Raw genomic sequence first — 114873 nt, forward strand, 5'->3', positions numbered from 1 at the left:
AGGATCGGCGACCGCAGCCTTTGCCGGACGGATCGACCGTCCCTGGAATTTGGTACGAACATCACCGCGTGGTCACAGAACCAACGTGAATCAAGTGCGCTGTCCCAGATGTGAACGTGCCGCCGGTTCGAGCCGTTGCCGCTCGGCGGACCGTTAGCCGATTGCCAGTACGCATGGGTGGATCGCGTCACGAGCTGAGCACCTGACTTGGTGGTAGCAATGTGGTCGAAGACCGATCTGGGGACATCCGTCCGCGCCGGACCCCGTGTCCCGGGTCCGCGGACCGATGTTGGCGGTTCGACCACTGCCCAACCGATCAACCACGATCCGCGCTCTCGCCGCGCCGAATCATGGGGCTGCTGTAGGGAGTACGGGGAGGTGACATCGTCGTCTCCCTCCCCATACGCGGGCATTTGGGGAGTGTGTAACCGACATCTCACCCCGGCCAGCAGCGCCACCTCCTCGCGCCGCAGCCCTGGCACCTGCCGTCGCACGCCGACGGGCAGACCGACATCGCGCGGTCCCACGCCAGCGCGCGCCTGCCGCAACAACGCGGCGAGCTCGATGCGGTCCATGACCCGATGATGCCGGACATCGGCGGCGGCGGGGTGGTACGGCCGATCCCAGGACATGGCGGTCCTGGCGCGCAGCGCGCCGCGCGGACACGCTCGGATCGTGAAATCCACCACGATCGCCCTGGTCACCGGGGCCAACAAGGGATTGGGCCGGGAGACGGTGCGCAGGCTGGCCGGACTCGGATGGCGCGTCTTCCTCGGCGCAAGGGACGCCGAGCGCGGCGAGCGGGCGGCGACCGAGCTTGCCGAATCGGGTCTCGACGTCGAATTCGTCGAGCTGGACGTGACGGCGTCCTCCGTAGCCGCCGCCGTCGAGTCGGTCCGCGAGCGCGCCGACCACTTGGACGTGCTCGTCAACAACGCGGCGATCGGCGGCACTCTCGCCGCCCCGCCGGACTGCGTGGCCGCCGACTTCCGAGAAGTGTTCGAGACCAACGTCTTCGGCGTCGTCGAGGTGACCCACGCCTTTCTGCCGCTGCTGCGCGCGTCGCCGCACCCGCGAATCGTCATGGTCTCCAGCGGCATTGGATCGCTGACCCTGACTTCCGATCCCACCCGGCTGGAATCCACTCTGCTCGGCCTGCCCTACCCGTCGTCGAAGTCCGCGCTCAACGCGATCACCTCCCAGTACGCGCGGGCGCTGCCCGATTTCCGGGTCAACGCGGTCGATCCCGGCTATACCGCAACGGATTTGAACAACAACACGGGCGTGCAGACCGTTGCCGAAGGCACCGACGCCGTCGTGCGCCTGGCCTCCGGCGAACCGGGCGGACCCACGGGCGGGTTCTTCGACCGGCGCGGGCCGGTCCCTTGGTGAGGCACCGCTAGGATGCGCGCATGCATGTGCGGAAGTCGCGACGGCCGGACACGGTGTTCCGATCGATGCGGACGACGCTGGGAGTAGCGGCCGCCTGCCTGATGCTCGCCGTGATCTGCGTGGTCGCGATCGTGACCGGCACGGCGGTGATCGCGGGGAAGATCGGCGCACTGGTCTTCCTTGCGATCGGCGCCGAGATGGCGTGGTCCGGGCTGCGGCGCAGGCCGGATCTGGTCATCACCGACGAGGTCGTGGAACACCGGGCGTTCGGCCGGATCGCGTGGTCGATGGTGGATCACGTCCGGGTGCGCCGCTGCCCGAGCGGCGACGCCATCGATCTGGTACTCACACACCCGGATCAGGAGTTGGCGATCGCCACCGCGCCGTCGATTCCCATGACCTCGCTCTCGGTCCCGCTGCTCCAGGTCACCGAGGCGATGCGCAGGCACCGGCCGCACCTCGAGATCACCGCCGCCGACTGACCCGCCGCGCGCTCAGGCGGCCGCGTATTCGGTGAGCCAGGACGGGAATTCGGTCAGGTCGCCGAGAACGATGTCGGCTCCCGCCGCGCGCAGTTCGGCGGCGTCGCACGGTCCGGTGGTGACACCCACCGCGAACGCGTCGGCGGCTTTGGCGCCGCGCATGTCACCGGCGTGATCGCCGACGTAGACGGACGCACCTTGCGCGCGCAGCGCCTCGGCCTTGCCGGTGGACCACAGCCCGCCCGCCAGGTGGTCGATCCGCCAGCCCAGCTCGTCCAGATGGAGCTGCGCGTGCGGCTGGTACTTGCCGGTCACCACCATCAGCCGTCCGCTGCGCGCGGCCACCGCGGCCAGGGCCGCGGCCGCGCCGGGCATGGCGGGGATGCGTGGCACCACGTCCGGATACAGCTCGCGGTAGCGGGCGATGAGGGCGGGAATGAGCTCGTCGGGGGCGCCCGCGTCGGCCAGCAGCAGATCGAGCGGCGGGCCCAGTCGCTGCACGAAGTCGGCGCCGCGCAGCGGCAGCTGGAATTCCGCGGCGACGGTGTCGATGGCGAAAGAGACTCCCGGTCGCGAGTCGATCAGCGTCATGTCGAGGTCGAAACCGACGGTCCAGGTCACCCATCGACTCTAGAGGGGCGCGGCGGGACCGAGTCCGCCGGGAGCGCTGAAAGGGGAGGTGCGCGCGGGCCCGGTCAGTTCGTGCAACGGGTCCCGTCCGGGGGCAGCACGCCGTCGTAGAGGTAGGCGACGACGATGGCGTCCACGCAGGAGGAACCGTTGTCGAAGGCGATGTGACCGTCGTGTTCGTTGATCACGAGCACGGCGTCGGTCAGGGTGGCGGCGACGTTCTCGGCGTCTTCGAGCGGGGTGGCCGGGTCGCCGCTGTTGTTGAGCAGCAGGATGGGCGGCGCACCCGCCGCGTCCACGCCCTGTGACTTCTGCGTCGGCGGCACCGGCCAGAACAGGCACAGCGGGGTGCTGAACACGCGGTTCGCGCCGAACAGCGGTGACTGCCCGGCCACCCATTCGGCCTCGCGCGCCAGTTCCCCAAGGATCACGTCCTCGGACTTGGACCGCCACGCGTTCGGGTCGTCGTCGAGGCATTCCACGGCCCAGAACGCCGGATCCGACGAGCTGTAGCGCCCCTGGTCGCGGCCGACGTAGAGGTCGGCCAGCTCGGCGAGCCCGGTGCCGTCACCGCGCAGCGCGTCGGCGAACGCGCGCTCGAATCGCGGCCAGTAGCGTTCGTCGTAGGTCGCCTGGAAGATGCCGAGCAGCGCCAGATTGGAGCCGACTCTGCGGTCGTCGGTGGTGCGGATGGGCTCGGCGTCCACCCGGGCGATCAGGTCACGCAGCCGCCGCATGGCGGCGTCCGCGTCGTTGCCGACGGGGCAGTCCGTGCGCTGCGCGCACGCGTCGAGCATGGTGCGCACCAAGCGATCTCGCGGCGAGAGCTCGCCCGGTGCCGGGGTGCCGGACACGTCGAGCGCCTCCCACCGGTCGGTGGGCAGGCTCGGATCGTCCACGGAGTCGAGCACCATCCGACCGACCCGATCCGGGAACCGCTCGGCGTACAGCTGCCCGATCCGGGTGCCGTAGGAGAAGCCGAAGAAATTCAGCTTCGCCTCGCCGAGCGCCGAACGCATGATGTCCATGTCGCGCACCACGAACTCGGTGCCGACGAAACCGAGCAAGGTGCCGGTGTTGCGCAGGCACGCGGTGGCGTAGCGGCGGTGCGCCTCGGCGACCGACCGGCGGCCCGTGTCGTCGACCGGGGTGAAATCGGTGGCCAGGTAGTCGTCCATCGCGCGATCGCTCAGGCACTGCACAGGCGCGGTCCGGCCGACGCCGCGCGGGTCGAAACCGACCAGGTCGTAGCGGATGCGGAACTTGCGCAGACCGGTGTCCCGCGGGTCGAGCGCGGAAAGGACGTTCTCGTAACCGGATTCGCCGGGACCGCCGGGGTTGCTGGTGAGCACGCCGAGGCGCCGGGCGGGATTGGCGGCGCGTAAACGCACCAGCGGCATGGCGATGGCCGCAACTCCAGGGTGGTCGTAGTCGACAGGCACGCGGATCTCCCCGCAGTCCGCGCCCGGGTATCCGGCGCACGGCGCCCAGTCGATCCGCTGAGCCTCGTAATCCTGCAGTGTGGGCAGCGGGGCGGGGGAAGGCGTTGCCCGGCCATCCACCCTCGGCCCGATCACGCAGCCCGAGATCAGCAATCCCACGGCCGCAACCACGGCCACCAGTCCGCACCGATTCGCTCGCACTGTCGTCCCCCGATCCTCCGCGACGTCCTCCGGCGGATGTATCGCCGCGGCCACCGCGAATTGACGGCGAGCCCCTCTCGAAGATAGCGAGAAAGCGGCGATCCGCGTGGGTCTCAGCGCATCTCGGTGCCGGGGCCTGGTCGATCCAAGAGGTTGTTGCCGTTCGGTCAGTGCACGAAAGGGTCGAAGCGGCGCCCGGTGAGCTGGGCGGGGAGGGGATGAAGACCACCCCGGCCTCCCGCGCGGGCTGCGCGAGCGCCACGGCGTCGAAATCGGCGGGGCCCTCGATCCAGACGAACATGCCGCCGTCCGGGTCGGTCCAGGAGAAGCCGTCGGGGAAGTGCCGTTCCAGCGCGGTCGTGACCGCGTCCATTTCGGCGGCGTACACGGCGATGATGTGGTCCAGATGCGCGGATGCCGTTGCACTGTCGAGGAATTCGGCGGCGATCGCCTGGTTGAGGACCGAGGTCTGCATGTCGATGCCCTGTTTCAGGGCCAGCACCGGTTCGACGAGCTGATCCGGCAGCACGGTGATGCCGATGCGCAGCGCGGGGGCAAGGGTTTTCGACAGCGACGTGATGTAGACGGTGCTGTCGGGCGCGTAGAACCAGAACGCGGGCAGCAGCGCGGGGTCCGGCGCGCCTACGCCGAACGAGATCACCGTGGGATGGCGCGCCTGCGCGGCGAAGAGGTCATCGATCTGTCCGCTCGGGGCCGCCGCCCCTCGTTCGACGGTGACGCTCACGCGTGTGCCGGGGCGAGTTCCCGCCGCAACCGCGCGGCGATGTCGGCGGCCGCGATATCAGATTCCGGCGCCAGCACCAGATCGTCGCTGAAGAGCGGATCGGTGCGGATGTCGACGGCCGTCAATTCCTCGGTGTCGCTGAGGTTCACCGCCACGTGCACGACGCCCGCGGGGATGTAGGGGAATTCGCCGGGACCGTGCAGCTGCGGCGTCAGTTCCGGGCCGACCAGCGTCGCCGCTCGCCCCTGCAGGCACAGCACGATGGTCTCGCTGTGGGCGTGGTAATGCGCCCAAGCCACCTTGCCCGGCGCCATGGTGATCATGGCCGCCGAAATTCCCTCGGCGCCACAGGTTTCCGTCGTCACGCACGGGATCAGATGCTGGCCGTGCCTGCTTACCGTCATCGCGTGGTCCGCAGCGGCGATCACCCGTGCTGTCTTGAAGACATCGTTCATCGAAGCATTTCCCCAACATCAAGGCCGGTCGGTATGAGCCCGAACGTAAGTCATCCCGAGGTCCGGGGGAGAAGCCTCCCGACCCCGATTTCATCGGGCATTCGGCAGGACTTACCTCGGCGCAGACGGACGTTCATCTCGCGAGTGATCAAGATCAAATTCTCGGCGCCGCAAACATCAGCGCTACGAGCGGAACACGGCGACTGGAGCGGGCGGCCGCCACAGCAATGTCGTGGCATGCCAGACCGCCGCGACCACGGAGCGCGCGAACGACGGCGATCCGCGTGGATCTCCACGCGCGGCAGCGTCCGGCGGTACGTTGGTCTCCGACGCAGGTTTCGCCTCGCGGAAGGGCCGGAGATGGATTCGGATCTGCAGCAGCGGCTCGTGGCGTTGTTCCAGCGAACGGCGACGACCGTGCCAGCCTATCGCGCCTTCCTCGACAGCCACGGCATCGACCCGGCGTCGGTCGCCGACGCCGCGGGATTCGCGCGAGTTCCGCTGATCACCAAGGAGAACTACCACCACCGCTATCCGCTGCCGCAGCGGTGCCGGGACGGCGATCTCGGCGCGTGCGATCTGATCGCGGTGTCGTCCGGCTCGACGGGGACGCCCACCTTCTGGCCCCGTTCCGCCGCCGACGAAGCGGCCGCGACCCGGCGCTTCGAACAGGTTCTCGTGCACAGCTTCGACGCCACCCATCGGCGCACCCTCGCGGTGGTCTGCTTCCCGCTCGGCACCTGGGTCGGCGGTCTCTACACGCTGTCCTGCCTGCGCGGGCTGGCCGCCGAACTGGCCATGACGATTGTGGCACCGGGCAACAACAAGGCCGAGATCCTGCGCGTGGTACCGGAACTCGGTCCGCACTTCGACCAGGTGGTGCTGTTCGGTTATCCACCTTTCCTCAAAGACGTTGTCGACACCGGCCTGCACGACGGCGTCGACTGGTCGCGCTTCGCGCTGAAGCTGGTGTGCGCGGGCGAGGTGTTCAGCGAGCAGTGGCGCGATCTGATGGGCAAGCGCGCCGGGCTGGATCCGGTCCGCGACGTCGCCGCGCTCTACGGCACCGCGGACGGCGGCGTGCTCGGCAACGAAACCCCGCTCAGTGTGCGCATCCGGCGGTTCCTCGCCGAGCATCCGGGTCCGGCGCGGGAACTGTTCGGCGGCGAGCGACTGCCGACCCTCTTGCAGTACAACCCGGCCGACCGCTACTTCGAAACCGTCGACGGCACACTGGTGTTCACCGCCGATTCCGGTGTGCCGCTGATCCGCTATCACATCGCCGACGACGGCGGCGTCATCCCGCACGAGCGTCTGGTGGAGTTCTGCAAGGCGCACGGCTTCGAACCGGAGGAGGAGACCGGCCCGGATCTGCCGTTCGTCTTCGTCTTCGGCCGCGCCATCCACGCCGTCTCGGTGTTCGGCGCCAACGTCTTTCCGGAGACGGTGTCGCTCGGGCTGGAGCGGGCGGAGATCAGCGACTGGGTCACCGGGAAGTTCGTGCTGGAGGCGTGGGAGGACGCCGACCGCGACCGGCTGCTGCGCATCACGGTCGAGCTCGGGCCCGACGAGCCGAACACCGCCGACCGCACCCGGCTCGTCGCTGTCGCGATCCGTGACGAATTGCTCACGCACAACAGCGAATACGCGAACTACGTGCCCGCCGAGCGTCACCTGCCGCACGTCGAGCTGCGCCCGGCAGGCGACCCGGATTACTTCCCGGTGGGAGTCAAGCACCGCTACACGCGGTGACCGGGCCGAGATTCACACCCGTGCCAGATCGATCCGCCGAGCGGATTCCTACCGAAGACGCCTCAGCTCGATAATCGAGGCCGCCACAGCGCCCGACCTGATCACAGCCGGGTGCCGTTGACCACCAGCGCCACATCGATGTTGCCGCGCGTGGCGTTGGAGTACGGGCAGACCTGATGGGCCATCTCGACCAGCTCGATCGCCTGCTCGCTGGTGACGGAGGGTAGCGAGATCCGCAGTTCGACGCCGAGTTCGAAGCGGCCGCCGTCGATCGGGACAAGTGAGACCGATGAGTCGATCTGTGCGTCGTTCGCCTCGAGCTTGCCGCGCTGCCCGAGCAGGGCCAGTGTTGTGCCGAAACAAGCGGCGTACCCGATCGCGAAGAGTTGCTCGGGGTTTGTGCCCTCACCATCTCCGCCCAGTTCCTTGGGCTGGCGCAGGTCCAGATCCAATCGCCCATCGGATGTGCGCCCGTTGCCGTTCCTGCCGCCGGTGACGCGTGCCCCAGCCGTGTACAGCGCAGTGGCCATCGTTGAACTCCCTTCCTAGGTAACGCAATAGAACTTCTCACTTCTAAAATAGGAAGTCAATAGATCAATGTTTGGAAATGCCTAGTGGCGGAACGAAAATGCGGAGGATCGGCTACTTGCTGCCGACACGTGACCAGTCCGTACCGGGTGTGCATGAACCGAGGACGCCTGTCGTCCAGGCCGGCGGGCGGAGGCAGCTCAGTCATTCAAGAACGAGAAGCGCGAAGTTTAGAGTGATGAAGTGGATCAGCGAACATACAACCAGTACTGCGCGACCGCGCGCACCCTCGATCTCGTCGGCGAGCGCTGGACGCTGCTGCTGATCCGCGAACTGCTGACCGGACCCAAGCGATTCAGCGACCTGCAGGCAAGCCTTCGCGGCCTCGGCACCGGTCTCCTCGCCGCCCGCCTGAAACATCTCGAACGCGAGGGGCTGGCCCACAAGATCACCCTCCCGCCGCCCGCCCGCACCCCCGCATACGCCCTGACCGACGCCGGCGAGGAACTCGAGCCCGCGATCCTCGCGCTGGCCAGGTGGGGTCTGAAGTGGGCGATGGGCGCACCGCGCCCCGCCGAAACGTTCCACCCGGGCTGGGCGGTCCTCGGACTGCGAGCCTGCTTCAACCCGCAGGCCGCCGTCGGACTCCGCGCGGTGTACGAGGTCCGCATCGATGACGAAGTCTTCCACGCCCGCGTCGATGACGGAACGATCGAAACGCTGCACGGCCCCGCCCAGTACCCCGACGCAGTCATCACCATCAGTGAGTCCGCGTTTCTCGACCTGACCAGCCAGGGCCTCACACTCGCCGAGGCGGTCGAAACCGGTGCCGCATCCGCGAGCGGTGACAGCGAGGCTCTGCGCAGGATCAAAGGGCTGTTCCGTCTGCCGCCACCACGCGCCCGAAAGGCAGACGAGTAGACCATCGACAACCAATTCTCGCGACGGCGCACGGATTCCGTCGGGGGTGCACGGATACCTCGATCGGCACAGTCGCGCCGGCGGACGGCAGGCCGAGCGCGATGAAAAGGCGAGGTTGACCAGGACTCTCGCGGTGCCGAGGGCCGTCAGTGCCGAGAGGGCGGTGACGCCGATGGCGGTGATCGCCAGGCCAAGTCGCCGCCGCCCTCGATCACGGCCGGGGTCGGTCGGCGGTCGCGGGGCCCAGGGTGTGCGTGCGGTCGCGAACCGGTAGCAGGTCGGGGCGTTTGGCGGTGCGGCCGTCGCCGGACGAGCGCCCGGTCAGCCTGCGGCCCAGCCAAGGCCCGAGAAAGGTTGCCGCCCAGCGCAGTTCGCTCGCCGCGGTGGACAGCGTGCCGCGGGCGGGCAGCGGCGGGTGCAGGGGTTCGGTCCAGCGGTCGTCGGCGCCGGGCAGTCGCAGCGCGTAGGCCAGGGCGTCGGCGATGCGCTGATGTCCGAGCGGGCCCGCGTGCAGCCGATCCGTGCTCCACAGGCGGGGGTCGGTGACGACGGGGTAGGGGGTCGTATCGGCGACGACGACGCCGTGCCGTTCGGCGGAGGCGCGGATGCGGTCGTTCATGGCGGTGACTCTGGCGCTGATCGGGCGCGCGAGCGGGGTGATTCGCGCGGCGTCGGGGAAGGTCAGCGTGGCCACGACCGCGCCGTGGGCGGTGAGCGCCGCGAACATGGCGTCCAGGTGCCCGGCGACCTCGTCGGCGTCGAATCCGGGGCGCAGCAGGTCGTTGAACCCCGCGACCACGGTGGCCAGATCGGGGCGCAGTGCCAGTGCGGCGTCGAGTTGTTCGGCGTGCACCTGATGGGCGAGTTTGCCGCGGACGGCGAGGTTGGCGTAGCGCAGGTCCGGGTCGATCGCGGCGAGCCGTTCGGCGAGTCGGTCGGCCAGACCGCGCACTCCGGTCCGGTCATCGCCGTCGCCGACGCCTTCGGTCTGGCTGTCGCCGAGAGCAACGTATCGCGAATAGGCGGTCATGCGGCACGCGCCGTCAGGTGCGGATGGTCGGCAAGCATGGCAAAATAGTAACTTACTCAATTATTTGCCTAAAGGATGGCTGTCACGGACTTCCCGTCGGCCGTCGGTGGGTGGAGCCGATCGCTCCACCCACCGACGGCTGCTCGCTCAGAAGGCGGCTTCGCCGAGCTTCATCACGTCGCCGTCGAGGTTCGACAGCACGGCTCGGGTGGCCGACAGCATCGGTAGCACGGTGCGGGCGAAGAACCGCGCGGCCGCGATCTTGCCCCGATAGAACGGCACGTCCGGTCCCGCAGTGCCCGCTCCGGCCAAGGCCGCGGCGGCGATCTCCGCCTGGTGCAGCAGTTGCCAGCCGATGAGCAGATCACCGACCGCGAGCAGGAATCGCACCGAACCGAGCCCGATGAGGTACAGCTGAGCCGGATCCTGCTGTGCCGCCATGAGGTGTCCGGTCAGGGCACCGGCCATGGCCTGGACGTCCTGCAAGGCCGTCTCCAAGAGTTTTCGCTCGGACGCGAAGTCGTTTGCGCCGTTGTCGACGAACTTCTGGATCTGTCCCGCGAGGTGCGTCAACGCCACACCCTTGTCACGAATGATCTTGCGGTAGAAGAAGTCCTGAGCCTGGATGGCGGTGGTGCCCTCGTAGACGGAGTCGATCTTGGCGTCGCGAATGTATTGCTCGAGCGGGTAGTCCTGCAGATATCCCGAGCCGCCGAAGGTTTGCAACGATTCACCGAGGTACTGATAGGCGCGTTCGGAGCCGACACCCTTGACGATCGGCAGCAGCAGGTCGTTGACGCGCGCCGCGATATCCGCGTCGGCGCCGGAAACCCGTTGGGCCACCAGTGGATCCTGGTGTGCCGCGGTGTAGAGGTACACCGCGCGCAGCCCTTCGGCATACGCCTTCTGGAGCATCAGCGAGCGTCGGACGTCCGGATGGGCGATCACGGGCACGCGCGGCGCGGTGGGGTCGCCCATCCGGAGCAGATCGGCGCCCTGTATCCGGCTGCGCGCGTAGTCGCGGGCGTGCAGATAGCCCGTGGACAGTGTGGCGATGGCCTTGGTGCCCACCATCATTCGCGCGTTCTCGATGATGCGGAACATCTGCGCGATGCCGGTGTCCCTTTCCCCGATGAGCCAGCCCTTGGCCGGGATGCCGTGCCCGCCGAAGGTGAGTTCGCAGGTGGCCGAGACCTTCAGTCCCATCTTGTGTTCGACGCCGGTGACGAACACGCCGTTGCGTTCACCGAGTTCGCCTGTCTCCGGGTCGAAATGGAACTTCGGCACGAAGAACAGCGACAGGCCCTTGGTGCCGGGCCCCGCGCCTTCGGGACGGGCCAGCACCAGGTGGGCGATGTTGTCGAACAGATCGTCGGAGTCGCCCGAGCTGATGAACCGCTTGACCCCTTCGAGATGCCAGGACCCGTCGGGTTGGGCGATCGCCTTGGTGCGCGCCGCGCCGACGTCGGATCCGGCGTCGGGTTCGGTGAGCACCATGGTGCCGCCCCAGCCGTTGTCGACCGCGGCGCGCACCATGCGCCGCTGCTCGTCGCCGCCGTGGTGGAACAGCGCGGCCATGCTCGGGCCGAGCGCGTAGATGAAGGCGGCGGGCTGGGCGCCGACGATCATCTCCGCCAGCGCCCAGTAGAGCGCCCTCGGCACGGGAGTGCCGCCCAGTTCCGCCGGAACCCCGATCTTCTCCCAGCCGATCTCGCGCAGCGCCCGGTAGCTGCGCTTGAACGACTCGGGCAGCGTGACCGAGTGCGTGTCGGGGTCGAACACCGGCGGCTCGCGGTCGGCGGCGGCGAACGACGCGCTCAGCGGACCTTCGGCCACGCGGCGCATTTCGGCGAGCATGGCGCGCACGGTGCCGGTGTCGAGGTCGCCGAACGCCTCGTCGTCGAGCAGTGCGTCCAGGCCGAGGACCTCGAACAGGTTGAATTCGAGATCGCGGAGATTGCTGCGGTAGTGGCTCGGGCTGGTGTCGCTCGAGGTCACAGGTCGAGCTCCACATCGCTGATCGGATAGGCGACACAGGAGTGGGTGTAGTCGAACTGCGCGTCGGAGAGGCGGAGTTTGGCCTCCTCCGCGGTGTGCACCTGGCCTTTCACGACGCGCACCCGGCACAGGCTGCATTCGCCGGAACGGCACGCCGCTTCGGGGCGAAGGTTGTTGTCCTCCAAAGCGTCCAGCAGCGGACGGTTGCGCGGTGTACGGAAGGAGGCACTGCCGACGGTGACGGTGACCTCACCGGCCGGATCCACCCCGGCGGGCCAATGCGGTTGAGCGGTGGGGTCGTTCGGAGCGCCGTTGGCCTCGAAGCGGATTCGCTTGCGCGCTTGGCCGAGCTCGGTCAGCTGGGCGAGGGCGTAGGGGTAGAGGGCCTGGGGGCCGCAGACATAGACCATCCGATTGTCGAGGGCGCCCGCGAGGGAGCGGATGGTGTCCGCGGTGAGAAAGCCGGTGGCGCCGATCCATTCGGCGTCGGGCTCCGCGATGACGTGGTCGACGTCGATGCCGGGGTGCGCGGCGGCGAGGGCGTCGAGCTCGGCACGGAAGATGACATCGCCTGCGTCGCGGGAACCGTAGATCAGGTGGAAGATGCGGTCCAGGCCCGCCTCGGCGATCTCGCGGATCATGCTCATGGCGGGCGCGACACCGGAACCGCCCGCGAGGAAGACCACATCGTTGCCATGGAAGAGCGGGTTGAAGTGGAAGGTGCCCATCGGTCCTGTGCTGGTGAGCACCTGACCGACCTGGACGGTGTCGATGAGCAGGTTGCTGATGCGGCCGCCCGGCACCCGGCGCACGGTGAGGTCGTAGTGATCCAGCCGGGTGGGACTCGACGAGATGGCGTACGGGCGGCTGGTGCCGTCGACGAACAGGTTGACGTACTGACCGGCCAGGAACGGTGGCAGCGCGGCCTGGTCGTGGGCCTGTAGCCGGAACGTCTTGGTGGTGGCGGTCTCGTCGATGATCTCGGCGACGACCAGCTGCAGCCGCTTGGGGTGGTACGCGTCTATCGTGGCCCGAGTCTCGGCGAGGTAGTCACGAGTGTCGGGGATGCGGGAGTCGATCTCGGCGAGGATCTCGGCCGCGCCGTCGAATCGTTCTGCGAGAGGGTGTGACATCGGAATCCTCAGGGGTCAGGCGGCTTTGGTGCGCAGGAGACGGCGGGCAACGCGAGCGCCCGCTTCGAGGGTGGGTTGGAAGCCGCCGATTCCGGACCAGGATCCGGCCATGTGCAGTCCGGGAACGTGGGTCCGGCGTTCGCTGTTGCGGAACAGCCAGCCCTCGGTGGAGTCCTGGTCGTAGCCGTAGATGGCGCCGCCTGGGTGGCCGAGGTAACGCGTCATCGTCAGCGGTGTCGCGACGTCGACCTCTTCGATCGCGTCCCGGATGCCGGGGGTGATGTTCTCGCACAGGTCGAGCAGGGTCTCGGCGTAGGCGAACTTGGTGCGCGCGTACTCCGATGGGGCGACGTTCTTCCAGATGTCCGCGTATTGCAGCGTCATCAGGCTGACGTGGGTGGCTCCGGAGGGCGCGAAGCCGATCGGCGCGACATCGTAGGAGCTGACGCAGATTCCGCGCGCGGGCTCGAACGACCGCCACGCGTTGTAGGTGCGGTCGTCGTCGGTGTCCATGTTGACGAAGGTGGTGCTGGTGGTGAACCCGAGTTCGGCGGGGGAGGCGTCCAGGCCCATGTGCAGCACGAAGCCGGACACGCCGATTCGCCTGGTGGCCAGGTCGTCTCGCACCGCGGCGGGCAGGTCGATGCCCTCGAGCATGCCGTAGGTGGTGGGTAGCGAGGCATTGGAGACCACATCGGTCGCGGTGACCTCGGTGCCGTCGTCCAGTCGCACACCGAATGCTCGCCCGCCCGCGGTGAGGATGGCCTCCACGCCGGTGTTGAAGCGCACCTCGCCACCGGCGGCGAGGAAGGTGTCCAGGATGGCGGTGGACATGGCCTGCGAGCCGCCGCGCACGTGCCATGGCTTGAACTCGAAGTAGGCGAACAGCGTCAGCGCCAGGTCCTGGAACCGCAATTTCGACGGCGGCTGCCCGAGATAGGTCCAGTACATGCCGAGCGCGACCTTGATGCGGTTGTCGTCGAAGTACTCGTCGAGCACATCCTTCAGCGGACGCAGCCCGTACTCGAACAGCACCGGGTCGATCTGTTCGACCGGCATGCCACGCATGGCGGCGATCTGCCAGAAGGTCACCTGCTTGAGCAGTTCGAAGAACTTCGCGGCCCGATCCCGGTTGCCGGGGAACTCGGCCTCGATGGCGTCGACGGCGGCATCCCAATCGGCGGGCAGGGTCAGATCCAGCTGACCGGGAATCACCGCCCGGTAGAGGTCGTGCTCCTGCACGAACTCCAGTTTGTCTGCGATGCCGAGTTGCTGGAACAAGCCCTCGCGCAACGAGATCGGCTGACCCTCGACGCCCACGCCGGACAGCTGGTGCAGCGCCACCTCGAACTCGAACCGGCCGCGGCGGAACGAGGTGCCACAGCCGCCGGGGATATTGTGCCGCTCCAGCAGCAGGGTGCGCGCGCCCGCACGCTGTAGCGTCGCCGCGGCGGTCAGGCCGGCATTGCCCGCGCCGATGACGATGGCGTCGTAGTCGGTCATGCGCCGGTCGCCTCTCGCTGGAGCTGCGCGGTGGCCTCGGCCTTGATGCGCTCGAACTGTTCGCCCATCCGCGCCGCCAGTGCCTGCGCCGCGGAGAGCGGGCGCACCATGACCATGAAGTCGTCGATCTTCCCGTCTTCGTCGAAGTGCAGGAAGTCGCAGCCGGTCAGCTGCTTTCCGTCGACCTTGGCCTCGAACACGAACGCGTGGTCGCGACCGTTGGCGTCGGCGATCTCGCGGACGTAGTGGAAGTCCTCGAAGACCCGGATCACCGCGCGCAGGATGGCCGCGGTGATGGCCTTGCCCGGGTACGGCTTGAACGCCACCGGACTGGTGAACACCACGTTGTCTGCCAGCAGCGCCTCGATGGCGGCGTCGTCGCGAGCTTCCACGGCTGCCCGGAAGGGATGCATATCCCACCTCTCATGGTCAATTAGTTGACTAATTATTGGAACCGTAGTCCGCATTATCAGGCATGTCCAGGGGTATCCGGACAAATATTTGAATAATCTCCCTTGGTGGTAGCCTAGGTGGATGGCGCTACGAAACGCGGTATTGGCCGCCCTGCTGGAGGGCGAGGCATCCGGCTATGACCTGGCCAAGGGCTTCGATGCCTCGGTGGCCAATTTCTGGATGGCCACGCCTCAGCAGCTCTACAAGGAACTGGAACGGATGGCGGCCGAAGGTCTCATCGAGACCCGGGTCGTGCAGCAGGAACGCCGTCCCAACAAGCGGCTGCACGCCATCACCCCGGCCGGGCGGGCGGCGCTGCACGAGTTCATCGCCGAGCCGGCCAAGCCCACCGCCATCCGCGATGAGCTGATGGTGAAGGTACAGGGCATGGACGCCGAGGACGCCCCGGCCGTGCGCGCCACGGTGTCCGACAAGCTGGCCTGGGCACAGGCGAAACTGGAACGATACGAACGCCTCCGCGCCCGGCTGCTCGATGGACGCAGCGAACAGGCGTACCTGGCCGAGGCCGATCGCGTCGGCCCCTACCTCACGTTGCTGCGGGGAATCTCGTTCGAGCAGGAGAACATTCGCTGGGCGGAGTTCGTGCTGTCGGTGATCGATCGGCGGATCGCCGCGCACGTGTAGCGCTCTCGCGCACAAGACTGTGCCGCCGACCGGATTTCCGGTGGCGGCACAGTCGTTTTCAGTGCGCGGTTTTCGCTGGGTCTTGGGTTGGCCTCGCGGCGGAGTGGACCGTTGCCTGGCGAGCGCGACCTGACCGGTGTCGTGCGTTCAGGTGCTTAACCCTCCAGGGGGGTGAGCCCTCGCGGGTGCGGACACGGATGGGGCCGGCAGGGGTGGTCGATGCCCGGCGAGTTCGATGGCCTGCGACGATGGTGAGTGTCGTTAGGATCGCGGCATGGAGAGTCGCATTGTCGATCGAACGTCTGGTGAGTCCGTCCGGCGTTCGGTTGTTTTGGGTGGGGGCGGCGTCGTCGGGGCGGCGTGGATGGGGGGTTTGGCCGCTGAATTGCGCCGCCGTGGAATCGATTTGGGCTCGGCCGACTCGATAGTCGGCACGTCCGCAGGCGCGATCGTCGGGGCCGCGCTGATAGCGGGGCGGGATCTGGACTCGTTTGCCGACGATCCACGTCCCCCCGACAGCACGCAACCACCGTCGGTGTTGAAGCCCGAGCTGCTTGCCACCGTTTTCTCGGTGCTGTCGGACCGGACGTTGGATCGTGATACGGCGCGGCGCAAGGTGGGTCGACTGGCGATGGCCGAGGAGCCTGCGCAACCGGCGCATATCGAACCGATGGAGTGGCTGGTCGGCGGCAACGACTGGCCGGATCACAGGCTGCGGATCGTCGTCGTGGACGCGGCCAGCGGTCAGCGCCAGGTCTGGGACAGCGCTAGCGGTGTGCCGCTGGCGACCGCCGTCGCCGCGAGCCGTTCCCTTCCGGGAGCCTTCCCACCTGTCGTTGTCGGAGACCGCTACTACATCGATGGCGGGGTCTGGTCGCCCACCAACGCGGACCTCGCCGCGGACTCGGACGTCGTTCTGGTCGTTGAGCCGTTTGCGCACCGGGTCCCGCCCGCACTGGTTCGGGCCGAACTCGCGACGACGGTGGCCGATACCGTCGTGCGGTTCAGCCCCGATGCGGCCACGATCGACATATTCAATGCGTCCGCGACCGATCCGGACGTTCTCGCGAGCTGGTCGGAAGCGTTCCAAGCCGGCATTCGCCAGGCAGACGGCCTGGCACAGCAGTTGATCGACGCGGGCTGGTTGTCGCCGAAGCGTTGATACGCACCCGGGCCGCACGATTGGCTTCGCAGGTCGGGTGCTGGTACCTGGTCGTGCACCAGCTCTCCGGTCACCGTTCTACGCAATATCCACTGCCCCAACATATTTCATAACTCTTAGGCGGGGGTGCGCATATGACACCAGACGCCAACGGTCCGCCGTCTGATGCTGAGCCCGCCAAGCCGAAGGCGCGAGTTGGGCTGACGTCGTTGTGCATTCGATCACTTGGTCTCGTGAAACGACTCGATCCCTACTTCATCCTGGATCGCTCGGCTTAGTTTCCTATCATGACCGGGTCTTCGCCAACCTCTTCACCACGGAATTCGTATTACACGCTACCCAACGAATGGGATTTCGCTGACGAACGCCTTGCACTGCTGGGCGCAGCCTACGACCCGGAAAGCATCGCGCTTGCTCAGCGACTGGGCGTGGGTGCGGGATGGCGATGCCTGGAAGCTGGAGCCGGCGGCGGGTCGTTCGCGCGATGGCTATGCAGTGCCGCATTGCCAGGTGGTCGAGTCCTCGCGCTGGACGCTGACCCACGACACCTGACAGACCTGCCCGACCGTGGCGGCGAAGTAGCCCAGATCGACCTCGTCGCCGACGAACTCCCCGAAGGCGCATTCGATTTCGTCCACACACGATTCGTGCTGCTGCACATTGCCCACAGAGACATTGTTTTGCAGCGACTGGTCCGGGCGCTGGCGCCAGGCGGCGTTCTCCTGCTCGAGGAAGGCGACGGGCTCGGCGTCCTCAATGAAATGCCGGGCGCGTTCGGGGAGGTCTGGCGAGCCTTTGGACGTTCGACCGAGACCGCGGGTGCGGACCAAGCCTGGGCCCGGAACTTGCCCACACACCTGGACGCGCTTGGGCTCGTCGACGTCCACGCCGATGCGCAGATCCCGGTGTTTCGCGGCGGTTCGCCGATGGCGCGCATGTGGAACCTCACCTGGGCGCAGGTCCGCGAAACCTTGGTAGCGCTCGGGGTCTCACACAAGGTCATTGCCACTGCGCAGGCCGAGTTGCAGGACGAGCAGCGCTGGTTCTACGCCCCGCCCACGGTCCGCACATGGGCCCGAGCCCCCCGAAAGCCATAGGGGTGCACGACACCGGCCAGGGGTGGTGCCGACGGATCATCGACCGGAAGGATCGGCCAGCGACTGCCACGAATACACGACGGTTCAATACGCGCCCCTGCCAGTCCGGAACCCCCTTCGGCCCCCAGATGAGTCTTCGACCGAAAGGTATGCCCTGGCGATGTACGACACCTGAATGCCCGAACTCGACACCCCTCTCGCCGAACAGCGAGTACGCGCCCGAGTAGAACGCGCCAAGGTGCTGACCCGTGTAGCCCGTTCTCCTGGGCCGGTCAACGACGCCCGGCCCAGGAGCAACACCCCGTCGGTTTCAACCGCGGTGGATCGCCGCGAGAACGGCCTCGGCTTGGAAATCCGCACCGGCAGCATTCGGATGCAGCGGAAACGCGATCAGCCCCGGATTCCTGATCGAGAACGGGACAAACCCTTCGATGTAGCGCACCGTAGGCGCCTGGCACACGTCGTGGCCGACGCTCGGGGTGTAGACGTCGACCAACTCTGCGTTCGAAGCAGCCGCCTCGCGCGCCAGCATGTCGTTCAGCCGCGCCAATGTGTCGCGCAGGTAGACGACGTCGATGTCGGCCATCGGAATGAACGGCCGGCATCCCGTGCCGTCCACCGGCGCGACCGTGAGGTAGTTGACCACCAGAATCCTGGCCTGCGGCGATCGTTGCCCGATCTCGGCCAGCGCGGCGGCGATCTTCGGCGCGACCGCGGTGATGTTGTCCGCCATCCGGTCGACCCCGCCCCTGGTGTATTCGGCGACACAGCTGTCCTCCGGCGGCAGCACCGCGGCGGGATCGAGCGCCTTCGGATTCACGCACTCCGCCAGCAGCTCCTCCAAGCCGATGTCGTTGCCGCCGATGCCGATCGTCACCAGGTCGGTGGTCGCGGTCAGCCGATCGAACTGGGGCGGGTTGACCCCGAACGGCACTGTCTGCGGACCGGCCATATCCACGGTCCGCGCCCCTCCGCAACTCGCGTCACGGAACGTCTCGATCGCCAGCGCCGCCGCGACCTGATGCGGATAGTCCGTCGGCGACTGGTCGCATCTGACCGGCGTCGATTCCGTGTTGGGCGGTAGCCCGGTGAGGACATCGGCGGTGTGCGAATCACCCAGCGCGACATACTCGCGATAAGTGGTCACGTCCGCTCCGGCGGATGGTGCGCCGGTTATGCAGGCGGCGACGAACAGAGCAACGATTGCGGGGGTCGATCTGATTCTGATCACGGATGTTTGATAACCACACCGCCCCTGGTCGTTACCGATGTACATCACCTGGCGAACCCGACACAAGTGAACTAAATATCAAGCCGCACAATCGATCCGGAACTGGTGTAGCTGGAAGGTATCGCCGGAGACGATCGAGCCGACCGTGTGGTGCTACTGGCAGATCCAAGGCTCCGCTGACCTTCTCCCGCTAGCCCCGCGACCGAACAGGGTTGTTGCGTCTACGAGGCGGGTGGCTCACCCCCCTCGCGGAGCCATATTCGGGACATGTAATATCCCTATTCATGTTGATGAGCGAGGGGGTCGAGTGGGGCTTGCACTGCTGCATGGTGTTGGTGTGGCTCGATGACCGGGCGCCGATCTCGACCGCCAGGCTGGCGGAGATGTTCGAGCTGCCGCCGGAGTATCTGAAGAAGCGGCTGCAACCGCTGGTGCGCGAAGGGATTCTCGAATCCACTCCCGGATCACGCGGTGGATATCGGTTGGCGCGGAGTTCGGAACGCATCACGTTGATGGATGTCGTCGGTGCGGTCGAGGGGAGAACCGAAGCGTTTCGTTGCACCGAGATCCGCCGCCGTGGAGCCGGTTCGGCGGCGGCGAGCTCGGAATTCGCGAAGCCTTGTGGCATCGCAGGCGCGATGCGTCGCGCCGAGTTGGCGTGGCGCCGCGAACTGACGAAGCAGACCATCGCCGATCTGGTCGCCGACGCTCCGGCCAACGCGCCGACGCGGGCGCGGCGCTTCTACGAGCGCCTCACCGCCTAGCGGCGATCACCGCGTCTGCGAAAACCACCCGGCCTTCCGGCCGGGATTTCTTCGAAGGAGAACCGGGACAATGAGTATCCCGAATATGCAACTCCCGATGGGAACCGCACCTCGGATCGCCGAGTCGCCGAATGGGTTGCAGCGCACGGTGATTCTGGCGTTGGGCACCTTCGCCGTCGGCACCGATGCGTTCATCCTGGCAGGATTCCTTCCCGACATGGCCACAGCGCTGGGGGTGTCCACGGCGACTGCCGGTGCGGCGGTGACAGTGTTCGCGGCGGCCTACGCACTGTTGTCGCCGGTGCTGGCCACCGCGACCGCGCCACTGCCGCGCCGGGCCCTGCTGGTGACGGCGCTGGTGGTGCTCGGTCTGGCCAATCTGGGGTCGGCGGCGGCTCCGAGTTTCGCGGTTCTGCTGGCCACTCGGGTGCTGGCGGCGGTGGGTGCGGCGGCGTTCACCCCGAACGCCGGCGCGGTGGCCTCGGCCCTGGTGCGTCCGCAGGCGCGGGCGCGCGCGTTGGCGGTGGTCGTGGGCGGGTTGACGATCGCGACCGCGCTGGGCGTGCCGCTCGGTGATGCGATCGGGCAGTGGTTGGGTTGGCGTGCGGCCTTGGTCGCGGTCGCGTTCGTGTGCCTGCTGGCCGCGGCGGGAGTGGCGGTGTGGGTGCCGTTCGTGCCCGGAAATTCGCCGGTGCGGCTGGCCACCCGGCTGGCGGTAGTGCGAGACCGATCGGTGGCGAAGGTACTGCCGCTGACCGTGCTGGGCATGGGCGCGGCATACGTGGTCTACGCCTACAGCGTGCCCGCGCTGGCGGCCTCGGGCATCGACGCGTCCGCGACGGCCTGGGTGCTGGCGCTGTATGGATTCGGCGCGATAGCAGGCAATTCGGCATCCGGGTATGCCACCGACCGGTGGGGCGCGACCCGGGTGCTCACCGGCGGCTACGTGGTGATGGCCACCGCGCTGGGGCTCATGGGTACGCTGGCGGCCACTCACGTCAGGGCGGCGTGGCTGGTGGGCGTGCTCGCCGCGGCGTGGGGTGCGGCCAGCTGGTGCCAAACCCCGGCGCAGCAGCATCGCCTCATCAGCGCGGCCCCGCAGGAAGCGGGGTTGGTGGTGGCGCTGAACGCCTCCTGCATCTATCTGGGCATCGGTGCGGGCACGCTGCTCGGCGGTTTCACCATCGGGCACGGTGCGACCGCCATGTATGCCCTCGGCACCGCCTTGGCCCTGGTGGCACTGGCATACCTGCACATCACCGCGAGGGCGGCGGCAGCACCGCGTCCACGCCCGCTGAGATGACGCCTCGCCGTTGTCTGGCAACGACATTCAGTGCTCGACCTGAACCGTCGAACCGCGACGCCCGAGGCGGCGGTGGGCCCGGCCGAGGTGGTGACCGTCAAATGTCAAGGGCGGCGCGGTGGCGTGGGAACTGCTGCGCGCGGCAGCTCCGGCGCGATCGTCGCGCTGGAGCTGTCTGTGCGCCGCGGCGAGCTCGTCCGCACGCCTATCGCGCACGAGCCGCCGCTGACCGCGCGGCCGAGTCAGTCCAGGCAGAACTCGTTGCCTTCGGGGTCGGTCATCACGATGAAGCCCGCGCTCAGCGGCGGTTCGGGCTCGTGGCGACGTTCCCGTTTCGCTCCCAGCGCGACGAGCCGGTCGCACTCGGCCTCCAGCGCCGCCATCCGCTCCTCGCCTTGGAGCCCGGGAGCCGCACGGACGTCGAGGTGGACGCGATTCTTGGCGACTTTGTCCTCCGGCACCTGCTGGAAGAACAGTCGTGGGCCGTGCCCGTCCGGGTCCTCGATGGCCGATCTCGTATTGCGCAGCTCCGGCGGTACGCCGATACGAGCGAGGAACTCGTCCCATGCGGCCAGCGGGTCGGCGCCGGCGGGCAGGTCGACTCCAGGCGGCCCGGGGTGGACATAGCCCAGTACCTCGCGCCAGAACGTCGACAGCGCCTTCGGATCGTGGGCGTCGAAGGTGATCTGGAGGTGGCGGCTCATCGAGTTGCTCCGTTCGCGGTGGGTTGCGTGTGCAGGTAGAGGTCGCGCAGTAGACAGACCTCGGACAGGTGGTGGATCAGTTCGCGGTGGATGTGTAGCACCAGGTCGGCCATGGACGCCTCAGGATAGGGCTCCTTCGGACCGACCGGGAGCCGCAAACCGGCGTCGCCGAGGTTGCGTACCCCGGCGAGCCACACGCCGAGCTGGGTGTCGAGCTGGTCGAGTGCGGCGGCCGCGTTGCCCGCGTATGTCCAGGTTTCGTAGGACGCGGCCGGAGCGCCGAAGTGCGCCGCGTTGCGCGCGGCGAGCACGCCGACGATGACGTGACCGAGTCGCCACGCGATCGTGGTGAACGCCGCGGGACCCGGCCCGGGAACGGCGTAGTCGATCGTGAAGTCTCCGGCGCCCGCCTGCACGGGCGCGGTCGAACTGCCGCGCGGCCGCACACTCCAGGCGTCGGGCACCGGCGACCAGAAGTACTCGTCGTCGGTGAGACCGTCGAGCCTGCCGCGCAATTGATTGTCCCAGTGGACCACCCACTGCTCGCGCAGCGTGCGGTTCCATTCGAGTTGGTCTGCGTCCATGCGGCTACCCTGACATCGAAACCGGACAGCATCGGTCCGCTATCTCCGGGAGGCTTAGCGAGGTGGACATGGCAGGCAGCGACGAGCGGGGTACGACCGAGCGGGTGCTCACCTTGCTCGGGTTGTTGCAGCAACGCCAGGTGTGGACCGGCCCCGAGCTCGCCGACCGGCTCGGCGTCACGCCGCGCACGGTACGGCGCGATGTCGAACGACTGCGCACCCTCGGCTATCCGGTGCACGCCTGCCAGGGTGTCGGCGGCGGCTACCGGCTCGGACCGGGACAGGATCTGCCGCCGCTGCTGCTCGACGACGAGGAAGCAATCGCCACCGCCGTCTCGCTGCTCGTGGGTGCGGGTGGCGCGGTCACCGGCGCCGGCGACGCCGCGCTGCGGGCGCTGACCAAACTCGACCGGGTGCTACCCGCCCGGCTACGGCGCGAGGTGCGCGCGCTGGCCGACTCGGTCGAGTCCTTCGGCGCGGGCCGCACTCCGGTGGACCCCGAGGCGCTCATGACGCTGGCCAGAGCATGCCGCGACGAGGTCGAGGCCGGATTCGACTACCCGTCCGCCAATCGGCCGACGCGGCGGCGGGTCGAGCCCTATCGTCTGGTCGCCTCCGATCGGCGCTGGTATCTGCTCGCCTACGACCTCGATCGCGACGACTGGCGCAGCTTCCGTGTCGACAGGATGACCGATGTGGCCGCACGGACCTGGCGGTTCCGCGCACGCCCTGCGCCCGACGCGGCGACGTACGTGCAGGAGGGCGTGGCGAGTCGGGTCTACCCGCACCGGGCGCGCTTTCTCGTGCACGCGTCGGCCGACACAGTGCGCGCGCAGATTCCGGCGTCGGCGGCGGTCGTGCACCAGCGCGACGGCGAGCGCTGCGAGGTCGTCAGCGGGGCCGCCAACCTCGACGCCGTACTCATGCACGTGCTCCTGCTCGGGCACGCCTTCGAGGTACTCGACCCGCCGGAGCTGGCGACGCGCTGTCACGTGCTGGCGCAGCGGTTACGGACGGCAGGCGCGACGATCTCACCGATGCCGGACGTGCCGGGTACGTGAGCGGCGACGAGTGTGATCCGGGATCCCGATCCATACCGCCGCACCGGTTTTCGGCGACTTCCCGAGAGCTCCCGACACAGAGCGCTGCGACCGATGCGCCACCGGCAAGCCCTCGCCGAATTCCGTTGGAAAACGGTGTGATTCACGTGGAACTCTGGTTGCACTCGATGCCACGATGAGGGAAGGCCGCCGCGCGACAGCGGATCCGCATCGAGTGCAGAACGGCATCGCGTGTGCTTCGGCCCGCCTGCGCGCCGGAGATCGCTGGCACTGTGGACGCCATGACCCTCGGTTCCGACACCAAGATCCGCTCCATCGGCCTGCATCCCAGCCAGCTCGACTACAGCAAGCACGCCGGACTGGACGAAGCCGAGCTCACCGCGCGCGTCGAGGCCGGGACGGCGGCGCTGCGCGATTCGGGCCTCGACGTCGTGTCGTGCTCGGTTCCGGCCGATCCCGACGCGGCCGAGGACCTCGTCGAGAGCAGGCTCGGGGAGGCGACCTACGGGCTGGCGATGATCGGCGGCGGCGTCCGGATGCTCCCGGAGCAGACCTTGCTGTTCGAACGCATCGTGAACGTGCTGACCGAGTCGGCGCCCGGCATCAGGCTCTGCTTCAACACGTCCCCGGAAACGACGGTGGACGCATTGCTGCGCTTGGTGCAGCCCGCCGGGCGCGGCTAACTCGCAGGGCCTGCGGGAACGCGGGCCTGGGACGTCTCGGACGTGGCGAAGGTCGAATGCCTGCGTCCGTACCCGAGGTAGACCGCGACGCCGACCGCGACCCAGACGGCGAACCGCACCCAGGTCAGCACGTCGAGGGTGAACGCCATCAGCGCGCATCCGATCAGCGCGAGAATCGGCACCAGCGGCACGAGCGGGGTGCGGAACGGACGTTCCCGGTTCGGCTCCTGTTTGCGTAGCACCAGCACGCCGACGCACACGACCGCGAATGCCGACAGCGCGCCGATGTTCACCAGTTCGACCACGATGTCGATGGGCAGCAGTCCGGCGATGGCGGCGCAGCACACCCCGAGCACCAGCGTCAACCGCACCGGCGTCGAGCGCTTGCCGGTCGCGGCCAGCCTGCGGGGCAGCAGACCGTCGCGGCACATCGCGAAACTCAGCCGCACTTGGGCGTAGACGATGAGCAGCAGACCCTTGGTGAGCGCGATGACCGAGGCCACGATGATGACGTTGCCGATCCAGCCGATGTGCAGCGCGCCGAAGGCGGTGGCGATCGGTGCGCCGTTGTTCAGGGTCGGGAACGGGGCGACGCCGGTGAGCACGGCGCTGACGAGCGCGTAGAGCAGCGTCGCGATCAGCACGGTGCCGATGATGGCGAAGGGCACGTCGCGCTTGGGGTTGCGCGCCTCCTCGGCGGAGGCGGCGACCACGTCGAAACCGAGGAAGGCGAAGAACGCGATGGCCGCGCCGCCGATGACGCCGCTCCAGCCGAACGGCGCGAACGGGACCCAGTTGCCCAGGTCGATGTGCGGTGCGCCGACTGCGATCACCAGCACCAGCACGCCGATGGTCACCGCGACCAGCGCCTTGGTGATGCGTGCGGTGAGCGACACTTCGCCGACCAGCACGGCCACGATCGCGGCGATGATCAGCACCGCGGGCAGGTTCACCACCCCGCCCTCACCGGGCCCCGCGGTGATGGCGTGCGGCAGCGTGATGCCGAACATCGAGTCCAGCGCCGACACCGTCGTCCCGGACCAGCCGATCGCCACGGCCGCGCCCGCGATGACGAATTCGAGCAGCAGATTCCAGCCGACCAGGAACGCGGGACCTTCACCGAGCGTGGCGTAGGTGTAGGTGTAGGCGCTGCCCGAGACCGGGACCATCGCGGCGAGCTCGCTGTAGCACAGCGCGACGAGCACGCAGACCAGACCGGCCAGTCCGAAGGACAGCACGATGGCCGGTCCCGCCTTCTCCGCGGCCGCCACGCCGGTGATGACGAAGATGCCCGCACCGACGATGGTGCCGACGCCCATGGCGGTTAGGTCGACCCGCCCGAGGCTCCGTTTGAGCGCCACGCCGGACGGGTTCGAGTCGGGCGTGCGGCGGCGCCACCGTTGTTCAGCTGCGCGGGTCATCGATTTCCTCTCGGGGCGTGGTCCACCCCAGTACGAAAAATGGATCCTCGGCTCGGCCTTCGTGGGCCGGAGCCGGGGATCCATTCTCGTGGGTGCCGCGACGGCAGCGATAACCGGGGGTTTGCAGGCGCTGCATACAGGCAGCGGGCGCACCCCGGCGGCGCGCTCAGCTGGACGACGAGGTTGCGAACGGAGTGCCGACGCGGACCGGCGCCGCGCGGTGCGGATGCCGCCACAGACCCTTGCGCTCCAGGATCGGCAGCACCCCCTCGCCGAACCAGTACGCCTCCTCGAGGTGCGGATAGCCGGACAGGATGAAGTGGGTGATGCCGAGGCGCGAGTACTCGACCAGCCGCTCGGCGACCTCCTCGTGCGAGCCGACGAGCGCGGTGCCCGCGCCGCCGCGCACCAGTCCGACACCGGCCCACAGGTTCGGCGCGATCTCCAGCCGCTCGCTGCTGCCGCCGTGTAGCTCGAGCATCCGGCGTTGCCCCTCGGACTCGCTGCGGGCGAGGTTCGCCTGCACCCGTTCGACGTCGGCGGGATCGATGCCCTGTAGCAGCCGCTCGGCCTCGGCCCACGCCTGTTCGGAGGTGTCGCGACTGATGACGTGGATGCGCAGGCCGTAGTCGAGGACGCGGCCGTGGTCGACGGCGAGACGCCGGATCCACTCCAGCTTCCTGCTCACCGCGAGCAGCGGCTCGCCCCAGGTGAGGTAGGTGTCGGCGTAGCGGGCGGCCACCGGCCCGGCGGGCGCCGACGAGCCGCCGAAGAACACCGGCGGGATCGGGTCGGGCCGGTTGCTCAGCAGGGCCTCGCGGACCCGGATGTGCTCGCCCTCGAAGGTCAGCGGCTCGGTCGATCGCCACAGCTCCCGCACGACGTGCAGGAATTCGCCGGTGCGGGCATAGCGCTGATCCTTGTCGAGGAAATCGCCGTAGGCCTGCTGCTCGTGCGGTTCGCCGCCGGTCACCACGTTGAGCAGCAGCCGGCCGCGCGAATGGCGCTGGAAGGTGCCCGCCATCTGGGCGGCCAACGTCGGGCTGATCAGGCCGGGGCGGAAGGCGACCAGGAATTTCAGCGTCTCGGTGGTCTCCACCAGCATCGCGGTGGTGAGCCAGGCGTCCTCGCACCAGGCGCCGGTCGGCGTCAGCACCGCCTCGAAGCCGTTGTCCTCGGCGGCGGCGCCGATCTGATTCAGGTAGCGCAGCGAGGCAGGACGGTCGCCCGACATGAAGGTGCCGTGGCCGCCCGCGACCAGACCGCGCGAATCACCGTAGGTGGGCAGGAACCAGTGGAACGACAGACTCATGCGTGCGTCACTTCCTTCGGGCGTGGGAGTCGTGGGCATGCCGCAGTGGTTCATGGTGCTGACCGCACGTCCCGGGGTCACGGTTTGCGACCACCATGGTTTTTATCGCCGATCAGGGGATTCGCGTTATAGACGTTACTTCTAATAACATGTACCCTCGATTGAACACGCTCGGACGACGTCGCCCGGGTGCGAGACCAGACGAAACGAGTACCTCAATGACGCGGCATGTCGACGTACTGATCATCGGCGCTGGCCTGTCCGGAATCGGGATGGCCTGCCATCTCACCCGCGAGCAGACCGGACGCAGCTACGCGATCCTGGAACGGCGCAGCGCCATCGGCGGGACCTGGGACCTGTTCAAATACCCGGGCATTCGCTCCGACTCGGACATGTACACCTTCGGCTACGGCTTCCGCCCGTGGCACGGCACCAAGGTGCTCGCCGACGGACCGCACATCCGCCAGTACATCGAGGACACCGCCGCCGAGTACGGCGTCACCGAGCACATCCGGTTCGGCCGCAAGGTGACCGTCGCGCGCTGGTCCAGCGAAGCCGAGCTGTGGACCGTCACCGCGATCGACGAGCGGACCGGCGCGACCGAGGAGTGGACCAGCAACTTCCTGGTCGGCTGCACCGGCTACTACGACTACGACAACGGCTTCCGCCCCGAGTTCCCCGGCGAGCAGGACTACCGCGGGCAGATCGTGCACCCGCAGCACTGGCCCGAGGATCTGGACTACCGCGGTAAGCGCGTGGTCGTCATCGGCAGCGGCGCCACCGCGATCACCCTCATCCCGGCGATGAGCGAAGACGCCGCGCACGTGACCATGCTGCAGCGCTCGCCCACCTACATCACCGCGTTGCCCGCCGACGACCCGGTCGCGGTCGGCATGAAGGCGGCCAAGGTGCCCGCGAAACTCGCCTACCGGATCGGCCGCGCGCGCAATATCGCCTTGCAGCGCGCCAGTTTCCAGCTCTCCCGCACCAATCCGGCGGCGGCCAAGAAGCTGTTGCTCGCCGCAGTCCGGCTGCAGGTCGGCGCGGATCTGGACATGCGCCATTTCACGCCGTCCTACAACCCGTGGGACCAGCGCCTGTGCGTGGTGCCCAACGGCGACCTGTTCAAGGTGCTGCGCAGCGGTAAGGCCTCGATCGTCACCGATCGCATCGAGACCTTCACCGAGACCGGCATCCGGCTGGCCTCCGGCGAGGAACTCGAGGCCGACATCGTCATCAGCGCGACGGGCCTTTCGGTACAGATGCTCGGCGGTGCGTCGCTCGAGATCGACGGCGAGCCGGTGGTGACCCGCGATCGCGTGGTCTACAAGGGCGCGCTGCTCGACGGCGTGCCCAACGCCATGATGGTGCTCGGCTACACCAACGCGTCGTGGACGCTGAAGGCCGATCTGGCCGCCGAGTACTTCTGCCGTCTGCTCAATCACCTGAAGTCCAAGGGCCTCACCAAGTTCGTCGCGGTGGCCGAGGAGGGCGACCGCGGCGCCGCTTCGGTGATGGGCGGCGCGCTGACCTCGGGCTACATCAAGCGCGGCGACGCGGTGATGCCGCGCCAGGGCACCAACGGCCCGTGGCAGGTGATCAACAACTACTTCCGCGACCGCGCCCTGTTGCGCAAGGCGTCGCTCGAGGACGGCGTGCTGCGCTTCAGCGGAGCCACCGACCGGCCCGCCGCGCTGCTGGACAGCCGCAGCGCCTGATCCACTCCGACCACCGCTCTCGGCCCGCCGACTCTTCGGCGGGCCGAAGTCGTGTCACGGCATGCCGAGCAATGTCTCGGCGATGGTGTAGACGTTGCGTAGATACGCGTCCCACACCGCCGCGTCCGCGTCGCGACGTACCAGTGCGCCGCGGGTCAGCGAATACCCGACGGTCTCGGCGACCACGCGCGGCTCGGCGACCGGCGAGATCGCCGCGGCCTGCTGTTGGCGCTCGATCCACCGGGTGAAACGGCGGGTCGGACGCTCGGTGATCTCGCCAACGAGTCCGGCCAACGCCGGATCGATGGCGCCGCGCTCCTCGAGCATCCGCAGCAACGGACCGGTCTTGCGGACCGCGATCGCGAAGGCGTCGATGGTGGCGCGCAACGTCTTTCGCGGATCGTCGCCGGTGAGGCCGGGTTCTTGCGCGGCGAGGAAGTCGTCACGCACCCGGACGGCGAGCGCGTGGAAGATCTCGTCTTTCGAGGCGAAGTACACATACAGCGTGGCGCGCGCGACGCCCGCCTCCGCGGTGATGGCCGCGACGGTGGTCTCGGCGTAGCCGCGCGCGGTGAAGACCCGGGCGGCGGCGTCGAGCAGATCACGGTGGCGGTCGGTGTGCGAGCGTTCGCGCGCGCCGCGAACCGACCAGGCGGAGGAGGTCACGACAATATGGTCATTGACGTTGACGTCAATGTCAACGAAACTGGGCGGCATGTACGTCGTCGTGGCCAATAGAGGAGAAATCGCGGTCCGCGTCCTGCGGACCGCCCGTGAGCGCGGATACCGCACGCTAGCGGTGTACACCGCCGACGAACGCGAGGCCATGCACGTCCACCTCGCCGACGACGCGGTGGAACTGAACGGACACGGCGCGGCCGCCTACCTGGACGTGGCGGGCATCGTGGCCGCGGCGAGAAAGGCGGAATCCGGCGCGCTGGTTCATCCCGGCTACGGATTCCTCAGCGAGAGCGCCGATTTGGCGGCCGCGTGCGCCGCGGCGGACGTGGTCTTCGTCGGTCCGTCGCCCGAGGTGTTGTGTACCTTCGGCGACAAGACCGCCGCGCGCGCCGCGGCCGAACGCGCGGGCGTGCGCGTTCTGCCCGCCACGCCCGCGGGTTCCGGCGTGGACGAGATCACCGAGCTGCTCGCCCGCTATCCGGAAGGCGTCATGGTCAAGGCCGCGGCCGGTGGCGGCGGGCGCGGCATGCGCGTGGTGCGCGACCCCGCCGAATTGCCCGCCGCCTACGAGTACTGCCGGGCCGAGGCGCGCGCGGGATTCGGCGACGACACCGTCTACGCGGAGGCGCTGGTGCCCGCGGCCAGGCACATCGAGGTGCAGGTCGTCGCGGACGGCGCCGTGGCGATGGCGCTCGGCGACCGCGATTGCAGCGTGCAGCGGCGCCACCAGAAGCTGATCGAGATCGCGCCCGCGCCCGGGCTGGACTCGGCCGTGCGCGAGCAGTTGCACGCCGATGCCGTCGCGCTTGCCGAATCGGTGCGTTGTCGCGGCGTGATCACCGTCGAATTCCTCGTCAGCGGAACGCACTACTGGTTCCTGGAGGTGAATCCGCGGCTCCAGGTGGAGCACACCGTGACCGAGGAGGTCACCGGAGCCGACCTCGTCGCGCTCCAGTTCGATCTGGCGCGCGGCGCCTCGCTCGCCGAGCTCGACCTGCCCGATCCCGCGCCACGCGGCTGTGCCGTCCAGGCCCGGGTGAACGCCGAAATCGTCACGGCCGGTGGGGAAGTGCTGCCTGCCTCCGGCACCGTCACGCGGTTCGCCGCGCCGACCGGCGTCGGTGTGCGGGTCGACACCGGCCTGTACGCCGGACTGCGGCACGGCGTGCACTTCGATTCGCTGCTGGCGAAGGTGATCGCGCGCGCGGGGTCGTATCCTGCCGCGCTGCGGCGCTGCGCGGACGCGCTGGCCGAGACCGTCGTCGCCGGAGTGGACACCAACGCGACCGTGCTGCGGGCGGTACTCGACGAGCTCGGCCACAGTGGCGCGGTCACCACCTCGTGGTTCGAGCAGCATGCCGCCGAATTCGCCGCGCGCGCAGCCGATCTCGCCACCGCACTGCCCTCGGTCGATACCGCCGCCGATACCGTGGCCGCACGCGAGCCCGACCCGCTGTTCGACGGCGAGACAGCGCTGTCGACGCCGATGGGCGGCACGGTCGTGAGCCTGGTCGAAGCGGGCGCCGTCGTCCCCGCCGGTGGCGAAGTGGCGGTGCTGGAAGCCATGAAGATGCAACACGTGCTGCGCGCCGAACAGCCGCTGCGCGTGCTGCGGCACCTCGTCGTGCCCGGCGACACCGTCGACCCGCACGCCGCGCTACTGGTCTGGGCCGCGAGCGAGCACGACGGCGAAACGGACGACGTCGCCGCCGTCGACCTGGACGCGATCCGCGCCGATCTCGCCGAAGTCCACGAGCGGCATCGCATCGGCCTGGACGCCGCCCGGCCCGAGGCCGTCGCCAAACGCCACCGGCTCGGCCGCCGCACCGCCCGCGAGAACATCGCCGATCTGGTCGACGCGGACAGCTTCCTCGAATACGGGGCGCTGGCGGTCGCCGCGCAACGCTCGCGCCGCAGCCCTGAGGACCTCATCGCCAACACACCGGCGGACGGCCTGATCACCGGCGTGGCGACGATCAACGCCGACCGTTTCGGCGCGGACGCGGCCCGCGCGGTCGTCCTCTCCTACGACTACACGGTGCTCGCGGGCACCCAGGGCATGCGCAACCACGTCAAGACCGACCGCATGCTGGAACTGGCTCGTGAACAACGACTTCCGGTGCTGTTCTTCACCGAAGGCGGTGGCGGCCGTCCCGGCGACACCGACTACGCGGGCATCTCGGGCCTGGACGTCACCACCTTCCGCGCCATGGGCGCGCTGTCCGGCAGGGTGCCGCTGATCGGCATCGTCTCCGGCCGCTGCTTCGCGGGCAACGCCGCCCTGCTCGGCATGTGCGATGTCGTGATCGCCACCCCCGACGCGAACATCGGCATGGGCGGGCCCGCCATGATCGAAGGCGGCGGCCTCGGCGTCTACGCGCCGGAGGACATCGGGCCGATCGAGGTGCAGCGTCGCAACGGCGTGGTGCACCTGGTCGCGGCCGACGAAGCCGAAGCGGTCGCCCTGGCGCGCCGCTATCTGGGCTATTTCCAAGGCGGCGAGACCGAATGGACGGCACCCGATCCCCGGCTCGCGCGCCACGTGGTGCCCGAGAATCGCCTGCGCGCCTTCGATATTCGCGCGGCCATCGCCTCGATCGCCGACGTCGGTTCGGTGCTGGAATTGCGCAGGGACTGGGGCGTCGGCATCGTCACCGCCCTGGTGCGCGTCGAGGGGCGGCCGTTCGGGTTGATCGCCAACGACTGCCATCACCTCGGCGGCGCCATCGACGCGCCCGCCGCCGACAAGCTGGCCATGTTCCTCCGGCTCTGCGACGCGCACGGGCTGCCGATCGTGTCGCTGTGCGACACACCGGGTTTCATGGTCGGGCCGGAGGCCGAGACGCACGCGACGGTCACCAAGTTCAGTCGCCTGTTCGTCGACGCGGCCGCGCTGTCGGTGCCGTGGGGCACGGTGATCCTGCGTAAGGGATACGGCCTCGGCGCGCAGGCCATGGCCGCAGGCTCGTTCCGCGCGCCGCGTTTCGTGATCGCCTGGCCGACCGGAGAGATCGGCGGCATGGGCCTGGAGGGTGCGGTGCGCCTCGGCTTCGCAAAGGAGCTGGCCGCCATCGCGGACCCGGACGAGCGGCAGACGGCCTTCGACAACCTCGTGCAGCTCGCCTACGCCAACGGCAAGGCGCTCACCGCGGCGACCGTGCTGGAGCTCGACGACGTCATCGATCCCGCCGATACCCGCCGCTGGCTGTGCACGCTGCGTTGACCTGCCTCGACGCCGGTTGTCGGTGGGCGCTGGTAGACAGGATCGACCGTTGTCGACTGAGTTGGGAGGTGGGGCGTGGCACGTGAACTGGCGGATCTGCCGTTCGCGCGGTACCTGACGCCGTTCGAGGAGGAGCCGGAGCGCGAGGGCGATTACGACTGCGTCCACGTCGACGATCGCCAACTCGAACACCTCGGGGCCGAGCACGTGCGTTTCGCCGAGTCCGCGTTGACCTCGCTCACCGTCACCCGGGGCAGCTTTCGCTACGGGCGGTTCACCGACGTCTGGTTGCGCGCCGTCTCCTGGATCGGCACCGATCTCTCGGATACCTCGTGGCAGGACGCCGAATTCGTCGAAGGCGTGTTCTCCGGCGTGGACGCGGGCGGCACGGTGCTGCGCCGCGTCCGGTTCGAGGGCTGCAAATTCGACTCGGTCAACTTCCGCCGCGCGAAGCTGCGCGAGGTCTCGTTCGTCGACTGCGTCCTGCGGCACACCGATTTCGGCGACGCGGATCTCACCACGGTGAGTTTCCCCGGCTCGACACTGACAGACCTTTCGCTCAACAAGACCACAATGCGCAAGGTCGACCTGCGCGGCGCCACACGAATCGGCATCGCCGACGGGCTCGACGGTCTGCGCGGCGCAACCATCACACCACTGCAATTGATGGACCTGGCCCCAAGCTTCGCGAGCACTCTCGGCATCACCGTCGCCGACGAGCAGTAGGTCCGTGGGCGAATTGGTGGAGCGCGTCGATGTGGGAGCCTTGCAGTTCGCCGGTGAGGAATTCCAGGCCGATGTCGGAGGCTTTCAATTGCTCGGCGAGGGCGGCGAGTTCGATTCCGCGGCCGAGGCGTTTGTGTTCGTGCACGACGAGGGTGGCCGCGACACCGGAGGCCCGCAGTTCCCGGGCGAGGGTGACGGCGTTGTCCAGTTCGGGGCGGGTGGAGATCTTCTCGGCGAAGACCCGACCGACGCCGGGGAACGCCCAGGACGCTCCCCGCCGGAGCCGTGTTTCATAGGTGACCGCCTATGAAACACCCCATCCTCGTCTTGGGTGAGATAAGGATCGTGTAGGAGCGGAAGTGCGCCACGAGATGGCAATCGGTGCACTGAGTTCGACCAACTGTCACGCCTGAAGCATTGTCACGGGAGTTGGCTCAGGATGGTTGGGTCGGTGATTTTTGTGTCGTTGGCCAGAAGCAGGGCTTTGCTGAGGATCACCGACAGCATCCGGTCACCGTCGAACGGCAGGAACGAGTCCGGTTCGGTTGTTCGTGCCGAGGGGACGATGCACAGGTAGCGGTTGTTGGGGTCGATCAGGACATTTCCTGAGCCCAGGTGGATCCGATACGAATGCTTGGTACCTCGCACGTGCAGGAATCTGTCTTCCACGGTGCATTGGTGGCCGATGTCCAGTCGGGGCAGCAGCCTGGTCAGCAGGTCACGTCTGGTTTGTGCAGTCTGGTTCAGGTCGCCGAAACTGTAGTCGGTCCAGTAGTCGGCGAACCTGCCGTTCGGACCACCGTCGTACCATGTCGGATCGTTGCCGATGCTGGCCACACCGACGAACAGGTCCACGTCGCGCAGTACTTCGCTCAGGACCAGTTCGGGCACGTCCGACAGTGGCAGTGGCTCGGCCGACCCATGGAAGCCGCCATGGAAAGCGCTGTTGGCAAGGTTCAGTGGTGCGTCGATCGGGTAGAACCGCACCTGGTCGGTGCGCAGGCGTAGGTAGCTGCCGGACTCCGTGATGTCGACGTCCCCAATGTCGTCGCGGTCGCCCTCCACCCAGTATTCCGCGCGCACACCCCACTGCGGCAGTTCACGGGTCGGTGGCGGCACGGAGGTGTCGGCATCCAGCAAGAGCTTGTTGCGCCATCCCCGGACAGCGGCCAACGCGTGGAACTGGTGTTGGCGCAGGATGTGCGCCGCGAAGCGGTTCGAGTAGGTACCGGTGTGGCGTTCTGCGTCGGTGAGTAGGTAGACCTCGCGATGGGTTTGTTTGAACGGCTGCCGGATATTCTTGCATTCCAACCAGTCTCGCCATGCGAGGATCTCCTCCGTCGAGCGACCGAGCGGGTGCCACAGCTCCACGACGTCACCACCCACCGGGTTGTCCGCCACGTCGCGCAGCGCGCCGTCTGCGTAGCCGCAGGTGACCCCGTCGACTGTCCACAACAAACGGCGGGCGATCGTGCCCACCAAGGGGTGGTCGATGTAATACTCCCGCCACGAGGGGTAATCCCAGGTGCGGCGCTCCAGGAACTGGCGATCCAGCCGTTCGACTTGGGCGGTCAGCATCTTGCCGATGTCCTTGGCCGCCGCCTCGAGTTCTTTCAATTCCTCGGCATGGTCGCGTTTCACCGCGGCCGGGACGCTTTTCACCGGTTTGCTCGTGAACCAGCACAGCACCGCCTTGGTGCCGTCCACGGTCACCGTCGCCGACGCGGCGCCGAAGGCGAATTCCGCCGTGCCTACCGACGTCAGGCCGTAGGCGGGCACGGCCATCTCCTCGATCTGAGTGCGGGTCAGCCCGAGCGCGTGTGCAATGGTCTCCAGCGCGACGTTGATCAGCTTCAACGTGCCCTTGTAAGTCACTGTGGCGGCCAGGCGGGCCAGCTCACCCAGCGCCGCCTCGCCGCTCACCTGGCTCAGAGCGTAAACACCGGCGTTGGCTATGGGGTTACGTGGTCCCAGACCCTTGATTTTGCGCAGCGACGTTTCCACCAGGCCGCCCAGGATGCGGGCGGTCGTCGGCTGCGGGGGCCGATACGTCAGCAGCCACAGCAGACCGCGCACAGCGTTCGCGTTGAACGGGTCGTACTCATCGTTGAGGCCGGGATCTTCGGCGAGACGATGCCGCAGCGGTAATGTCCTGGGTCGGCCAACCAGTTCCAACAACGACAGCACCTTCTCGTCGAAGGAATCCACCTTCGCCAGCAGCGCTCGACCGGTCTTTTCCCACTTGGCGTTCGGTCTTCCCATCGTGGCGGTTGTGGCGAAGGCCAGCAGGTCGTGCCAACCCGGAGACGAGCACGCCAACTCCAGTGCTCGGTCCGCCCATTGCTCACCCACATTGACCACTGGTTCGGGGCATTGCCGGGCGACCTCTGCAACACGAGAGTCCTGGTACCTCTCGCAGGCTCCGCGGCGGTACACCGCGACGACCTCAGGGCTCAAGATACGTCCTGACGCCAGTTCGGCTAGGGCCAGAGATGAGTCGATCGCGAAAAGGCTCAACCTGCCGTGGTGGTTCGACAGGGTTTCCAGCACTGCTCGCCGTTCTTCGACCAGGATCGGCAAGGTGGGTGCGATGGTCGACGCCAAGAGCAGCAGAGAGTGCTGCTCGCGCTCGGAAGCGGTAGGGAACGCAAGCGCGCAAGCGCGAGCAAGCCGTTCGACCGTCTCGGTCGGCAGTTCACGCACCTTGGCGAACAGGGCATGCCACAAGGCATAGTCGGACGCCATATGGGAGGACTCGGCGATCTGGTGTACCCGCACAATCTCGGCGCACAACCTGCCCATATCGTCCGCCGCGATGGCGTCGAGGACCGCTGTCTTGTACTTGGAAGGGACGATGCTCTCTTGCAGATACTTGATCCCGTGTCGGATGTGCTCGGAAGCGGCCGGGGCCGCTGCGGCGCAGACGCGAGCCAACCGCTCGGAGATCTCGTCTGGCAACACGCGTGCCATGTCCGATACCGCACCCCACACGTACTTGTCGGTCTTCGTCTGATACGCCTGCAGATAGGTGTCGAAGAAGGCGTCCATATCGTCCGCAGCGATGGCGGCCCGCGCCGCGGTCTCGTACTCGGACCTCGACATTCAGCCACCCACCAATGCGACGAGCTTCAGGAATGTGATTTCCACACCCAGTGGCAGCGCGACCACCTCGTCCAACTCCTCGATCTGTCGATCGCCGACCAGAACCACGAAACCGTTGCGCCCGAAAGCCTGCAACGCCGCCTCGCACTGGCGTTCCGGATCGACACGACCAGTCGTGCGGAACCCGCCGCGCACCACCTCGGCATCTGCCGGCCGTACCAGACCACGAAAGGCACCACGAGACGCGCCGGCATTGTGTTCGGCGACCTCCTGGAATACTCGCCGCCGGATGATCTCCTGCAGTGGCAGCCGCTCCTCGGTCACCTCGAACATCCAGCCTTCGTCGCGACCCCCGGATGCCGTTTCGTCGACGACCTTCACACTCACCATGACGACAGGGTAGGCACGACCCCTGACAGAACTTGAGAACAGTTTCCTACCAGTGGCCTGCTCCAAGAATTCGTCGCTGCCACGGTGCCGGCTCGGCCGAGGTCGAACGCGCGCCACGGCTGATGGCCGCTGGGACGGCGCTTGCACCCCGGACAGAGGCCATCAAGATGCTTGCGGATAAGCCTCCCGCTCTCGATTCAGATCCAGGCGGGTAGTCATGTCGAGCCGGAAGCTGGCCGGTGAGCTTTCCCGAAGAACGGCGCTTGCGGGCCATGTCAGACTGTGCAGCTCGCTCGCCTCGGATGGCATACCGGCCTGGGCGCAGAACTGCTCGACCAGCGGCGCGCACTCGTCCCAGCTCATCAACTGCGCGTGCAGGTTCGCATACGAGTCCGACCCTGCCACCGCGATATCACCGGAGCGCAGCTCGGCCGCCAGATAGGAGAACACGCACACCGCCAGATGCCGCCGCGACAACATCCTCGGACGGCGCTTGTCCCGCAACACCTTCCGCCACAACTCGCTGGCGAAGGAGTCCACATCCACCCGCACCACCGACTTAACGCCATCGCGTTCAAGCACCACGGTCTCGCCGATCCAGTCCCCGCGCCGGTTCCGCACCGCACGCACGAATTCCACTGCGTCGGCCACGGCGCGCTCCGCGGTCACCGGCTCCAGCTCGATCGAGTCGACCAGCGTGAACAGGTGCGATCGATCGAAGCCACGAAACCACCCGGAACAACAACACCACCAGAGCACCCGAACCCTAACCGGCACCACCCGCCACACCGACGTCGGGTCTCTCACCGGCCACTATGGCCTCAACGGCAGGTTTCTGCCGTATTCCGGTCGACCCTCCAGAAGGCTCGGATGCCCATCGAGTGGCAGACGGCCATGTCCAGAGGCTGGCTTGCCGCGACGTGGATCACGTGTTCGGTTGTCACGCCGAGTTTTTGGTGTGCATGCCGGAAAAGCTGTGGGTTTGGTTTGTAGTGACGGGTGATTCGCCGGGCTCAACTTTCGTGGTGGACGGTAACGGTGTTGTTCCGATCCCACACGGCGACAAGCAGCTGGTCGGTGGGCTTGTCAGCGCCGATCGCGAAGTCGAGCGCGAGAACACGTTCCGTCGCCGCGGGGCTGATCGCAATGCCGACGACGAGTAGATGGTCGAGGAAGACCTTGTCGGTAACAGCCTCACAAGTGTCCACGTCGAACAAGTCGCCCGCCATCTCTTCGGGGATCTCCTCGAGATGAACCTTGCGAAACAATGAGGTCGTCGACCGGGGATCGGTCAGCTCGGCGGCGAAAGCGACGAAGGCCGCAGCGACCAGGGCCTTCACATCGAGGAGAGCGGTCTCGGCCTTGTCGAGTTCGCTTTGGTTCAGAGTCTCGTCACCGTGAATCCAATACCAGGCACCGGCTCCGAATCCGTCTATTCCAGCAGGTAGCACGGCACCGGCCACCGAGTCGTCGCCGAAATCGAGGTGCCCCGCGAACCGGCTGGTCAGGTGATTCATGGTCCGATCGTGCCATCCATGAGGGACAGGGTTCCGGACTGGCATCCCGCGACACTCTTTTGCCAGATTGGCGTCGGCCGAACTTCTCGGAGCCGGGCGGCGCCGGTGACCCCGCAGCGCTGCACAGAGACCTGGACAGCGTTCAGCGAATGTCGGCCTCCGCGAAGGACCGACCTACCGGACGGTGATCTGCAATTGCAGTGCGCCGTCCGGGGTCGTGGCGTGCAGGGCCTGGGAGATCAGGCTGCCGAGGTCGACCTTGCCGAGCACTCCCGTTGTCAGTGCGAGCAGTGGCTGGACGACCGGAAACAGTTCGCGCAGTTCGGGGCCGAGGAGATCCAGCTTCTGGGTGAGGGCGTCGAGGAACGGGAGCAGTCCGATCACGTCCTCGGTGTCGGTGAGGTAGTCCGCGGGGGTGTCGCCGATCCGCAGGACGCGCGCGATCGCCGCGGCCACGTCGCTGACCCGCGGACCGAACTCGGCCCACGGTCTGGAGGCGGCGGCCAATTCGCCGCCCGCCCATGTCATATCGGTGGCCTGGGCCTGCATGTCGACCAGCAGCCTGCGAATCAGGTCGGTGCGGCTCAGTAGTGTGGCCGCCAACAGGTCGCCTGCCCTGGACAGTTGCGGGATCACCGCCTCGGTGCCCGCGAGTCCGGTGCTGAAGTTGTCGATGATGGCGGCCACGGTCGCCGGGTCGATCTGCTCGAGGAGCTGGGTCGCGGTGCGGGCGACCTCGGGGATCGACACCGGCCGCTGCACCGACGCGGCCGCGAGCCGGTCGCCGTCGCGCAGGTACGGCGCGTCCGCGACCGTCGGCCGGAACTCCAGATACGGCTCGCCCAGCGCCGAGAGCGTCTCGATGCGGACCGAACTGTTCGCGGGCACCCGGTATTCGGCGTCGTAACGGAAGGCCACATCGATGCCATCGCGGGTGTGCGTCACCGCGGTGATCTGCCCGATCTGGATACCGGAGAGCAGCACCTTGGATCGCGGCAGCAGGCCACCGGAATCCGGGACCGTCATGGTGGCCTCGGTGTACTCGGTGAACCAGCCGACCCGCACCACGCCGAAGCTCAGATGTCCCACGCCGATCAGCAGAATCGCCGCGATCGCGGCCAGCGAAGCGAGTGGGCCGAGTCGCCGCAACACCTCGTCGGTCGCGCTGCCCGCGGGATTCTGGGGGACGTAGCCGGGATAGGCGGTTTCGGTGGCGACGTTCATCGCACGACTCCGATCATCCTGAGGGTGGCGATGATTCGAGCCACCTGCTCGTCGGTGGCGACCGGCGTCGGCGCCCCTTCCACCGTTCCCGTTCCCTCCACGAACACCTGGCCGACGTTCAGCTTCGGCCCGCGCTCCACGAACGGAATGATCTTGTCGCGGATCAGCGACACCACCCGGTTCAGATTCGACGGTGCGCTCAGATCCAGCGGCCGGTCCGCGAACAACAACGGCACCAAGGCTTTCGCGGCCTCGTCGCCCGCCTCGAGCAGCGGCGCGAGCCAGGCGATTGCGTGCCCGACGATGCCGAGCCCGCCGACCACGCCGAGCGTGAGCACCAGTGATGTCGCGTCGGCGGGGATCTCCACCGCGCCACGCTCGCTGAGCAGCGCGTCGAGTTCCCGCGGATTGCGCAGCGCCACATCGAGATCGCGCTGGATCGAGTCGAGGAACCGGTCCACCACCACCATGTGCTCGGCCACGTCGGACACGTCGCGGCCGAGCACCTCGAAGATCCGCGCGGTCTCGGCGGGCCGCTCGGGCAGCGTCGCGTTGACGCGGTTGACGATGGCCTGCATCTGCTGCATCGCGCCGCCGCCGACGAAGGTCGACATGCCCGCCAGCAGGTCTTCCACCTGAAGCGCGGGGCGGGTCCGCGCCAGCGGTATGGTGCCGCCCGGCGCGATGACACGGTCGAAATCGCCGGTGGGCGTGCTGAGTCCGATGTAGATGTCGCCGAGGATGGTGTTCTGGCGCAGCTGCACGGTGGTGGTCACCGGCAGTCGCACCGCCTCGGCGATCTCGACGACCGCCTCCACCCGGCCGGGCTGCTCCGGCGTCGGGTCGACCACTCGCACCTCGCGCAGGCTGCCGATCTGCGCGCCGTTGGCCACCACCTTGGCCTGGGCGGGCAGGTTCAGTGCGTTCGCCAGCTCGATCCGCACCCGGTAGGTCGGACCGGACACGGTCGCGCCGGGCACCGGCACCTGGGCGGGATCGAATCCGCATCCGGGCAACAGCAGAGCGGCCGCCAGTGCGACAGCGAGCATGGCGTGGCGGACCGATCGCGTAGTCATCGAGCACCTACCGTTCCGAGCACCAGGGACACCAGATTCACGTCGGCCAAACCGTTTTCGGCACCGTCACAGTGGCCGGGCCGCAGCGCGTTGAGCGCGGCGCAGATCCGATCGGCCTGCTCGCGCGGCAGCCCGACCTTGGGCGCGGCATAGGTCAGCTGCGGCCGCCCGGTCGCCGGGTCGATCACCTGCTCGAAGAACTGCACGATCGGCGGGACCATCGACACCAGCTGCTGGAGCGACCCGACGTTCGCGGAGAGCAGCCGCAGGCCCGGTAGCGCGCCGTCCAGCGCGCCGAGGATCGGCCTGCCGTACTCACGGGCGATGCTGTTGAGCCACGGCAGGATGACCAGCAGCGAGTCGATCAGCTGCACCACGCGGTCCCAGAGCTCGTTGATGAAGGCGATGCCCTCGCTCGCCTGCACCAGCACGATCTTGATGTCCTCCCAGTTCAGCGCGATGCTCGACATCAGTGAGCCGTAGGAGTCCAGCAGCCCGCCGATGCGCCCGATGGCCGCGTCCGGCGCGCGCAGGGCATCGCCGAGATCGGTGATCAGCTTGTTCAGCTCCGGACCGGTGCCCGAAGTGGCGGCCTCGAAGGCGACGACGCTGTCCCGAATCCTGGTCTGCTCGCCCGGATTTCCGCCGCCGGTCAGCTGGGCCGCCAGCTGGGAGAAGCCCTGGAGTGTTTGGCTGATGCTCTTCGGCGTGAAGGTGTTCGTGATGCACGTCGAGCGATCCCACGGCGCCGCGCCCGGCTCGCCGAGGACCGCGAGGGCGCGATCGGCGACCAGGGTGTCGGAGACCGTGGTCGCGGTGACCTCCCCGCGCAGCACGCGCTCCGCCTGCACCTCGAAGTCGACCCGCACCGCCGTGCCCTCGGGTCGCACCGCGTTGACCGTGCCGATCGGAATGCCGAGCGCCGTCACGTGATTGCCCGGATACAGGCCGACGGCATCGGGCATGATGGCGCAGTAGGCGACCGTCTTCTTCACCGGATCGAACACCACCAGATACCCGATCGCGGCGACCAGCGCCAGCACCAGCGCGCCGAGCACGGTCACGAAACCCTGGGACCGCAGGATGCGCGTCATCGCTCAGCACTCCCATCCCGGCAGCGGAATACACACCGTCGCCGTCAGCGCCGACTGATCGATGACGACACCGTCCTCCGAAGCGGTCATCGCCACGAGTTGCTCGCGCAGCCGCTGCCACTGCGGAATGGCCACATCCAGTTGCGCGGCCAGCTGTTCCAGCTGCGGCAGCAGCTCGCGCAGCTTCCCGGCCAGCGGGGCGAGCACCTCCCGCCAGGACGGCTCGATCGCCGCGATCCGCGACAGCAGCGAAGCCGCCACGGTCAACGCCGATTCGATCTCGGCGCGCTTGCCGAGCCCGACCGTCATCAGGGTGCCGACCTCGCGGACGAACGTCCCGATCAGCGACTTGTTCACATCGATCGCGCGCACATACTCGTCCAGCACCGCGAGCGCACGCGACACCTCGAGGTTCTGCCCGCGCAGGATGTCCACGAAGGACTGCATCGCGGTGCCCATCTGGCGCAACGCGTCGGGGCTGGTGTCGAGGGAGTGCTGGAGGGCGGCCAGATTCTGCCGCAGCGTTTCCCCGTCGACCTGAGCGACAGGTGCAGCGGCGTCCTGCAGGATGCGCACCAGGCTGTAGGGCAGCCGCACCCGGTCGGGCGGGATCGGCCGCGAGCCGAGGGCGCGCTCGCCCGCGGGGAACACCGCGACGTAGTGGCCGCCGACCGCGGTGAGCATGCGGATCTCCAGGCTGGTCGCGTCACCGAGAAACACGTCGCGATCCACCGTGAAGGTCATTCGCACCTTCGTCTCGCCCAGCTCGAGCGCGGTCACCGAGCCGACCGTGATGCCCGCGAGGCGGACCTGGTCGCCCACTTTGACCGAGTTCGCCTCCGCCAGGTCGGCGGTGTAGCCGGTCTTGCCCAGCGGGACCAGATAGATCACCGCGGTGGCCAGCAGCAGCGCGGCGACGAACAGTGCGCCGAGGATACCGAGGCGGAATTCCCTGGCGTTCTTGGCCGCCTCGTGCCGATCGTGCGAAAACCCGTGCGCCGCGAGCTGATTCAGCGCACGTTGGATCATCCGTTGCATATCGCGATCCTTTGTCCGGCGACCAGCACCGAAAGCACCTGGGGGAGTGCGACCGAGCCCTTGGAGCAGCTCATCGGCACCGGACCGGCGGCGCCAGGCGCGGGCGGTAGCGCGGCGCTGAGCGCTTGGAGCAGGCCCGGCAGCCTGCCGAGCGCGTCCAGTGCCGCCTGCGGGTCGGGGAACAGCAGCCGCAGGTCGGTCATCAGATCGGGATTGCTGGCCTCGGTGAACCCGAGCGTCTCCATCAGGCTGTTCAGCGGTCCCATCGCCGAGGGCGCCACGGCGGCGAAGTCGAGCAAACCGTCCAGCTTCACCCGAAAGGCGCTGAATACGTCCGCGATTCCCTCCAACAGGGTGGCCAGATGCGGTGAGCGCCCGCCGACCTGTGTGGAGATCGCATGCAGATTGGCCACGATCGTGGCGATCACCGCCTGCCGATCGGAGGTGTAGCGACTGAGCTTCTCGATGGCGTCCAGCGCGGGGCCGATGCCGGACCCGTTCCCTTCTATCACCGCGAGCACGCTTTCGGTGAACTGGTTGAGCGCGCCGGGGGAGAACTCGGCGATCACCGGCTGCAAGCCGTTGAACAGCTGGGTGATGTCGAAGGAGGGCACCGTGCTCGACACCCCGAACGCCGCGCCGGGCGGCAGCGGCGTCCCCGGCCTATCCGGTTGCCGCACATCGACATAGCGCTGGCCGGTCAGGGATTGGTAGCGAATGGCGATGACGCTGGCGTCGTAGACGGGGCGGTCGCGCTGGACGGTGAAGGTCACCCGGGCGTTGTTGCCCGCCCGCTCGATCTCGGCGACCTTGCCGACCGACACGCCGAACATCCGGACGTCGTCGCCGGTCTTCAGTCCGCTCACGTCGGTGAATTCGGCGGTGTAGGAACCGGTCTCGCCGTCCACCGGGCGGGTGATCGCCTGCACGACGACGGCCAGCAGCACGACCATCGCGGCCGCGAACAGCCCGAGCCGCCACATCACGGCACGGATCGGCAGGGCCGTCATCGCGCACCTCCCGCGTTCAGCGCCGCGAATCCGGACGGTCCGAGCAGCGGCACCGCGAGCCCCGGCATCCCGCGCAGGGTCACGGCCACATTCAGCGCGGGCCCGTCGGGTGTGTCGGAGAACAGGCGCTCGAGCCGATCGATCAATGCGGCTGCCTCGGCGCGCGAGCGTCCCGGCTCGGGCAGTGTGGCCGCGAGCGCACCGACGAGCGGCGTCAGTTCGGCTGTGTAGCTGTGCAACTGCCGATTCGCGGCGTCACCGAGCAACCCGATCTTGGGCAGCGCTCCGTCCACGACCATGGTGATGGTGGCGTCGTAGCGCGGCCGGTCGTTGCGGAAGATCTCGATGTTCATGACCGCGTGCAGGAGCCGGAAGGTCGCGGAGGCGAAATCGCCCGCGCCGCCGAAGAAGGCCGCGTACTGGTCGATCAGATACGGCGCGGGGTAGCGCTGGGTGTCGGCCACGGCGCGACTCAGCGCGATGATCGCCTCCCAGAGCGGGGCGAACGAGCTCATCTCGCTGTTGACCGTGGCGAGCAATTCCGACAGCTGCGGGGTGAGCACCTCGGTGGAGGTGGCGGTGAGCGCGCGCAGCAGGCTGCCCATGGTCACGTCGGTGACCTTGTCGGCGTGCGCGCCGGCGAGATCGATCAATCCGCCCTCGGCGAGCGGTGCGCCGCCCACGGCGGCCCGCAGCGTGAGAGCGCTGATCCCGAACAGGTTCTCCGGCGCGTAGTCCACGGTGAGCGCGTCGGTGAGGCCCGCTGTCTGTGTCTTGTCGAGATCCAGCGTGATCAACTGGCGTCCCTTGCCGACGGCGGCGATCTCGGTGATCTCGCCGACGGTGACGCCGTCGTAGCGCACCCGCGTGCCCTCGATGACGCCTTCGCCGATCTGCTCGGTGCGCAGCTGGACCTGGAGACGGTCCGGCGGCCGGTCGTCGAGGCCCGCGCGCCAGGTGAGTCCCGCGGCGACCGTCAGCGCCAGCGCGGCGGCGCCCAGCGCACGAGAACCGCGCCTGCTCATCGGCACGCCGGGCAGTCCGTAGTTCGGCATGGGATCACCCCGGGAATTCGATGGCGGAGTTGATGCCCCAGAGCATGATGGTGAGCACCATGTCGAGGGCGATGATGGCGACGAAGCTGGCCCGCACCGCGCGACCGGACGCGATGCCGACGCCCTCGGGTCCGCCGGAGGCGAAAAAGCCGTAGTAGCAATGGATCAGGATGACGGTGACGCCGAACACCAGGATCTTGACCACCGCGGCGAGCACGTCGTAGCCACTGGTGAACTGGAAGAAGTAGTGGTTGTACACGCCACCCGCCTGACCGTGCAGCAGGACGATCACCGCGGAACAGGCCAGATAGCTCAGGATCAGCGCGATGAGGAAAGTCGGCACGATCGCGACGGCGCCCGCGATGACCCGCGTGGTGACGACGAAAGGCACCGAGCGCAATCCGAGGGATTCGATGGCGTCGATCTCCTCGGAGATGCGCATCGAGCCGATCTCCGCGGTCATCCGGCAGCCCGCCTGCGCGGCGAAGCCGATCGCCGCCGCGATGGGGGCGAGTTCCCTGGTGTTGGCGAAGGCCGACACCACGCCGGTGACCGGCCCGAGGCCGATCAGGTCCAGCGCGGCGAAGGACTGGATGCCGACGCCAGCGCCCATCGCGACGCCGAGCACCACCAGCATCGGCACGGTGCCGCCGCCGACGATGACCGACCCGCGCCCCCAGGTCATGTCGGTGATGGTGCGCATCGTCTGGGCGCGGTAGCGGCGCAGCGTCAGCGGTATCGCCCACAGCGCCTGAAAGACGAAACCGAGCAGGAAACCGGTGGTTTCGATCGGGGCGAGGATCCGGCCGCGGTTGCGGGCGGCGCGATAGGCCCAGCCGAGGCCTTTGGGTGCGTAGGGTGTCGCGGTCATCTCAGGCCACCCGCAGTGGCAGGAACATCGTCACGATCTGGGTGATCACCAGGTTGACCACGATGATCGAGGCCACCGAGATCACCACCGCGGCGTTGACGCCGTCGGCGACGCCGCGCGGCCCGCCCTTGGCCTCCAGCCCGCGCTGGCAGGCGATGATCACCACGAGGAAGCCGAACAGCATGGCCTTGGCCAACGAGATCCACACGTCGGCGACGACCGCGAAGGAGCCGAACGTCGCCCAGTAGCTGCCCGGCGTCACGTTCTGCGCGCTGATCGCGACCGCGTAACCGGAGACCACCCCGACGAAGATGATCAGCACGTTCAGCAGGGGAGCGACGAACAGCATCGCCACCACCCGGGGGATGACGAGCCGGTGCACGGGACTGATTCCCATGGTGCGCAACGCGTCGATCTCCTCGCGCACGGTCCGTGCGCCGAGGTCGGCGGCGATGGCCGAGGCGCCTGCCCCGCCGAGCAGCAATCCGGTAGCGATCGGCGCGCCCTGCTGGATCACGCCGAGCCCGCCCGCCGCGCCGATCATCGAATCGGCGCCGAGTTGGTGGATCAGGTTGCCCACCTGCACCGAGACCACCACACCGAACGGCACCGCCATCAGCACCGCGGGCAGGGCCGTGACGGTCACCAGATACCAGGCCTGGCGCAGCATCTCCTGCCATTGGAACCGCAGGCCGATCAGATCGGAGACCGCGCCGCGCACCGACTCGATGCCGAGATCGACCGCCCGGCCGAACGTGCGCACGCTGGAAACCGCGGTGCCGGTGACGTTTTCCCGCGCGATCCGGATCGCGCCCCCGTCCGCGACGGTCGGTGCCGCCTCCTTCATCGTTCCTCCATCCCCCGTTGCGCACGCACCGATCCGCCTCGGCGCGGGTCGCCGACATCCGGGGCTTCTGGGGTAGCCCGATGTCGCGATCACCTGTGACCATCAGCACTTCCACCGATCGGAAGTAGTCTGCGTCACATACGAATACAACGACGTCAATTTACCTCCGTAGCTCCGTCGCCGCCGTAGGATTCGATGAAACTGATTGTCTCCGTGGACAAACCGACGGGCGATGAGCTCGCATTCCGGCGCGACTCGCCCCGCTGAGCCTCCGGCTGCGTACACTATTCAATCGGGTGACCAGTTCGCTGGGGGAGTGCTGACGCTCGACGACCGATCACGATGGAGGCGAAGGTGTCAGCGCGACGCGACCAGATCCTCGACGCGGCACGCGATCTCATCCTCCGCGAGGGCTACACCCAGGCGAGCATGCACGCCGTCGCCCGAGCCGCAGGCCTGACCAGGCCCGCGCTCTACGCCGAATTCGGCGACCGCGACGGGCTTTTCACCGCACTGCTCGACCGGGAGGAAGAACGCGCGCTGGACATGGCGACCGCGTCCATTCCCGAAATCCGGCCCGGAGCCGATCCCGCCCAGGTCGCGGCCGAGGCCACCGACCTGTTCCTGGACATAGTGCTCGCCGCACCGGCCACGTGGCGCTTCGTGCTGCTGCGTGACCAGGCGCTGCCGCCCGCGGCACACGAACGGGTGGCGCACGGCCGTGCGGTGCTGCGCGAGCGCTCCGAAGCCATGATCCGCCTGATCGCCGCCATGGGCGAGCGGGAGATCGACGCCGAACTCGTCAGCTACACCGCCATCAGCACGAGCGAGACCGCCGCCCGCTTGGTGCTCGACGAAGGGGGCGCCGAGCGCCGCGACGCCGTCGCCTCGACATTGCGCTGGCTCGCGCGCCGGGCCGTGGCCGCCACGGGCATCGGGGAGGTGGCCGGTGGCGCGGGCCGGTAGCGACGCCGCCCGGCCGCGCCGCAGGTACGCCAAACGCCTGCAGCCCGCCGATCGGCGAGAACAGCTGCTCGACACGGCGTTACGCATCCTCGCCGTGTCCGGTTTCGCGGACGTCACGATCGCCGCGGTGGCCGAGCGGGGCGGGGTGACCCGCCCGGTGGTGTACGACCTGTACGCCAACCGCGACGACCTGCTCCGCGACCTCATCGCGCGCGAGACCGCCCGCATGGTCGCCGCCACCTCGAATGTGGCCGAGCTCGCCGCCGCGCCCACCGATCCCAAGGCGGCGCTGCTCGCGGGACTGGCCCGCTTCCTGAGCGATCTGAGCTCCGTCCCCGACAGCTGGCGGCTGGTGTACTACCCGATCGACGGGGTGCCTGTCGCGTTGCGCCCGCCGATCGAGCGGGCGCGCGACGAACTACGCGCGCCGCTGCGACGGCTGCTCGGCGCCTGGCTGGCGAGCCGACCGGCCGACGAACACACCGACGAGGTGGACCTCGACGTTTTCGTCGAGATCGTGCAGGGCGCCGTCCAGACCGTGGCGCGGCAGATGCTGGCCGACCCCCGCCGCTTCGACATCGACCGAATCCTGCGCGTCGTCGACCTGTTGCTCTATGAAAACCCGTCGGCGAAAAGCTCTTCCGAGCCGTAACGGTGCTCCTCCCGCCCCTGTGCGGCCCGCGTCGAACGGTTCCGTCTGGGACGCATCGCGCTCGATTGATAGACAACCGTGTTCACCGACACTTATGGTCTAGCCATGACGAAGTTCGACGGCAAGAGCTGCCTGATCACCGGGGCGGCCAGCGGCCTTGGCCGAGACACCGCCCGTGCGGTCGCGGCCAAGGGCGCGTCACTGATTCTCACCGACATCGACGAGGCAGGCTTGCAGCGTACCGCCGGGGAGTTGCGCGAGGCGGGCGCCACCGTGCACCTGGCCGAGGCACTCGACGTCAGTGACCACGCCGCCGTCGTCGCGTTGGCCGCGAAGGCGCACGACACGATCGGCAGCGTCGACATCGTGATGAACGTGGCGGGCATCGCCACCTGGGGGACCGTCGACCGTCTGACCCACGATCAGTGGCGGCGCACCATCGACATCGACCTGATGGGTCCGATCCACGTCATCGAGGAGTTCCTGCCGCCGATGATCGAGGCGGGACGTGGCGGGCACCTGGTCAACGTGTCCTCGGCCGCGGGCCTGTTCGGTCTGCCGTGGCACGCGCCGTACAGCGCAAGCAAATTCGGGCTGCGCGGCGTCTCGGAGGTGCTGCGTTTCGACCTGCGCAGGCACGGGATCGGCGTCAGCCTGGTATGTCCTGGCGCGATGTCGACGCCGATGGTGAACCGGGTGGACATCGCGGGCGTCGACCGCGAGGCCGAGGCCGTGCAAGCGGGGCTGAAGCTGTTCCTGCGGCACGCCGTCACGCCCGAACAGGCGGCGAAATCCATTGTGCGCGGGGTGGAGCGGAACCGGTATCTGATCTACACCTCGCGCGACATCCGGATCGGGCACTGGGCCCAGCGCTACTTCCCGCCCTCCTACAACCTCGCCATGCGCGGCCTGAACTGGGCGATGCAACGGTACGTCGACAAGCCGGGCGTGCTGCGCGCACGATAAGACACGAACCTCGGAGGGGGATCGCCATGGTCGAGCCGCTGACCAGCGCTACCGGCGCGCCGCCGGACGCACGTTTCGACATAGGGCCGGCGCGCTACCCGAAACTACATGCGTCCTCGACGATTCCGATCCCGATGTCGGACGGCGCCGTGCTCAGCGCCGACGTCCTGCGTCCCGGCGACCGGTCCGGGCCGACCGCCGAGCCGCTCCCGGCGCTGATCAACTTCACCGCCTACAACAAGATGCTCAACCGGCACGGTATGCGCGCGAATCGGGCGCTGCGCGCGCTGGCGATGCGTGTCGCACCGTCGGACCGAGGCAGGATGACGGCACGCGACGTGCTGCGCACCCCGGCGGGCGGGATCTTGGAGCCGTTCGCGATCAACCGCACCGCCGTCTCGCGCGGGTACGTGGGACTGATGGTGGACGTGCGCGGCACCGGAAGTTCCACCGGCACCTGGGATTTCTTCGGCCCCCGCGAACAGCGCGACTACCTCGAGGTGCTCGAATGGGTCCGCGCGCAGCCATGGTGCGACGGGCGCGTCGCGGTGACCGGACTCTCCTACGGCGCGATCTCGGCGCTCATCACGGCGGGCCTGCGCCCGGAGGGCCTCACCGCGGTGTTCGCCATCGAGGCGGGCGAGAACCCGGTGCGCGAACTCGGGCTCACCGGCGGTGTGCCCACGCCGGGCATGCTCGCGTGGATCCTGTTCGTGCACGGGGCCGGACGCGTTCCCGCGCTGCCCGGCCTGGTGCGCAACGGGCTGCTGGGCCACTATCTGCGCGATCGCGTCACCGCGCGCTCGGACTGGGTGCGCAGGGCGCTGCGGATCGCCCTCGACATCGACCATCCCGACGGCTATCTCAATCCGGAATGGGCGGCGCGGCTGGCCCATTTCGAGGAGATCGACGTGCCCACCTGGATCCACGGCGGCTGGCACGACGTCTACAACCGGTCGAATTTCCGCATCTACGACCGTATTCCGGTCGCGCCGGGACCCAAGCAGGTCCTGGTGGACGACTCCTACCATCTCACGCCCGGCTCCGGCTTCGGCGATCCGGGCAACCCGCAGGCGCTCGACGAACTCCAGTGCGCGTTCTTCGACCGGTGGGTCAAGGGCATCGACAACGGCATCGACGGGTACGGACCGGTCACGGTGCGCAGGCAGGGCGACGGGCGGTGGGTGCAGCGCGCCGAGTTTCCCGACCCGGCGACGGGCGTACGCAGGCTCTATCTGACCGACGTGCCGAGCGGCACCGCGGGGCACGCCGCGCTGGACGGCGGATTATCCTCCGCGCCAACCGATACCGAGCTGTCCCTGCCGGTGCCGACCGGCCGGGTCAGCGCGGCCTCCAACAACACCGCGGTGATGACGATGGGCGTCGCGCTGCTGTTCGGCGACCGTTTCGGCAACGACGACCGGCGCAGCGAGGCCACCGCGCTCACCTTCACGAGCGCGCCGTTCGCCACCGATACGGTGCTCTCCGGTCCGATGAATCTGCACCTGCTCGCGACGGCCGACGGCGCCGACGCATTCTGGTCGGTCATCGTGTGCGACGTGCGGCCCGACGGCGCCTCGGTGCCGCTCACCCGCGGTGCGCTGCTGTCCACACTGCGCGCGGTCGACTCGGCCGACAGCTACTACGCCGAGGGCGAGCTGCTTTTCGCCGTGCACCCCATGACCGCCGATTCCGCGCAACCGGTGGAACCGGGCCTCGCTTTCGAGATCGACATCGAGATCAACCCCACCGAGGCCCTGCTCCGTGCCGGGCACCGGTTGCGAATCTCGGTGAGCCGCACCAGTTCACCCCGTCACCTGATCCCGCCGTGGAAGCAGCGCCAGATCGCGGGTCAGCGCGTTCTGCTGCGTCCGGACAACCCGAGTTACCTGAGTTTCCGCGCGCTCGGCGGCGACGACTGAGACCCGGCGGCGGCGGCCGGACGGTGGTCGTTGCTGTGCGGTCGCGAGAGCGAGAAAGCAAGGGGGAGCGCAACGCAGCGGCCTACCGTACTATCGCGTGCGGAGACACCGGCCGGGTAGACGAAGGGGGGACGGTGTGGGACCTCGCCTTCCGGCGACCGCGCGCGACGGGGCGGCGTGGGTGCGACGCTTCGCGCGCACGACACCAGGTCTGATCGGTGCGCTCGCACTGGTGACGGTCACGCTGTGCCTGCTCGCGGGCTTCACCGGAGCAAACCAGCTGAGCGGCAAGATCGATCGGCGCGACGCCGCCCTCGCAGGCACCGAACCACTGGCTTACGCGGCGCAGAACCTGTACGTCTCGCTCTCGGCGGCCGACGCGGCCGCGGCGGAGGCCTTCCTGACCGGCGGTATCGAGACACCGCAGGTGCGCGCCCGATACCAGCAGGCACTCGCCGACGCGGCCGACGCGCTCGCGCAGGCCACCGCGGGCGCCTCCGACGAACGGACCCGCCGCATCGTGGCGGCCATCAGCGCCGAATTGCCCGCGTACACGGGGCTGGTCGAGACCGCGCGGGCGAACAATCGGCAGGGCTTCCCGGTCGGCTCGGCCTACCTGCGCGAGGCCTCCGACATCATGCAGGACTCGCTGCTGAAGAACGCCGAGGAGCTCAGCGCGCTGCGTTTCGCCGCCGTGCACCAGGACCAGCGAGCGATCGGCGCGTTGCCGTTCACCACGATCACGACGCTGTTGCTGGTGCTCATCGCTTGCGGCGCGGGCTCTTTCGTGCTGCTGCGCCGGACCAACCGGCGGGTCAATCCGGGACTCGTGGTCGCGGCGGCCGCGGCAGGTGTCGCGCTGATATGGACGGTGCTCGCGACCTCGGTGGCCGCGACGGCATTGGAGACCGGACGCGACGGTGCGGCGGTTCGCTTCCAAACCCTGGCCGAGGCACGGATTCTGGCGCAGCAGGCGCGTACGGCGGAGACTTTGCAGCTGGTCACCCGTGGCGATATCGCGGCCGGGGAGGAGACGTTCAATCGCCACACCGCGGCGTTGCGCGATCGCCTCTCGCAGGTCACCGGCTCCGATTCGCCCGCAGCCCTGCGCTTCGAGGGCTGGACGTCCGGTCACCGCCGTCAGCTCGCGGCGTACCAGGCGGCCGACTATCCGGCCGCCGTGGATCAGGCCATCGGCGCGGGACCGGAGACCTCGGCGACCCGATTCGCCGAACTCGACGAATCCCTGCGCGCGGACGTGCAGCGGGTGCGCAGCGATCTGCGCGGCGGTATGGACGCCGCCGGTGACGCACTGACCTGGAGCCCCTCCGGAGTCCTGCTGCTGATGCTGTTCGCGGCGGGCGCCGCCGTCGTCGGACTGTGGCCGCGGCTGAAGGAGTTCCTGTGAGAAGACGGCTGTGCGCGCTGGTCGTCGCCCTGGTCGCGGTCGGCCCGCTGCTCGCCGCGTGCAGTACCGACGCCTCCGTGCCCGCGACGCCGCCCGCCGCGGCGGTGAATCCGGCTCCGCCCGAGTTCGCCCCGATCACCACGCCCGGGCAAGCCGAGGACGAATGCGACGCCGAGGCCAGCCTGCGGCCGGGGCCGCTGCCGCCGCCGGGCGCGATGCCCGCGGGATCGCCGATGGCCGCGATCGTGGCCAATGGGCGGGTCCGGGTCGGCGTCGACCAGAACACCTACCTGTTCGGTTTCCGCAACCCGACCACCAACGAGCTCGAGGGCTTCGACATCGACATCGCCAGGGAGATCGCCAGGGCGCTGTTCGGCGACCCCAACCGGATCGAACTGCGCTCGGTGACCGCCGAGGAGCGCATCTCCGCGCTGCGCGAGAACAAGGTCGACCTGATCGTGCGCACCTTCTCCGCCACCTGCGAGCGCCGCCGCGACGTGGACTTCTCCGCCGTCTACTACCGTGCGGCGCAGCGCGTTCTGGCGCCCAAGAACTCCGGCATCAGGTCCAGCGCCGATCTCGGCGGCAAGCGGGTGTGCGTGGCCAGGGGAACGACCGCGTCCGGCCCGCTGTTCGCGCTGCCCAAGCGGCTCACCGTCTTCGGCGTGACCAACTGGACCGACTGTCTGGCCGCGCTGCAACAGGGCCACGTGGACGCGATCAGCGCCGACGACCCGATTCTGCACGGTCTGGTCGCGCAGGACCGGAATCTCGAGGTGGTCGGCGAACCCATCGGCTCCGGCGCCTACGCCATCGGGATGGCCAAGGGCGCGCCGGAGCTGGTGCGTTTCGTCAACGCGGTGCTCGAACGCATGCGGGCGGACGGCACCTGGCAGCGGATCTACGCCGCGCACCTGAGCGTTCTCGGTCCCTCGCCCGGCCCGCCGGAAACCCGGTACACCGCGTGATCCGGGCGACCATGCAGCCGCTCACCCTCGCCGAGATCGATCGCGAACTGGCCGCCCGCACCGCCCAATTCGACGCGATCACCGCCACACTGCTGGAATTGGACCGCCATCCCGGCCTGACCCTGCTGCGCCGTTTTCCGCCGACGGGTCTCACCGAACGCCGGTGGACGCCGATCCGCGCCGAGCTCGACCTGATGTGGCAGGACCTGGCCCGGCTGCAAGCCATCCTGGACGCGGCGCGCACCGTGCGCGGCGCCCGGTCCCGGCTGGACGCCGAGGCGCGCGCCGAGCTGACCCGGCTGCTGCACGGGCGGCCGCACGAGGCCTCCCGCACACCGATTCCCCTGGCACAGCGCTCGCTCACCGGCCCAGGCGAACGGGTGCTGTTCGTCGGCCTGGCCGACACGGTGGACCGCATGCGCGCGACCTTTCCCCGGATCGCCGCCTTCCTCGACGAGGTCGGCGCGGTCAACGACAGGGTGATGTCCGGGCTCGCGCCGCTTCAGGCTCGGGTGGACCAGGCGGGCGCGGTCACCACGGAACTGCGGGACATCGGCGAGGCGATCGCCGAGCTGTTGCGCCGATCCGCCACCGATCCGCTGGCGCTGACACCGCCCGAGATCGACGCTCGCCTGGCCGATATCGGCACCCGCCTGGACCGCGCTTCGGACCTGCTCGCCGAACTGGCGTCGATCACCGCGAACTGGGATGCCGCCGTGGCGGCGACCCGCGACAGGCTGACCGCGCTCGCCGAAACGGAGGCGCGCGCCGAACGCGCGCGTGCGGAAGCCGAGCGCAAGATCCGCACCGGTCCGTTGCCCGTGCTCGAGACGGCGCACCGGGCGCTCGGCGGCGAATTGGCCGCCCTCGCTGCCACGCCGGGCGCGGGCGCGGCGTTGCACGAGCTGCGCCGCCGGATCGCCACGGCAAGCGCAGCGGCCGCAGGCGCGGCAGAACTCGCCCAAGGCTTGCTCGACCGCCGCGCCGAGCTGCGCGGGCGGCTCGCGGCCTATCGGGCCAAGGCCGCCCGATTGGGCGTCGGCGCGGACGACGAGCTGGCGGCACGGGAGAAGCGCGCGACCGAGCTGCTGTCGTACCGCCCGTGCGATCTCGCGGCGGCCACCCGCGCGATCGCCGACTACCAGCGACTCATCGCGGAAAGAGCGGGGAGGAGATCATGACCTGCACCGAACCCGGCTGCGACGGGCCGGTCGAGGACGGTTATTGCACGGTGTGCGGCACCGCACCCGCTGTCGCCGCGCCGGAGATCACCGCGCCGGAGGCGATCGAGTCACCGTCCGCGCGCGCCGACGCCTGCACCGAACCAGGCTGCGACGGTACGATATCCGGCGGCTACTGCGACACCTGCGGCACCGCGCCCGCGGCGACCGGAACGGTCGCCGCCTCGGCCCGGACCACCGGGCCGGGGACCAGGGGCTCCACCCGCTCGGTGCGCACCGGTCGCTCCGCGTCGTCGAAGTCCAGCGCGCGCGGACGGCTCGGCGCCGGACTGGTCGAAGTGCCGCGAGTGCCCCGGATCCACCCGAGCTCGGCGATCCTGGCCGACCCGATGGTTGCCGAGCCGAAGCGTTTCTGCGGCGCCTGCGAGCGCCCGGTGGGCCGAGGACGCGAGGGCGCACCCGGCCGCACCGAAGGCTTCTGCCCGAACTGCGGCACCCACTTCTCCTTCGCACCCAAGCTCTCCGGCGGCGATCTCGTCGGCGGCCAGTACGAGGTGGTCGGTTGCCTGGCGCACGGCGGCTTGGGCTGGATCTACCTGGCCACCGACCGCAATGTCGGCAATCGCTGGGTGGTGCTCAAGGGTCTGCTCAATTCCGGTGACCTGGACGCCATGGCGGCGGCGGTCGCCGAGAAGCGGTTCCTGGCCGAGGTCGAGCATCCGAGCATCGTCAAGATCTTCAACTTCGTCGAGCACGCCGGAGCGGACGGCGTCGCCGTCGGCTACATCGTCATGGAGTTCGTCGGCGGCACCTCGTTGAAGCAGATCCTGCGCAAACGACGCGACACCGACGGTGGTTACCTGCCCGTGCCGCAGGCCATCGCCTACATTCTGGAGATGCTGCCCGCACTCGGACACTTGCACTCGCTCGGGCTCGCCTACTGCGACTTCAAGCCCGACAACGTGATGCAGACCGATGAGCAACTCAAGCTCATCGATCTCGGCGCGGTGATCGCCATGGACGATCAGGACAGCGCCATCTACGGCACGATCGGATATCAGGCGCCGGAGATCGCGACCACCGGGCCGACGGTCGCGACCGAGGTGTACAGCGTCGGCCGCACGCTGGCCGTGCTGATCATGCACATCCCGCAGGAGGACGGGCATTTCAGCGCGCTGCCGGGACCGGACGCCGAACCCTTGCTCGCCCGCTACGACTCGCTGCACCGGTTCCTGCTCCGCGCCGTCGACGCCGATCCCGAGGCCAGGTTCGCCTCGATGGAGGAGATGACCGACCAGCTGACCGGCGTGCTGCGCGAGGTGCTCAGCGCCGACGACGGGTCGCCGCGCCCCGGCATGTCGGCGTATCTCGGGCCGCCGCGCGCGGTCTTCGGCGTCGGCTCCGCGGTCGCGCCCGAGGACGTCGTCGCCGGTCTGCCGGTGCCGCTGGTGGATCCGGGCGACAGCGGTGCCGCGCTGCTCGCCACCACGGCGGGGACGACGCCGGAGGAACTGGAACGCGCCTTCGCCGACGGCCTGCGTTCGGTGGTCACCGGCCGCGCCGAATCGGTGGAGATCCCACTGCGCCTGGTGCGCGCCGCCCTGGACATCGGCGACCCGGCGCAGGCCGAGCGCAGGCTCACCGAGCTCGCCGACCGGCTGCCCGGCGACTGGCGACTGGCCTGGTATCGCGGCCAGGCCGGGCTGCTCGCCCGCGATTTCGCCGCGGCCCGGGCCGAATTCGAGGCCGTCTACGCCGCGCTACCCGGTGAACCGGCGCCCAAGCTGGCGCTGGCCGCGGTAGCCGAACTCGCCGGCGACGGAGCCGTCGCGGCGCGCTACTACGACACCGTCTGGCGCACCGACCGCGCCTTCCCCGCCGCGGTGTTCGGCCTGGCGCGGGTGCGCCGCGGCGCGGGCGACCGCGATGGCGCGGTCGCCGTCCTCGACCAGGTCGACCGATCCTCGTCGCTGCACACCGAGGCGCGCGTGGCCGCGGTGGACGCCTTGCTCGCCGAGCGCACGGCTGCCGAGCTGAACGAGTCGGTGCTGCGCGATGCGGGCGGCCGGGTCGGCGCGCTGGCGCTCGACTCCAAACGCCGCGGGGCCGAGGTGCGCATGCGGGTCTTGGACGCCGCGCTGGCCTGGCTGAGCGGCGGCAGGGCGGCGACGAATCACGCGCCGCTGCTCGGCGTCTCGCTCGACCACGAAGGTGTGCGCACCGGATTGGAGCGCTGCTACCGCGACCTGGCGCGCGAAACCGACGATATGTGGACCCGTTTCGAGTTGGTGGACCGCGCCAACGCCATCCGCCCGAGGACCACGCTGTGAACCGCGAGCGGAGCGGCGAACCCGCAGAACCCGCCGAGCCGAACCCGCCCGACGATCCCGGCTCAGCCGCCGAGCCCAGCGCGGCGCCGAACCCACCCGACCAACCGACTTCGACCGTGAGTGCCGACGTGACCCCATCTGTGAGCGCCCCTACGACCTCCCCGGCGGACACCGTGCCGACCATGCCACTGGCGACGCCCGCCGCGCCGCCGCCTACCTCGCCGCGCTGCCCCGACTGCCAGGAGAGCGTCTCGGTCACCGATCGGTACTGCGAAGCCTGCGGTCGCGAACTCAGCGCGCGCCGGGTCGCGCTGCCGCACCCGGAATCCGAGTCCGCGCCGCCGCGCCCGTGCGACGCGTGCGGCGCGCAGCAGTACGACGCCGACGGCTACTGTCGCGGCTGCGGCCAATTGCTGGCCCCGCGTGACCGTTTCGAGGCCGATTTGGGCGCGGTGTGCGTGGCCACCGACCGCGGCATCGCGCACGCGCGCAACGAGGACTCGGTCGCCGCCGCCGTGGTGGACGGCGCCGCCGGGCCGCAAACCGTCGTCATCGTGGTGTGCGACGGCGTCTCCACCTCCGAGGATCCGCAGGCCGCCTCCGGCACGGCGTCCCGCTCGGGTGTGGACGCGGCGCTCACCGCGCTCGCCGAAGGCCGCGACGCGCCCGATGCCGCGCTGGCCGGACTGGCCGCCGCGGCACAAGCGGTCCGCGATATCGCGGAGGACGAGACCCACGCTCCCTCCTGCACGTACGTCTCGGCGATCGTGCGCGGCTACGACGCCGACACGGTCGAGATCACGGTCGCGAATGTCGGTGACAGCCGCGCGTATTGGCTCGTGCCCGCACCCGGCGCGCCCGACATCCCGCCCTCGCAACGGCTCACCGTCGACGACTCGTGGGCTCAGGCCCTGGTCGACGCGGGCGCGATGGACGAGCAGACCGCCATGAAGGACCCCAGGGCGCACACGCTGTTGCGCTGGCTCGGCGCGGACTCCGGCGAACGTCCGTGGTCGGACACCTGCGTGCGCGCCTTCCGCACCCGAGGTCCCGGCCTGCTCCTCCTGTGCAGCGACGGACTGTGGAACTACCAGCCCGACGCGCACGGGCTCGCCGCGCTGGCGACAGCGGCCGAGCCGATGCGGGCGGCCCGCGACCTCGTCGAATTCGCCCTGCGCAGCGGGGGCAGCGACAACATCACCGTCGCGCTCGCGCGGGTGCCCTGATCGACCAGCCAGGAGAAGTACTGTGAATTCTGTTGCCGACAACGGCATCTCGGTGATCGTCGACCAGAACGAGTACCTCGCGGAAGGCGTGAGCACGGTCGACGCGGTGGTCACCGTGGAGACCGGCGCCGATTTCGTCGCCGCCGGGCCGCCGCCGGAGCGGGTGGAGATCCTGATCATCGACTGTTCGGGATCGATGGGCAACGCCAAGAAGCTCGAAGGCGCCCGCGGCGCCGCCATGGCGGCGCTGGACGCGCTGCCCGACGGCACCCGCTTCGCGATCGTGCAGGGCACGTCCATGGCCCGCCTGGTCTTTCCCACCGACGTGCCCTCGCTGCCCGCGGACGCGAACACACGCGCGGCGGCGCGCCGAAAGCTCGACAAGCTGCGCGCCGACGGTGGCACCGCCATGGGCACCTGGCTCGGCTTGGCCCGGCAGCTGGCCAAGAAGCACGAAGGCGCCATGGTGCACGCCATCTTGCTCACCGACGGCAAGAACGAGCACGAGTCCCCGGAATCCCTGGCCGCCGAGATCGCCCAGTCCGAGGGCGTGTTCACCTGTGACTGCCGTGGCGTCGGAACCGATTGGCGGGTGGACGAATTGCGCGCCATCGCCTCGGCGTTGCACGGCACCGTCGACATCGTCGCCGATCCCGCGCACCTGGCCGCCGATTTCGCGGCGATGACCCACAACGCCATGGCGAAGGCGATTCCCGAACTGACGCTGCGTGTGTGGACTCCGGCCGGGGCGACGGTGCGTTTCGTCAAGCAGGTCGCGCCCGCCATCGAGGATCTCACGGCCCGCCGCGTCGAGGCGGGCGCGCAGGTGGGCGAGTATCCGCTCGGGGCCTGGGGCGCCGAGGAACGGGATTATCACGTGCAGGTACGGGTGGAGCCCGCCGCGCCGGGCCGGGAGAAGCTCGCGGCGCGGGTCAGCGTGCTCGCCGGCGACGAGGTGGTCGGGCAGGGGCTCGTGCGGGCGGTGTGGACCACCGAGACCGAGCTGTCGGCCCGGATCAGCAGGCGCGTCGCGCATTACACCGGCCAGGCCGAGTTGGCCGACGCGGTGCAGGAGGGTCTGACAGCCCGTAAGAACGGCGATGTGGAGACGGCGACGGCCAAATTGCGGCGCGCGGTGCAGCTGGCCGCGGAATCGGGCAACGAGAGCACCGCGAAGCTGTTGCGCGGGGTGGTCGAGGTGGACGAGCGCAACGGCACCGTCCGGCTGCGGTCCCGCGTCGCGGCCGCCGACGAGATGGCGTTGGACGCTCGCTCGACCAAGACCGCGCGGGTCCGCAAGGAGTCCTGATGGTGACCTGCCCCGAAGGACACCGTTCGACGGCGCTCGACTACTGCGATGTGTGCGGAGCGCCGGTCGGGGAGCCGCCGACGACGGTGGCCGCGCCGCGCTGCCCGGCCTGCGGTGCGCCGAGCGGCGGACGCTTCTGCGAGGCCTGCGGTCACGATTCGGCCCTGTCGCCGTTGCCCGATCCGCCCGCACCCGACCCGTCCTCGAGACCGGTGGCCGCCGAGCCCGCGACGGTGCGGGTATCGCCGGTGACGTGGATCGCCACGGTCACCGCCGATCGCGCCTTCTACAACCGCGTGCTGGCGCGCGAGGGGCCCGACGCGGACCGCGTCGAGTTTCCCGCCTACTATCCGCCGCGCCGAATCACCTTGCAGGGCAGCGAGATCCTGATCGGCAAGCGCAGCGTCTCACAGGGTCTGCACCCCGATATCGATCTCGGCATCGCTCCCGCCGACGCGGGCGTCTCCCGCGCCCACGCGCTGCTGCATCTGACCCCGACCGGTCTCACCGTCACCGATCTGGGCTCCACCAACGGCACCAGCCTCAACGACAGCGATGATCTCATCCCCGCGGAGCAGCCGGTCGCGCTGCGCAGCGGCGACCGCGTCCACGTCGGCGCCTGGACCACCATCACCCTTACCGCCGAGCCGGCCTGAGGTCTGCGATCATGGCCGGATGGCCTCCGCCGTCTATCTGATCACCGGTATTCAAGCCGCGGGCAAATCCACGGTGGCGCAAGCGCTCGCCGAGCGCCTGCCCCGTTCGGCGCACGTGCGCGGGGACACCTTCCGCAGATTCGTGGTGAGCGGCCGTGCGGAGATGAGCCAGGAGCCGTCGGCGGCCGCGCTCGATCAGCTTCGGCTGCGCCACCGGCTCGCCGCGTCGGTCGCCGACGAGTACGCCGCCGCGGGCTTCACCGCGGTCCTGCAGGACGTGGTGCTCGGCGAGTTCCTGCCGTACACCGTCGACCGGATCCGCACCGATCCGTTGTACGTGGTGGTGCTCGCACCGAGCCGCGAGGCGATCGCCGCCCGCGAGGCGGCGCGCGGCAAGGACGCCTACGACACGTTCACGGTCGCGGCACTCGACGCCGCACTGCGGGACACCACACCCCGGCTCGGGCTGTGGCTCGACACATCGGAGCTCACCGTCGCGGAGACCGTCGACACCATCCTCGACACCGCCCGCCCGATCGAGCGAAAACCGGCCGAATTCTGAGCGTCCGCGGCGCTACATGTCCTCGCGCACACAGCGCGGCGCGCGAGCGGCTTGGTGGCGGGTCCCTCCAGCACCGTGCCGTCCGGCGCGAAGCGCGAGCCGTGCGGCGGGCAGTCCCAGGACCGTTCCGCGTCGTTCCACCGCAGGATCCCGTACAGGTGCGAGACCTCCGTGGTGACCCCGTCGACGGTTCACCAATGCCTTACCACTGGAGTGAATCGCTGACTATAGTTGCGCAACAACGGGTTTACCTAGGCCGACTAGGAGATGCCATGGCGCAGAAGGTAGTTCGCGGGTGGATTGCGCTGGCGGCGCTGGCGTTGGCGACGTTGACTATCGGGTTGGATGTCACGGTTCTGACGGTCGCGTTGCCGACGTTGGCGGTGGATCTAGACGCGGGGACGTCAGCGTTGCAGTGGTTCAGTACCGCTTATACGTTGGTGCTGGCGGGGGCGATGCTGCCCGCGGGGTCACTGGGGGATCGGTTCGGGCGCAAGCGGTTGCTAGTGGGGGCCTTGGTCGTGTTCGGGGTCGCGTCGGTGGCCTGTAGTTTCGCCGACAGTCCGGGGCAGTTGATCGCGGCGCGTGGATTTCTGGGTCTGGGTGCGGCGGTGATGATTCCGCTGTCGATCGCGGTGGTGCCGGTGTTGTTCAGCGAGGCGGCGCAGCGGGAACGGGCGATCGCGATCTGGGTGGCCGCGGCGGCGTTGGGGTTGCCGTTGGGGCCGATTCTGGGCGGCTGGCTGTTGAATCATTTCTGGTGGGGGTCGGTGTTCCTGATCAACATCCCGCTGGTGGTGATCGGTGCCGCCGCGGTGATCGCGTTCGTTCCGGAGTCTCGTAGCGATACCCGCGCGCCGATCGATGTGCTCGGGGTGGTGTTGTCGTCGGCAGGATTGCTGTGTCTGACATACGGGTTCATTCGGGCCGGTCAGCAAGGGTGGGGCGAGCGGGTGTCGACCGGAGCGCTGGTGGTGGGGTTGTTGGTGCTGGCGGTCTTTGTGGTGTGGCAGTCGCGGGCGGCGAACCCGTTGATCGATCTGGGCCTGTTCCGCAGTCGGGGGTTCGTCACGGGTTCGATGTTCGTGGCGGTGGGGATGTTCACCTTGTACGGGTTGTTGTTTGTGCTGCCGCAGTATTTTCAGGCTGTGCTGGGTGCCGACGCCCTCGGTAGTGGGTTGCGCCTGGTGCCGATGATGGCCGGATTGATCGTCGGGACGAAGGTGGCGGATTCGCTGCGAGAGGCGCACGGGGCGCGGGTGGTGCTGATCGTGGGGTTCGTGCTGCTGGGTGTCGCCTGTGGTCTCGGTGCGACGACGTCGGTGGACACCGCCTACTGGGTCACCGCGATCTGGACTGCGCTGGTGGGTGCGGCGATGGGCTTCGTCATGCCGACTGCGTTGAGTATGGCTGTCGGTTCGGTGTCGGTGGACAAGGCCGGTGCGGGCTCGGCGTTGATTCAGGTGTTCCGTCAAGTGGGCGGCACGATAGGTGCTGCGGTGCTGCCATCGGTGGTAGCGGCGGGGTATACCAGCGGATTGGGGGAATTCGATGTTGCTCCGATTCGGGACAATGTGACGGCAGGGGTCGCGCTCGGTGCCGGGAATCCGGATCTGGTGGAGCGGGTGCAGTCCTCGTTCGTGTCGGGTATGGCGTTGATGCTGTGGCTGTGTGTGGGCATGTGTGTGGTGTCGGTCCTGGTGGCCGGGTTTCTGACGCCGGGTCGTGTGCCGACGGTCGAGGCGTCGGAGTCGGTGCGTTGAGTCAGTGCACGGCGTCGTCGGCCAGTTCGTAGGTGTCGTAGTCGCCTTGATGTAGCCGAGTCCACATGATGCGCCGGCGGGGTTTGCCGCTGGTGGTGCGTTCGATGGTGCCGCGTTTGGCGCGGAAGACGCGGACGAGGGCGTCCGTGCCGACGCTGCGGCGCACGATGTGGCGGACTTGGCGGGGGTCGATGTGGCGGTCTTCGATGACGACGCCGATCTCGACCCCGTGCTGGCCGTGTCCGGTGAGTGCGACGACGCGGTTGCCGTCGAGGGCGCACCCGGCGGCGACGGCGGTTTCGATGTCTTCGGCGAAGACGGTGACGGCGCGGACTTTGACCGAGTCTCCGACGCGGCCGATGGGGTAGAGCTGGCCGTGCACGAGTGCGGCGACGTCGCCGGTTGCGAGGGCACCGGATGTAGAGTGTCGCAGGGGAATTCGTCCGGCCGCGGTTTGGTATCCGGTGGCGACGCCGGGCCCGCCGACGTTCACTTCCCCGGTGCGGGTGCGCCGGGCAGGGGTGTCGATGTCGACGGTTACCTCGGTGAGGGGGTGCCCGCAGCCGACGAGCCAGCGACTGGTGTCATCGAGGTGGGCGGACATGAGGTTCACGGGCGTGGTGAGTTCGTTTGTGCCGTACGGGGTTTCGATCAGCTGCACGGGCTCGCCGGGTCGGACGCCGGTGACGGCAAGGGTGGCTTCGGCGAGCCCGTACGCGGGGCACAGGGTGGTGTCATCGAATCCGTGCGGGCCGAGGAGCTCGACCAGGGCGCGCAGGACGGTCGCGTCGATTCGTTCGGCGCCGATGATGAGGCTGCGCCAGCCGCGGAAGTCCAGGCCGGTGAGATCGTGGGGGTGAACCTTCGACAGCAGGTGGGACAGTGCGAAGTTCGGGGCTGCGGTGATGGTGGCGTGGTCACGGCCGAAGCGGGCGAGCCAGCGCAGGGGATGCTGGATGAACTGGAGCGGGGTCATGGCCTGAATGGTGAGGCCGTGGGTGACGGGTGCGAGGAGGCAGCCGATGAGGCCCATGTCGTGGTAGGGCGGGAGCCAGGTAGCGACGCGGTCGTTGTCGGTGGCGCCGAGCCAGGTGGCGATGGCGTGGATGTTGGCTTCGAGGTTGGCGACGGTGACCCGGACGCCTTTGGGCGTGCCGCTGCTGCCGGAGGTGAATTGCAGCAACCCGATACCGTCGGGTTGGCAGCCGGGGAGTGATCGGTGTGGTGCGGCGGTCGCGGTCGGGTCGATGATCGCCGCGCCTTCGATGGTGGCGACCGCGGGGTCCAGCAGGGGTGCCAGTTGTGGTGTGGTGGAGACGAGTACGGGCCGGGCGGCCTGTAGCAGTGGCGTGATCTTGGTGCGGTAGGTGGTGTCGCTCTGCATGGGCAGCAGCGGGGGTAGCGGGTTGGGTGTGGCGCCCGCCAGGAGCGTGCCGAAGAAGTCGATGAGGAAGGCGTCGGCGGCCGGTTGCACGATCGACACCACGTCGCCGGGGCGGATCCCGGCGGCGAGGTAGCGGTGGGCTGCGGCGTGGACGTGTTCGCGGAGCGTACTGTAGGGCCGCTCGTCCCAGTCGTCGCGTCGGGCGACGTGTATTCCGGTGGCGGTGTTGGGCTCGTCGAGCCAGGTCAGGATTCGTCTCATAGCGGCCGCCCCCTTGGTGTGGCGCCGTGTGCACGCGCCGATGTCGATGTCGGGTTTGTCGTCGGTTCTCGGCGTGCCCGATTGTATCGGCCGATGTCGTCTGCGGCCATGCTGGTTGTGCGCGAAATGAACTGCGCTCCAGAGCAACTCGTAGACTCTTGGGTAGACTCGGTGCCGTTCCGCGAGCGTCGTCCTCCGGCAGTGGGACGGCGGGGAGGAGGCCCTGATGGCTGTCGAACGGTCGGGCGTCGCGTCGGCTGGGCAACGGTTGATCTGGTTGCTCGAGCGATACGGTGGCGACGGGGGAGCGCTACACGTGTGTGGCGCGTACCGGTTGCGTGGGGTCGTCGAGGTGGGCGCGCTGGTCGCCGCGGCGGGGGCGGTGGTGGATCGTCACGAGGGGCTGCGCAGCACGTTCGCGCGATCGGGTCATGAGTTGACCCAGTTCGTGCACGCGGCCGCGGATCGACCCGACGATGTTGTGCGGGTGGTCGATGTCGCGGCCGGGGATCTCGCGGGTGCGGTCGAGGAAGAGTACAGGCGGCGGTTCGACCTGGCCGCTCAGTGGCCGGTGCGTTTTCGGTTGTTTCGGCTGTCGGAGGCCGAGTCGGTGCTGGTGCTCTATGTGCATCACATCGTCACCGACGGCTGGTCGATGGCGGTGATCGCCGATGATCTGAAGTCGTTCTACGACTTGCGGACCGGTCGCAGCGAGGAGGTGGCGGAGGCGCCGGTGTGGCATCCGATCGATGTCGCCGAGTGGCAGCGCCGGCGTATCGAGGACGGCGCGCTCGCGGTGAAGACGGCACGCTGGCGTGAAGTGCTCGGTGTCGGGCAGCCGGTGAGTGTGCCTGCGGTGCTGGAGGATCCCGCGCCGGCGGGTAGCGGGGAGCGTGGAGTGTTGCGCTATGAGATGCCTGCCTCGTTCGCCGGGGTGCTGCGCGAGATCGCGCGTCAGGAGCGTTCGACGTTCTTCGCCGTGCTGCTGGGGGCGTTCGCCGGATATCTGGGGCGCTGCGCGGGGGAGGATCGGGTGCTGTTGCCAGCGGTGTTCGCCGACCGGTCCAACCGGAGGGTACGCCGCACCGTGGGGTTCCTGATCAATCTGTTGCTCGTGCCGATCGAGGTGGCCGACAGGGATTTCGGTGAGCTGGTGCGGCATGCGCGCACGGTGGTGTTCGACGCGATCGCCAATCAGGAGGTGCCGTATCACACCGTACCGATGCCGCCCGGTGTGCGCGGGGGTCGCCAGCAGCCGGAGGTGTTGTTCGAGTACGGTTCCATCGATGTCGAGTACATGAACGTGCCCGGGCGTACCGTGCAGTTGAGCGGTGTCGAGGTCGAGCCGTACGAGGAGGTCGCGTTCACGGCGACACCGTTCGCGGTGGAATTCCATTTCGGTGACGTGGCCGACGGGTTGCACGTCAAATGCCTGTACCGGATCGAGCGCACGAGCGCAGCGGCGCTGACACGGTTCCTGGACGGGTTCGTCGCCTATGTGGGCGCAGCGGCATCCGACTACACGGTGGCGTCGTGACGACCGGCGGTGCGGCCGAGAAGGCAGACGTGGCGGCGGAGGCGGTGTTCGACGGGCATCGCCGTCATGTCAGCGACGGTATGGGCCGGCTGCTGCGGATGATCAAGGCGCCCGTCGAGATTTCCAGTGCCGGCTGTCATATCACCGATGCCCAGGGTGTGCGGTATCTGTCGTGTGGCGGTAACGGGGTGTTTCTGTTGGGGCATTGTCATCCACGGGTCGTGCACGCGGTGACCGAGCAGCTGCGGACGCGGCCGCTGGCGTCGCATCTGCTGGCCGATCCCACGATGGTGGCCGCCGCGAGCGCGCTGGCCGCGGTCACCCCGGGCGGGCTCGACCACCTCACCTTCACCAATTCCGGGGCCGAAGCGGTGGAGATGGCGCTCAAGCTGGCCAAGGTGTCGGGTCGGCATCGGATTATCGCCATGGACAACGGTTTTCACGGCAAGACGTTGGGGGCGCTGTCGGTCACCGGACGTGATCGGTACCGCGACGCGGTGGGTGCGCTGCTGCCGGGCGTCGTGCATGTGCCGTTCGGTGACATCGCTGCGGTCACGGCGGCGCTGGCACAGGGGGAACCGGCGGCGGTGATCGTCGAACCGGTGCAAGCCGAAGGGGGCGTGCGGATTCCGCCGGACGGGTATCTGGCGGCGGTGCGCGCGGCGTGCGATCGGCACGAGGGTTTGTTGATCGTGGACGAGATTCAGACCGGGCTGGGCCGGGTGGGCAGTCTGTGGGGGTGTGCGGCCACAGGTGTCACGCCCGACGTCCTGTTGTGCGGCAAGATCCTCGGCGGCGGTGTGGTGCCGGTCGGCGCGGTCGCGGCCACCGCTCAGGTGCACGCGCCGCTGGATCGAGATCCGTTCCTGCACACCTCGACCTTCGGCGGGAATCCCGTGGCGGCCGTGGCGGTGATGAGTGCGCTGTCGGTGCTCGAGGACGAGGATCTCGTCGCGCGCAGCCGGGTGGTGGGTGCTCGCTTGCTGCCCGAGATCGATGCGGCGATGCGGGCGGGGTGCCCGGATCTGGTGCGGGAGGTGCGTGGCGTGGGTTTACTGATCGGGATCGAGTTCAGCGGGCAACGGGCGGCGATGGCGATGACCCGGGCGCTGCTTCGGCATCGAGTGGTGGTGTCGCACACGCTCAACGCGAGCGAGGTGGTGCGATTGACGCCGCCGGCGATACTGGCCGAATCCGATATCGAGTGGCTGCTCACCGCGGTGCGGGCAGCCGCGAGTGAGCTGCGCGGGTGAGCATGCGCCGCGGATCAGGCGGCCGAGTTCTCCACTGCGGCACGGACATAGGCTTCGACGTCGTCGACCGTACGGATGTCCTGTGCGTCAGCTTCGTTCATCGGTGGCAGGCCGAGCTCGTCTTCGATGGCGACAGCGAGCTCGAGCAGGGCCAGGGAGTGGAAGCCGAGCTCGTCGACCAGATCCGCCTGCCCGATCGGACCGTCGATCTGCCCGGGGGCGAGTCTGCGGATGATCCGATGGACGGTGTCGTGGATCGGATCCTTCGTGGGTTCGGTCATGCCACCCGACGATACGGGACGACGACGCGGCCGGTCCATGGACCGGCAGCACCGCATGGATGGAACAGGTTATGCACCAACGTGATTCGTTCGACTATGTGATCGTTGGTGGCGGCACCGCGGGATGCGTGCTGGCACACCGGCTGAGCGCGGACGCATCGGTGTCGGTGCTGCTGCTCGAGGCGGGCGATGCGGTGATCGCGCCCGAATCGCGGATGCCCGCGGCGTTCACGTCGTTGTTCAACACGCCGTTGGACTGGCAGTACCACACCAGCGCCCAACGCCACCTGGACCGGCGGCGGTTGTTCTGGCCGCGGATGCGGGGTCTTGGTGGCTGTTCGGCGATGAATGCGATGATCTACATTCGCGGCAACCGCGCCGACTACGACCGCTGGTATGCCGAGTTCGGCGCCGAGGGCTGGGACTACGCCTCGGTGCTGCCGTATTTCCTTCGCGCGGAAACCAATCTGTCGCGCCGTGACCGGTTCCACGGGACCGACGGCCCGCAGTACGTCGAGGATCGCCGCTACACCCACGACCTGAGCCTGGCGTGGGTGGAGGCGGCGGTCGAGGCCGGGCTGGTTCGCAACGACGACTTCAACGGCACCGACCAGCTCGGGGCGGGGTTGTATCAAGTGACGTGCCGGGAGGGGCGGCGCTGGTCGGTCGCCGACGGCTACCTCGCCGCGGCCGCCGATCGGCCGAATCTGCGGATCCGCACCGGTGTGCTCGCCAGTTCCGTTGTCCTGCTGCGGTCACGAGCGGTCGGTGTGCGCTACCTGTGTGAGGGGAGGGAGCACATGGTGCGGGCAGACTCGGAGGTGATCGTGGCGTGTGGGGCGATCGGGTCGCCGCAGCTGTTGATGCTGTCGGGGATCGGCGCGCCTGAGCAGCTGCGCGCGGCCGGGATCGAGGTCGCGGTGGCGTTGCCGGGTGTGGGCGCCAATCTGCACGATCATCCGATCACGCCGCTGGTGTGGCGGTCCACCGGGACCACCGATCTTCGGCTGGATCTGGCCACGCCGCGCAATGTGCTGCGCTGGCATGCCGGCGGCACCGGGCCGCTGGCTTCCAACATCGCTGAAGCCGGCGCCTTCCTGAACACGGCGAATTCCGCCGGACCGCCCGATATTCAGGTCCATGTGACGCCAACGGCATTCTTCGACAACGGGTTACGTCCACATGAGGCGCCGATGGTGACCGCCGGGGTTACGCTGGTGGAGGTACATAGCCGGGGGCGGTTGTCGTTGCGCAGCGCCGATCCGCGCGCGCATCCGACGCTGCAACCGGACTATTTCGCCGATCCGCGAGACCTGTCGGCGATGCTCGCTGGATGCCGCCGGGCCCTCGACATCGCCGGGCATCCGAGCTTCGCACGTTATCTGCACAGCCCTTACCTGCCCGGAACCGACGCGCCGGGGGAGGAGGCGGGGCTGGCCGCGCATGTGCGGGCCTGGACGCAGACTCTCTACCATCCCGTCGGCACATGCGCGATGGGTCGCGGGCCCGATGCGGTGGTCGATGCGAGCCTGCGGGTGTATGGGGTTCGAGCGCTACGGGTCGTCGATGCGTCGGTCATGCCCTCGATCGTGCGCGGCAACACGAGCGCACCAGTGATCATGATCGCCGAACGCGCCGCGGATCTGATCCGTACTGCGAGAACATGAGTTTCCGTATCCTGTTGCGCGGATTGCTATCTGGATACTGTTCTACGTAATTGCATTGTGCCAGAAGGTGATTGGTCAACTCAGCGGTTCATCGCCGGTGGTGTGTGTGGTAGCGTGGCCTGCGGTGACGCCCGGACGGCGCGCCACGTCGATACGACGGGGGACAAGTCGTGCATGTCGGCTACGAGGCTGCTTTCCAACACCGCTCCGACCTTCCGGACGGCGAATTCATCGAACGTGAGCTCGAATTCTGCGTGCGAGCGGAGGATTCGGGATTCGACTCGGTGTGGCTGACCGAGCACCACTTCAGTAACTACGGGCTGGTCCCGGACCCGTTGCAGATGTTGACCTACATTGGAAGTCGCACTCGCACAATTCAATTGGGCACCGCTGTGCTGGTGCTGCCGTGGCACGACCCGGTGCGGCTCACCGAGCAGGTGATCCTGGCCGATCATCTCAGCGGCGGACGGCTGGTCCTGGGCCTGGGGCGAGGTCTCGGGCAGGACGAGTACGAGGGCCTGCGGGTGCCAATGGAGCAATCGCGCGCCCGGTTCAACGAGTACGCGCAGATTCTGCTGCACGGCCTCGAGACCGGGATCGTGGAGGGCGGACCGACGGTGCGTCAGCCGCGCCGGGAGTTGCGGCCGCGTCCGCGCGGCTCGTTCGGTGGCCGGGTGTTCTCGGCTACGGTGTCCCCGCAGTCGGGTCCGCTGATGGCGCGGCTCGGGCTCGGTGCGATGTACATAATCGTCAAGCCACTCGAGCTGATTCAGCTCGATCACGAACGCTACTGCGATGCTTGGCAGGAGGCGCACGGGCAGGGCAGCGAGCCGCCGCAGCCGCTGTTGTCGGCGACCGTCGTCGTCGACGAGGACGAGGATCGCGCTCTCGAGCTGGCCGCGAAATACGATCGCGCCGCGCATGCGGTGGCCGTCGACCACTACGGCATGGCGAAGCCGGAATTCGGGACAGTCAAGGGGTACGAGTACTACCGGGTCATGCGCGCCAGCACCGCCGGACCCGCTGCGGGCAGTACACCCGCGACCGTCGTCTACGGCACCCCCGACCAGGTGTTGGAGAAGCTGGCCGATTACAAGAAGCGCCTTGATCTGCAAGGGGTGCTTGCGATCTTCCACGGCATCCCGGAGGAGGAGGGCGCGCGGAGCCTGGACTGCTTCGTGCGCCACTGCCTGCCCGAACTGCAATCGTGGCCAGCGCGATCGTCGTTCTGAGATCCGAAGGCGGGGACCACCACCCATGATCAGTACCTCTGCGCTGACCGGGGAACAGACCGTCAGCGATCACGTCGCACAGTGGCTGTGCGATCACGACATCGACCACCTGTACACGCTGCCGGGCGGCATGATCGCGGCGCTGCTGGATGCGGTGCATCGCAGCGGCCGCACCCGCATCGTCACCCTGCACCACGAACAGGCGGTGGCCTTCGCCGCCGATGGTGAGGCCCGCTACAACGGCACCCCCGCGGTCGCGTTGGCGACCGCGGGGCCGGGCGCCACCAATATGCTCACCGCGGTGGCATCGGCCTACCTCGATTCGGTGCCCGTGCTCTTCCTGGTGGGGCAGGTGCAGAGTTATCTGCTCAAGGGCGCTCGGCCGGTGCGGCAGTATGGGTTTCAGGAATGTGACATCGTCGCCATGGCCGAACCGGTCACCAAGGCATCGTGGCGGGCCAAGACCGCCGAGGAGATCCCGGCGCTGCTGGACGGGGCCCACGCGCTGGCCGTCGAGGGCAGGCCCGGGCCGGTGTTGATCGAGTTGCCCGCGGATCTGCAGACCCAGCCGGTGTCTCGGCAGGCGCGGTTCGACCGTATCGCCGAGGCGGCGGGTGAGCCGTTCGCCGACGCGGACGCGGTCGCTGGCCTGCTGGATGCGTTCACCGCCGCCGAGCGTCCACTCGTGTTGCTGGGCGGCGGTATTCACGCCGCCCGAGCGGTGCGGGCGTGCCGGGAGTTGCTGCGCGTGCTGGGCGCTCCGGTGGCGGCATCGATCACCGCGCTCGACGTGCTGCCTGCCGGTGACCCGCTACGGCTGGGCATGATCGGCATGTACGGCAATCGGTGGGTCAATACCGCGGTCGGTGACGCCGATTTCCTGCTGGTACTGGGCAGCAAACTCGATTTCGGCACCCTCGGCGCCGATGTCGGTGCGATCACCAGGGCCCAGACGGTGTTCCAGGTCGACCGTGATGCCGGGGAGATGCAGCGGGTGCGCACAGCGCGCACTATCGTGGCGGATCTGGGTGAATTCCTGGACGTGGCGGTGTTCCTCGCCCGTCAGCGCGCCTTCCCGGGCCGCGCGGAGTGGATCGGCCGCATCGACGCCCTCCGCCGCAGGTACCCCGACACCGAGGAATTGGCTGGCTGCGCGGGGATCAATCCGAATGTTCTCGTGCGGCAGCTATCGTCGGTGTCGGCGGAGGCCGGGGCGTTCGTGGTCGACGAGGGCCAGCACCTGTGGTGGACGTGTCAGTCGATCCAGCCCCGCGCCGGTCAACGGTTCTTGCCGGCGCTGGGGTTGGGACCGTGCGGGTGGGCGTTCCCCGCCGCGATCGGCGTGGCCTGCACCACGGGTCGCCCGGTGGTGCTGATCGCCGGTGACGGCGCGTTCCAGTTCAACATTCAGGAACTGCAGACCGTGGTGCGGTACCGGCTGCCGGTCAAGATCGTGGTGGTCGACAACGGCTGTCACGGATCGGTGCGTCAACTGCAGGAGCAGGCCTTCGCGGGCCGCTACCCGTCCACCGTCGAGGGGTACGACGCACCGGATTTCGCGCGCGTCGCCGCCGCCTACGGGATGGCGGCGCGCACGATCGGCGAGCCGGGTGAGGTGGAGTCCGCGCTGGCGTGGCTGTGGGGCGAGGACGGACCGCGACTGCTGCATGTGCGCATCGCCCAAGAGCTCAACGTGTATCCGAACGTGCCCTTCGGCGCGCCGATCACCGTCATGGAATCCCGGCCACAGGAGGACAGATGACCTCGAAGGTCACCGGCGCGGTGGACGACACCACCCAGGACCTGCCGGCCGCGTCCGATATCGCGTTCTACGCCGAGCACGGCTGGTGGGTCTCGCCGGTGATCATCCCCGAGGAGGTGCTCGATACCGCGGTGATGGGCGCCGAACGCCATTACGTCGGGGAACGTGATCATCCGCTGCTGATCACCGGCGGGTACCTGGACTGGCGACCGGAGCAGGGAAATGTGCTGCGGCTCAACGATTATGTGTCGTTGCAGAACGACGACATCCGGGCGCTGGTGGAGTTCACGCCGATCGCGGCGATCGCGGCGCAACTGGCGCGCACGCCGAGTGTGCGGCTGTTCCACGATCAGCTGATCTGCAAACCGGCGGGCTTGGACCCGGCCGAGTCGGCGGTCGGCTGGCACACCGATATCGCCTACTGGCAGACCTGTTCATCGCGAGACATGCTCACCGCGTGGATTCCGTTCCAGGACTGCGACGCCGAGATCGGCGCGTTGTCGTTCCTCGACCGCAGTCACCGCCGTCTGGATACCGAGTGGATGCGCACGTTCGGTGAACAGGACCGCGACAAGCTGGAGGATTCGCTCAGCGAGGTGGGGGTGTCGCTCGAGCGAATCCGGCTGCAGCTCAGACGCGGTCAGGTCAGCTTCCATCACTGCCGCACCATCCACGGCTCCGAACCCAACCGCAGCGACCGAGACCGGCTCGCACTGGCGGTGCACTTCCAGGATGCGACGAATCAGTTTGTGCCGCACGTAGATTCGTCGGGGAGAAGGACCGTCCATGTCAACGACCTGCTCTGCCGCAAGGACGCGACCGGTGATCCCGATTACGCCGACCCCGATGTCTGCCCGATCCTGTGGCCCGATGGAAAGGCACAGCGCCCGTGACGAAAACGATCTCGGATACCTTCCACAACGACCTGCCCTGGTGGACGAATCGTTTCGCCATCCGCTACCCGGAGTCGGGTCTGCCGTTGTTCAAGCGCCGCTCCGGGGTGTACCGGCGCAAGAGTCAACGCATCCAAGCGGCGGTGCCGGAGCCGCTCGCGGGACTGTTCGATGATCCGGCGACCCGGCTGGAGCTGCTGCTGACCGCCGTCGCCGGGGTGCTCTACCGCTACCACGGCACCGACGAACCCCGGCCCATCGTCGTCGGCGTCCACACCGGCGCACGCGATGCCGTGATTCCGGTCCTGGTGCAGGTGCATCCGCGCATGTCCTTCGCCGAGCTGCGCGCGGCGTTGCGCGACTCGGTCGAGCAGAGCGCCGCGCGACCGGACTGGTCGGCGAGCGCGCTGTTGGAAGCGCTCGGCATGAGCGAGGTCACCAACCGAAATCCCTTGTACCCCGTGCTGATTTGCACCGGGCCCGATGCGGGCGATGACGAACGCAACGACGTCACCGTCCACGCCGGGACCGGGTTGCCGGTCGAGTTGGAGTACAACGCCAATGTCGTGGACAGTGCCACCGTCGAACGTTTCGGCCGCCATCTGGCTGTGTTCACGGCCGACGGACTCAGCCATTCCGACTGGTGCATCGACACCCTCGACTACCTGACCGCGGACGAACGTGCCGTGATCGTCGAGCAGTGGTCGGGGGGACCTGTCGGGCAAGCCGACCCGCGGTGCGCGCATCACCTGGTGGAGGAGGCCGTCGAGAAGTTCGCGGACGCACCCGCACTGATCTTCGGTGCGTTGACATTGACATATCGGCAGGTGAACGAGCGGGCGAACCGTCTCGCGCATCATCTGCGCGGACTCGGTGTCGAGGTCGGCACGAGGGTGGGGTTGTGTGTGCCGGCCACGCACGACATGCTCATCGCGACACTGGGAATCCTCAAGGCCGGTGCCGCAGTGGTGCCGATCGTGCCGACCTTCCCCGAAGCACGTAACCGGGTGGTCGTCGAGGATTCCGCGATGACGGTCGCGGTCACCGAATCCACACTGACCGGCCTGTTCGACGGGGACGCGATCGCGCTGGTGTGCTTGGACACCGACACCGAGGTCATCGACCGCGCACCCGCCACCACCCCTGCCGTGGAGGTGCGGCCCTCGGACGTGATCTATCTGAACTTCACTTCCGGCTCGACCGGCCGCCCCAAGGGGGTGGCGCTGCGGCATCGGACGCTGGTGAACCTGGTGTTGTGGCAGCGCGCGCGGGGGATCGATCCGGCGGGGCGGGTGACATTGCAGCGCACCTCGATCGGGTTCGACGTGTCGTTCCAGGAGATCTTCGCGACCTGGGCATTCGGTGGCTGTCTGCTGGTGGCGTCCGACGAGATGCGCGACGACGTGTCCGTGCTACCGGAGGTGATCGAACATTACGCGGTGACGCGGGTGTTCCTGCCGGCGGTCGCGCTCGATCAGATGGCGGTGGCAGCGAACCTGACCCAGCGGTCATTGGCCTGCCTGGACGAGGTGATCGTGGCGGGGGAGCAGTTGCAGATCTCCATGCCGATCCGCCGGTTGTTCCACCGGCTCGACTGCCGCCTCGACAATCAGTACGGGCCCACCGAAACCCATGTCGCCACAGGCCATCTGCTCGAGGGACCCAGCACGCGGTGGCCGGAGTTGCCGCCGATCGGCACACCGATCGCCAACGCCCGCATCTACATCCTGGACGCGCACGCGCATCCGGTCGCGGCGGGGGCGCCGGGGGAGATCCATATCGGTGGTCTCGCTCCCGCGCAGGGCTACCTCGACGAAGACCAGAGCGCGCGCAGTTTCCTGCCCGACCCGTTTCTCGGGGACGGCACTGTCATGTACAAGTCCGGTGACATGGCACGGTTTCTGCCCGACGGCACGATCGAGTTCCTGGGCCGCCGTGACGATCAGGTGAAGATCCGCGGGTATCGAATCGAGCTGGCCGATATCGAGACCTACCTGCTGCGCATCCCCGGCATCCGGCGCGCGGCAGTGACGGTACACGAGTACGAGGGCCTGGGCAGGCAGTTGTCGGCGTATCTGATCGGTGAGGAAGACCATCCGGATCCGGCGCGGGTGCGGGAGTTGCTGCTGGAAGAGCTTCCCGGGCATATGGTTCCGGCGACCTCGGGAATCGTGTTCACCACCGGACTACCCACCACCGCGACCGGCAAGGTCGATCGGCGTGCGCTGGCCGCGCCGCCGCGCGAATCGACCAGAGGTGGTCTGCTGCAAGGTGATACGCAGGAGAACGTCGCCAAGGTGTGGGCGGCGGCGCTGGGCATGGAATCGGTCGGCCCGGACGACAACTTCATCGAACTGGGTGGACACTCCCGAGTCGGGATCCAGGTGGTGGCCCAGCTCAACGAGCTCTATTCGGTCGCGCTGCCGTTGCGGACGCTGCTGCGCGGCACCACCGTCGCCGCGCTCGCCGCCGATATCGACGCGCTGCGTGGTATCACCCCGGCGGCCAGTGTGGTGACCAGCGAGGCCGCCGCGGAGCAGGACCATTCGGCGACACCGATCGAGTTGCCGAACGGTCGCACGGTGATGGCGCTGCAACCGGCCGAAACCCTGTACCTGTATCTGGATGTGTCGCAGCGGCGCACCTACGACCGCGGCGGGATCCGCTATCCCGACTCGGGGCGCGTGTTCGACGTCGGTGCGCACATCGGCCTGTTCACCCTGCATGCGCTGGAGCAGTCGCCGGGGCTCGAGGTGTTCGCGTTCGAGCCGTGTCCGCCGCTGTTCGATGTGTTGCGCGCGAACACGAAAGGGCTTGCGGGTGTGCGGTTGTTCCCGTTCGGGCTCGCGAGCCGGGCGGGCACGGGTGAACTGACCTTCTACCCGAACCTCACAGGCATGTCGTCGTTGCATCCGGATCCGGGTCAGGAGCGGGCGCTGCTGTCGGGCATCCTCCGCAATCTCGGTGAGCTGGAGAACGATCCGGGCAACGCACTGCTTGCCGAATCGGCCGAATACCTCGACGAACGCGTCCGTGCCACCACCTACCCCTGCGAGCTGCGCACGCTGGGGCAGGTGATCGCCGACACGGGCACCGAGCACATCGCTCTGCTGAAGATCGACGTGCAGAAGGCCGAACTGGATGTGCTGCACGGGCTGGGGCCCGAGCACTGGCCCAAGATCGAGCAGGTCGTCGTCGAAATCCACGACCTCGACGGACAGGTAGATCGGGCACGTGATCTGTTGTCCGGCAACGGTTTCCAGGTGAGCGTGCAACAGGATGCGCTGCACGCCGGGACACCGGTGCACTTCCTCTACGCCGTGCGGTCATGACAGCGCAACCGCAGGATGCGGCGTTGACGGTCATCCAGGAGCAGCTGTGGCACCTGGATGCGCGGGTCGACGCCGCCGCACTCAACCTGAGCTACGCGCTGCTGATCGAAGGACCACTGAACGCGGTGGCGCTGCGAGACGCGTTAACCGATGTGATTGCCGCACAGTCGAGTCTGCGCACCATGTATCCCGAACGAGGCGGCGTTCCGGTCGTGGTCGTGTGCGATGCGGCACCATTCGAGCTGACGGTCGTGCCGGTGGCGGATTTGGCCGAGGCCGCGGATCTGATGTGGCGCGAACGCGAGTCGAGCTTCGATCTCGCGCGCGCGATCCCGATACGGGTGATGCTGCTCGCACTCGACACGTACACGCATGTGCTGCTGGTGACGCTGCATCACATCGCCGCGGACGGCTGGTCGATGCAGCTGCTCAGCGTCGCGCTGTCGAAGGCGTATCGGTGCCGACTGTCGGGTACGGCATCTGACCTCGGGCGCGATGTCGCCGATTGCCTGGCAGTGGCTGCGGCCCAGCAGGACTGGCTGCACAGTGACGCCGCGACCGCCGAACGCGACTGGTGGATAGAGCATCTCGCGGACACGACACCCCGCTGGGCGAGCACCCCGGTGGATCACCGCCCGGCCATGAACCTGGTGCGGTGCGTGCGCACGATTCCGAAGCCGGTGGTCGCCGAGCTGCGCAGCCTGGCACGCAGCGGCAATGTGTCGATGTATGCGCTGTTGCTGACAGCATTCGGGGTGGTGCTGGGGCAGCGCTCCCCCGGGCAGCTGCGGCCGGTGATCGGCACGTTGGCGGCCAATCGCCCATCGCTGGCCGCGTCGCAGGCGCTGGGCGCGCATTACAACGGGCTGCTGCTCGACGTCGACCTGACCGGTGACCCGTCGCTGGCCGAGTGCCTGTTCCGCACCGCGAGCAGGACGGTGAGCGCGCTCGACCATCAGCGGTTGCCGTTCGCGCGCGTGCTGGCCGGGCTGCGCCACGAGCTGGGGTGGAAGACCGGTATCCCGCATGCGACGTTCCTGATGGACCGCTACCCCATGGAGTCGCTGGCCCTGGCCGGATGCACGGTGACCGGAATGTACCTCGAGCACGACCGCCGTATCCCGGCAGCGACCGCGTCGGATCTGACCTTCTTCGTGCGAGAGACGCGAGATCACCTGACGGTGACCGGTTTCGGTGTCCCGGACCTGCTCGGCGCCGCTGAGTTGGCGGAATTCACCAGCGCCTATCTGGGGACGCTGACGGCGCTGTGTGAGTCCGCGGAGACGCCGATCGCGGAGCTGGAGTCATGGATCGAGGAGGCAGATCCGCCCGGCGACCATGCACCGCCGCGCCCACCGGCACTGCACACGATCATCGATATCAGCCCCGCCGACGCCTTGAGTCCCATGGGGCATCCCTCAGGAGTGATGACATGACGATGCCAGCAGACGACCGCCTGGCGCTGCTTCCATCCGAGGCCGACATCGCCCACTACGAGGAACACGGTTGGTGGATCTCACCGAAGCTGCTGTCGGCCGAGGAGATCGATGAGGCCTGGTTCGGCGCCGAACGCTACTACAGCGGCGAACGCGACGCGGTCCTGCCGTTCGAAGCCGGCACCGACTGGACCGAACAGCGCGGAAACATATTGCGGCAGAACGACTACGTCTCGCTGCAGATCGAACAGCTATGGACCCTGGTGCATCACCCGATGATCGCGGCCACTGCGGCCCGCTTGGCTCGCACCCCCTCGGTGCGCTTGTTCCACGACCAGCTCATCAACAAACCTCCGCAGGTGAGCCACGAAGTCTCCACTGTCGGCTGGCACACCGACATCGCCTATTGGAAGACCTGCTCGTCGCGCGAGATGATCTCGGCATGGATCCCGTTCCAGACGGTCACCGCCGATATGGGCCCGATGACAGTGATCGACCGCAGCCACCGCTGGCACCGAAACGATCGTCTGGAGTTCTTCCACGAGTGGGACCTCGACGCCATTACCGCGCGAATCGCCAGTGACGGTGCGGAATTGGTGCCTGTCCGCCTGCTCATGGAACTCGGCCAGGTCAGCTTCCATCATTGCCGCACCATCCATGGCAGCCTGCCCAACTCCTCCGACCGGCCGCGCGCGGCATTGGCCCTGCACATGCAGGACGCCACCAACCGGTACGTGCCGACCGTCGACGACCACGGCAACCGACAGTCACACCTGAACGACTTCCTGTGCCGGACAGACGAATCCGGCAACCCTGACTACACGGATCCCGATGTGTGTCCCGTGCTGTGGGAGGAGCCCCATGAGTGAGACAACCCTCGACGACGACATCAGAACCGTGCTGGCCGAATTCTGGCTGGAACTGCTCGAACTCGCCGAGATCGCCGACACGGACCGCTTCCTCGAACTGGGCGGCAACTCGCTGAAGGCCACCATGCTGGCCAACCGCATCGAACTCACGTGGGGTTTCCGCCCATCGATGGAGGTGGTCTTCGCCAGCTCCTTCGATGAGCTGGTCGAGTTCTGCGCGGTCGAACGCGGCCGCGAGCTGTAGCGGTGTCCCGGGTTTCGCATTTTCCGCGGATCCGCCACCATGGTGCGACGGTGAGAGCCTTCTTCGTAGGCCGGGTTATCCCTGGGATCGGGGGATGGCGGTAGCGAGAGTCTTGATGATCTCGGTCGCGACGACGGCATGGCCGGCCATGGTGTAGTGGATGTTGTCGCTGCTGACGAGGTTGGTGCGCTGGCGGATGGGGTGGCCGTCGAGGTCGAGCAGGATGGCGTCGTAGCGGTCGGCGATGCGGCGGATGATGTCGTTGAAGGTTTGCAGGCGCACACGGAAGGGTTGCAGCTGAGGGTCTTTGATGTCGTCATCGAGGGTGGAGGTGAGGGTGCGGGCGCCGGTGCCGGTGATGGCGGAGAAGAGGCGGTCGAGGTTGTCCTCGGTGGCGGCGTAGTCGGGGCGGGCGACCCATAGGTCGTTGCCGCCGCAGCCGATCAGGGCCAGGTCGGGCTCGAATGTGAGGACAGGTTCGAGTTGGTGGTCGAGCACCTGGCGGCTGGTGGCGCCCATTTTGCCGGTGTTGAGGTAGGCGACCTCGCCGACTGCGGTGTGCAGGGCGGCCATCAGCCGGTCGGGCCAGGCGATGGTGCGGTAGCCGGGATAGGGTTCGCCGACCCCTTCGGCGGTGCTGTCACCGACGATCGCGACTCGCCGCCAGGGCGCGTCGCGCAGCAGGTCGGCGGCGGTTTCGTCGGCGATGCAGAGTGGGTCGGTCTGCTCGGTGAGTTCGTTGGCGCTGGATGTGGCCCCCATGGTTGCGACGTTACTGGGCGTGTGTGCCGTGCGCAATGGCCTGTGCGGTGCGTACGGCGAGAGCGCACGCGGTGAGAGTCGGGTTGGCGGCGGTGGCGACGGGAATCAGTCCGGTCCCGGCCACGTAGAGGTTGTCGGCGCCCCAGACCCGCCCGAAAGAATCTGTGACGCCGTCGGTTTCGGTGATGGACATGCGGGTGGTGCCCATGAGGTGCATGGAGGCGCCGGGGCTGGTCAGTTGTGGGGGACTGGTGGGCACGGTCGTGCCGAGAAGTGCCGCGGTGGCGCGCAGGTCGTCGAGAGCGGCGCGGTGACGAGCGCGGTCGTCGTGGGTGAGGGTGTAGTCGAAGGTCGGTTGGGGCAGGCCGGTGGAATCGGTTGCGGCGCTGTCGAAGACGATTCGGTTGTCAAATCGCGGCTCGCTGCTGGTGTACCAGTACAGGGACAGGATGAGGCGATCGTCGATGCGGCCCTCCAGCATCGGCGAGTCGTGGCCGTCGGAGACGACGAGGCGGTGGAAGGGATGGTCGTGGTCGACGGGCACTTCCACGCACGCGCCGAACCCGTCTTCGCGCATGTCCGGGTCGAGGACGACCTGCGCGAAGGCGAGGGGGTGGTCCGTGAGATAGCGTCCGAGGGCCGAATCCGGGTCGCGCATGCCCGAGGCCCACAGCAGGGCGGGGGTGCGGATCGCGCCGGCCGCGACGACGAAGATGTCAGCTTCCAGGGTGGAGACCACCCCGGTGCGCGAATCGAGAAGCTGTGCCCCGCGCACGCGGCCGCCGCGCAGGTCCAGGCGGCGTACGGTGGCATGCCGCACGGTGATCGGTGCGTGGTCGATGATGTCGGCGGGGCCGGTCCAGTGGATTCGGCCGTCGACGGCGCTGGCGGCGATCGGGGCGTGGCGAGCGGCGGGAAATCTGTTGTCGCGCAGGGTGTTCAGGACGAATTCGTGCCGGCGTGAACCGGTGGCGAGATCGGCGCCGACGGCGAGGAGTTCTTCTGCGCAGGTGTAGAGGAGTTCCCATTCGCGCATGTCGATGCCGTGCCATTGTTCCAGGCACGGGTCGGGCCGGGGGGCGAAGCAGTTCCACAGGATCCCCATGCCGCCGAAGGCGCTCGTGGTGCGAGCGGCAGTCATGTTGCGGTCGCGGCGTTGGACCGTGTTGATGCCGTTGCCGTCGGGCATGACCGGTGGCGACGCGGCCTCGACCGATCGTGCGGGCGGGAAGGAAACCGGCCGCAACAGCGTGCGCACCAGGTCTGCGCGCAGCGCGGTGTCGGTGCGGCACATGTCCAGGTTGCGCACATGCGTGGCGGGTGTAGCCGAGATCGGGGTTCCGGCGTCGACGACCAGGACATCGAGGCCGACATCGTGCAAAGTCCTGGCGGCAACGGCTCCGGCGAGCCCGTGTCCGATGACGACGGCCTCGGCAAATCGTGATGAGGCACAAGACATTTCAGTTCGCATTCGCCTATAGTGGCGGAGAAGACGGTGCCGGGGGTGAAGTCCCTCGACCGACGACCGGGGGTCGACGCGTGTTCGAGCCAGTGTCCTTTGGCCAGCAACGACTGTGGATTCTGCACCAGCTGCACGGTGACAGCTGTGAATACCACATTCCGGAGGCGTATCGCCTACGGGGCGAACTCGACGTTGCCGCACTGCGTGTCGCGTTGCAGGCGCTGGTCGAGCGGCATCCGAGTCTGCGGACCCGTTTCGAGCTCGTGGACGGCGTCCCGATGCAGCAGGTCGTAGCGGTGCAAGAGGTCGAGTTGCCGGTCGATGATCTCAGTGCGCTGTCCGCCGCGGATGTCGACAAGCGGCTCCAGGCCGCGTTACGCGACGAATGGGAGCAGCCGTTCGATCTCACCGGTGGGTTGCTGCTGCGCGCGCGGTTGCTGCGGCTGGGCGAGCGCGACCACGTTGCGCTCCTCACCGTCCACCACATCGCCTCCGACGGCTGGTCGCAGGCGATCCTGTGGCGTGAACTCGCGGCGTTCTACAGTGCGGCACGCGTCGCGATCGCCGCCGATCTGCCGCCGATTCCCGTGCGCTACAGCGACTTCGCGCGCACCCAGCATCACAGTGTGCCCACAGCGGGACTCGCCTATTGGACCCAGCGGTTGCAGGGTGTCCCCGACGGGATCGCCCTTCCGCTGGATCGGCCCCGGCACAACGGCCAAGCCCCCACGGCCGGTGTGCTCCGCACCGTGGTGGACGCGGCGACACTTGCCGGGTTGCGGCGCGTGGGCGGGGCACACGGGGCGACGCTGTATATGAGTCTGCTGGGTGTGTTCGGGATTCTGTTGTCGCGCTACAGTTCCGAACACGACATCGTCGTCGGTTCTCCCGTCGCGGGGCGTACGCGCGCCGAGTGGGAGCCGGTCGTCGGGTTCTTCGTGAACACGCTGGCGCTGCGGCTGACGGTAGATCCGGCGGCGACGTGCGGAGAGTATCTGGGCCAGGTTCGAGACACCACGCTCGAGGCGTACCGGCATCAGGATGTCCCCTTCGACCGGGTGGTCGAGGCTGTCGCGCCGAGCAGGCGCTTGGATCGCAACCCGCTGTTTCAGGTGCTGTTCGCTCATCAGGGGGTGTCGCCGCCACCGATGCCGACCGGGCTCGACGCCGTGGCGGTCGAAGGACTCGACAACCGCGCGCGGTTCGACCTGGAACTGCATGCCCGGGAAGGCCACGACGACCTGGTGCTGTACTGGGTCTACGACGCAGGTTTGTTCGATCGGCCGCGCATCACACAGATGGCGGTCGATTTCGCTACCATGCTCGGTGATTTCGTCGCCGACGAGCGCACGGTCCTCGGCGCGCTCGCCCTGCGCGAGAGCACCGTCTCGGCACCGCTCCCCGACGCGAACACGGCCAGCGGTGGTGTCACCGCAACGGTCACCGCCCCGGCTGGTACGCCTGCCGACAGCGCGACCATCGAGCGAGTGCGGCTGCTGTTCGCCGAGGTGCTCGGGCTCGACGAGGTGGGCGTGCAGGACAACTTCTTCGCCTCGGGCGGGCACTCGCTGATGGCGATCCGTTTGATCTCGCGGATCTACGACACGTTCGGTGTAGAGATCGGTTTGGCCGATGTGTTCGAAGCGCCGACGGTCGAGGAACTCGCGCTCAGGGTCGTGCCGTGACCTCGCTGTGGCGGCTGTTCACCGCGACAGCGCGACAGTTCCACCGCCGCACCGCATTACGGGACAGCGACCGCGGCTACACCTACGCCGAGCTGGCCGACGCCTGCGGGCGACTGGCCGCGGTGCTGCGGGCACGCGGTATCGGTAATTCAGAGCCGGTGCTGGTCTGCGCTGACCGCGGCGCCGACGCGGTGGTGGCGACTCTGGCGATCGTCGCCGCGGGAGCCACGCCGACGCCTGTCGAACCCGGCAGTCCAGCAACCAGATTGGCCATCATCGCCCGCACCTGCGGTGCGAGACATGCGGTGGTCGACGACGCCGGTGCCGCCGCGATGTCTACCGGAGATGTCGCGCTTACCCACGTGGGCGAGCGAGCACCCGATCCGAGCCGCGAGGAGTCCACAGCGCCGTCACGGCTTGCGTATGTGCTGTTCACTTCGGGCTCGACCGGGGTGCCCAAGGGGGTGGAGGTGACCCAGCGCGGCCTGCTGGCGCTGCTTTCGGGTGCGGCGCAGTGGGACTCGTCTGGGCCGGCCGACGTCTGGGCCGGGTTTCACTCCTTCAGCTTCGACGTCTCGATGTGGGAGATGTGGCGGTCGCTGACTGTCGGGGCGGAACTGGTGGTCTTGCCACGGCGTGCGCAGGTCGACGCTGGCCACGCCTGGTCACTGCTCGACCGGTACGAGATCAGTGTGCTGTGCCAGACCCCGACCGCCGTGCGGATGCTGGGCAACCAGGTGGAAGCCCGCGGGATACCGCCGCGGCTGCGACGGATGCTGATCGCTGGAGAAAGACTCGATTTCGGGTCACTGCGTCCGTTCGCGGCAGCCGTGGCCACCGGCGGGCTCGAGATCTGGAACCTCTACGGCCCCACCGAGGCGACGGTGTATTCGGCCGGTCATCGGGTCACCGCGCACGACCTCGACCACGAGCGCCGCTCTGTGATCGGTCGTGCGCTGCCGCACGTCCGTCTGCGGGTACCCGAACGTGCCGACGACGGAATCGGTGAACTATGGATCAGCGGTGCCGGACTGGCCGCCGGTTACTGCGGGGATCCGGCGCTGACCCAGGACCGGTTCGTCGGCGCGGACACCGCCGAGCGCAGCTACCGCACCGGTGATCTGGTGCGCGACATCGGCGGTGGAGCCTACGAGTTCGTCGCGCGCCGTGGCGGTTTCCTCAAGGTGCGCGGCTATCGGGTGGAGCCGGGTGAGATCGTGCACGCCGTCTGTGCGCATCCTGCGGTGTCGCAGGCCGCGGTCGCGGTCAGCGACGTGCTCGGGTTCGGCGACACGATCGTCTGCACGGTGGTGCTCCGTACCGGCTGCTCGGTGACGGATCTTCAGCTGCGTCGCCACATCGCGCAGCTGCTACCGGATTACATGCGGCCCGGCAGGATCGTGTTCGCCGAACGCTTGCCGCAGTTGCCGAGCGGAAAGCTGGACCAGCGAGCGTTACAGATGCTCATCGACGACCGTCTGCGCAACCAGGTGCACAGCTAGCTGACTGGAGGTTGTGGTGATCGAGTCGAAGACTGCGTGTGAGCTCGTCGTGGGAGAGCATCTGATGAACGACGCGGCGGTTATGGCCGATCTCGAACACGGTGGTGCCGACCGGGTGTCGGTGCTCGACCTCTACGACCGCTGGGAGGCCCAGCATTGGCAGATCCAGCACCTCGACATCGCTGGCGACATCAGCGCGTGGCGTTCGATGAACCGATATTTCCGGGTGGCCGCGATCGCGGCGATGGCCCGGTTCTCCGAGGGGGAAATGGCGGTCACCGAAACCCTGGCCCCGATCGCGTACGCGGCCCCGGTCGCCGAGTACCGCTTGTATCTGTCGACGCAGATCGCCGACGAAGCCCGGCACGCGTTGTTCTTCCGCAAATACCTCGCCGCACTGTGTGACAACGACCTGACCACCGATTCCGATATTTCCGCGTATCGGGCGGGCACATTGTTCGATGAGGCTCTCGCTCGCGTCACCGACCGTGTCCGGTCGCATCCAGGCGACATACCCAGCTGGTATGAAGCGGTCGTCGTGTACCACCTGCTGGTCGAGGGCACGGTCGCCATGACCGGACTGCATGCTCTCCTGCGCATGACTCGCGAGTTCCCGGCCCTCGCAGCCCTGCACACAGGTCTGATGGGTGTGGCGCGCGACGAGTCTCGCCATGTCAATTTCGGCATGCTGGCGCTGCGCAGTGGCGTGCGCACCGGTTTCGCGAACGATATCGTCGATGCTTTGACACGCCACCTTCCCGTCGCGGCCGAGACCATGGTCGACCCCTACACCGAGGACCGCACCCCGCGCCTGCCGCTGCTGGCCGCCAGGCGCGCCGAAGAGCTGCGCGAGCGTTGGCAGTTCGCGGAAAGCACTCTGGCACGTCGGCTTCCGTCGCTGGGTCTGCCTGAACAGACAGTGCAGTCACTGGTACACCTCTGGCGGGAGGGATGCGCACACGCGGTCGCGACCTACCAGGAGGTTCACGGTCACACCCACCCGGCGAGCTACAAGCCGATTTTCGGCTGAGCCTACCCCATTCCTTACCTGCGCATGAGATCGAGGCTCGGCGTAATGCGTTGCGCACGTTCTGGATCGACGTGGGCGGTCTCTGTGAGCAAGGCGCGGACCAATGCGTCGAAGGCGGCGTGCAGCCGTGCCGGGTCGAGGCCGGTGACAAGGGTGGTCTGCAGGTCGGTGAGCAGTTCGGCGGGCAGATCGTCGTGACCGCGGGCTTGCACCGGGTTGGTGTGGTTCCGCAGGCACGCGAGAACGAGCACCTGCTCGCGTAGCCCGTCGAGCATGTGCTGGGCCTGCCAGATTCGACCGCGCGCCAGGGACGATCGAGCGTGCAGGGCATACAACCAGCCGGTGCCGATGACCTGCGCGGCGTCGGGATTCGGGCGGGCCGGATGAGGACCGCCGTCACCATAGACGAGGTGAAATGCCGGCAGCGTGCCGAATTCGAGTTCGGTGGCCCAGAAAGCGAGATCTATCTGCAGGCTGTCGGCGCGCAGGAACACCCGGAAGCGGGTCCTGCCTCGAAAAACGTCGAGATGGTCGACGACATCGAAGTCGTCGTACATGCGCCGAGTCCAGTCGGCGACAACGTCGGTTTCGTCGGCGTCGGCGGACAGCCGGAACGCAAGATCGATATCGGACCAGCGGTCTTCGCGGCCGAGGGCCACCGATCCGGTGACTGCGGCCGCGGTGATGCGCACGTCGGTTTCCGCAGCGGCGATCAGGGCTTCCCGAATGCGCGCTCGTTGTTGCTCGTCGAACACCATGTCAGCAGCATCTCACGATGCCTGGGGCGGGTCCGGGGGTGCGGAGAGTCCGCCGCTTACGTCGTGGTGCTCGCACCCTGGTGAGGCCCGGCACGGAATCTTCGAACGGACTCTCGCGCAACTGCTCGATCGACCCGCCGACGCTTACTTCGTGACCCCGCGGGTGGCGCTACATGTCCTCGCGCAGCACCGCGCGGCGCGCGAGCGGCTTGGTGGCGGGCCCCTCCAGCACCGTGCCGTCCGGCGCGAAACGCGAGCCGTGCAGCGGGCAGTCCCAGGACCGTTCCGCGTCGTTCCACCGCAGGATGCCGTACAGGTGCGGGCAGATGGCCGAGACCTCGGTGGTGACACCGTCGACGGTGCAGATCCCCGAAGGAACCAGCCCGCGGCGCTCGACGCGGCCGCAGCCCTCCTCGGGTACGGCGGCCTTGCCGCCGCCGATCATGTGCAGCCATCCCGTCGAGAGCTGTTGGACAACGGCGGTGTTCGCTCGTGCGCCGGAGAGCAGCGAACGCAGTTCGGCGGGCTGCCAGGTGGCGAACGTGGTGGACCAAGGCGGCGGCTTGCCGTTGAGCCTGCCCTCCAGCGCGAGCGCGGCGGCCACGCCGTTGGTCAGGCCCCATTTGGCGTAACCGGTGGCGACCAGGATGTCGTCCCGGCCCGGCAGCAACGGACCGACGTAGGGCAATTCGCCCACCGGGTGATAGTCCTGGGCGGACCAGCGGTGCAGCACTTCCGCACCGGGGAACCACGTGGCGGTCCAGTCCAGCAGTTCGTCGGCGTGCGCGGCCGCGGCGTCGGTCCGCCCGACCGCGTGCCCGCTGCCGCCCACCAGCAGCAGATCGCCCTCGGGTGTCGGGTGGTAGCGCACCGAGCGGATGGGCTGTCCCGCGCTGATGTACATATCGTGCGGGACCGGCTCCGGCGTACGGAACGCCGCGAGATACGAACGCTCGGCCGTGAGTCGCGCGAAGAACCCGCCGCGGTCCAGAATCGGGGTCCCGGTGGCCAGCACGACCTTGTCCGCGGTCAGGTCGCCGTGTTCGGTCTGGACGACCAGCCTGCCGTCCTCGCCGCGCACCCCTTGCGCGCGAGTCGATTCGTAGATCGGGGCGGTGTGCGCCTCGACCTCGGCGGCGAGCGCGGCCAGCACGGTCATCGGATCGATCTGTGCCTGCTCGACGAGCCGAACCCCGCCGTAGGCCGGGAACGGCGTGTCGAGCTCGTCGACCAGCTCGGTCGGCAGTCCCGCTGCCCTCGTCGCATCGAATTCGGCTCGTACAGCCTGCCTTTCGCTTTCGGACTGGGCGTAGGTGACCGCCGCGCTGTGCTGATACGCGATCCCGTGCTCTTCGCAGAACCGCAACAGCCAGTCCTGCCCGTCGCGATTCGCGGCGAGGTACTCCGCCAAGACGCCGATGCCGTGGCGTCCGGCGATGTGCTGCGCGCGAGTTCCCTGGAGCAGACTGATCTTTCCGGTCGTGCCCCCGGTCGTCCCGACCCCGACGCGCCTGCCCTCGACCACCGCGACCTGAATGCCGTTCTGGGCCAACAGTAGCGCCGTCACGAGACCGGTGATCCCCGCGCCGATCACGACGGTGTCGTAGCGCGATCCGGGCGTGAGCCGCAGCCGCGCCGGTACTTGGGCGTCGTTCAACCACAGGGAGGTCATAGTCGGGAGATAGCCCATCGACTCGGCCCGAAACCCGGCGCTGACCGGGCGAGCTTCTCGTGAGCGGCGGTGCGTGATCCCGTCATGTCCCGGCTCACTTCGGAACGAAAATGCCGGTCAGATCTGCTTTCCGGATGGGCGTGTCCGGATTGGCCTGCGCGGTGCACATCAATTCGATCGAGGCGATGGCGGCGTCGACCATCTGGTCGTCCGGCGCCTCCTGACCGCTGCGCTCCTGTTCCAGGAACTTCGTGACGGTGGTTCGCTGCTTGTCCGCGTCCTGCTCGACGAACTCGTTGCACGGCGTGTCGCCGCCCTTGTTCACGGCTTTCTCGGCTTCCGCACAGCCCACCGCGAACACCGCGGTCGATGCCAGCGCCGCGACGGCTAAACTACGCATTCTCATCGGAACTCCTGTTTCGGGGCGGTTCAGAAACCGGCGAGGCCGGAGGCGAGATCATCGATGTCCAGCGCCTCCATCACCTGCTGACGCACGTCGGGGCACTGCTGGATGGTCGCGGTGTCGATGATGGTCTGATCGGCGATCACCGCGTCGTTGAGCCCTCCGTTGCGTATCGCCCAGTTGTGCACGGTGGCGTTGAAGCTGACCCGGCCGACGACCGCACCCTGCTCTTTCCAGTTGCCGACCTCCGCGCGCATCATGTCGCACAGCTGCGCGGCCGCGGCCGGTGTCACCTCGTCGGGATTCGGCACCTCGGCGCTGGTCGGTGACGGGATGGTCAGCGAGACGCTGCCCTCGGTGGGGGTGGCAGGCACCAGAGGGGTGTCGCCGTCGCCGCCGCATCCCGCGACGAGCGAACCGGCGATCACCAGTCCCGCCACCGCGATCGAGCTCCGGCCGAGCAGTCGAGTTCCGTTGAATGTCATCGTGTTTCCTTCCGCGCACCCCGTCGGTGAGGTGGTGCGATCAATGCCCGCGGTCGTCGTAGAGCGCGCCGCTCTGCTTCTTCTGGACGCGCTTGTGCTCGGCGAAGACCATGGCCGCGCCGACGACGATGCTCAGCACCGCGGCGATGCCCGCGACCACCGCCCAGCCCTCGTAGCCATAGCCCGCGGCGGTGAGCGTCAGCGCGACGAGGACGATGCCGAGGCCGACCAGGACGATTCCCGGCCAATTCTTGGTGTCCTCGATCGCCTCGCCCGCGTGGGTACGCGTGGTCCGATGGTGGTCTGGGAACTCACCTTTGGGCGATTTGTCGTGGTTCTCGGCACGCATAGCGGTCTCCTTCCGGTCCAACCCTCGGACGGGCGCCGTTCGACGGATACCCCGGAAATCACAAGGCAATCAGTCCGGCCGAGCGGCGTCAGCCGATGGACGTGCTGTGGCGATCGCCGACGAGAGTGCCGAACAGCCGATCCCAGGTGTGCAAGAACTCGGCGAGACCGAAATTGGCTTGGGCCCACTGCCGTGCCGCCTTGCCCGCCAATTCGGCGAACATCGGCTCGTGCACGAACTGGCGGACCGCCTCGGCGAGTATCGCGGGCTCGGTCGAGACCACCCCGGCCTCGGGCGGAATCGAGGCGGAGACCTCGGTGGTGCCGAGCGCCACGATCGGCATGCCGAGATACATCGCCTCCAGCACCGACATGCCCAGCGACATCCAGCGCGGCACGTGCAGGAAAACGCGGCGTCGGGCCAGCTCCTCGTGCAGCCGGTCCTGGGCGAGATCGCCCGCGCCTGCGATTCGATCGGCTGGACAGTGCAGCGCGTCGGCCAGCCGTTCGGTGCCGGAACCGTAGACATCGATCGGCGCGGCGTCGGAGAGCGGCGCGAGCAGATCGGTGCCGGTGATCCGGCAGCGGCGGACGGGATCGTGGATGATCGTGGCCGCCCGTGGCAGTTCGCCGGTGTACAGGTGGCCGGGATCGGGAATCCCGTAGGGGATCACCATGCTCGGGCACCGGCCGTTGTCCCACATCAGCCGGTTGAACTGGGTGACGTGCACCAGCGGGATGTCGGAGCGGCCCGCGAGCGGATGCCTGGTCAGCGCCGCGTGCTGGTGCGGAGTGTTGTGTTCGACGTACACCGCGGGCACGTCTATGCCCGGCGCGCGGCCGAGCCATTCGTGCGCGAGATCGATTTCCCTCGGGCGTTGCAGAACAACGAGATCGATGTCGGTGTCGACCAGGTCGGCGGGTGCGATGTCGACCGCGTTCGCGGGCCAGGGACGACCGCACCGGCCACGCGCCCATTCACCGCGGCGTGCGTCATAGGGCACCAGATAGCGATGCCCGCCCTGGACGAATGCTGTCATCCAAGGGCTGTGCGCGTGCCACACCAGGACGTTCAGCGGTCCGGTCGCCCCGTTCGAAGTGATCGTCGGAGCTTCCATACGGCCCGTGTGCCCCAGCAGCCCCGCCCGAAACCTGGCCGCCTCGCCGCGCCGGGCGTATCAGGTGGTGACGGCCCGCTGCCTGGCCGGTTCCAGCTCGTAGATGGCGTAGGCCGCCCGGATCACCGGCTCGGCGACATTGCGCACCCTGATGCCGCCCGGTGTCGTTCCGCGCTCGGTGCCCGCGTGCGCGTGCCCGTGCAGCGCCAGATCCGCGCCGAACTCGTCGATCGGCTCGCCGAGCAGATAGGAACCGAGGAACGGGTAGATCTCTCTCGGCTCGCCGTGCAGGGTGTCGCTGACCGGAGAGTAGTGCGTCAGCACGATGGTGACGTCGGTGTCCAGCTCGGCCAGTGCGCCGCGCAGCGAATCGGCGAGTGCCACCGTGTGGCAGGCGAATTCGCGCATCACCCGCTCGCCGAAGACGCTGGCGCACTTGCCCGCGAACCCACCGCCGAAGCCCTTCGTGCCCGCCACCCCGAGGGTCTGCCCGTCGATCGACACGGTGGTCGAACTGCCCTCGAGCACGGTGATGCCGTAGTCGGTGAGCAAGGCGGTGATGTCGTCCTGGGCGTCGCTGTGGTGGTCGTGGTTGCCGAGCACGGCGATCACGGGCACGCCGAGGTCGGTGAACTCCGTCGCCACCACGCGCGCCTCGTCCAGCGTGCCGTGCCTGGTGAGGTCTCCGGCGAGCAGGAGCACGTCGGCGCGCAGGGGGAGTTCGCGGAGCACGGGTCGCAGCTGGCCGGAGGATTCGGCTCCCAGATGTACGTCGCCTACCGCGGCGATCCGCATGGCGTCAGCTCCCTTCCTGCGACGACAGGTGTTCGGTTCCGGTCGGCGCGGTGGGCACCGTGACGTGCACGTCGTTGTGGATGACCACGCCGGGCAGTTGCTCGCGCACCACCTTCTCCATCTGCTGTTTGCAATGGGCGCTCGTCACTTCGCCGTCGAGCACCACCACCTCGCCGCGGATGGTGACCTGTACACCGAGTTCGGCGGTGCGCGGGTCCTCGGCGAGTGCGCGGCGCAGACGGGCGACGAGATACTGGGGTTTCTCCATCGGCTCAGCTTTCTTCTCGAGCCCGATGCCCTGCGCCGGTCCAGCCCGCATCGGTGATGCCGAGGTCGTCGACCAGGCCGAGAAAGGCTCGGGCATATGGCGATTCCTTCGTCTGACTGCGCACCACGGCCCAATCGACCTGCTCGCGCAGATCCCGCGCGATGTGCAGCAGCGGGCTCAGATCCAAGCGGTGCGCGTCGAAGACGAGCAATTTGTCGATCATCAGATCGGTCGCGCTGATCACCGGCGCCACCGTGGGGCCGACCCGCATGACCGTCGCCCGGTCGAGCAACTCGTCGGTGACGTCCCGGCAGTTGGGCCGGTAGATGACATCGACGAGGGTGTCGCCGTCATAGACCTTGGACAGCCAATCCTCGGGCGGCTCGCACACCCGCAGCCCCGCCTTGGCGAGCGCTTGGATGGCCTGCGAGATATCGGCCGGTTTCACGAACAGATCCACGTCGTGATCCGAGGTGGGACCGCCGCGGGCGTACACCGCGCAGCCGCCGGCCACCGCGAACCTGATCTCCGCCTCGTGCAGGGTGTTCGCGGCGCGGGTCAGCGCGTGCAGCAGTTCGTCCATGGTGGCGACCATGTTGCGGTGGTACCCGGCCGATACCCGGTTAATCAGGGGCTGAGCGGGTATGCGATGGCGTGCAGCGGGTCGGGAGACGACCGTGAGGGTACCGATGCGGAAGGGGTGGTGAGATGCCGAAGACCACCCGGCGCGGCGACACGAAGAAGTCCGGGCTGCCGAGGGGGCATCGCCGGAAGACCGCCCGTGCCCGACGATGACGACACCTCGGATCGTGCGGGTCGACACCACGACGAGGGCAGGGACGAAACCGAGCTCGAACGACTGGACCGCAACTGGGCCAGCCTGATCCAGGAGTTGCGCGTCGTGCAGACCGGTGTGCAGTTCCTCATCGGCGCGTTGCTGCTGCTGCCGTTCCAAGCCGGGTTCGCGGCGTTGTCGCACCAGATGCGGGTGCTCTATCTGGTGACCGTCTGCGCGGCGTTCGGCGCGACGGTGTTCCTCGTGGCACCGGTTTCCTGGCATCGCATTCTGTTCCGCAGGCATCGGCTCGGCAATGTCGTCGCGGCCGCGCACCAGTGCGCCATGGCGGGGGTTGCGCTGCTCGGCGTCGCACTGATAGGAGCGTTGATCCTCGTGGTCGACGTCGTTGCGGGCACCACCGCGGCGGTGGTCGCGGGCGTCGTCACCGCGGCGCTGTTCGTCCTTACGTGGTTCATCGCGCCGTGGCGGTGGCGCGCCCGGAGCCGGCCGCACCCGTGACGACCGCGGCACGCGCGGGCGCGGCGCGGCGGTAGGCCGCCATCGTGGCTGCGGCCACGCGATCCCAGGAGTAGCGGCTGCGCGCCCGTTGCCAGCCCGCCGCACCCCAGGTTTCGCGCAGCGTCTCGTCCTCGAGCAGCGGGCGCACCGCGCGGGCAACGGCCTCGGGTTCGGCCGGGGCGACGAACCTGCCGGTGACGCCGTCGACCACCGTGTCGAGCATCCCGCCGACCGCGGTCGTCACCACCGGCTTGCGGCAGGCCATCGCCTCCAGGGGCACCAGGGCGAACGGCTCGTACCACGGCGTGCACAGCACCACGTCGGCCGAGCGGTAGAGCCGGGGCATGGCGCTGTGCGACACCTGGCCGAGCAGCCGAACCCGTTCGTGCACACCACATTCCGTGGCGATCCGGCGCAGCCGCTTGAACTCGGCGTCGTCGTCCACGTCATCACCCACCGCACCGCCCGCGATCACCAGTTCGGTCTCGGGCAGGCCGGGCAACGCGCGCACCGCGAGGTCGAAACCCTTCCTGCGCACCAGTCGTCCGGCCGCGAAGAGCCGGTGACGCGCCTTGCGGGCGGCGGCGGCTCCCTCGGGACGGAATGCCGCGAGGTCGACGCCGCACGGCGCCACCGAGATACGGAAGCGCGGCACGCCCATCCTGACCAGTTCGATGGCCTCGTCGGCGCTGGTCGCCAGCACGTGCGCGGCCCTGGTGGCGATGAGCCGCTCGAATCGGATCCGCGAGCGCGGGCTGGTGTCGGCCAGCCCGTGGTGGCGGCGCTCGACGGTGCCGAGCGCGTGGAAGGTCACCACCACCGGGATGTCGTGCGCCCTGGCCGCCAGTTCGGCGGCGAGCGCGGAGATCCAGAAGTGCGCGTGCACCAGATCGGGGGTGTCGCGCGCCCAGTGCTTGCGCAGGAAGGTGCCGAATTCGCCGAGGTGGGGCAGCGTCCGGTCGCCGCTGAGCGGCCGCGGCGGTCCGGCGGGGACGTGCACGACGCGGTATCCGTCCCTGGTCGTCACCTCGGTCCTGATGTGCGGGTCGTCGCGCCGGGTGTACACCGTGACCCGGTGCCCGGCGCGGGTCAGTGCCGCCGAGAGTGCCGCGACGTGCACTTGTTGACCGCCCGCGCCGCCGCCGGGATCCGCGAGCGGACTGACGTGTTCGGAAACCAGGGCGATCTTCACGGCTGCTCCGTTCGGTGCGAGGACGGGCGCACGACGTCACCCGGCGCGACCACGGACCGGGCGTGCCGTCGGCGATATGTGCGAGATATGCCCGCCCGAGCGGCCCGCAAACGGAGCGTCGCGCGCTTTCGGTGCAGGGCGGCGGCCGCGAAAGGCTCGATGAGCTCGGTTTACCCGCATCGAATGCGGGCAGTCGGCGGGACGAGAGGGATCGACAGCAGGGCAGGAGGAGACCAGTGGACGAGCGATCGGGCAACGGCGCGGGCAGATCCGGCGCCGATCCCAAGCAGCGACAGCTCGACGCACACCGGGTCGACCGGGAGCGCGGTTATCTGACGACCCAGCAGGGCGTGCGCGTCGAGAGCACCGACGACGCGCTGGCCGCCGGGGACCGCGGCCCCACCCTGATGGACGATTTCCACGCGCGGGAGAAGATCACCCACTTCGATCACGAGCGCATCCCCGAGCGCGTGGTGCACGCCCGTGGCGCGGGCGCCTACGGACACTTCCAGCCCTACGACAACGCGCTGTCCGACGTCACGACGGCCACGTTCCTCACCGACCCCCGCGTGCGCACCCCTGTCTTCGTTCGGTTCTCCACCGTCGCCGGATCCCGCGGCTCCGCCGACACGGTGCGCGACGTGCGCGGTTTCGCCACGAAATTCTATACCGCGCAGGGCAATTACGATCTGGTCGGGAACAACTTCCCGGTGTTCTTCATCCAGGACGGCATCAAGTTCCCCGATTTCGTGCACGCGGTGAAACCCGAACCGCACAACGAGATTCCGCAGGCCGCCTCGGCGCACGACACCCTGTGGGACTTCGTCTCGCTGCAACCCGAGACGCTGCACGCCATCATGTGGCTGATGTCGGACCGGGCGTTGCCGCGCAGCTACCGGATGATGCAGGGCTTCGGTGTGCACACCTTCCGCTTGGTCGACGCGCGCGGCAAGGGCACCTTCGTCAAGTTCCACTGGAAGCCGCTGCTCGGCGTGCACTCCCTGGTGTGGGACGAATGTCAGCAGATCGCCGGACGCGACCCCGATTTCAACCGCCGCGATCTCTGGGATTGCATCGAGGCAGGCCAGTATCCCGAATGGGAGCTCGGCGTCCAGCTGGTGCCCGAGGAGCGCGAATTCGACTTCGATTTCGACCTGCTCGACGCGACCAAACTCATTCCCGAGGAGCAGGTCCCGGTCCGGCCGGTCGGGCGGATGGTGCTCGACCGTAATCCGGACAACTTCTTCGCCGAGACCGAGCAGGTCGCCTTCCACACCGCGAACCTGGTGCCCGGCATCGACTTCACCAACGACCCCCTGCTCCAGCTGCGCAATTTCTCCTACTTGGACACCCAGCTGATCCGGCTCGGCGGCCCCAATTTCGCCCAGCTGCCGATCAACCGGCCGGTGGCCGAGGTCCGCAATCACCAGCAGGACGGCTACGGCCAGCACGCGATCCCAGGGGGCCAGGCGGCCTACACCAAGAACAGCATCGGCGGCGGCTGCCCGTTCCTGGCCGATTCCGGTGCGTTCCAGCATTACCCGCAACAGATCGACGGTCAGGCGCTGCGCAAACGCGCGGAGAGCTTCAAGGAGCACTACCGGCAGCCGAGGATGTTCTGGCGGAGCATGTCACCGCCCGAGGCCGAACACATCATCGACGCGTTCGCCTTCGAACTGGGCAAAGTCGGGCGACCGGAGATCCGCGAACGGGTCATGGAGCATCTGGTCCGCATCGACTCCGCGCTGGCGGTGCGGGTGGCGGGCAAGCTGGGCGTCTCCGCCCCCGCGCTCGACGTCGACACCACCGACGCATTCGTCTCACCGGCGCTGTCCCAGGCCAACACCGCGATGGACACGATCCAGACCCGCAAGATCGCGGTACTCGCCGCCGACGGCGTCGACGCGGCCGGGGTTCGGGCGCTGCGCACGGCGCTGACCGAACGCGGCGCGATCGTCGAGGTGCTCGGCCTGCACGGTGGCGCGATCAGGGGTGACGGATCCGACGGCGATCAGCTCGCCGTCGATCGGGCGCTGGTCACCGCCGCCTCCGTGCTCTACGACGGCGTCGTCGTCGCGGGTGGCTCCGCGGCGGCGGAGACGTTGGCGCGCAACGGTTCCGCGGTGCATTTCGTGCTGGAGGCGTTCAAGCACGCGAAGGCCGTCGCGGCCTTCGGCGCGGGCGTCTCGGTCCTGCGCATCTCCGGGATCGTCCCCGACGCGCCGACAGATCGCGATCTCGGCATCGAACACGGGGTGATCACCACCGAGTCGAGCGGCGGCGCGCTGCCGGGCGACTTCGTCGACACGTTCGCCGACGTGCTGGCCAGGCATCGCAGCTGGCGTCGCGCGACCACCGCCGTACCGGCCTGAGAAGAGGGGCCGATAGTCCTCGGCGAGGCCGATCTGCTCGCCGCGTGCCCGGCGAAGACGGATACTTTTCCTGTGACGGAGAGTGGGTCGATGCCGCCCGGCGACGCGTTCGTGCTGAACCGGGTGATCGGTATGGGAACGCCGCAGAATGTCGGCAGTTTCCGGTTCTGGTTCGCGGACGAGCGGTGGGAGTGGTCGGACGAGGTTGCCGTGATGCACGGGTACTCGCCGGGAACGGTGCGCCCGACGACGGAATTGTTGCTCTCCCACAAGCACCCCGACGATCGCGATCAAGTCGCCACGCGGCTCGCGAAGTCCATCGAGACCGCCGAACCGTTCTCCAGCAGGCACCGGATCATCGACACGAAGGGGGTCGTGCACCACATCATCGTGGTGGCCGACCGGATGGCCGACGAATCCGGCGAGGTGGTCGGCACCGCGGGCTACTACGTCGATGTCACCGAAACACTCGAGGAGCATCGACAGGAGACGCTGGACGACACGCTGCCGGAGCTGTACGAGGCGCGCGCGGTCATCGAACAGGCCAAGGGCGCGTTGATGCTGGTTTACGGCGTCAGCGCGGAACAGGCGTTTCGCGTGCTGAGCTGGCGTTCCCAGGAAACCAACGTGAAGCTGCGTGCGCTGGCCGCCCAATTGATCGCCGAGATGAGCACCGTGACGCAGGCCGCCGTGGGCGTTCGCACGGAATTCGATCACCTGTTGCTCACCGCGCACGAGCGGGTGCGGCGGTAGGGTTGGAACCCACGTCGGCGATGACCGGCGTTTCAGTTCGTGTCCGACGGGTAAGTGCAACGATGAGGGACGCCGCGGTCGCCCGATCACCAGGGCTGGCGATTGTTGCGCGGTAGCCTGACGGATCGGCCGCGCGAAACAAGGTGGTGATGGGTGATGGGGGAGTGGACCTCGCAGTCCTCGACGGAAACGACGACCATAGGTGTTCGCGTGCCCGCGCGGCTCGAGCAGCTGACGATGCTGCGCGCCCTCGCCGAAACCGTGGCTCTCATCGCGGATTTCGCCATCGACGAGGTCACCGACATCCGCCTCGCGCTCGACGAGGTCGCCACCGTGCTGATCTTGGACGCGGTGCCGGGCTCGGACATCGACTGCGCGTTCACTTACGACGAGACTCGCATGTTCGTGCACGTGTCATCGATCGTGACGACCGACTCGATAGTGGAGCAGGCCGGTTTCGGATGGCACATCGTACGGACCCTCACCGAATCCATCGCCGCGCAGCAGGAGCCCTACGACGGGGAGCTGTCGGGTTATCGGACGGTCGTCGACTTCGCCTGGGTGCGAGGGGGCGCCGATGGCGGGTGAATCGAGGTCGGCGGGCGACAGCTACGACAATATCGAGCCGCTCTTCGAGAAGATCGATGCACTCGCCCCGGGCGACCCCCGCCGCGTCGCCCTCCGGGAAGAGCTGATCGGACGCTGCCTGCCGCTGGCCGAGCACATCGCGCGCAAGTTCTCCGGGCGCGGCGAGGTCTTCGACGATCTGCTCCAAGTCGCGCGGCTCGGGCTGGTGCAGGCCGCCGACAGGTTCGACGTCAGCCGCGGCTCGTCCTTCCTCGCCTTCGCGGTGCCGACCATCATGGGCGAGGTCCGCAGGCATTTCCGCGACAACACGTGGGCCGTTCGGGTGCCGCGGCGAACCAAGGAGATCCAGCTCAGCATCGGCGCGACGGTGGAAGCGCTGTCGCAGCGGCTCGGCCGGATGCCGCGCGCCCGCGAGATCGCCGACGAGCTCGGCGTCGACCTCGTGGAGGTCACCCAGGCGCTGATCGCTGGCAACGCGTACCAATCGTCGTCCATCGACGCCGTCGCGGGCGACGACATCGACAGCGCGCCGCTGCCGCTGTTGGAAAGTCTCGGCGCCGAGGAGCCCTCCTACCACCTGGTGGAGGACTTCATGGCGGTCAAGCCGCTCATCTCCGAGCTGCCCGATCGTGAGCGGCAGGTGCTGATCATGCGGTTCTTCGAGGGCAAGACCCAGACGCAGATCGCCGACGTGCTCGGCGTCTCGCAGATGCACGTTTCCCGGATTCTCGCCAAGACCCTGCGCTGGCTGCGCGAGGAGGCGCTGCGCGACTGACGCGCGTCCTCACTGCGGATTCGGCGGTGCGGGCGCTGGATCGGGCCCCGGTATGGGGCGCCCCGGCCCCGGCTCGGGCGGGGGAGCGGGTTCGCGCGGGTCCGGGCCGGGCGGCGGCGTCGGCCGGTCGGGTTCCGGCGGAAACGGGTGTCCCGGCTCCGGTTCGGACGGCAGCGGGGAAGGTCCTGGCTCGGGCGGGAACGGCGGCGGAAACGGGTGCGGAGCCGGATCTGGGTTCGGAATCGGCTCCGGCTCGGGCGGCGTCGGCACCGGGTCGGGCTGCGGATTCGGGGGTATGGGATCGGGTATCGGCTGTGGCGTGTGGTCGTCCATGCGGCATCTCCTGGGTGGCGCCCTGACCCGCACCGTCGCGAACCTCGGCGGCGAAGGCCGATCATCCAGCGGATACCCACCGCACACCGGACGAATCGGTTGCGGCATATGCCTCACTCCCGTTTGCCGACGTTCCGGTTCGGGTACGTGGTGAGACAACCGGACAACGAGATACGAGGGCGCAGAGGGAGTCGTCATGGACTATCAGCGACGACCCGCCATCCGGGCTCCGCACGCCGGACCGGGGCATTCGAGGTCGCTGCAGCAGGCACAGGAGATCACGTCGCCGACCCAGCGCCCGGACCGAGCGGGCCGCACCCTGGTCACGCGCAACCACGAGGTGATCAGGCGGTGGGCCGAGCAGCGCGGCGCTCGCCCCGCCACCATGCCGGGCAGCGAGTACAACGGCCGTCTCGGCGTGCTGCGCTTCGACTTTCCCGGCTACGGCGGCGCGGTGCTGCGCCCCGTCGGCTGGGACGAATGGTTCGCGACCTTCGACGACCGGCGGCTGCGCTTCCTGTACCAGGAGCAGCGGGCCGACGGCTCACCGAGCAATTTCAACCGGCTGGAGCGTTCGCGCCACGAGGACGGTTGACCCGTTTCGGCGGCTCGCCAGCGGAAACCCCTCGAGCATGACCGAACTTTCCGGCGGAGAGCCGCTCGACGACACGTCGTGGACCGACGAGATCCCGTCCACGACCGAACAGCTCGACGAGGACGAACTCGACGCCGATCCGCTCGAGGCGGCGATGGACCCGCCCGACGCGTGGTCGGCCGCCGAACGCTACGCCGAACCGCCCGCCGTGCTGCGCGCGGGCGAGTCGATCGGCCGGCGTCTCGACGCCGAGGAACCGGACGTCGTCCCGGACGAGCCTCCGCTCACCACGGGTCCGGACGAGTCCTGACCGGAGCGAGCCGAGGAATCGGCGCGGGCCACAGTGCCGCGCCGATCATCGGACTGCCGGTTTCCGATCGAGAGTGCCTGTCCCCGAACGAATTCCAGTTGGTCGAAACGCGCGGGTCAATCGTCGGCGGCGGGCGCGGGCAGGTAGCGGGGGAGCACCACCGAACCCGCGGTCGCCGCGGCAGCGGTCGTCGCGGCGATGGTCCAGCCGACCGGGCCCAGCGGGGTGCAGCCGAAGTAGTTGCACACCCCCGGCGTCATGACCACCGCGGCGAGCACCGCGCCGCTGGCCGCGGTGGTGACCCAGACCAGCGGGCTGTCGTGGCCGGAGAGCAGGGTCTGTCCGAGCTGGGTGCCGATCAGCGCGACCAAGCCGATGGTGGCGGCGCGCCGGTGCGAGCCGGTGTAGCGGCCGATCGTCCACGCGGCCGCCGCGCCTGCGGCGGTGGCGATGCCGCGCACCGCGATGGTGTGCGTGAGTTCCGACCCGAGTCGCGCGGGCGGGATGTCGGAGAGCTGACGCGCCCGCTGCTCGGGATCGGCGGCGTTCTGCTCCTCGCGGTCGCGGGACAGGGCGAGCGCCAGCGCGGGGAACATGTCGGTGAGCATGTTCACCAAGAGGAACTGGCGGGTGCCGAGCGGGGCGTGACCGCTCACGGCCGTGCCGTACAGCGTGAAGGCGACCTCGCCCGCGTTCCCGCCGACCAGCACGCCGACGGCGTCGTTGATCCGCTGCCACATGCCGCGCCCCTCCACCAGGGCGTGCAGCAGCGCGGTCGGGTCGGGGTCGGTGAGAACCAGATCGGCGGCGTTGCGGGCGGCCGCGGAACCGTGTGCGGCCACACCGATTCCGACGTCCGCGCTGCGGATCGCGGCCGCGTCGTTGCTGCCGTCGCCGGTCATGCCGACGACGTGCCCGCCGCGGCGCAGCGCGGCGACGATGCGCACCTTCTGTTCCGGAGCGACCCTGGCGAACACCGAGGTCTTCTCGATCAGCTTGGTCTGCGCGCTGTCGTCGAGCCGGTCCAGATCCGCGCCGGTGGCCACCGACTCCGCGTCGATGCCCAGCTGCCGCGCGACGGCCGCGGCGGTCACCGGGTGATCGCCGGTGATCATGCGGATGCCGATCCCGTTCTCGCGCAAGGCATTCACCAGCGGCAGCGTCTGCGGACGCGGTGTATCGGCCAATCCGAGGAAGCCGAGCAGGGTGAGTTCGTCGACCGCCTCCTCGACATCCTCCGGCTCCTCGTCCAAATCCCGGCGGGCCACCACCAGCACCCGCAGACCCTGTTCGGCCAGATCCCGCACGACTGCCTGCGCGTGTTCGCGCTGTTCGTCGGTGAGCGGCTGCTTGTCCTGTTCGCCCGTGCGCACCTTGGCGCAGCGCGGGAGCACCACCTCGGGGGCGCCCTTGACCACCAGGCGCAGCCTGCGGGTGGTGTGGCCGAGCGCGGCGGCGTAGCCGCGGTTGGACTCGAACGGAATTTCCTCGATCGGATCCCATTCGTGCGCGTCGTCGCCGAGCACGTCGGCGGCATCGACGACCGCGCGGTCCGTGGCGTGCAGCACCGGACCCTCGTCCTGGTCGGGGCAGGCGCGCGCGGCGGCACGCAGCAGACGGCGCGCGGCGTCGGAATCAGCGTCGGGCTGCCACTGGTCGTGCAGGTCGGCGAGAGTGGTCAGCCGCAACCGGCCTTCGGTGAGTGTCCCGGTCTTGTCGAAGCACAGGGTGTCGACCCGGCCGAGCGCCTCGACGGTACGACTGGCCCGCACCAGGACGCCGTGCTTGGAGAGCCTGCGCGCGGCCGCCAGCTGTGCGACGGTGGCGACCAGCGGCAGGCCTTCCGGCACCGCCGCGACGGCCACACCGACGCCGTCGGCGATCGCGGTGCGCAGCGGTTGTCCACGCAAGCCGCCCAGCGCCGTCACCGCGCCGCCGCCGGTCAAGGTGAGGGGCAGCACACGATCGGTCAACCGCCGCAATTGCGCTTGGACGCCGCCCTTTTCGGGCGGCACCGCGCCCGCGGTCGCGCGGCCCGCCTGGGTGTCGGCCCCGACGGCGACCACGACGGCGCAGGCCGCGCCGCTCACCACGGTGCTGCCCTCGAAGACCATGCACGCCCGGTCGCCGAGCTCGGCGCCCGGCGTCGCGGCCAGCTGCTTCTCCACGGTCACCGATTCGCCGGTCAATCCCGATTCGTCCATCTCGAGATCGTCGAGCCACAGCAGCCGCGCGTCGGCGGGCACGATATCGCCCGCCCGCAGCGCGACGACATCACCGAGCGCGAGGCGGTACGCGGGGACAACACTTTCGTCGGCGCGGTCCGTATCCGGTTCGGCGCCGCCGTCGTCGATCACGGCGCGGTCCAGCAGCCGGGCGGTCACCTGTTCGTCGGCCATCAGCCGGTGCAGGGCGTTCTCGGCCTTCTGGCGCTGCCGCGCGGAGACGAGCGCGTTGACGGTCAGCACCGAGGAGAGCAGGACGGCGTCGGACGGCGAGCCGAGGATGGCGGTGGCGACCGCGCCGACACCGAGGATCGGGGTGAGCGGGTCGGCCAGCTCGCGGCGAAGCTGCCCGGCGAACGAGACCAGCCCTGCCAACGGCGCCAGGATCGCCGGGGCGCGAGAGGCTTCGGCAGCTCGCTCGGCCAGGGCCGGTGGTCGCGGCAGCCGGGAGAGGACCTCATCGGATTCCAGCGCGTGCCAGGGCAGCAGCGGAGCCAAGGTGCCAGGCGGTTCGGCGCGCACGGCCCGCCAGCCCGCGACAGCGCCGTTGAGCAGGCCGACGCAGTGCGCGGTGACCATCGGCGAGTAGCGGCCGCGCCGGGCGGGTCCGGTCGCCAGCAGCAGTCCACCGAGTGCGCAGGCCGAGAGGGCCAACGCCCGGCCGCGTTCGCTGGCCTGCCTGGCCGGGGCGACGGCGGCGAGCACCCGTTGGGCCTGGGTCAGATCGCGGCAGAGCAGGTCCGCGCTCCACGGTGGACGCATCGACCCCCAGTCCCCGCCGCACAGGCCGATCGCGACGTCGGCCCAGGCCAGCGCCTTGTGCGCGCGGGGGCTCAGCACCGCGACGACGTGACCGTCCTGCTGCGCGCCGTGTACCAGCTTGCTCATCGACACCCCGGCCGAGGCGAATTCGTCGGCGAGGGAACGCAACTCGGCGACGTCCTCGCCGCCGACCAGGGTCACCCGCAGACCCGCGCTCCGTGCCGCGCCGAGCACGGCGTGGGCGCGGCGGTCCAGCTCGCGACCGATCAGGACCCGGCCGACCGGCCGGTCGCCGTCGCGCAATTCGCGCCAGACCGGGCGTAGGGTGGCGCCGCGGTCCGGCAGCCCGCTCGTGGGGTGCACCAAGCGCAAGCCGTGCGTATCTTGCTGCTGTGCTTGGTCTTTCGCGCCAGGGGCTCCCTCGTCCGTGCCGGGGCGGAGCAGACGCTGGGCCGCACTCCACACGTGGGCCGCAGCCCGCTGTTCGTTTGCTTTCACCCGCTCGCCCAGGTCGTCCTTCGCGGGGCCGGACCCGTTGCCCGACACTCGACGCGCCGCGTCCTCCGACGTGGCAGGCGGCTCGGCGCCGTCGCGGGTGGCCCCGTCGGCCCCGTCGGCGCCGTCCGTGCCGGCCGACGCCCGGTCCGGCCGGTGTCGCCGGTGCGGGTCTCGCCACCGCGGATCGATGGCCTCGGCGGCCAGCACCAGACGGCCTGGGGTCAGCAAGGATTCGCCGTCGACTATGAGCGCGCTGAGGCGGTCCAGCCGTCGCCAGACGACCGGTTCCAGGGTGAGTACGCCCGCGCGCGACAGGGTCGTCGAGACGGCGGCGGCGTAGGCCTCCCTGGTCGCGCGGGCGGCTTTGGGCGCGCCTAGTTCGAGCGCCTCCGCCGCGGCGCTTCCGCTCCGTGACGCGCCGAACGCCGCGGCGCTCAGCAACGCGGCGGCCGAGGTCTCGTCGCCGACCCGCTCCACGGGTCCGTGCGGCAGATCGGCGGGCCTGGTGTGCGGGGGCAGCGGCTCGTCGACGGAGAGCGCCGCGTGCGTGGTGAGCTCGCACTCCCAGCTGTGCCACTGGGCGCGCCGCGCGACGACTTCGGTGAGCACCATCGTGCGCTGCACGGTGTCGGCGAACAGGTTCGCCATGCCTTCGGCCGGCGCGTTGCCGAGTGCGTTGCCGAACGCCGTCGCGGTGCTCAGCACCAGATCCGTTCTGGGACGGCCCAATCGATCCTCCAGCATGCGCCGCAATCGCGGCTGGGAGTCGGTGAACGCGGCGATCGAACGCAGCGCCCGCACCGGCGGCCGGATCGGCAGCAGCCACGCGGCGCTCGCGACGGCCATCGCGCACAGATCTCCGGCGACCTGAATTCCGGCGACCAGCAATGGTTCTCGATCCGCGGGAAACTCCTCGCGGCGGCTCCACTCGCGGTCGGCGACCTCGGCGTCACGCTCGGTTCGCTCGACCTCGGCGAGCAGCGCGGGTAGGTCCGCCGCGCCGTGCGCGAGCGCCGCGACGACCCGTCCGGTGACCGCGTTGACCTCCCACCAGCGCACCGCGCGCAGGCGATCGAGTCGCTTGCCGAGCGCCCGCGTGATGGCCGGGTTGTCTTCGTCGGTGAGCCCGCGCACCTCGACGGTCGCGCGGTCCTCGCTCACCGCGATCCGCCGCTGGGTCCGTCCGGCGTGCGGATCGACGAGGTCGGCCAGATCGTCGCGCAGGTGGCCCGCCGCGTCGGGGAGCACCAGTTCGGCGCCCGCGACGGCGGCACGCACGCCCGTCTCGGCGACGTGGACCGGCACGGCGGCGACCTTCATCCCGGTGTCGAACGCCAACCCGGCTCCGGACCGCGCGACATCGACCGCTGTGCCCGCGACGGCGGAGACCAGCGGGTTGAAGACGACTCCTCGCACCGATAAGCCCATATCGGTCAGCTACCCGGCAGGGCACCCGGCAAACAGCTACCGAAGGCCCTTCCGGCGCTGCTCCGGGCGGTTTTGCCGCGCGCATTCGGCGGCCACCACCCGGGCGGCCGACTGTGTCGTAGATCACCGCCGACTTGCGATCGCCGCGCCCACCGGCAAGGGTGGAAAACCGGACGCACACCAGAAGCCCGGCAATCCGGACACGGAAAGGGAGCCGCAGATGCGTGGAACGGTGACGACGCTGTCGACACTGACTGTGGCCGCCGCACGGACCCCGGGCGACATCGTCGGTGTTGGCGAGCTCACCTCGCCGACCTGGATGCGCGTAATGGTCAGGTAAGACCAGCTCACGGCGGTCTTCGCGACCGTCAGGAGCGGCCCCCGCCGGCTACCCGATGTTTACCGAGCGGTCGCTACGGGTATTTGGGTGGTCGGCAAGCTGCTCGAAGCGGACTGTCGCGTCGTTGGGCATGCGATTTCCGCATCACGCCGCGCTTCCGCCTGTCTGCAAGGGATGAGGTCTTGAGCGCGAACCTGATGATCGTGGACGACGACGACCAGATCCGCGGGGCACTGCGGATAGCCATGGAGGACGAGGGGTACGACGTCGCCGAGGCGCACGAAGCCGAGGACGCGCTGACCCACCTGCGCAGCAACGGCGCCCCCGACGTGATGATCGTCGAGCTGATGCTCGGGGACATGGACGGATTCGATTGCATCCGGGAGATCCGCCGCGACCACGACGTGCCGATCATCGTGATCAGCTCGCGCGACGACACCCACGACGTGGTCGCCGCGCTCGAAGCGGGCGCCGACGACTTCGTCACCAAACCTTTCGAAATCAAGGAAATCTCCGCCCGCATGCGCGCATTGCGCCGCAGGGCGCGGCTGGCCGCCGAACGCGACGCGCCGCGCGAAACGGTGCTCGACGCATATCCGGCCGCGCCTCTGGTGCTCGACCGCGACGGCGGGGCGGTGCGCCGCGGCGACGAGGAAATTCGCTTGACCATCACCGAGTTTCGGCTCCTCTGCGAACTCGCGGAATCGCCGGGGCGTGTGCTCAGCCGCACACTGCTACTCGAACGTGTTTGGGACGACGGATTTTTCGGCGACGAACGCATTGTAGACGTCCATATGCGCCGGCTGCGCACCAAGATCGAACGCGATCCTTCCGATCCCTGCGTCGTGGTGACTGTGCGCGGTCTCGGATATCGCCTCGACGTGCAACGCTGATCACATTTTGTTTGGCCTCGTGATCTGTTCGTAATACAACCGCAAAGAGATCGACCACTTCAGCTCAAAGTTGGTTCGTAAGCCTGGATGAGTACTGCAGACCCGACCTGGGAGTTGTATGTCACTGCCAACCTTGTCCACGGAAACGATCGATCGCGCCGGCCTCGCGCCGGCATGGCGCAGATCCGACCGAATCGGTGCTCCGCTCCTGCGCGCGCCACAGCTGGGTGACGCCGCCCAGATCTGGCGAATCGCAAAGGATTCGCACGTGCTCGACACCAACTCGAGCTACGCGTACCTGCTGTGGTGTCGGGACTTCCCCGGAACCACCCTGGTCGCCGAGGTGGACGGCAGAGTCGTCGGCTTCGTCATCGGCTACCTGCGCCCGCAGGCGCCGGACACCGTATTCGTCTGGCAGGTGGCGGTTTCGCACAGCGAGCGCGGCCGGGGCACCGGTAGCGCGCTGATCGAGCGACTGCTCGACACCGTCGCCCCGCACGGGGTCACCGCGCTGGAAACCACCATCTCGCCGGACAATCCGGCCTCGGTCGCGATGTTCGCGGCAGTGGCCCGTCGCCGTGGCGCGCGAATGACCAAGCGCCCCTTGTTCGATCCTGATGTCTTCCCCGACAACCACGCCGCGGAAGACCTCTATCGCATCGTGCCGACCGCACAGCGAAAGCCCGAGAAGGAGCTTCGATGATCACCGCCGAAACCACCGTCTTCGAGTCCCTGGAGTCGAATGTGCGCGGCTACTGCCGCGCCTGGCCCACCGTGTTCACCACCGCGAAGGGCGCCTGGCTGCGCGACGAGGACGGCAAGGACTACCTCGACTTCTTCGCAGGCGCAGGCGCGTTGAACTACGGCCACAACAACCCGATCCTCAAGCAGCCGCTGCTGGACTACATCGCCGGTGACGGCATCACCCACGGCCTGGACATGTCCACCGCGGCCAAGCGCAAACTGCTGGAGACCCTCCGCGACACCGTCTTCGCTCCCCGCGACCTGGACTACAAGGTGCAGTTCCCCGGGCCGACCGGCGCCAATGCCGTCGAGGCCGCGCTCAAGCTGGCCCGCAAGGTGACCGGCAGGGAGACCATCCTCAGCTTCACCAACGCCTTCCACGGCATGACCCTCGGCGCGCTGTCGGTGACCGGCAACGCCGCCAAGCGCGCGGGCGCGGGCGTGCCGCTGGTGCACGCGGCGCACATGCCCTACGACGGCTACTTCGACAACACCACCGCCGACTTCCAGTGGATGGAGAGGGTACTCGACGACTCGTCCTCGGGCTTCGACCGTCCCGCCGCGGTCATCGTGGAGACGGTGCAGGGCGAGGGCGGCGTGAATGTCGCTCGCGCGGAATGGCTTCGGCACCTCGCCAAGCTGTGCGAGGAGCGCGAGATCCTGCTGATCGTCGACGACGTGCAAATGGGCTGCGGCCGGACCGGTCCGTTCTTCTCCTTCGAGGTCGCCGGGATCACCCCCGACATCGTGACGCTGTCCAAGTCGATCGGCGGCTACGGATTGCCCATGGCGCTGGTGCTTTTCAAGTCCGAGCTGGACCAGTGGGCGCCCGGCGAGCACAACGGCACCTTCCGCGGCAACAACCCCGCCTTCGTCACCGCGCAGACCGCGCTGCAGCACTACTGGTCCGACGACACGCTGGAGAACGCGACACAGGCCAAGGGCACCCGCATCGCGCACGCGCTCGGCGAGGTCGCCGATCACTTCCCCGGCCTGTCGACCCGCGGCCGCGGCCTGGTGCACGGCATCGCCTTCGACGACCCGTCGCAGGCGGGCAAGGTCTGCCAGGTGGCCTTCGAACGCGGCCTGCTGGTGGAGACCTCCGGTTCGACCGACGAGGTGGTGAAGCTGTTGCCGCCGTTGACGATCACCGACGAGGAACTCGACTACGGTCTGCAGCTGCTCACCGGCGCCATCGACACGGTGTGCACCGGCTGGGGCCGTCTGCACCACCGCGGCCCGGCCGAGGGAGGTGAGCTGCGGTGATCGTGCGCAGCACCGCGGGGATCACCGGCACCGACCGCGACGTCGCGGGCACCGGCTGGCGCAGCAAGCGGATCGTGCTCGGCGGCGACGGTGTCGGCTTCTCCTTCCACGAGACCACCATCGAGGAAGGGACCGTGCACGAGTTCCACTACCGCCACCACGTGGAAGCGGTGTGGTTGATCGAGGGCGAGGGCACACTCACGGACTTGGACAACGACGTCACCTACGAGCTCGCCCCCGGCTCCATGTACCTGCTCGACGGGCACGAACGCCATCGTCTCGAGGTGCGCAGCGCCATGCGGATGATGTGCGTGTTCAACCCGCCGGTCACCGGGCAGGAGGTTCACGACAGCAACGGCGTCTACCCGCTTGTCGCGGCGCCGGTCGGCTGAGAGGAGCGGCGAGAAGTGTTACCACAGACCATCGAGCGCGACGAGGTCGAGCGCATCGATCGGTATCCCACCCGCACCGGGGCGCGCACCGCGCACATCGAACGACCCGATCCGACGGTGTGGGGCAGGATCGAGTCCGAGGAGCTGACCACCTTCGACCGCGACGGCTTCGCGGTCGTCGAGGATCTGCTCGGCCCCGACGAGGTGGCGTTGTTCGGCGCCGAGATCAGCAGGCTCGCCGCTGATCCTGCGCTGGCCGAGGACGACCGGCTCATCGTCGAGAAGGCCTCCCGGCGGGTCAGGTCCATCTTCGAGGTGCACAAGCTCAGCGGCGCGGTCGCCGATCTGGTGCGCGAATCGCGGGTGGCCGGATTGGCCAGGCAGGTGCTGGGTTCGGAGGTCTACCTGCACCAAACCCGGATCAACTACATGCCGGGCTTTCGCGGCACGGGCTTCTACTGGCACTCGGATTTCGAGACCTGGCACGCCGAGGACGGGATGCCGAGCCCGCGCGCGGTGAGCCTGTCCATCGCGTTGACCGACAACCACCCGGTCAACGGGAGCCTGATGGTGATGCCGGGCTCGCACCGCACCTTCGTGCCGTGCCACGGCAGCACGCCCGCCGAGCACTATCGGGAGTCGTTGCAGGAGCAGGAGATCGGGGTGCCGAGCACCGACGACATCGCGACGCTGGCGAGCAAGTACGGCATCATGCAGTTCACCGGTCGGGCGGGGTCGGCGCTGCTGTTCGACTCGAACATCATGCACGGCTCGTCCAACAACATCACCCCCTTTCCTCGCTCGAACATCTTCCTGGTGTTCAACAGCGTGGAGAACGTCTTGGAGGAGCCGTTCGCCGCACCGGCGCGGCGACCCACCTACATCGGCAGCCGGGATTTCACGCCGGTGTAGGCGGACCTGTCGCCGCGCACTGCGTGATCCGGCACCACGCAGTGCGCGGCGCGGCACCGAGACGAGCCTCAGCCGTAGATGTTCATCGTGACCGTGAGGGTGGCGAGGCGGGTGTCCAGCCGGAGCTGGTGAACCCGTCGTTCGAGCGTCTCACGGTCCGCGGCAGGCAGCTTCGCCCACGCCTCGCCGAGTCGGGTCTGCGTTTCGGCGTCGATCTCGGCGAGGATGCGCAGCAGCGCGGGCCAGAGCCTGGCCTCGGTGACGATCGCGGGCAGCTCGACGAGCAGCGAGTCGTCCGATTCGAAAAGCCGCCTGCCCCAGCGCCGCGTCGCCTCGGCGTCGGTGCGCTCCAAGAGGTTCACCAGCCCGCGCAGTGTCGAGGTTTCGGGCCGCTCGGCGACCTCGGCCACCAGCGCCGATATGACGGCGTGGTCGCCGGTGACCGGATTGGCGGCCAGTGTGTCCAGCGCCGAGGGGCCGAGATGCCCGATGAACGTGAGCAATTCGCGGATCGCGCCCGCCTCGACGGCGACCCGGACGATGTCGGCGTTCTGCTCGGCCGAGCCGACGTCGAAGAGGATGTCGCCGAGCGCGGCGATCACATCCTCGTCGCAGCGCGCGAACACCGACAGCGCGATCAACCGCAGCTCCGCGGAGCCGGACAAGACGGTGGCGGTCAGGCGCGGGATTCGTTGGGTGGGACCGTGCAACATGTGCCGGATGATGGCGCTGATGTTCGCGCCCGAATAGGCGTAGGCGGCCGACCGGATCATGCCCTCGTCGTCGGTCACCCCGGCTTCCACGGCGCGGATGAGAGTCGGTGTGGCATAGGCGAGGAACGGACCGGCGGTGACGTAGTCGCCGCGGCGCAGCAGCTCGTTGGTGATGGCGACGACCGGCCCTGGCGGCGCGACGTCGGCCAGCGCGCCGACCGTGCGCGGATCCACGTACGGCACGCAGTCCGCGGCGTAGGAGACGTCGAGCATGGCGAGTGCCTCGGCGGCTTTCTTCGGATGCTGGACGCCGACCGCGCCCGCGGCGCGCCCCGCCATCGTCGGCGGCACCACGCGCCGGACCAACGGCAGCGAGATGCTCAGCGGAATCACCGGAACCAGCATGGCGAGGCGCCGGAAGGTGGCCGCGTGTTCGTCGAAGATCCGGCTCGCGACGCGCTGTTGCAGTTCGTGTAGCCGTGCGGCGCCGAGTTTCTCGAGGTGTGCGAGGCGCTCGGCGGGGACGTGCAGGGTGCGGGCGAGCAGGACGATCTGGGCCCTGATGACCAGGTCGCTCATCAGCCGAGCCGGTTTCCGAACATGATCTTCTTCGCCGCCGTGCGCAGCGGCCACGGCAAGGCGCCCACGATCGCGTCGACGGAGTCGGCGAGAGTGGCGGTCTCGGTGCGCAGCGCGGCGTCGACCGCTGCGGCCAAGTCTCCGATCTCCTGATCGGTCAGCAGATCGAGGGCCGCTAGCGGTCCGCCCAATTCGCGCTCCAGGTCGGCTCTGGCGGTCATCGTTCTCCCGTCGTGCGGCCCCGTCGACCTGGCGCGGCCGCGAAGCTTTTCTCGATCACATTGTGCAGGTCCGCACGAAATACGGGACGGATTCCCAAATTTGGACATTTGACCGAAAAGTCACCGGCACGTCCCTGGCGCAACACCGGGCCTTGACCTAACTGTTACCTGTCGGTACAAATACGTGACCACGCCGATCCGCGCACGCGGATGGGCCGGAGAGAAATGCACACAGTTGGTTACCGATGTCATCACCGTTGATGCCGAGTACGCGGTCGACCGCACGGCGATGTGGGATCTGCTCACCGAGACGCAGACCTACTCGCGAATGTTTCAGGGGGTCGGATCGTGTGAGCGCGCCGAAACATCAGAAACGCAAACGGTTCTGATAATCCGCGCCGGTGGACCCGACATCGACATCACCGTACCGCCCATTCATCTCGTTGTCGCGCGGAAGCGCGAAGTTCTCGAATTGCAGTGTCCCGGCGCGGGCGGATTCGCCTCGGTGCGGCTGCGCGGCGACACGCGGCACACCCGGGTCACGGTGACCTATGTCGGTGTGGGACGGGTACATCCGAGCATCGCCGCGTTCGACAAGTCGCAGGTGATCGCCTGGACCAAGGCGGGCATGGACCGGATCGCCGACGTGGTGCGCGCTGCGCCGACCTCAGTGCTGGTCAACGGCGAGGACTCCGTGGCGCGCTTGCAGGTCGGCATCGCCAGACAGCTGCTCAGCACCGGCGTCGTGCGCAGTTACCGGCCCGACCGCGGTCTGAAACAGCTGGGCGGACTGGCCAAGTGGGGCTTCACGCTCGCGGGCGGCTACGCGGCCGCCGCGGCCTACACCCCCAATCGACCCGCTCTCGTCGACGCGCACACCACCTACAGCTTCACCGAGGTGCACAGCCGCACCCATCGGCTCGCCGGTGCGCTGGTGGCGCTGGGGATGGGGGAGGGCAGCGCGATCGGCGTGCTCTGCCGCAACAGCGCCGCGATGGTCGAGTGCATGGTCGCCGCGGGCAAGGTCGGCATCGACGCCCTGCTGATCAACACCGGACTCTCGGCGCGCCAGATCCGCGACCTGGTCGAAAAGCACGAACTCGCCGCGATATTCCGCGACGACGAGTTCGATCCGCTGCTGCGGTCGGTGGCACCGGAGCTGCCACGCTACTCGACCTCGGACCCGTATCAGGGCGGCCCGGCGACGGTCGACGACCTGGTCGCGTGGGACACCCCGCCGTTCACCAGACCCGCGCAGCCGGGACGACTGATCGTGCTCACCTCGGGCACCAGTGGCGCGCCGAAGAGCGCACGCCGCCCGCAGCCCAAGGGTTTCGGCACCGTCGCCGCCCTGCTCTCGCGCATCCCGTTCCGGATGGACGAGACGATGCTCATCCCGGCGCCGCTGTTTCACACCTGGGGTCTGGCCGCGCTGCAGATCAGCACGCCGATCCGGGCGAGCGTGCTGCTCACCGAACGCTTCGACGCCGAGGAATGCCTGCGCCTGATCGACGAATACCGCGTCAGCGCGATGGTCGTGGTGCCGGTGATGGTGAACCGCATCCTGGACCTGCCCGCACACGTCAAGGCCCGCTACGACACCTCGAGCCTGCGGATCGTGGCCAGTTGCGGTGCGCCGCTCGCGGGTTCGGCCGTGCTGCGGTTCATGGACACCTTCGGCGACGTCCTCTACAACATCTACGGCTCCACCGAAGTGTCCTGGGCGACCATCGCCGACCCCGCCGATCTGCGCGCCGCGCCGACCACCGCGGGCCGCCCGCCGCTCGGCACGAAAGTCGCGGTGCTGGACCCGGATCTGCGCCCGGTGCCGCGCGGGGTGACCGGACGCATCTTCGTCAACAACCACATGCTCTTCGACGGCTACACCGATGCCGCGCCGCCCACCGAATCCGGCGGCATGCTCGACACCGGCGATCTCGGGTACGTCGACGCGGACGGTCTGGTGTACGTCGCGGGCCGCGACGACGAGATGATCATCTCCGGCGGCGAGAACGTCTTCCCGCGCCCGGTGGAGGAGGCGCTGCTGCGCCTCCCACAGGTCAGCGAGGTGGCCGTGGTCGGCGTGCCCGACCGGGAGTTCGGCCAGCGCCTCGCCGCGTTCGTGGTGACCCGCGAGGGTTCCCGGCTCGACCGCGACATGGTGCGCGACTACATCCGGCATCGGCTCAGCCGGTTCTCCGTGCCGCGCGACGTGACCTTCCTCGACGCCCTGCCGCGCAACGCCACCGGCAAGATCCTCAAGCGCGCCCTGGTGCAGCCCGGCTGATCACCGCGGGACGATGCGCTGCAACGCCACCAGATCCTTCTCCAGCATCCGGAACAACCAGTACACGCCGACGAAGGCCGCGGCGCTGCCGACGCACAGCACCCGCAGCGCCACGATGACCGACGGAATGTCCTCGGCGGGAATGAAGGTCGCGCCCGCGACACCGAGCAGCGGCACCGCGGCGGCGAGGGCGAGGAAGTAGTTGCTGCGCCGGTCCAGCGTCTCGAGCTGGTCGGCGTCCGCGCGGCCGAGACCGCCGTGCGGCAGGAACATCGGATACAGGCTGCGCACCGCGTAGAAGCTGACCAGGAAGTACGGGTAGGCCATCGCGATCGCGCCGCACACGATCTGGGTGACGAAGAAGTGCAGGTAGGCGTCTGTGGTGAGTCGACTGCCCGAAGCCTGCACCGTCACCGGCACGACGATGCCGGACAACGCCCACAGCCCGAAGCAGGTCAGCACGTTGCGCTGCGCGAGTCGCAAGGTGTCCGAGCGCGCCTTGGCGAGCCGGGCCGCGTCGTACTCGCGCCCGCGGTGCAGCCCGAAGGCGATGAACATGGGCCCGGCGATCAGCACATTGGTGACGATGAAGCCGATCAGGAAGCACAGGCCGTAGACGTTCGGCGCGATCTCGCCGAATTGCCGCTGGGCTTGTTCGTCCATCTTGTCGATGATCAGCGTCCGGTTGTGCTGGTAGCTGTAGAAGATGGCGAACGAGTTCGGGATACCGATGGCGACGGCCATGACCGGAACGATCCACAGCCGGGCCCGCAGTCGCCAGCTGCCGGGCGGCGGATCGACCAGGTCGCGGGCGCGGGCGTCCAGGCAGACGTCGAACTGCTGGGCCATGTCCGCGCCGGTCGCCCAGCGGCGGTCGGGATCGGGTTCGAGCGCCCGCACCAGTGCGCGGCGCAGCGCGGCCGGGCAATCCGGCGGCAGATCCTCGTAGGGCAGCGCGTCCGGGCCCGCGGCGCGGCGGCCCAGCATGCCGTCCAGGGTGGTGCGGTCGCCTCCGGTCACCGACTCGTCGTGGAAGGGCTTGCTTCCGGTCAACAGCTCCCACAACACCACGGCGAGCGAGTACAGATCGCTGCGGGTATCGAGATCGGCCGCCGTGGTGGACATGTCGGGATGCACCGCCGCCAGCTGCTCCGGCGACATGTACGCCAGCGATCCGCCGAAATAGGCCACCGGGCTGGCGCCGGAGACGTTGCCGCTGAAGCTGATGTTGAAATCGGCGAGCTTCGGAATCCCCTCCGCGGTCAGCAGGACGTTGGCGGGTTTGATGTCGCGGTGCAGTACTCCGCTCCGGCCCGCGTAGTCGAGCGCCTCGGCCAGCCTGCGGCCGAGCCAGGCGATGGTCTCCGGCCACGACAACGTGGCCAGTTCGGCGCGCACCGACGACTCGACCGGAGTGATCTCGCCCTTCGCCGCCAGCACCGCGTCGATGACCTCCAGCATCATCGCGCCGCTGCGTTCGGCGGGCGGCGTCACGCGCACCCGCTCCAGCACCGAATACAGTGTGCCGCCCGGCACGTACTGCATGTAGAGCAGGCGCAACCGGCGGGAAGGCAGCACCCGTTGATCGAAGACCCGCACGATGTACTCGTGGTCGAGCTGGGCCAAGGTCTGCGGCTCCGTGCCCTTGTTCTGCGAGATCTTCAACGCGACCAACCGCTGCATGGACCGTTGCCTGGCCAGGAACACCTTGGCGAAGGCGCCGCGGCCGAGGCTGGTCATCAGGTCGAAGTCGTCGATGCGCTGGCCGACGTCGATGTCGTCGAGGCCCACCGGTTCGGTGGCGGCCGTCATCATCGTGCTGTGATAGTCGTCGGTCGCCAGCATCTCCGAAAGCTCCTGGGCCTGAGCCGGATACGCCGAGGTGTACTCACCGACCTGCACCGAGCTGCCCGCGTTCCTGCGCACGTGGAACTCCTCGTAGATGAGGTCGGGCGGCAACGGCCAGGTGCTCAGCTCGGGCAGTTCCGCGACGTACTCCGCGAGGCGCTTGGGTTCGGTGTTGCGCGACCACCGGTTCACCAGATCGACCTTGATCAGCTCGATCAGCGACACCCGGCGGATGGCGGGAGAGTCGGGCAGGAAGGCGGGCAGGTCCGGCGGCGTCGGCCCGTCCCGCCACGCCTCCGCGAACCGGGCCACCACCTCGGCGACACCGGTGCCGCGCCCCGCCACGGCGGGCGACGAGCCCCCCGCGACCGCCGCCCCCGGTACGGGTGTAGCGGGGTGCGCCATCTCCGCATACTATCGCCGCGCCGGGGCGGCGACCCGCGCATTCTGGAACGAGATCGGTGAACCGAGGGCCGGTCCTCCGGAAAACCTGCCGTGTGCAGGACGCCGATCCGGCAACGTCGCGCGGCCGGGCGACTGGCGAACAGCCGGTTCGCGGCAACGGATGGCGACCGACCACCGCACGTGCGTCACAACAGCGCCCGATGGAGGTCGATCCACCGCGCCGGATCGACGGTTCCCACCGGTTCGTCGACCGGCACGCCCGCGGTCCGGCACGCCGCACGCACCCGCCGGGACGGGAACTCGGTCGCCAGGGACGCGGCCAGCGAGCCGCCGACGCCGGAGAAGCCCAGCTCGACCAGCCGCCGATACTCCCGCAGCGCGCCAGGCCCGAGCAGCGGTCGCGGCCGGTTGCGCAGATGCAGCACCGCCGAGTCCACCCGCGGCACCGGCCGGAAGCACGTGCGGTCCACGCGCGGGCCGAGCGCGAACTCGGTGATCGGCCAGTGCGTGATCGTCAGCTTGCTCCAGCGTCCGTAGCCGCCGGAGTGCTTGCGCGCGAATTCCCGCTGGGTCAGCAGGGTGGCCGAGGTCAG

100 protein-coding genes and 2 pseudogenes (1 of these 102 only partly in view) are annotated in these 114873 nt (G+C 68.6%); 53 read left to right on the forward strand and 49 right to left on the reverse strand.

Annotated features, from left to right (window positions below; translation table 11 throughout):
* The first annotated feature begins 675 nt into the window (after window positions 1-675).
* On the forward strand, window positions 676-1392 hold the full coding sequence (locus tag AC3ERS_RS08920) for an SDR family oxidoreductase (RefSeq protein WP_431965424.1): 717 nt from the start codon (window positions 676-678) through the stop codon (window positions 1390-1392).
* 20 nt (window positions 1393-1412) lie between these two features.
* Entirely contained in the window at window positions 1413-1874 is a 462-nt protein-coding gene (locus tag AC3ERS_RS08925; RefSeq protein WP_431965426.1) for a hypothetical protein, read from the forward strand.
* Window positions 1875-1886: 12 nt separating this feature from the next.
* Here the strand turns inward: AC3ERS_RS08925 and AC3ERS_RS08930 are convergent, their stop codons facing one another.
* From AC3ERS_RS08930 to AC3ERS_RS08945, 4 genes and pseudogenes are all read right to left on the reverse strand, one after another.
* A complete protein-coding gene (locus tag AC3ERS_RS08930; protein ID WP_431965428.1) occupies window positions 1887-2495 on the reverse strand; it encodes an HAD family hydrolase in 609 nt (202 codons plus the stop codon).
* A gap of 74 nt (window positions 2496-2569) precedes the next feature.
* Window positions 2570-4123 carry an alpha/beta hydrolase gene (locus AC3ERS_RS08935; protein ID WP_431965430.1) on the reverse strand — a complete coding sequence of 518 codons (1554 nt, stop codon included), beginning with the start codon at window positions 4121-4123 and terminating at the stop codon, window positions 2570-2572.
* 238 nt (window positions 4124-4361) lie between these two features.
* A pseudogene (locus AC3ERS_RS08940) lies at window positions 4362-4892 on the reverse strand (aminotransferase class I/II-fold pyridoxal phosphate-dependent enzyme); the annotation flags it as partial.
* On the reverse strand, window positions 4889-5347 hold the full coding sequence (locus tag AC3ERS_RS08945; RefSeq protein WP_431965432.1) for a cupin domain-containing protein: 459 nt from the start codon (window positions 5345-5347) through the stop codon (window positions 4889-4891). The pseudogene AC3ERS_RS08940 and the gene AC3ERS_RS08945, both read right to left, overlap by 4 nt.
* A gap of 360 nt (window positions 5348-5707) precedes the next feature.
* On the opposite strand from AC3ERS_RS08945, the gene AC3ERS_RS08950 reads away from it, so the two are divergent.
* Window positions 5708-7099: a phenylacetate--CoA ligase family protein gene (locus tag AC3ERS_RS08950; RefSeq protein ID WP_431965434.1), complete on the forward strand. Its 1392-nt coding sequence runs from the start codon at window positions 5708-5710 to the stop codon at window positions 7097-7099.
* 101 nt (window positions 7100-7200) lie between these two features.
* Here the strand turns inward: AC3ERS_RS08950 and AC3ERS_RS08955 are convergent, their stop codons facing one another.
* On the reverse strand, window positions 7201-7629 hold the full coding sequence (locus AC3ERS_RS08955) for an organic hydroperoxide resistance protein (RefSeq protein ID WP_431965436.1): 429 nt from the start codon (window positions 7627-7629) through the stop codon (window positions 7201-7203).
* 241 nt (window positions 7630-7870) lie between these two features.
* On the opposite strand from AC3ERS_RS08955, the gene AC3ERS_RS08960 reads away from it, so the two are divergent.
* Window positions 7871-8548 (forward strand): winged helix-turn-helix transcriptional regulator, encoded by a 678-nt coding sequence (locus tag AC3ERS_RS08960; RefSeq protein ID WP_431965438.1) that lies wholly within the window; start codon window positions 7871-7873, stop codon window positions 8546-8548.
* 211 nt (window positions 8549-8759) lie between these two features.
* Here AC3ERS_RS08960 and AC3ERS_RS08965 read toward each other — a convergent pair whose 3' ends face one another.
* The 5 genes from AC3ERS_RS08965 to AC3ERS_RS08985 all read right to left on the reverse strand — a co-directional run bounded on the left by AC3ERS_RS08965 (window position 8760) and on the right by AC3ERS_RS08985 (window position 14625).
* Window positions 8760-9578, reverse strand: a complete 819-nt coding sequence (locus tag AC3ERS_RS08965; protein WP_431965440.1) for an SGNH/GDSL hydrolase family protein — start codon at window positions 9576-9578, stop codon at window positions 8760-8762.
* A gap of 147 nt (window positions 9579-9725) precedes the next feature.
* Complete coding sequence (locus AC3ERS_RS08970; RefSeq protein WP_431965442.1) at window positions 9726-11576, reverse strand: acyl-CoA dehydrogenase; 1851 nt, start codon at window positions 11574-11576, stop codon at window positions 9726-9728.
* Window positions 11573-12709 (reverse strand): FAD-binding oxidoreductase, encoded by a 1137-nt coding sequence (locus AC3ERS_RS08975; RefSeq protein WP_431965444.1) that lies wholly within the window; start codon window positions 12707-12709, stop codon window positions 11573-11575. Before AC3ERS_RS08975 ends, AC3ERS_RS08970 begins: the two co-directional genes overlap by 4 nt.
* A 15-nt stretch (window positions 12710-12724) precedes the next feature.
* Window positions 12725-14212, reverse strand: a complete 1488-nt coding sequence (locus AC3ERS_RS08980) for a phytoene desaturase family protein (protein WP_431965446.1) — start codon at window positions 14210-14212, stop codon at window positions 12725-12727.
* Window positions 14209-14625 (reverse strand): nuclear transport factor 2 family protein, encoded by a 417-nt coding sequence (locus AC3ERS_RS08985; RefSeq protein WP_431965448.1) that lies wholly within the window; start codon window positions 14623-14625, stop codon window positions 14209-14211. Before AC3ERS_RS08985 ends, AC3ERS_RS08980 begins: the two co-directional genes overlap by 4 nt.
* Before the next feature lie 121 nt (window positions 14626-14746).
* On the opposite strand from AC3ERS_RS08985, the gene AC3ERS_RS08990 reads away from it, so the two are divergent.
* The 3 genes from AC3ERS_RS08990 (at window position 14747) to AC3ERS_RS09000 (ending at window position 17569) form a co-directional block, all read left to right on the forward strand.
* On the forward strand, window positions 14747-15310 hold the full coding sequence (locus tag AC3ERS_RS08990) for a PadR family transcriptional regulator (protein WP_431965450.1): 564 nt from the start codon (window positions 14747-14749) through the stop codon (window positions 15308-15310).
* Window positions 15311-15584: 274 nt separating this feature from the next.
* Window positions 15585-16472 (forward strand): patatin-like phospholipase family protein, encoded by an 888-nt coding sequence (locus AC3ERS_RS08995; protein WP_431965452.1) that lies wholly within the window; start codon window positions 15585-15587, stop codon window positions 16470-16472.
* Window positions 16473-16759: 287 nt separating this feature from the next.
* Entirely contained in the window at window positions 16760-17569 is an 810-nt protein-coding gene (locus AC3ERS_RS09000; RefSeq protein WP_431965454.1) for a class I SAM-dependent methyltransferase, read from the forward strand.
* Between the two features lie 310 nt (window positions 17570-17879).
* On the opposite strand, the gene AC3ERS_RS09005 is transcribed toward AC3ERS_RS09000, so the two are convergent.
* Window positions 17880-18716: an SGNH/GDSL hydrolase family protein gene (locus AC3ERS_RS09005; protein ID WP_431965456.1), complete on the reverse strand. Its 837-nt coding sequence runs from the start codon at window positions 18714-18716 to the stop codon at window positions 17880-17882.
* A 368-nt stretch (window positions 18717-19084) separates the two neighbouring features.
* Here AC3ERS_RS09005 and AC3ERS_RS09010 point away from each other — a divergent pair, with 368 nt between their 5' ends.
* Together AC3ERS_RS09010 and AC3ERS_RS09015 are read left to right on the forward strand one after the other, a co-directional pair.
* Complete coding sequence (locus tag AC3ERS_RS09010) at window positions 19085-19564, forward strand: RrF2 family transcriptional regulator (protein WP_431965458.1); 480 nt, start codon at window positions 19085-19087, stop codon at window positions 19562-19564.
* A gap of 97 nt (window positions 19565-19661) precedes the next feature.
* A complete protein-coding gene (locus tag AC3ERS_RS09015; protein ID WP_431965460.1) occupies window positions 19662-20867 on the forward strand; it encodes an MFS transporter in 1206 nt (401 codons plus the stop codon).
* A gap of 242 nt (window positions 20868-21109) precedes the next feature.
* Here AC3ERS_RS09015 and AC3ERS_RS09020 read toward each other — a convergent pair whose 3' ends face one another.
* Complete coding sequence (locus tag AC3ERS_RS09020) at window positions 21110-21571, reverse strand: VOC family protein (protein ID WP_431965462.1); 462 nt, start codon at window positions 21569-21571, stop codon at window positions 21110-21112.
* Window positions 21568-22155 carry a DinB family protein gene (locus AC3ERS_RS09025; protein WP_431965464.1) on the reverse strand — a complete coding sequence of 196 codons (588 nt, stop codon included), beginning with the start codon at window positions 22153-22155 and terminating at the stop codon, window positions 21568-21570. The genes AC3ERS_RS09020 and AC3ERS_RS09025 overlap by 4 nt, the downstream gene beginning before the upstream one ends.
* 68 nt (window positions 22156-22223) lie before the next feature.
* Here AC3ERS_RS09025 and AC3ERS_RS09030 point away from each other — a divergent pair, with 68 nt between their 5' ends.
* Complete coding sequence (locus AC3ERS_RS09030) at window positions 22224-23216, forward strand: helix-turn-helix transcriptional regulator (protein WP_431965466.1); 993 nt, start codon at window positions 22224-22226, stop codon at window positions 23214-23216.
* 281 nt (window positions 23217-23497) lie between these two features.
* Window positions 23498-23899 carry a hypothetical protein gene (locus tag AC3ERS_RS09035; protein WP_431965468.1) on the forward strand — a complete coding sequence of 134 codons (402 nt, stop codon included), beginning with the start codon at window positions 23498-23500 and terminating at the stop codon, window positions 23897-23899.
* Here the strand turns inward: AC3ERS_RS09035 and AC3ERS_RS09040 are convergent.
* On the reverse strand, window positions 23896-25320 hold the full coding sequence (locus AC3ERS_RS09040; RefSeq protein ID WP_431965470.1) for an amino acid permease: 1425 nt from the start codon (window positions 25318-25320) through the stop codon (window positions 23896-23898). The genes AC3ERS_RS09035 and AC3ERS_RS09040 overlap by 4 nt on opposite strands.
* Window positions 25321-25486: 166 nt before the next feature.
* The gene (locus AC3ERS_RS09045; protein WP_431965472.1) at window positions 25487-26632 is read right to left on the reverse strand and encodes an LLM class flavin-dependent oxidoreductase; all 1146 of its coding nucleotides are present in this window, start codon (window positions 26630-26632) and stop codon (window positions 25487-25489) included.
* Window positions 26633-26850: 218 nt separating this feature from the next.
* Here AC3ERS_RS09045 and AC3ERS_RS09050 point away from each other — a divergent pair, with 218 nt between their 5' ends.
* Window positions 26851-28350: a flavin-containing monooxygenase gene (locus AC3ERS_RS09050; RefSeq protein ID WP_431965474.1), complete on the forward strand. Its 1500-nt coding sequence runs from the start codon at window positions 26851-26853 to the stop codon at window positions 28348-28350.
* Window positions 28351-28404: 54 nt separating this feature from the next.
* Here the strand turns inward: AC3ERS_RS09050 and AC3ERS_RS09055 are convergent, their stop codons facing one another.
* Window positions 28405-29016, reverse strand: coding sequence for a TetR/AcrR family transcriptional regulator (locus AC3ERS_RS09055; RefSeq protein ID WP_431965476.1), 612 nt, complete (start codon window positions 29014-29016; stop codon window positions 28405-28407).
* Between the two features lie 49 nt (window positions 29017-29065).
* Between AC3ERS_RS09055 and AC3ERS_RS09060 the strand changes: the two genes are divergently transcribed.
* Window positions 29066-32254: an acetyl-CoA carboxylase family protein gene (locus tag AC3ERS_RS09060; RefSeq protein WP_431966157.1), complete on the forward strand. Its 3189-nt coding sequence runs from the start codon at window positions 29066-29068 to the stop codon at window positions 32252-32254.
* Window positions 32255-32329: 75 nt separating this feature from the next.
* Window positions 32330-32980 carry a pentapeptide repeat-containing protein gene (locus AC3ERS_RS09065; RefSeq protein ID WP_431965478.1) on the forward strand — a complete coding sequence of 217 codons (651 nt, stop codon included), beginning with the start codon at window positions 32330-32332 and terminating at the stop codon, window positions 32978-32980.
* On the opposite strand, the gene AC3ERS_RS09070 is transcribed toward AC3ERS_RS09065, so the two are convergent.
* From AC3ERS_RS09070 to AC3ERS_RS09130, 13 genes are all read right to left on the reverse strand, one after another.
* Entirely contained in the window at window positions 32958-33206 is a 249-nt protein-coding gene (locus AC3ERS_RS09070) for a recombinase family protein (protein ID WP_488186285.1), read from the reverse strand. The two genes, AC3ERS_RS09065 and AC3ERS_RS09070, sit on opposite strands and share 23 nt — an antisense overlap.
* A 194-nt stretch (window positions 33207-33400) precedes the next feature.
* Window positions 33401-36082 (reverse strand): DUF4132 domain-containing protein, encoded by a 2682-nt coding sequence (locus tag AC3ERS_RS09075; RefSeq protein WP_431965482.1) that lies wholly within the window; start codon window positions 36080-36082, stop codon window positions 33401-33403.
* On the reverse strand, window positions 36083-36472 hold the full coding sequence (locus AC3ERS_RS09080) for a hypothetical protein (protein ID WP_431965484.1): 390 nt from the start codon (window positions 36470-36472) through the stop codon (window positions 36083-36085).
* A 162-nt stretch (window positions 36473-36634) separates the two neighbouring features.
* The gene (locus AC3ERS_RS09085) at window positions 36635-37261 is read right to left on the reverse strand and encodes a hypothetical protein (RefSeq protein ID WP_431965486.1); all 627 of its coding nucleotides are present in this window, start codon (window positions 37259-37261) and stop codon (window positions 36635-36637) included.
* 224 nt (window positions 37262-37485) lie between these two features.
* Entirely contained in the window at window positions 37486-37935 is a 450-nt protein-coding gene (locus AC3ERS_RS09090; RefSeq protein WP_431965488.1) for a hypothetical protein, read from the reverse strand.
* A gap of 228 nt (window positions 37936-38163) precedes the next feature.
* Entirely contained in the window at window positions 38164-39213 is a 1050-nt protein-coding gene (locus AC3ERS_RS09095) for an MlaD family protein (RefSeq protein ID WP_431965490.1), read from the reverse strand.
* Window positions 39210-40289: an MlaD family protein gene (locus tag AC3ERS_RS09100; protein ID WP_431965492.1), complete on the reverse strand. Its 1080-nt coding sequence runs from the start codon at window positions 40287-40289 to the stop codon at window positions 39210-39212. The genes AC3ERS_RS09095 and AC3ERS_RS09100 overlap by 4 nt, the downstream gene beginning before the upstream one ends.
* Window positions 40286-41383, reverse strand: a complete 1098-nt coding sequence (locus tag AC3ERS_RS09105; RefSeq protein ID WP_431965494.1) for an MlaD family protein — start codon at window positions 41381-41383, stop codon at window positions 40286-40288. The genes AC3ERS_RS09100 and AC3ERS_RS09105 overlap by 4 nt, the downstream gene beginning before the upstream one ends.
* Window positions 41384-41386: 3 nt before the next feature.
* The gene (locus AC3ERS_RS09110) at window positions 41387-42421 is read right to left on the reverse strand and encodes an MlaD family protein (protein ID WP_431965496.1); all 1035 of its coding nucleotides are present in this window, start codon (window positions 42419-42421) and stop codon (window positions 41387-41389) included.
* Complete coding sequence (locus AC3ERS_RS09115) at window positions 42409-43431, reverse strand: MCE family protein (RefSeq protein WP_431965498.1); 1023 nt, start codon at window positions 43429-43431, stop codon at window positions 42409-42411. The genes AC3ERS_RS09110 and AC3ERS_RS09115 overlap by 13 nt, the downstream gene beginning before the upstream one ends.
* Window positions 43428-44486 (reverse strand): MlaD family protein, encoded by a 1059-nt coding sequence (locus tag AC3ERS_RS09120; RefSeq protein WP_431965500.1) that lies wholly within the window; start codon window positions 44484-44486, stop codon window positions 43428-43430. Before AC3ERS_RS09120 ends, AC3ERS_RS09115 begins: the two co-directional genes overlap by 4 nt.
* Window positions 44487-44490: 4 nt before the next feature.
* The gene (locus tag AC3ERS_RS09125; RefSeq protein WP_431965501.1) at window positions 44491-45357 is read right to left on the reverse strand and encodes an ABC transporter permease; all 867 of its coding nucleotides are present in this window, start codon (window positions 45355-45357) and stop codon (window positions 44491-44493) included.
* Window position 45358: 1 nt separating this feature from the next.
* Window positions 45359-46204: an MlaE family ABC transporter permease gene (locus tag AC3ERS_RS09130; RefSeq protein ID WP_431965502.1), complete on the reverse strand. Its 846-nt coding sequence runs from the start codon at window positions 46202-46204 to the stop codon at window positions 45359-45361.
* 354 nt (window positions 46205-46558) lie between these two features.
* Between AC3ERS_RS09130 and AC3ERS_RS09135 the strand changes: the two genes are divergently transcribed.
* The 12 genes from AC3ERS_RS09135 to AC3ERS_RS09190 all read left to right on the forward strand — a co-directional run bounded on the left by AC3ERS_RS09135 (window position 46559) and on the right by AC3ERS_RS09190 (window position 60350).
* A complete protein-coding gene (locus AC3ERS_RS09135; protein WP_431965504.1) occupies window positions 46559-47170 on the forward strand; it encodes a TetR/AcrR family transcriptional regulator in 612 nt (203 codons plus the stop codon).
* The gene (locus tag AC3ERS_RS09140) at window positions 47154-47822 is read left to right on the forward strand and encodes a TetR/AcrR family transcriptional regulator (RefSeq protein WP_431965506.1); all 669 of its coding nucleotides are present in this window, start codon (window positions 47154-47156) and stop codon (window positions 47820-47822) included. The genes AC3ERS_RS09135 and AC3ERS_RS09140 overlap by 17 nt, the downstream gene beginning before the upstream one ends.
* A 105-nt stretch (window positions 47823-47927) precedes the next feature.
* Window positions 47928-48788: an SDR family oxidoreductase gene (locus AC3ERS_RS09145; protein ID WP_431965508.1), complete on the forward strand. Its 861-nt coding sequence runs from the start codon at window positions 47928-47930 to the stop codon at window positions 48786-48788.
* A gap of 26 nt (window positions 48789-48814) precedes the next feature.
* Complete coding sequence (locus AC3ERS_RS09150) at window positions 48815-50710, forward strand: CocE/NonD family hydrolase (RefSeq protein WP_431965510.1); 1896 nt, start codon at window positions 48815-48817, stop codon at window positions 50708-50710.
* A 136-nt stretch (window positions 50711-50846) separates the two neighbouring features.
* Window positions 50847-52118 carry a hypothetical protein gene (locus AC3ERS_RS09155; protein ID WP_431965512.1) on the forward strand — a complete coding sequence of 424 codons (1272 nt, stop codon included), beginning with the start codon at window positions 50847-50849 and terminating at the stop codon, window positions 52116-52118.
* On the forward strand, window positions 52115-53086 hold the full coding sequence (locus tag AC3ERS_RS09160; RefSeq protein WP_431965514.1) for a glutamate ABC transporter substrate-binding protein: 972 nt from the start codon (window positions 52115-52117) through the stop codon (window positions 53084-53086). The genes AC3ERS_RS09155 and AC3ERS_RS09160 overlap by 4 nt, the downstream gene beginning before the upstream one ends.
* Complete coding sequence (locus AC3ERS_RS09165) at window positions 53083-54267, forward strand: hypothetical protein (RefSeq protein ID WP_431965516.1); 1185 nt, start codon at window positions 53083-53085, stop codon at window positions 54265-54267. The genes AC3ERS_RS09160 and AC3ERS_RS09165 overlap by 4 nt, the downstream gene beginning before the upstream one ends.
* Complete coding sequence (locus tag AC3ERS_RS09170; RefSeq protein ID WP_431965518.1) at window positions 54264-56597, forward strand: serine/threonine-protein kinase; 2334 nt, start codon at window positions 54264-54266, stop codon at window positions 56595-56597. Before AC3ERS_RS09165 ends, AC3ERS_RS09170 begins: the two co-directional genes overlap by 4 nt.
* A 182-nt stretch (window positions 56598-56779) precedes the next feature.
* Complete coding sequence (locus AC3ERS_RS09175) at window positions 56780-57823, forward strand: double zinc ribbon domain-containing protein (RefSeq protein WP_431965520.1); 1044 nt, start codon at window positions 56780-56782, stop codon at window positions 57821-57823.
* Window positions 57824-57845: 22 nt separating this feature from the next.
* Window positions 57846-59132, forward strand: a complete 1287-nt coding sequence (locus AC3ERS_RS09180) for a vWA domain-containing protein (protein ID WP_431965522.1) — start codon at window positions 57846-57848, stop codon at window positions 59130-59132.
* Entirely contained in the window at window positions 59132-59788 is a 657-nt protein-coding gene (locus tag AC3ERS_RS09185) for a double zinc ribbon and FHA domain-containing protein (protein ID WP_431965524.1), read from the forward strand. The genes AC3ERS_RS09180 and AC3ERS_RS09185 overlap by 1 nt, the downstream gene beginning before the upstream one ends.
* A 19-nt stretch (window positions 59789-59807) precedes the next feature.
* The gene (locus tag AC3ERS_RS09190; RefSeq protein ID WP_431965526.1) at window positions 59808-60350 is read left to right on the forward strand and encodes an AAA family ATPase; all 543 of its coding nucleotides are present in this window, start codon (window positions 59808-59810) and stop codon (window positions 60348-60350) included.
* Between the two features lie 41 nt (window positions 60351-60391).
* On the opposite strand, the pseudogene AC3ERS_RS09195 reads toward AC3ERS_RS09190, so the two are convergent.
* Window positions 60392-60541, reverse strand: a pseudogene (locus tag AC3ERS_RS09195) (Rieske (2Fe-2S) protein); the annotation flags it as partial.
* Window positions 60542-60622: 81 nt separating this feature from the next.
* Here AC3ERS_RS09195 and AC3ERS_RS09200 point away from each other — a divergent pair.
* The gene (locus tag AC3ERS_RS09200) at window positions 60623-62113 is read left to right on the forward strand and encodes an MFS transporter (RefSeq protein ID WP_431965528.1); all 1491 of its coding nucleotides are present in this window, start codon (window positions 60623-60625) and stop codon (window positions 62111-62113) included.
* A gap of 1 nt (window position 62114) precedes the next feature.
* Here the strand turns inward: AC3ERS_RS09200 and AC3ERS_RS09205 are convergent, their stop codons facing one another.
* A complete protein-coding gene (locus tag AC3ERS_RS09205) occupies window positions 62115-63758 on the reverse strand; it encodes an AMP-binding protein (RefSeq protein WP_431965530.1) in 1644 nt (547 codons plus the stop codon).
* A gap of 226 nt (window positions 63759-63984) precedes the next feature.
* Between AC3ERS_RS09205 and AC3ERS_RS09210 the strand changes: the two genes are divergently transcribed.
* Both AC3ERS_RS09210 and AC3ERS_RS09215 read left to right on the forward strand, forming a co-directional pair.
* Window positions 63985-65295: a condensation domain-containing protein gene (locus tag AC3ERS_RS09210; RefSeq protein ID WP_431965532.1), complete on the forward strand. Its 1311-nt coding sequence runs from the start codon at window positions 63985-63987 to the stop codon at window positions 65293-65295.
* A complete protein-coding gene (locus tag AC3ERS_RS09215; RefSeq protein ID WP_431965534.1) occupies window positions 65292-66548 on the forward strand; it encodes an aspartate aminotransferase family protein in 1257 nt (418 codons plus the stop codon). The genes AC3ERS_RS09210 and AC3ERS_RS09215 overlap by 4 nt, the downstream gene beginning before the upstream one ends.
* Window positions 66549-66562: 14 nt before the next feature.
* On the opposite strand, the gene AC3ERS_RS09220 is transcribed toward AC3ERS_RS09215, so the two are convergent.
* On the reverse strand, window positions 66563-66829 hold the full coding sequence (locus AC3ERS_RS09220) for an acyl carrier protein (protein ID WP_431965536.1): 267 nt from the start codon (window positions 66827-66829) through the stop codon (window positions 66563-66565).
* 71 nt (window positions 66830-66900) lie between these two features.
* Between AC3ERS_RS09220 and AC3ERS_RS09225 the strand changes: the two genes are divergently transcribed.
* From AC3ERS_RS09225 to AC3ERS_RS09260, 8 genes are all read left to right on the forward strand, one after another.
* The gene (locus AC3ERS_RS09225; RefSeq protein WP_431965538.1) at window positions 66901-68496 is read left to right on the forward strand and encodes a GMC family oxidoreductase; all 1596 of its coding nucleotides are present in this window, start codon (window positions 66901-66903) and stop codon (window positions 68494-68496) included.
* A gap of 170 nt (window positions 68497-68666) precedes the next feature.
* A complete protein-coding gene (locus AC3ERS_RS09230; RefSeq protein ID WP_431965540.1) occupies window positions 68667-69728 on the forward strand; it encodes an LLM class flavin-dependent oxidoreductase in 1062 nt (353 codons plus the stop codon).
* 25 nt (window positions 69729-69753) lie between these two features.
* On the forward strand, window positions 69754-71490 hold the full coding sequence (locus AC3ERS_RS09235; RefSeq protein ID WP_431965542.1) for a thiamine pyrophosphate-binding protein: 1737 nt from the start codon (window positions 69754-69756) through the stop codon (window positions 71488-71490).
* Window positions 71487-72383: a phytanoyl-CoA dioxygenase family protein gene (locus AC3ERS_RS09240; protein ID WP_431965544.1), complete on the forward strand. Its 897-nt coding sequence runs from the start codon at window positions 71487-71489 to the stop codon at window positions 72381-72383. The genes AC3ERS_RS09235 and AC3ERS_RS09240 overlap by 4 nt, the downstream gene beginning before the upstream one ends.
* The gene (locus AC3ERS_RS09245; RefSeq protein WP_431965546.1) at window positions 72380-75715 is read left to right on the forward strand and encodes a non-ribosomal peptide synthetase; all 3336 of its coding nucleotides are present in this window, start codon (window positions 72380-72382) and stop codon (window positions 75713-75715) included. The genes AC3ERS_RS09240 and AC3ERS_RS09245 overlap by 4 nt, the downstream gene beginning before the upstream one ends.
* A complete protein-coding gene (locus AC3ERS_RS09250) occupies window positions 75712-77151 on the forward strand; it encodes a condensation domain-containing protein (protein ID WP_431965548.1) in 1440 nt (479 codons plus the stop codon). Before AC3ERS_RS09245 ends, AC3ERS_RS09250 begins: the two co-directional genes overlap by 4 nt.
* Window positions 77148-78020 carry a phytanoyl-CoA dioxygenase family protein gene (locus tag AC3ERS_RS09255; protein ID WP_431965551.1) on the forward strand — a complete coding sequence of 291 codons (873 nt, stop codon included), beginning with the start codon at window positions 77148-77150 and terminating at the stop codon, window positions 78018-78020. Before AC3ERS_RS09250 ends, AC3ERS_RS09255 begins: the two co-directional genes overlap by 4 nt.
* Complete coding sequence (locus AC3ERS_RS09260; protein WP_431965553.1) at window positions 78013-78264, forward strand: phosphopantetheine-binding protein; 252 nt, start codon at window positions 78013-78015, stop codon at window positions 78262-78264. Before AC3ERS_RS09255 ends, AC3ERS_RS09260 begins: the two co-directional genes overlap by 8 nt.
* A 75-nt stretch (window positions 78265-78339) precedes the next feature.
* On the opposite strand, the gene AC3ERS_RS09265 is transcribed toward AC3ERS_RS09260, so the two are convergent.
* Window positions 78340-79026: an SGNH/GDSL hydrolase family protein gene (locus tag AC3ERS_RS09265; RefSeq protein WP_431965555.1), complete on the reverse strand. Its 687-nt coding sequence runs from the start codon at window positions 79024-79026 to the stop codon at window positions 78340-78342.
* 10 nt (window positions 79027-79036) lie between these two features.
* Window positions 79037-80497 (reverse strand): GMC oxidoreductase, encoded by a 1461-nt coding sequence (locus tag AC3ERS_RS09270; protein WP_431965557.1) that lies wholly within the window; start codon window positions 80495-80497, stop codon window positions 79037-79039.
* A 68-nt stretch (window positions 80498-80565) separates the two neighbouring features.
* Between AC3ERS_RS09270 and AC3ERS_RS09275 the strand changes: the two genes are divergently transcribed.
* The 3 genes from AC3ERS_RS09275 (at window position 80566) to AC3ERS_RS09285 (ending at window position 84705) form a co-directional block, all read left to right on the forward strand.
* Complete coding sequence (locus tag AC3ERS_RS09275) at window positions 80566-82173, forward strand: condensation domain-containing protein (protein WP_431965559.1); 1608 nt, start codon at window positions 80566-80568, stop codon at window positions 82171-82173.
* Complete coding sequence (locus tag AC3ERS_RS09280; protein ID WP_431965561.1) at window positions 82170-83675, forward strand: amino acid adenylation domain-containing protein; 1506 nt, start codon at window positions 82170-82172, stop codon at window positions 83673-83675. Before AC3ERS_RS09275 ends, AC3ERS_RS09280 begins: the two co-directional genes overlap by 4 nt.
* A 64-nt stretch (window positions 83676-83739) precedes the next feature.
* A complete protein-coding gene (locus tag AC3ERS_RS09285; RefSeq protein ID WP_488186839.1) occupies window positions 83740-84705 on the forward strand; it encodes a ribonucleotide-diphosphate reductase subunit beta in 966 nt (321 codons plus the stop codon).
* Between the two features lie 14 nt (window positions 84706-84719).
* On the opposite strand, the gene AC3ERS_RS09290 is transcribed toward AC3ERS_RS09285, so the two are convergent.
* From AC3ERS_RS09290 to AC3ERS_RS09330, 9 genes are all read right to left on the reverse strand, one after another.
* Window positions 84720-85463, reverse strand: coding sequence for a hypothetical protein (locus AC3ERS_RS09290; RefSeq protein ID WP_431965565.1), 744 nt, complete (start codon window positions 85461-85463; stop codon window positions 84720-84722).
* Window positions 85464-85632: 169 nt separating this feature from the next.
* Window positions 85633-87135, reverse strand: coding sequence for an FAD-dependent oxidoreductase (locus tag AC3ERS_RS09295; protein ID WP_431965567.1), 1503 nt, complete (start codon window positions 87133-87135; stop codon window positions 85633-85635).
* A 94-nt stretch (window positions 87136-87229) separates the two neighbouring features.
* Complete coding sequence (locus AC3ERS_RS09300; RefSeq protein ID WP_431965569.1) at window positions 87230-87541, reverse strand: hypothetical protein; 312 nt, start codon at window positions 87539-87541, stop codon at window positions 87230-87232.
* Window positions 87542-87564: 23 nt separating this feature from the next.
* Window positions 87565-88023 (reverse strand): hypothetical protein, encoded by a 459-nt coding sequence (locus tag AC3ERS_RS09305; protein WP_431965571.1) that lies wholly within the window; start codon window positions 88021-88023, stop codon window positions 87565-87567.
* A gap of 40 nt (window positions 88024-88063) precedes the next feature.
* A complete protein-coding gene (locus AC3ERS_RS09310) occupies window positions 88064-88372 on the reverse strand; it encodes a hypothetical protein (protein ID WP_431965573.1) in 309 nt (102 codons plus the stop codon).
* Window positions 88373-88460: 88 nt separating this feature from the next.
* Complete coding sequence (locus AC3ERS_RS09315) at window positions 88461-89411, reverse strand: glycosyltransferase (RefSeq protein ID WP_431965575.1); 951 nt, start codon at window positions 89409-89411, stop codon at window positions 88461-88463.
* Between the two features lie 138 nt (window positions 89412-89549).
* Window positions 89550-90284: a metallophosphoesterase family protein gene (locus AC3ERS_RS09320; protein WP_431965577.1), complete on the reverse strand. Its 735-nt coding sequence runs from the start codon at window positions 90282-90284 to the stop codon at window positions 89550-89552.
* Between the two features lie 4 nt (window positions 90285-90288).
* On the reverse strand, window positions 90289-90552 hold the full coding sequence (locus AC3ERS_RS09325) for a BON domain-containing protein (RefSeq protein ID WP_431965579.1): 264 nt from the start codon (window positions 90550-90552) through the stop codon (window positions 90289-90291).
* A 4-nt stretch (window positions 90553-90556) separates the two neighbouring features.
* A complete protein-coding gene (locus tag AC3ERS_RS09330; RefSeq protein ID WP_431965580.1) occupies window positions 90557-91147 on the reverse strand; it encodes a nucleotidyltransferase family protein in 591 nt (196 codons plus the stop codon).
* Between the two features lie 186 nt (window positions 91148-91333).
* Here AC3ERS_RS09330 and AC3ERS_RS09335 point away from each other — a divergent pair, with 186 nt between their 5' ends.
* Window positions 91334-91849 (forward strand): DUF6328 family protein, encoded by a 516-nt coding sequence (locus tag AC3ERS_RS09335; RefSeq protein WP_431965582.1) that lies wholly within the window; start codon window positions 91334-91336, stop codon window positions 91847-91849.
* On the opposite strand, the gene AC3ERS_RS09340 is transcribed toward AC3ERS_RS09335, so the two are convergent.
* Window positions 91803-93041, reverse strand: coding sequence for a glycosyltransferase (locus tag AC3ERS_RS09340; protein ID WP_431965584.1), 1239 nt, complete (start codon window positions 93039-93041; stop codon window positions 91803-91805). The genes AC3ERS_RS09335 and AC3ERS_RS09340 overlap by 47 nt on opposite strands.
* A 236-nt stretch (window positions 93042-93277) precedes the next feature.
* On the opposite strand from AC3ERS_RS09340, the gene AC3ERS_RS09345 reads away from it, so the two are divergent.
* The 6 genes from AC3ERS_RS09345 (at window position 93278) to AC3ERS_RS09370 (ending at window position 98767) form a co-directional block, all read left to right on the forward strand.
* Window positions 93278-95413 carry a catalase gene (locus AC3ERS_RS09345; RefSeq protein WP_431965586.1) on the forward strand — a complete coding sequence of 712 codons (2136 nt, stop codon included), beginning with the start codon at window positions 93278-93280 and terminating at the stop codon, window positions 95411-95413.
* A 72-nt stretch (window positions 95414-95485) separates the two neighbouring features.
* Window positions 95486-96166: a PAS and ANTAR domain-containing protein gene (locus AC3ERS_RS09350; RefSeq protein ID WP_431965588.1), complete on the forward strand. Its 681-nt coding sequence runs from the start codon at window positions 95486-95488 to the stop codon at window positions 96164-96166.
* A 210-nt stretch (window positions 96167-96376) separates the two neighbouring features.
* Window positions 96377-96754, forward strand: a complete 378-nt coding sequence (locus AC3ERS_RS09355; RefSeq protein ID WP_431965590.1) for an anti-sigma factor — start codon at window positions 96377-96379, stop codon at window positions 96752-96754.
* Window positions 96744-97529 (forward strand): RNA polymerase sigma factor SigF, encoded by a 786-nt coding sequence (locus AC3ERS_RS09360; RefSeq protein WP_431965592.1) that lies wholly within the window; start codon window positions 96744-96746, stop codon window positions 97527-97529. Before AC3ERS_RS09355 ends, AC3ERS_RS09360 begins: the two co-directional genes overlap by 11 nt.
* Window positions 97530-98058: 529 nt before the next feature.
* Window positions 98059-98457, forward strand: coding sequence for a hypothetical protein (locus tag AC3ERS_RS09365; protein ID WP_431965594.1), 399 nt, complete (start codon window positions 98059-98061; stop codon window positions 98455-98457).
* 37 nt (window positions 98458-98494) lie between these two features.
* The gene (locus AC3ERS_RS09370) at window positions 98495-98767 is read left to right on the forward strand and encodes a hypothetical protein (protein WP_431965596.1); all 273 of its coding nucleotides are present in this window, start codon (window positions 98495-98497) and stop codon (window positions 98765-98767) included.
* A gap of 116 nt (window positions 98768-98883) precedes the next feature.
* On the opposite strand, the gene AC3ERS_RS09375 is transcribed toward AC3ERS_RS09370, so the two are convergent.
* Complete coding sequence (locus AC3ERS_RS09375; RefSeq protein WP_431965598.1) at window positions 98884-103668, reverse strand: cation-translocating P-type ATPase; 4785 nt, start codon at window positions 103666-103668, stop codon at window positions 98884-98886.
* A gap of 534 nt (window positions 103669-104202) precedes the next feature.
* Between AC3ERS_RS09375 and AC3ERS_RS09380 the strand changes: the two genes are divergently transcribed.
* The 5 genes from AC3ERS_RS09380 to thpD all read left to right on the forward strand — a co-directional run bounded on the left by AC3ERS_RS09380 (window position 104203) and on the right by thpD (window position 108227).
* The gene (locus AC3ERS_RS09380) at window positions 104203-104913 is read left to right on the forward strand and encodes a response regulator transcription factor (RefSeq protein ID WP_431965600.1); all 711 of its coding nucleotides are present in this window, start codon (window positions 104203-104205) and stop codon (window positions 104911-104913) included.
* Between the two features lie 118 nt (window positions 104914-105031).
* The gene (gene ectA, locus AC3ERS_RS09385) at window positions 105032-105616 is read left to right on the forward strand and encodes a diaminobutyrate acetyltransferase (protein WP_431965602.1); all 585 of its coding nucleotides are present in this window, start codon (window positions 105032-105034) and stop codon (window positions 105614-105616) included.
* A complete protein-coding gene (gene ectB, locus AC3ERS_RS09390; RefSeq protein ID WP_431965604.1) occupies window positions 105613-106923 on the forward strand; it encodes a diaminobutyrate--2-oxoglutarate transaminase in 1311 nt (436 codons plus the stop codon). Before ectA ends, ectB begins: the two co-directional genes overlap by 4 nt.
* Complete coding sequence (locus AC3ERS_RS09395) at window positions 106920-107315, forward strand: ectoine synthase (protein ID WP_431965606.1); 396 nt, start codon at window positions 106920-106922, stop codon at window positions 107313-107315. Before ectB ends, AC3ERS_RS09395 begins: the two co-directional genes overlap by 4 nt.
* A 15-nt stretch (window positions 107316-107330) precedes the next feature.
* Window positions 107331-108227 (forward strand): ectoine hydroxylase, encoded by an 897-nt coding sequence (gene thpD / locus AC3ERS_RS09400; RefSeq protein WP_431965608.1) that lies wholly within the window; start codon window positions 107331-107333, stop codon window positions 108225-108227.
* A 68-nt stretch (window positions 108228-108295) separates the two neighbouring features.
* Here the strand turns inward: thpD and AC3ERS_RS09405 are convergent, their stop codons facing one another.
* Both AC3ERS_RS09405 and AC3ERS_RS09410 read right to left on the reverse strand, forming a co-directional pair.
* Window positions 108296-109519 (reverse strand): hypothetical protein, encoded by a 1224-nt coding sequence (locus tag AC3ERS_RS09405; RefSeq protein ID WP_431965610.1) that lies wholly within the window; start codon window positions 109517-109519, stop codon window positions 108296-108298.
* On the reverse strand, window positions 109519-109740 hold the full coding sequence (locus AC3ERS_RS09410; RefSeq protein WP_431965612.1) for a hypothetical protein: 222 nt from the start codon (window positions 109738-109740) through the stop codon (window positions 109519-109521). The genes AC3ERS_RS09405 and AC3ERS_RS09410 overlap by 1 nt, the downstream gene beginning before the upstream one ends.
* 235 nt (window positions 109741-109975) lie before the next feature.
* Here AC3ERS_RS09410 and AC3ERS_RS09415 point away from each other — a divergent pair, with 235 nt between their 5' ends.
* Window positions 109976-112027, forward strand: a complete 2052-nt coding sequence (locus AC3ERS_RS09415; RefSeq protein ID WP_431965614.1) for an AMP-binding protein — start codon at window positions 109976-109978, stop codon at window positions 112025-112027.
* Here the strand turns inward: AC3ERS_RS09415 and AC3ERS_RS09420 are convergent, their stop codons facing one another.
* Entirely contained in the window at window positions 112028-114280 is a 2253-nt protein-coding gene (locus AC3ERS_RS09420; protein ID WP_431965616.1) for a serine/threonine-protein kinase, read from the reverse strand. It lies immediately after the preceding gene.
* Between the two features lie 185 nt (window positions 114281-114465).
* A protein-coding gene (erm, locus tag AC3ERS_RS09425) for a 23S ribosomal RNA methyltransferase Erm (protein ID WP_431965618.1) crosses the window boundary here: on the reverse strand, window positions 114466-114873 show its 3' portion. 405 nt of this gene lie beyond the right edge of the window; the window shows 408 of its 813 coding nt (coding positions 406-813); its start codon lies off the right edge, out of view; the stop codon is at window positions 114466-114468.

The sequence above is a fragment of the Nocardia sp. bgisy134 genome (assembly GCF_057708325.1).

What these genes read in the sequence shown, in the direction of transcription:
- AC3ERS_RS09050 (WP_431965474.1), top strand. Translation starts at nt 26,851, where the DNA reads ATGACGCGGCATGTCGACGTACTGATCATCGGCGCTGGCCTGTCCGGA.
- ectB (WP_431965604.1), top strand. Translation starts at nt 105,613, where the DNA reads ATGATCACCGCCGAAACCACCGTCTTCGAGTCCCTGGAGTCGAATGTG.
- AC3ERS_RS09325 (WP_431965579.1), bottom strand. Translation starts at nt 90,552, where the DNA reads ATGGAGAAACCCCAGTATCTCGTCGCCCGTCTGCGCCGCGCACTCGCC.
- AC3ERS_RS09190 (WP_431965526.1), top strand. Translation starts at nt 59,808, where the DNA reads ATGGCCTCCGCCGTCTATCTGATCACCGGTATTCAAGCCGCGGGCAAA.
- AC3ERS_RS09125 (WP_431965501.1), bottom strand. Translation starts at nt 45,357, where the DNA reads ATGACCGCGACACCCTACGCACCCAAAGGCCTCGGCTGGGCCTATCGC.
- AC3ERS_RS09320 (WP_431965577.1), bottom strand. Translation starts at nt 90,284, where the DNA reads ATGCGGATCGCCGCGGTAGGCGACGTACATCTGGGAGCCGAATCCTCC.
- ectA (WP_431965602.1), top strand. Translation starts at nt 105,032, where the DNA reads ATGTCACTGCCAACCTTGTCCACGGAAACGATCGATCGCGCCGGCCTC.
- AC3ERS_RS09200 (WP_431965528.1), top strand. Translation starts at nt 60,623, where the DNA reads ATGGCGCAGAAGGTAGTTCGCGGGTGGATTGCGCTGGCGGCGCTGGCG.
- AC3ERS_RS09040 (WP_431965470.1), bottom strand. Translation starts at nt 25,320, where the DNA reads ATGACCCGCGCAGCTGAACAACGGTGGCGCCGCCGCACGCCCGACTCG.
- AC3ERS_RS09410 (WP_431965612.1), bottom strand. Translation starts at nt 109,740, where the DNA reads ATGACCGCCAGAGCCGACCTGGAGCGCGAATTGGGCGGACCGCTAGCG.
- AC3ERS_RS09185 (WP_431965524.1), top strand. Translation starts at nt 59,132, where the DNA reads ATGGTGACCTGCCCCGAAGGACACCGTTCGACGGCGCTCGACTACTGC.
- AC3ERS_RS09255 (WP_431965551.1), top strand. Translation starts at nt 77,148, where the DNA reads ATGACGATGCCAGCAGACGACCGCCTGGCGCTGCTTCCATCCGAGGCC.
- AC3ERS_RS08985 (WP_431965448.1), bottom strand. Translation starts at nt 14,625, where the DNA reads ATGCATCCCTTCCGGGCAGCCGTGGAAGCTCGCGACGACGCCGCCATC.
- AC3ERS_RS09080 (WP_431965484.1), bottom strand. Translation starts at nt 36,472, where the DNA reads ATGGTGAGTGTGAAGGTCGTCGACGAAACGGCATCCGGGGGTCGCGAC.
- AC3ERS_RS09405 (WP_431965610.1), bottom strand. Translation starts at nt 109,519, where the DNA reads ATGAGCGACCTGGTCATCAGGGCCCAGATCGTCCTGCTCGCCCGCACC.
- AC3ERS_RS09235 (WP_431965542.1), top strand. Translation starts at nt 69,754, where the DNA reads ATGATCAGTACCTCTGCGCTGACCGGGGAACAGACCGTCAGCGATCAC.
- AC3ERS_RS09000 (WP_431965454.1), top strand. Translation starts at nt 16,760, where the DNA reads ATGACCGGGTCTTCGCCAACCTCTTCACCACGGAATTCGTATTACACG.
- AC3ERS_RS09330 (WP_431965580.1), bottom strand. Translation starts at nt 91,147, where the DNA reads ATGGTCGCCACCATGGACGAACTGCTGCACGCGCTGACCCGCGCCGCG.
- AC3ERS_RS09300 (WP_431965569.1), bottom strand. Translation starts at nt 87,541, where the DNA reads ATGAGAATGCGTAGTTTAGCCGTCGCGGCGCTGGCATCGACCGCGGTG.
- AC3ERS_RS08995 (WP_431965452.1), top strand. Translation starts at nt 15,585, where the DNA reads ATGGAGAGTCGCATTGTCGATCGAACGTCTGGTGAGTCCGTCCGGCGT.
- AC3ERS_RS09170 (WP_431965518.1), top strand. Translation starts at nt 54,264, where the DNA reads ATGACCTGCACCGAACCCGGCTGCGACGGGCCGGTCGAGGACGGTTAT.
- AC3ERS_RS09370 (WP_431965596.1), top strand. Translation starts at nt 98,495, where the DNA reads ATGACCGAACTTTCCGGCGGAGAGCCGCTCGACGACACGTCGTGGACC.
- AC3ERS_RS09265 (WP_431965555.1), bottom strand. Translation starts at nt 79,026, where the DNA reads ATGGGGGCCACATCCAGCGCCAACGAACTCACCGAGCAGACCGACCCA.
- AC3ERS_RS09105 (WP_431965494.1), bottom strand. Translation starts at nt 41,383, where the DNA reads ATGACGCGCATCCTGCGGTCCCAGGGTTTCGTGACCGTGCTCGGCGCG.
- AC3ERS_RS09120 (WP_431965500.1), bottom strand. Translation starts at nt 44,486, where the DNA reads ATGCCGAACTACGGACTGCCCGGCGTGCCGATGAGCAGGCGCGGTTCT.
- AC3ERS_RS09315 (WP_431965575.1), bottom strand. Translation starts at nt 89,411, where the DNA reads ATGACAGCATTCGTCCAGGGCGGGCATCGCTATCTGGTGCCCTATGAC.
- AC3ERS_RS09205 (WP_431965530.1), bottom strand. Translation starts at nt 63,758, where the DNA reads ATGAGACGAATCCTGACCTGGCTCGACGAGCCCAACACCGCCACCGGA.
- AC3ERS_RS08980 (WP_431965446.1), bottom strand. Translation starts at nt 14,212, where the DNA reads ATGACCGACTACGACGCCATCGTCATCGGCGCGGGCAATGCCGGCCTG.
- AC3ERS_RS08975 (WP_431965444.1), bottom strand. Translation starts at nt 12,709, where the DNA reads ATGTCACACCCTCTCGCAGAACGATTCGACGGCGCGGCCGAGATCCTC.
- AC3ERS_RS09365 (WP_431965594.1), top strand. Translation starts at nt 98,059, where the DNA reads ATGGACTATCAGCGACGACCCGCCATCCGGGCTCCGCACGCCGGACCG.
- AC3ERS_RS08950 (WP_431965434.1), top strand. Translation starts at nt 5,708, where the DNA reads ATGGATTCGGATCTGCAGCAGCGGCTCGTGGCGTTGTTCCAGCGAACG.
- AC3ERS_RS09420 (WP_431965616.1), bottom strand. Translation starts at nt 114,280, where the DNA reads ATGGCGCACCCCGCTACACCCGTACCGGGGGCGGCGGTCGCGGGGGGC.
- AC3ERS_RS09020 (WP_431965462.1), bottom strand. Translation starts at nt 21,571, where the DNA reads ATGAGCCGCCACCTCCAGATCACCTTCGACGCCCACGATCCGAAGGCG.
- AC3ERS_RS08965 (WP_431965440.1), bottom strand. Translation starts at nt 9,578, where the DNA reads ATGACCGCCTATTCGCGATACGTTGCTCTCGGCGACAGCCAGACCGAA.
- AC3ERS_RS09290 (WP_431965565.1), bottom strand. Translation starts at nt 85,463, where the DNA reads ATGGTGTTCGACGAGCAACAACGAGCGCGCATTCGGGAAGCCCTGATC.
- AC3ERS_RS09220 (WP_431965536.1), bottom strand. Translation starts at nt 66,829, where the DNA reads ATGACCGAACCCACGAAGGATCCGATCCACGACACCGTCCATCGGATC.
- AC3ERS_RS09115 (WP_431965498.1), bottom strand. Translation starts at nt 43,431, where the DNA reads ATGACGGCCCTGCCGATCCGTGCCGTGATGTGGCGGCTCGGGCTGTTC.
- AC3ERS_RS09010 (WP_431965458.1), top strand. Translation starts at nt 19,085, where the DNA reads ATGTTGATGAGCGAGGGGGTCGAGTGGGGCTTGCACTGCTGCATGGTG.
- AC3ERS_RS09285 (WP_488186839.1), top strand. Translation starts at nt 83,740, where the DNA reads ATGAACGACGCGGCGGTTATGGCCGATCTCGAACACGGTGGTGCCGAC.
- AC3ERS_RS09100 (WP_431965492.1), bottom strand. Translation starts at nt 40,289, where the DNA reads ATGACTACGCGATCGGTCCGCCACGCCATGCTCGCTGTCGCACTGGCG.
- AC3ERS_RS09145 (WP_431965508.1), top strand. Translation starts at nt 47,928, where the DNA reads ATGACGAAGTTCGACGGCAAGAGCTGCCTGATCACCGGGGCGGCCAGC.
- AC3ERS_RS09095 (WP_431965490.1), bottom strand. Translation starts at nt 39,213, where the DNA reads ATGAACGTCGCCACCGAAACCGCCTATCCCGGCTACGTCCCCCAGAAT.
- AC3ERS_RS09250 (WP_431965548.1), top strand. Translation starts at nt 75,712, where the DNA reads ATGACAGCGCAACCGCAGGATGCGGCGTTGACGGTCATCCAGGAGCAG.
- AC3ERS_RS09210 (WP_431965532.1), top strand. Translation starts at nt 63,985, where the DNA reads ATGGCTGTCGAACGGTCGGGCGTCGCGTCGGCTGGGCAACGGTTGATC.
- AC3ERS_RS08925 (WP_431965426.1), top strand. Translation starts at nt 1,413, where the DNA reads ATGCATGTGCGGAAGTCGCGACGGCCGGACACGGTGTTCCGATCGATG.
- AC3ERS_RS09030 (WP_431965466.1), top strand. Translation starts at nt 22,224, where the DNA reads ATGGCAGGCAGCGACGAGCGGGGTACGACCGAGCGGGTGCTCACCTTG.
- AC3ERS_RS09295 (WP_431965567.1), bottom strand. Translation starts at nt 87,135, where the DNA reads ATGACCTCCCTGTGGTTGAACGACGCCCAAGTACCGGCGCGGCTGCGG.
- AC3ERS_RS08945 (WP_431965432.1), bottom strand. Translation starts at nt 5,347, where the DNA reads ATGAACGATGTCTTCAAGACAGCACGGGTGATCGCCGCTGCGGACCAC.
- AC3ERS_RS09310 (WP_431965573.1), bottom strand. Translation starts at nt 88,372, where the DNA reads ATGCGTGCCGAGAACCACGACAAATCGCCCAAAGGTGAGTTCCCAGAC.
- AC3ERS_RS09130 (WP_431965502.1), bottom strand. Translation starts at nt 46,204, where the DNA reads ATGAAGGAGGCGGCACCGACCGTCGCGGACGGGGGCGCGATCCGGATC.
- AC3ERS_RS08955 (WP_431965436.1), bottom strand. Translation starts at nt 7,629, where the DNA reads ATGGCCACTGCGCTGTACACGGCTGGGGCACGCGTCACCGGCGGCAGG.
- AC3ERS_RS09150 (WP_431965510.1), top strand. Translation starts at nt 48,815, where the DNA reads ATGGTCGAGCCGCTGACCAGCGCTACCGGCGCGCCGCCGGACGCACGT.
- AC3ERS_RS09075 (WP_431965482.1), bottom strand. Translation starts at nt 36,082, where the DNA reads ATGTCGAGGTCCGAGTACGAGACCGCGGCGCGGGCCGCCATCGCTGCG.
- AC3ERS_RS09240 (WP_431965544.1), top strand. Translation starts at nt 71,487, where the DNA reads ATGACCTCGAAGGTCACCGGCGCGGTGGACGACACCACCCAGGACCTG.
- AC3ERS_RS09360 (WP_431965592.1), top strand. Translation starts at nt 96,744, where the DNA reads ATGGCGGGTGAATCGAGGTCGGCGGGCGACAGCTACGACAATATCGAG.
- AC3ERS_RS09060 (WP_431966157.1), top strand. Translation starts at nt 29,066, where the DNA reads ATGTACGTCGTCGTGGCCAATAGAGGAGAAATCGCGGTCCGCGTCCTG.
- AC3ERS_RS09045 (WP_431965472.1), bottom strand. Translation starts at nt 26,632, where the DNA reads ATGAGTCTGTCGTTCCACTGGTTCCTGCCCACCTACGGTGATTCGCGC.
- AC3ERS_RS09015 (WP_431965460.1), top strand. Translation starts at nt 19,662, where the DNA reads ATGGGAACCGCACCTCGGATCGCCGAGTCGCCGAATGGGTTGCAGCGC.
- AC3ERS_RS08990 (WP_431965450.1), top strand. Translation starts at nt 14,747, where the DNA reads ATGGCGCTACGAAACGCGGTATTGGCCGCCCTGCTGGAGGGCGAGGCA.
- AC3ERS_RS09175 (WP_431965520.1), top strand. Translation starts at nt 56,780, where the DNA reads ATGCCACTGGCGACGCCCGCCGCGCCGCCGCCTACCTCGCCGCGCTGC.
- AC3ERS_RS09110 (WP_431965496.1), bottom strand. Translation starts at nt 42,421, where the DNA reads ATGCAACGGATGATCCAACGTGCGCTGAATCAGCTCGCGGCGCACGGG.
- AC3ERS_RS09225 (WP_431965538.1), top strand. Translation starts at nt 66,901, where the DNA reads ATGCACCAACGTGATTCGTTCGACTATGTGATCGTTGGTGGCGGCACC.
- AC3ERS_RS09260 (WP_431965553.1), top strand. Translation starts at nt 78,013, where the DNA reads ATGAGTGAGACAACCCTCGACGACGACATCAGAACCGTGCTGGCCGAA.
- AC3ERS_RS09025 (WP_431965464.1), bottom strand. Translation starts at nt 22,155, where the DNA reads ATGGACGCAGACCAACTCGAATGGAACCGCACGCTGCGCGAGCAGTGG.
- AC3ERS_RS09270 (WP_431965557.1), bottom strand. Translation starts at nt 80,497, where the DNA reads ATGCGAACTGAAATGTCTTGTGCCTCATCACGATTTGCCGAGGCCGTC.
- AC3ERS_RS09035 (WP_431965468.1), top strand. Translation starts at nt 23,498, where the DNA reads ATGACCCTCGGTTCCGACACCAAGATCCGCTCCATCGGCCTGCATCCC.
- AC3ERS_RS09305 (WP_431965571.1), bottom strand. Translation starts at nt 88,023, where the DNA reads ATGACATTCAACGGAACTCGACTGCTCGGCCGGAGCTCGATCGCGGTG.